Source organism: Cellulomonas sp. Root485 (assembly GCF_001426705.1).
In the GTDB taxonomy this organism is placed as follows: domain Bacteria; phylum Actinomycetota; class Actinomycetes; order Actinomycetales; family Cellulomonadaceae; genus Cellulomonas.
The window spans coordinates 1,478,817-1,592,226 of the sequence record NZ_LMFC01000001.1 but is presented as its reverse complement, the minus strand read 5'-3'; the positions used below and the strand labels follow the sequence as shown (position 1 = coordinate 1,592,226).

The window sequence follows — 113,410 nt, the reverse complement described above, 5'->3', positions numbered from 1 at the left end:
GCCGGGGCAGGGACCCCGGGACGACCGTGGAGGAGAAGCTGAGCCCCATCGCCGTCTGCGGGTCGTTCGGCACGGCCGCGGGCAGCGTCTCGGGCCGGGCGGGGTCCGGCGCGTCGGGGTGCCGGGAGAGCGGCAGGCCGGCGCGCGGCGCGGACAGGCTCCACCCGTCCCAGGAGACGAGTGCTTCGTGGACGTAGAGCTCACCGTTCGGGTCCGCGGCCTGGCCCGGCGGCGTCAGCCGCTCAGCGAGGCTGACCTGCACCTGCCCTTCGCCCGACAGGGGAGCAATCCCGGCGGCGTACCGCTGGGCGGTGGCGATGAGGACGCGCTCGTGCAACGAGCGCCAGACCCCGGTGAGGTCGTCGCGCACGTCCAACCGGTAGCCCCGGACCAGGTCCTCCGCGAACAGCCTGGTCGGGCCGCCCACGATGGCGCTGTTGACCGTGCCGCTGCGGCTGAACTCCGCCTGCAGCGCGTCGGCCCGGCCGGTCTGCACCAGAGAGAGGCCCGCCGTGCGCAGGGTGGCGAGGCCGGCGTCGTCGGGCTGGTTCAGGGCGGCACCTCCGGCCGCGGGCGGGGGGGTGGTGGCCGTCGTGGCGGTGGCGATGGTCTTGAGGGCGCCGCCGTCGATGTCCACCTGGTTGACGACGAAGCTCGCCGCCGACAGCGGCACCAGGCCCTCCGGGACGGTCGCGTCCGGGGTCTGTCGTGCGGCGACGAACCGGCCGGCGACGGTGCTGTAGGCGGTGTGATGGGCGACGCTCTCGCGGACCACCGCGTCGGCGGGCACGGTGAACACCGGGTTTGCCGTCACGAACCCCGTCGGGGCGGGCAGTGCGTCGGCCTGGACCGCGAGGTCCACGACGAGCCCGAGGCGACGCAGCAGGTCGGGGTAGTCCCCGAGGCTGCCGACCATCTGGTGGAAGTCGACCGCGGCCCGGTAGTGCTCCCCGTCGGCGGGCATCTCCCGCGGCTCCTCCTCGGGCGACGAGTGGAACAACGCGGCTCGCTCGACCTCGAATGCGAAGTCCGGCGGCAACGGGTGGATCGTGGGGCCCCCGCGGGCGCCGGTCGCCTTGCGCGCCGCGGACTCATCGCGGGCGGCCGACAGCAGGCGATCGGCAGTGCCCGAGACGCCGAGCCGGCGTTCCAGCTCGCCGTAGTGGGTCTGGCCGGGCTGGATCACCTCGGACAGGAGCTCGTCCAGACCCCGCACCCGGGGATCGACGTCGCGTCGGGATCGCAGCGACGGCAGCGCGTCGGGCGACAAGGCGGCAGCCTGGGCGTAGAGGTGCTTGAGCTGGGCATGCACCTTCATCACGTCGAACGTCACCATCGGCCGGTCTGCCAGGTCGGGGAACTCCCACGGGTTCACGGGGGTCTCGGGCGGGAACAGAGCCACCCACAGGTCCGAGTCCGGCGCCGGGCTGACGACCTCGGCGGACAGGGCGGCGGCGCCGGCGTCGACGGTCCAGGTCGCGGCCGCCACGGTGCCGGGCCAGTCGAGCAGGTCGGGGTAGACCGCCAAGGTGATGCCCTCGTCGGTGCGCAACCGCGGGGACATCACGACCGTGACTTTGAGCCGCCCGTCGGCGAGGAGGCCGCCGGGGACGGCGACCCACTGCAGCTTCTGCTCGGTCGTCACGCCGCCGCCTCCTGCGCGTAGGCCAGGCAGTACGTCTGCCAGTCGTCGGCCGAGAGGACCTGCTCGAGGGTCGGGTCACCGGCCGGTCCGGCGAACCGCTTCTCGACCGACAGCTTCACGCTGGCGCTGAAGCACAGCACCTTGACCGAGACGGTGAGGCTGGCCTGGCCCCAGATCTCGTTGCGGCCGTCACCCTTGCCGCGGTAGGTGAAGGCCAGGTAGAACTCCAGCGAGACGCTGATCAGGCCCAGGACCGACAGGTAGCCGCCGCACCGGAAGTAGCCGGTGAGCTCGGTGCCCTTGCTGGTGGACATCTTGAAGTAGACGCCGGCCATGACGTACACGCCGCCGCTGGCCACCCCCAGGTTGAGCGAGATGTTGCCGCCGAACTCGATGCTGGCCTCGATCTCCTCGACCCCGGCGGCGCTGACGCCGAGGGCGAAGAACCCACCGCCACCGAACAGGGTCACCGTCACCAGGAACGGGTGCTCGCGTGAGGACAGGGCGAACCGCAGCCCGGCGGGCTTGCCGACGAACGGCAGCGAGAGTGCCGCCGACAAGGAGAGGTTCTGCAGCGAGAAGACGCCGACGCCGACGGTGGGGATCCCCAGGCTGAACCCGGCCTGGATCCCTTCGGGCGTCACCGCGATCGCCGGCGGGTCGCTGAACCCGTCGGCCGGGAGCAGCCGCCGGATCGTGTCGACGAAGGCCAGTGCGCCGACGAACTCCAGCTCGACACCCTCGGCGGTCACATCCGGCTTGCGGCCGGGCAGCGAGACGAACTTCATCGTGCCCATCGACACCCGGACGACACCGGCGAGCGTCAGGGAGAAGCCGCGCAGCTCACCGGCGATGGTCGTCTCGGGGGAGGACCCGTCCAGCCGGGTCACCGTGCGGACGTCGAGCAGGAACTGCGCGCTGCCCAGCGCGAAGACCGGCTTGACCGGTGGTGTCGCCAGCAACGCGGGCTTCCAGACGAGCCGGGTGACATTGGCGATGGGCACCCCGCCGGGGCCGGGGACCGGACGGGTGCGGATCACCGGGGTGCGGATGAGGGCCGTCGGGTCGGCCAGGGCGGCGTCCAGGTCCGCGTCCGAACCGTCGGCCGGCCCGCCTGGGACCGGCGGCGGCATGGGCGCGAGCAGGTCGGACAGGTCGACCGTGCCGAACAGCTTCATGCCCGCCAGCAGCGATTTCAGCGTCGCAGCGTCGACACCCCCGGCCATCTTGCTCGGCATCGCGCCCTGGGTCGCCGACAGCGCGTCGAGCTTCACCGCCGGGGAGGCGACCCCGCCACCGCTCGCGGCGCCGACGCCGAACCCCACCTCGGGGTAGGTCGCGAACAGGCTGGCCGGGTTCGCCGCCGGGTCGAACCCGTGGTCCAGGTAGGTGGTCGACAGCCTGACCTCCACGGCCCGGGGCGTCCCGGTGAGCTGCTCGACCGACTGGAGGCGGACACCGGCGGTGAGCGCCTGCGGGAGCCACCCCGGGAGGTAGTCGCGCGGCAACCCGGACCTGCCCGTGATCTTGACCAGGTCGAAGGTGAGGTACTCGGTGGGGGCTGTCGTGGCGTCCGGCTTCGCCGGGAGCGCTTCGGTCAGGGCGAGCCTCTGCGCGCCGGCCGCGGCCGTGCGCCTGGTCGCCGATGCCCCGTTGAACGTGGTGATGACGCCGTCGGTGTTGCCGACGTACGAGTACGGGATGAACAGCATCGGCTTGCGCAGGCTGACCCGGCGGCCCTCGCCGTCGATGCTGTCGAAGTCGAACGGGACCAGCTGGCCGGAAGCCCTGACCCAGATCGGGTTGCTGACGGCGCGGTCGATCGCCTCCTGGGTGACCTCCGCCGTGAACGAGATCGGCAGGTCGATCTTGGGCGTCTCGAGCGTGCGCAGCTCGATCGTGCGGAGCGGCATCTCCCGGCGGCCCTTGGGGTAGCCGGCTGCCAGCAGGCGGTAGTCCAGGACCGGCTGGGTGACGATGATGCGGAAGTACTGCCGCAGGACGGTCCGGGTCCCGAACACCGCGACCGGGGGTGGACCGGGCTCGGGGTCCAGCGACACGGGCTCGAACTTGCGCTCGGTGATCTTGACGATCGAGGCACGGTGCCCGGTGTCGAGGAAGCCGCGCCTGACGACCTTGACGTACTGGTCCCGACCGAGGCCCGTGATGTGCTCGTAGGCCTGCACGCTGGGGACGTCGACGCCCAGGCGAACCAGGTCGGCGGGCTGCTGGTCGTCGCCCGGGAAGTCGAACTTGCCCAGCACGTGGTGGTGCGCGCCGAGGGCGGTCAGCAGGACGTGCCGGGCGGTGAGCGTGGCGGGGGGCGGGACGATCGCCCGGCCCCACGGGCTGAGCCGTCGGGTCCACAGCAGCCAGAGGATGCGGGGGATCCCGAGGTCGGCCGCGGACTTGACCGCGTTGCCGAAGTCGCCGGTCAGCATGACCAGCTCTGTGATGTCGTCTTGGTTGAGCGAGGTGACGAACGGGTTCGTCTCGCGGCGGGAGATGGCGCGCACGGAGAGCGGATCGGTGCCGACCAGCCGGGTGTGCCACAGCTCGGTGACGCCGTCGGCCGTGTGCGGGTCGGAGCGATGCTGCCAGCCGTGCTCGCCGACCGGCGACACGATCAGGCGGTACGCCAGCTCGAGAGCGGTGACGTCAGGGGCCGGTTCGGCGGGGCGAACCCCGCCCGTGGTGGTGGGGGTGCCGGGTGGGAGCGCATTCGGCGCGAGCGCTGGGCGCAGCGCGGCCCAGTCCAGCAGGCCGGCGACGGTGAACGGGACCCCCGGCCCGTCCTCCGGCACGTCGAACGCCAGCCGGCTCGGCGCCGCCGCCGCGGATCGCACGGGAAGCGGTTCGACGGGAGAGTTCCTGGTCTCGTCCTCCAGGAACGCCGCCTCGGCGATGTGCTGCGGCGGGAGCCTGAAGACCACCCGGCCGGGTGCCGCCCGATCGACCACATGCAGCGCGCCGTCGTCTCCGACCGCGAGGTTGGTCAACGTGATGTCCAGGACGAGGAGGTCCTCAGGTCGGATCACGCGCACGTCTACAGGTTCGCCAGCCACCACGCCTCCTGCGTTGGACGGTGTGCTTCGACTTGCCCTGCTCCGGCGGACGCTAGACCCGGCGCTCGTCCGCGGTCAACGCGTCTCGACCGCATGAGCCGCACCGCCCCGACCACGTACCGAGCGCGTCACTGACGCGGCGCGGTCGCGAGGTGGATCACGTCATCAACACCGGCACGATCCCGTACATCCTCTCCGTGCCGTTCTCGCACGTGCCTCCGGGCGAGCCCGCGAGAACCGACCAACCAGACCCTGGCGTCTGACGCCGGCGGCGGCTCGGATGCGAGATCCGAGCCGCCGCCTGTGTTGCTCAGGAAGGGCGAGCTGACTAGCAGAACGTCTTGGCGGTGGCGTTCTTCATGCTGCCGCCACCGACGGCCTGGACGAGCTCACCGACGTTGGTGAACCCGGCCACGCCCCCGGCGTTGACGGTCTTGTGCACCTGGCCGAAGCAGGCGGCGTCGGCGGGCGCGGCGGAGGCGCTGGCTGCCGAGCCGAGCAGGGCGAGAGCGGCGATGGTCCCCACGGCAAGAATGCGCTTCATCGGACATCCCTTCTGTTGGTGGGTGGTTGACCACCCGTGCCCAGGTCTTCGGCGTGGGGGAGGCGTTCGGATGCAGACCGCTTCGGAATCAGCTCACGGTGCCGGAAGGACGTGGAGCACGCTGGTCGTGTCGTAGTCGAGCGCGACGATCTCGGTGGTGCCGTCGCTGCCGAGGTCGCCGACGACCACCCCGCGCGTTCCGTACGAGTAGGTGAAGGGGTCGGTCGTGAGGTCCTGCCAGGCGGCGGGCAGGCCGGCGGTGGTGATGGCTGCCTGCGGGCGTCCGCCGTAGCCCTCCACCTTGACCAGGTCGGCGTCGCCGTCGGAGTCGAGGTCGCCGAGCTCGACGTAGGTGCTGTAGCCGTACTCCAGCGGCGGTTGCGTGACCGAACCGTCGGCGCCGGAGAACAGCTGCGTGACGTCTCCGGAGACGAGCACGTCACTCCGGCCGTCGCCGTCGACGTCGGCCACCGCGAGGTCGCTCCCGCCGCTCGTGGGCCGCGTCCACGCCACGGTGAACGTCCCCGTCGCCGTCTGGCGGTAGGCGGTCAGGACGCCGTCTCGCAGCTCGACCAGGTCGGCGAGCGCGTTGCCGTCGAGGTCGGCCACGGCGACGGTGCCGCCGAACCGCCCGCCGAGCAGGGTCCGGGCCTTGCCGAACGTGCCCCGGCCGGTGCCGGGCAGGAGTGCCTGGCCGTCGATGGTGGACACGAGCAGGTCGGCCACGTTGTCACCCGTGAGGTCCGCGATGCTCACCGCGCCGGCGGACGCCAGACCCTTGAGCTTGGTGGGGGTCCGCGGGCCGGACGCCGAGCCGGTGAGGACGACGACGTCGCCCGCCGCGACGACGACATCGGCGCAGCCGTCGCCGGTGAGGTCGCCCACGGCGACGTCGGTCGGGCTGGACGTCGTGGTGACGTTCACGCCGAGGACGTCACCGAGCGACCCGTCGGCACGGGTGGGTTGCGTGCTGACGCGGGTGGTGCGGCCGGTGGAACCGTCTCCGGTGGTCACGTCGGCCACCGTCACCAGGTCGGCCCGGAGGTCGCACGTCACGTCGCCGATCGCCGCGTCGATGACCGATGCCGTCGTCAGGGTCTCCACGCGGTAGTCGGGCGCCGGGTCGGACACGTAGAGCGTGCCGGCCGACTCGGAGGGAAGGTAGCCGTCGTCGCCGAGGTAGCGCACGGTGAAGTCGTGTGCCCCCGGCGCCAGCTGGACGTCGAACCGGGCGCGGCTGAGCGTGGGGTCGATGCTCTGCGTACCGACGTCCTGCCCGTCGAGGACGAGCTGCACGTCGCCCAGCGGCTGGCCGCCTCCCGACGAGTACCCCGGGTAGACGCCGAACTCGAGCGTCTGGGCGCCGGAGTCGAGGACGGACACCTTCCCGTCGTACGCGACCTGCGACTCCCAGCGCGATGGGGTCGACACCGCGACCTCGCCGTAGCCGAGCGACTCGACGCCGTCGCGCACCGCGCGGACGCGGAAGACGTACGACGAGTCGGCGACGGTGGCGACCAACGCGCCGCGATCGTCGGTGCTGAGGACCTGCGACGGCTGCTCGGCGCCGCCGTCGACCAGCTCGCTGACCAGGACCGTGGTGCCCTCCGGGAGAAAGCCCCAGGTGAGGCGCACCTGGTTGGGCTGCACGACCTCGGCGGTCACCGCGCTCGGGACGGCCGGTGGCATGACGACCGACACGAGCGGGCTGAGCTCGGAGGCGCTCCTGCGGGTGATGGCCCGGACGCCGAAGTAGAGCGTCTCCGTCGGGAGGACCGAGCTGGCTCCCTCGTTGGTCCACGCGGTCGACGTCGTCGTCGCGATGACGTCGAGGTAGGCCGGGTCGTTCCCCCAGTAGACGTCGTACCGGACCGCGTCCTTGACGGGGGCCCAGGACAACCGGACGGTGCCGCTGCTGGTGGCGACGACCGAGAGCCCGGTCGGCGCGGGAACGGTCGGTGCGGCGGAGGCGGGGGCCGGGAACAGCCCGACGCCGAGCAGCAGGCAGAGCAGGACGAGGACGGCACGGCGCATGAGGATTCCTTGTTCTCCGGCGACCGGCCCCTGCTTGGCGCGATTGCAGGATCGTGCCACGAGCCCCGCCACGACGCGACCGTGGCGAGGATCCGCAGGAGCTGCCGTCCGCGGACGGCTGCACCGGCGCGGCCCCGCCACTACAGTCGCGAGAATGGGCGATGCGGGCCTCATGGTCGACGGCTACCGGATCGAACCGCTCAGCGCGCAGACCTGGGACGCGTTCGCGGATCTGGCGGAGCGGCACAACGGTGTCTGGGGCGGGTGCTGGTGCACCTACTTCCACCTCTACCCCGACCCCGTCGACGAGCGCCGGGAGATCGGCAACCGCGAGTTCAAGCGGCAGCGCGTGCTGGCCGGCCGCGCCCACGCGGCGCTCGTGCTCGACGGCGACGACGCGGTCGCGTGGGCGGAGTTCGGGCCGGTCGACGAGCTGCCGAACATCCACCACCGCAAGGAGTGGGAGAGCGGGGTCGTGCGCAGGCCGGACTTCCGGATCACCTGCCTGTTCGTGGACCGTCGTTACCGCCGCAAGGGGATGGCGTCGGTCGCTGTCCGCGGCGCGCTCGCGCTGATCGCCGACGCGGGTGGTGGCCTGGTCGAGTCGTACCCGCACGACCTGCCGCCCGGCAAGAAGACCTCTGCGTCGTTCCTGTACAACGCGACGCGGACCATGTACGAGCAGCTCGGGTTCGCGTACCAGCGGCCCAAGGGCCAGGGCAACTGCGTGATGACCACCGAGGTGCCCGCCCGGCACCCGTAGCGGGCCGACCCGGGAGGTGTCGCGGCCCCTCCAGGGAGGGGCCGCGACAGGTGTCAGATCGTGACGATGTCGATCTGCGCGAACTCCTCGTCGCCGATGACGGACCGGATCCAGTCCTGCGCCGCCTGGGTGTCGACGCGGTAGCCGAAGTCGGTACCGCGGCAGTACGAGTTCAGACCGAAGGACGTCACGGCCACGATGGTGTTCGACGTGTAGCCGCCGTAGAACACCGGGCCGCCGGAGTCACCGGAGCACGTGCCGCCCTTCCCCTTGCCGTTGCCGGTGGTCTGGATGTTGAACCCGCCGGTGTTGTTGCTGGTCAGGTTGGTCAGGCGAGCGGACGCCATCAGCCGCTCCCGGAAGGACTCGACCCCGACCGGGCTGCTGTAGGACAGGCCGTACCCGCTCGCCGTGAAGGTCACGTTCTTGGTGCCTTGCGCCGTCGCAAGGCTGTCGAGGGAACCGACCGCGGCCAGCGAGCCGTACTCGTCCAGCGTGATCGGCTGGTCGAGGATCACGATCCCGATGTCCTTGGTGTCGGGGAACCCCGCGAAGTCGTCGAAGCCCCAGTTGTAGGTCTCGTCGGACGTCGCGCACACGACGCCGAGGGTGTCGCCGGCGCAGAACTCGGGGTAGCCGGTGATGGGGTCGAGCTCGGTCTCCGGGTCGTAGTTCACGCCGGCGTCCTGCTGGAAGTACACGACCGCGGTCGCGACGTCCTCGGTGCAGTGGCCGGCGGTGAGGAACACGGTCGGGGTGAGCAGCGAGCCGGAGCACCGGCCGGCGAACTCACCCTGGGCGTCGAAGGTGGTGAGCAGGCCGACGTACGGGTGCTCGAAGTCCTTGACGTAGTTGCCTGTGATCGCGGCGGCGGGTGACGCCGAGGCGATGAGCAGGCCGAGCAGCGCGGTGAGCGCCAGGAGGGTCTTGCGCACAATGCCTCCCTGAGGAACGAGACGGCCAGGCTGACCGTCTCAGCGCAGGCTAAGACCGGATGACGACCCGGGCATCCCGGACATACCGCGCCAGGGCCGAGCCGGGTGCAGTGAGCGTGACCAGCGACGAGCGCCGGTCGTGCGGGTGCGCGGTGCGCACGACGAGCCCGTCGCTCTCGAGCCGGTCGACGAGCTTGCTCGCCGCGCCGACGGTGATCCCGAGCTCGGTGCGCAGCTCCTGCACCCGGGCGGCCCCGCGTGCCGTCGCACGACGCGCAGCCAGTCAGCATCACAGGGTGAAGCTGAACCGCGCGGCGATCCCGCACCAGTACTGGTACGGCGTGAGGTCGCTGAGCTGGTTCGACGCCAAGGCGGCGGCGAGAGCGGCATGGAGGTTGGTCCAGGTGGCCAGGTCGTCGCGGGCAACGACGTCCGAGTTTCCGTCGGTACCTCCCACCAGGTCGCTCGGCACCAGCGTGCCCTGGTTCGCGGGATCGAGCTGGCGCACGAAGTCGGGCCACGTGGTGATCTTGCGGCTGTCGGCGTCCAGCTGCAGGGCGACGATGATCCGGTCAGCCATCGTCGGGTAGCCGGCGGCGATGGCGAGGAGGGTCAGAACTGCTTGGTACTCGCCGGGCTGGCCGCTGGGGGAGTGGCCGGGACCCCTCTCGAGACCTCCGCCGAGGAAGCGCGAGTGCGAGCCGACGTGTCGCGTCGCGCGGATGAGCCGGTAGGTGTTCATGAGGCGCTTCGCCGCCCGTGGGCTGGCTACCAGCGGGCCGAGGGTCTGGGCGAACTGGATCTCGGCCGGGGTCAGGTCGATCCGGGGACCGGCGACGGCACCGGACGCCGACGAGCCCGCCTGGACATCGAGCCCGCCGCGGACCGGTGACCGGTCGCCGCCGGGGGACTCGCTGGTGCTTGCGCGGTGCGTCACGGCGGGGACGTTCGACGGCGTTGCCGGGGCCGCCGGCGTCTCGGTCGGGGGTGCCGGGATGTCGGGTGTCCGGGGGGACGTCGGGGCGATGCTCGCGATGAGCTGCGCGAACGCGGTCGGCTCCATGGCCGGCAGGGTGAGCGGGATCTGGAAGATCTTCTCCAGGTACTCGATGGGCATGACCCGCAGGTAGGCGTCCGTCGTCGGGTCCCCGCTCGTCACCAGGTCGCGGTACTGGTGGCGCAGGCTGCGCTGGAGCCAGCGCGGGTCCACACCGACGACGACGACGAAGAGCTCGAGCGCGAGCAGGAGGTGCACGGCCTCGAGCACCTCGAGGACCTTCGCCGGCGGACATCTGTCGAGGTCGTCGATGTAGAGGATCACGCGGTCGATGCGCGTCATCGCGTTGCCGCTCACCGGCTCCGCCGCTGCCTGGAGCGCCCGGAACTGCGCATCGAGGAACCGGAAGTCTCGGTGGAGCATGCCGACGACCCCTTGGTGCTTCTGGTAGCCGGCGGCACGGTCGGCCAGGAAGTCGTACAGCTGGCGGCCCACCGCGAGCGCTTCCGCCTCCGTCGTCGCGGTGGCGATCTTCTCGTCGAGCTCAGCGATCAGGCGGGTCGCGCCGGTGATCTCGTCGTCCAGCTCGGCCAGCCGGACCTCGAGCATCAGCTCGTCCTTGCTGCGCTGCGACCTCAGCTCCGCCGCGCGCCCCGCGATGACCGCGCGTGCCGACTGGAGGTCGGCGATCGTCCGGTTGAGCGTCTGAGCGGCGGGTCGAGCGACCTTGACCGCCGCCAGGAGGGCCGCGGACACCGAGCCGATCCCGGTGATCACCGAAGCGATCCAGGCGCTGCCGCCCTGCACGACGAGGGTCAGGGTGGCCAGGACCAGGACGACGAAGACAGCCGCCAGCGTGACCGCCCAGACCTTGTGGTGTGCCACGCGCCAGAGCCCGTGCAGGTATCCCGCCGTCGTCCGCAGCTCGGCGGCCAGGGCGCCGACCTCGTCGGCGGCAGGTGCGAAGCCGAGCTCGTCAGCGACCGGACGCAGGGCCGCCTGCACCGCGGCGTCCTTCGCCAGCTCACCGGCGACGTCGGTGACCGGCATCGACTCCACAGCCTGTCTCCGCTGTCGTGCTGCCTCGGCACGCCTCTGCTCGACCGCGACGCGCCTGACCTTCAGAGCGCCCTGCTCGCTCTCGAGTGCGGCTTTGGCGTCGCGGAAGGTCTGCAGCTGGGTCAGGATCGCCTGGCGCTTCGACCGCCCGCTGTCGCCGTGGTCCCGCAACCAGGTCGCGCGGTCGCTCTCGTCGACCGGCTCGGGGTCGGCCAGCCGCTCGAAGATCTCCACGGCCAGGCTCGCCCACAGGCTCGTGTCCGCGTAGTGCCACGCATTGAACCGGATCTGCACCACCTGCAGCTGATCCGCGGGACTCGCGCCGGCGCGCGGCTGCGCGGTCAAGGCGGCAACGCGCTCGCGCATCCTGTCCATGAAGAAGCTCTTGCCGGTACCCCACTCGCCGAACAGGCCGATCGCGAGGGGCGGCTGCACGTGGGGATCGGTGATGACCTCGCAGACGGCGTTGACCTCGCCCTGGACACCGAGCTGGTCCACGCCGCCCGCGCGGTCGCTGCTGTAGCCGTAGCTGAACTGGACACCCTCGAGGTAGGGGCGCAGCAACGAGCCCGCGGGTGCGACGGCGTCGTCCACCTCGACCAGGAGCGGCGCCCAGACGCCCGACGCGTCCAGAGCGGCCCGCAGCTCCGGATCCAGCACCCCCAGCCCGGTGAGGAACAACCGGCCGTCCAGACGCGTGTGCCGGGAAGCCTTCAGCGTCGCGCGGTCGTAGACGCCGCCCACCGCGTCCAGCCACTCGGCCCAGCTCCGCCGTGGCGTCTTCGCCGGAGCAGCAAGCGTGGCGCCGCCGAGGTGGTCGCCGGCGTACTCGGGATGGCGGCGAGCGATGGCGGCCGCGATGTCGAAGGCCGTGACCTTGCCGCGGCTGGACGACGTGAGCTCGGCGGCGACACCGCGCATCGTCTCCGACAGCGGGGGCGGCGGCGTCGACGAGCGCGTTGGCGCCGGCGTCTTCGCCGTCCGCGGGTCGCCGGGCGACGGGATCGTCGAGCGGGGTGCCACCTCAGGCGACATCAGCGTCCTCAGCCCCGAGAGCGCGCTGTCGTAGTCCATCCCGAGCTGGGTCAGACGCCGCGGCAGGAGTCCGCGCGAGTCGTTGCGCCCGGACTGCACGATCGCCGTCGCGAGGTCGGGGAGCCCGATCGCCCGTGGACCCTTCGGAAGTGCCTCCAGGTAGAGCCGGAGCGCGTCGGCGAAGTCGGGATGGAGGCCACCGAGGGGGTCGTGGGCCTCCGCGAGCATCCCGGCGAACGAACGGGAGATCGACAGCTCGGCCCCCAGCCCTTCGGCGTCCAGGCCGGCCGACTGCAGCACCGCGCCGACCTGCGGATCCAGCTGCGTCAGCACCCAGACCGCGGTGGAGCGCGTGACGAGATCGGAGTCGCTGACCTTCGTCGCGTAGCGGTGGCGCTGGACGGCCGTGGCCGCCCGCGCGAAGTCGGTCACCAGGGCGTCGGCCGATCGGCCCGCCTCCGCGATGACGGACTGAACGCTCGGTGCCCCCTCGGCGGCTGAGCCGGCCATGATCGATGGTCCCGCGACCCGGGCGCGAGGTCCACCGCCCGGCCTCGACGACTGATGCCTCCGGGCAGGGCCGGTAGGCGACCCTGCCCGGAGGCGGTTCTGGGGTTAGCCGGGCGGGGGCTCGACGCGGTCGACGCCGGCCCGTCCGACGGTGGTTGCTGCTCTCGACGAGGTGGCCACTCAGCGACGCATGTCCATGACGACGCGCCCGTCGATCTCGCCTCGGAGCATCTCGGCGAAGATCGCGTTGATGTCGTCGAGCGGACGCACGCTGTAGGTCGGGTTGACCAGGCCACGGGCGTAGAAGTCGAGTGCCTCGGACATGTCCTTGCGCGTGCCCACGATCGACCCGCGCACGGTCAGCCCGAACAGCACCGTGGTGAAGATGTCGAGCGGGAACTGCTCGGGCGGCAGGCCGACCAGCGACACCGTGCCTCCGCGGCGGAGCGCACCGACGGCCTGCGGGAACGCGTGGGCGTTGACCGCGGTCACGAGGGCACCGTGCACGCCGCCGGTGAGCTCCTGCAACCGCGCTACCGGGTCTGCGTCGGTCGCGGCGTTGACCGTGATCTCCGCGCCGTGCTTCCGGGCGAGCGCCAGCTTGGTCTCGTCGACGTCGACGGCGGCGACGCGGCGGCCCATGGCCACCGCGTACTGCACGGCCAGGTGGCCGAGACCTCCGATGCCCGAGACCAGGACCCACTCGCCGGGCTTCGTGTCGGTCATCTTCAGGCCCTTGTAGACCGTCACCCCGGCGCAGAGCACAGGAGCGGCTCCTGCTGGGTCGACGCCCGCGGGGATGATCGGGCAGTAGCGCGAGTCCACGACCATGAACTGCCCGAACGACCCGTCGACCGCGTACCCGCCGTTGCGCTGGTTCGGGCAGAGGGTCTCCCACCCCGTCTGGCAGTACTCGCACTCGCCGCAGGCCGACCAGAGCCAGGCGTTGCCGACGAGGTCGCCGACGGCCACACGGGTCACGTCGGAACCCACGAGGACGACGTGCCCGACGCCTTCGTGACCCGGGATGAACGGTGGCGTGGGCTTGACGGGCCAGTCTCCGCGCGCGGCGTGCAGGTCCGTGTGACACACCCCCGACCAGTCGACCCGGACGAGCGCCTCGTGCGGCCCGACTGCCGGGATCGGCACCTCCGCGACGTCGAGATCCGTGGTGAACGACCGGACCACGCCGGCCCTCATGGTGTCCATGTGACTCTCCTCGAACTGACCTCTCAGGATTCCTCCGTGACGATGCGGAGAATTTCAGCGTCGTCCTGTGCCTAGGCGGGTCACCAGGGCCAAGGGTCCCGCCGACGGCCACGAGGGCGGCCTAGATGAAGAGCAGCTGGGCTCCGTCGGTCTTCTCGATGAAGTCGCTGGCGCTGATGATGCCCTCGACGTCGTCGTCCAGGTCGGCGAGGCCCAGGTGGTTCATGTCGGCGGACAGCCGGCACGCCCACAGGTGGCCGCCGGACGCCACGATCTGCTCCAGGAACTCGGGGACGTCCGGGACGTCCAGGTCGGCGATGGCCTTCTTCAGCTTCGACGTGGCGAGGGCGGTCATGCCGGGCAGTCCGCCGAGGCCCTGGGGCATGTGCGTCGCGGTGTTGCCGAGCATCGTGAACTTCAGGTCGTCCATCGTCGCCTTGGTGATCATGTCGAGGCCCCAGAAGGTGAAGAACAGGTGCGTCTCGACGCCTTCCCCGAGAGCCGCGTTGGCGAGGATGAGGCCGGGGTAGGCCATGTCGAGGTTGCCCTTGGAGCAGATGATCGCGAGCTTGCGGCCCGATGCGGCATCGGGGCCGAGCTGGGGCACGACGGCCGGGGAGGTGTCGGTGGTGGTCATGACAATGCCTTTCGTCGTCGTGCCGGGTCAGACGCAGCCGACGGGCTTGGGGAGGCCGGCGACGTAGGCCATCTTCTTCGCGGGCTTCTGCGGGAAGAGGCGGAACAGGTCCTTGACGGAGACTCCGCTACCTGCCGACGCCCGTCGCAGCGTCGCTGTCTCGCCGCGCTGGGCGAAGTCGTCGCGCAGGAACGTGAGCACCGCCCGGTGCTCGTCCGTGAGCGTGAGGCCGATCTGCGCAGCCAGGACGGTGGCGAGCTCGTCGTCCCACTCCGACAGATCGGTGAGGAATCCTTCGGCGTCGACGTGGACCTCGTGGCCCTCGAGCGTGGTGACGGGCATGGCGACCTCTTCCTAGGACGTGCTGACAGGGTTCTGCTTGCCGACCATCGACATCGCCGGCGCGAGCGGGATCGGGCGGCCCGGGAGGAGGACGTTCCAGTACACCCACTGGAACGCGAGCTTCCCGAGGTGGTTCGCGCGGCTCTCCTTGAGCAGGCTCATCGGCCCGACGTACGGCACCGGGAACGTGCCCGGCAGCGGCTCCGTCTCGTAGTTGAAGTCCAGGAGGAGGGCCTTGCGGTCGCCCGACTCGACGAAGCAGTTGGCGTGGCCGTCGAACGAGTGGGTCATCGGCCGCCCCGCGGCGAGCTCCACGAGGTTGTCGACCAGGACGTCCACCGAGAAGTGCGCGACGGAACCCGCCTTGGAGGTCGGGATGTCCGAGGCGTCACCGACGGCGAAGATCCGCGGGTCGGCCGTGGACTGCAGCGTGTGCTTGTCCACCGGGACGAAGCCGAGCTCGTCGCCGAGCCCGGACCGAGTGACGAACTCCGCTCCCATGTGCAGCGGCACCGTGACGAGCAGGTCGAACGGGACCTCCCGGCCGTCGTAGGACACCAGCGACCGACCCTCGATGCGCTCGACCAGGAAGTCCGCCTCCACGACGACGTCGCGGTCGGAGAGCATCGAGCCGAGCCGCTCGGAGGCGACCGGCTTGGTGAACGCGCCGTCCATCGGGGTGACGAACACGAGCTCGGTGTGCGACCGCAGGCCGCGCCGGCGGAGCCAGTCGTCGGCGAGGAACGTGAACTCGAGCGGCGCGACGGGACACTTGATCGGCACGTCCGTCACGTGGACCACCAGGCGCCCTCGCCGGAAGCCGCGCAGAGCGGTGGCCAGGGCCTTCGCGCCGTCGAGCGTGTAGAAGTCGAAGATGCTCCGGCGCCACTCCGGGCCGAGCATCCCCGGCGTCTGGTCCGGCCGCAGCGTGACACCGGACGCGATCACGAGGTAGTCGTACGGCAGCAGGCGACCGTCCAGGAGAAGGACCTCCTGCGCTGCCACGTCCACCCGGTCGACTGCTTCCAGGACCAGCTCGACACCGTCGTGCACGAAGGCGTGCCGGGACCGCACGAGGTCGTCCGTGGGCCCGCCGAACGGGACGAACAGGAATCCCGGCTGGTAGGGGTGGGCGTCGTCGCGGTCGACGACGGTGATCTTCCAGGTGTCGTCGAGCCGGCGCCGGAGCTTGTTGACCAGCATCGTGCCTGCGGTGCCGGCCCCGAGCACCACCACGTGCCTGGTCATGACCGGAGGTGGACGAGCTGCACGTCGTCGTGCTCGATCGCCTCGATGTCGTCGGACGTCGCCGACAGCAGGCGGTCCGCCAGGTTGCGCAGCGCCCGAGCCGCGGCGAGCTCCTCGCCGATCTCCGGGACGTCGACGTCCCGGGGTGCGCGGCGTGCCCTCCCGTAGCCGTCGAGCGTGGTGCCGGCCGAGGTGCTGAGCACCGCGTGTGCCTTCGTCACGCCGGTGTCGTGCCTCGCGTCGTCCGCGTCGAACAGGTAGATCGTGACCTTCCAGGTGCTGGCCATGGCACTCTCTCCCTTCCGCTCGGGGCGTCACGTCCGCCTCTGTGACGGAGGGCTCCCCACTCCTCACAGTTCGCCCGTGCAGGGAGCGGCGATAGAGCAGAAGGTCCCCCTGGAGGCGACGGGGAGTCCGCGGTCCTCGCGGTCGACGAGTCGTCTACGCGCCGGCGCATCGTGGCTGGGCCGGGGCGGGGAGGGCTGGGCCGTGGACAAACGCCAGCTGCTCGACGAGCGGGTCGAAGCTGCCGGCGAGGAACCCCTGCACTCCCGCGAGGGCCGAGCACGAGGGCCCATCGGCGCGCCGGCGTCCCGTCGGGACGGGTGAGCTGCCGCTCGGTCGTCTCACGAGCGTCTCGGGCAGTGCGAGCAGGACGTCCCGCAGGCACCGGCGGGGGCTGCTAGAGACCCTGGCCCTTCAGGTTGCCGGCCGTGTTGACGATGGTCGTGTTGACGATCTGGCGGAGCGCACCCATGCCGGTGTCGTCGAGCTCGATCGGGGCACCCCAGAGGGTCGTCGCGACGATCTTCTCGTTCTGGTCGGTGATCTCCTGGATGCACGTGGCGGTGACCGCGAAGAGGTGGCCCCTGTTCTTGACCGTCCTCATGTCTTCCTCCTCGGTGACGATCTGCTCGATGGTGACGGTGGTGATGCTGCTGTTGCTGCGGAGCGACGCTGCCAGGGCGGCGATCTGGTCCTGCGTGACGCCACGGGCGACCGCGACGTGCATGGGGTCGCGCTTGCCGACGGCGAAGTCCATGCCCCACTCCAGGAGGCCTCCGAACTGCGCCAGCAGGGTGCGGACGGCGTCGACCTGGGCGGGCGTGAAACCGGAGCGCCACCCGTTCGGGTGGACCGCCTCGTTCTTGTGGCGACCGCCGTTCACGTCCCACGCGGTGCCGCTGACGTGGTTGCTGTTCTTGATCGAGCCCGCGATCGAGTCGTTGAACGTCGACGTCCGGAAGCCGTTCACCTCGGTGATCGGTTCGACGCGCTCGTGGAAGAGGTCCAGGAACGCCTTCGCGACGATCGCGACGTCGCCCTCGCGGACCTCCGCACCGTTGAGGTCTCCGCCACAGCGGATACGGACCACCCGCGGGTCCTTCGGCCAGCCGTTCTCGGTGGTGCCCGCCATGATCCCCTCCGGCAATGTCGCCTTTGCATCGAATCGTCCACCTTCGACCGGTGTGTTGGGTAGCGATTCTGAACAGAAGGGGATATAGGCGACCGCGCTGATACGCCGCGCGTGCGATCCGTGCGGTCAGGAAGCGGTGCAGCTCGTGCCACGCGTCCGGCTGACTGCTCCGCACGCTGAAGGGCCCGGCCCCTCGGGGAGCCGGGTCCTCCAGCGCCTGCGAACTCCGACCCTGCCGATCGCTCCAGGTCGTCGATCGCGGCGCGGGCCGGGTGGGTTCACCTGCATCGCACCGGTGCCCACCTGCCCCGAGCCGTGGGTCACCCGTTGTCGTGCACGACGATCACCGGGACCGTCGCCTCACGCAGGACGGCGTGGCTGACCGAGCCGAGCAGCATGCCGCGGAAGCTGCCGAGACCCCGCGAGCCCACCACGAGCAGCGCGGCACCGGCACCCAGCCCGACGAGGGCGTCGGCGGGGTCGTCGTCGACGAGCGCGAGCTCGACCGTGAGGCCCTCGTTCTCCGTGCGGAGCCTCTCGGCCACCGTGTGCGCTGCCCGGTGCGTCGGGTCGTCCTCGTCGGCGGTCTCCAGCGGGGGGACGCTGCCGCGCCCGAAGGGGTCGGGGATGGCCGGTCGGGCGTGCACGACACGCAGGGGGCGGCCACGCATCCATGCCTCCCGGGCCGCCACGTTGGCCGCCCACAGCGACGCGGACGAGCCGTCGACGCCGACCACGACGGCGGCGTCGGTCGCCGCGGGGTGGTCGGGATCCGACCGGACCACCGCCACGGGGCAGCGAGCGTGCGCCGCGACGTGCACGCCGGTCGAGCCCGTGCGCGCGCGCCCTGTGCGAGCGTGCGCACCGAGGACGAGGAGCTGGGCGGTGATGCTCAGCTCGCGCAGGCACGGCACCACCTGACCGTGCAGCACACGGGTCTCGACGCGCAGCCCCGGGTGATGCTCCTCGAGGAGGCTCGCCTGGTCCGCCAGGTACTCCTTCGCCTCCGTGTCGAGGTCGTTGCCGCCGACGATCGGGTACCAGCTCCACGCCGTGACCTGCCAGGAGTCGTCGATCGCGCGGACGAGCAGGAGCGGGGCCTGCCGCCGGACGGCCTCGTCGACGCCCCATCGGAGCGTCAGTGCACTGTGCGGTGTGCCGTCGAGGGCGACGACCACCGGACCGTCGACGCGCATGAGCTGCCTCCCGTGTCCGCGTCGGACGACACCGGCAGTCTGCCGGCCACACCGCCGCGCTCCCTCCAGCCTCCGCCCCGGGGACGGGCGGCGTCCCGGGACCTGAGTCCCTGATGTGGGCGGGGGACCTTCGACCCTGGGGCGCCACCGCGACGCGGAGAAGCGTGAAGCCGTCGGACGTGGGGGTGCACGACGGTGGAGGTGGGTGCGGTGCGAGCGCTGCTGGTGTACGAGTCGTCGTTCGGGAACACGGCACGCGTCGCCGGCGCGGTCTGGGAGGGCATGTTCAGCGAGGTCCAGGACGTGTCGTTGCTCGAGGTCGGTGCGGCGCCGACGCGGCTGCCGGACGAGGTCGAGCTGCTGGTCGTCGGGGCCCCGACGCAGGCGTTCGGGATGAGTCGGCCGGTCACCCGGGCGGACGCGCAGGTGCAGGCCGGGACGGCGGATCGCGGACCGACGATCGGTGTGCGGGAGTGGCTCGCGACCCTCGAGAGGCCCGGACGGCCCGTGCGCGCGGCGACGTTCGACACGCGCGTCCGCACCCCGCACCTGCCCGGTTCTGCTGCGGCCGGGGCGTCCCGCGTGCTGCGGCGCACCGGTTTCGACATCCCCACCGACCCCGAGACCTTCTGGGTCCTGGGCGTCAAGGGTCCGTTGCGCGACGGTGAGCTGGAGCGCGCGCGCTCGTGGGGTGTGTCCCTCATGAGCCTGGTGCCGGGCGGTCGCCCGCCCGGTTCGTAGTCGATCCGTACGGTGTCAGCGTCCGAGCGCGGTGAGGGGGCCCGTCACGCACACGTCGACGGGAAGGCCCTCCACCTCCCGGGGGACGGCGACACCCGTGTCGGCGACGTTCACGCGCAGGACGTAGTCGTCGCCCTGGCGCGCGAGCCCCGTACCGCAGATGCCGGGCCGACCCTCGAGCTGCGCGCGGAGTCCGCTCAGCGCGCGGCGGACGGTCTCCAGGCTGGGGGCGGCGGTCCGGGAGCGGCGTGGTGCGGGCGGTTCGACCGCTCTGTGTGCGACGGGCAGCCCGCCCGCGTCCAGGACCGTCGAACGGAGGTCGACGTCCACGAGCACCGTCTCGCCCGCCCGGCGCACCTGGAGCGTGCCGATCCCGTCGCCGGCGAGGTTCCGCAGCTCGGCGAGGACGGCTCCGCAGGCGGGTGACGCGACGTCCAGCGTCATCCTGACGGTCTGCAGGCCTCGCCTGACGGCATGCACGACCGCCTGGCGCACCAGGTGTGCGGCGCACAGGGCGGCCGCGGTCCCGTCGTCGGTGCGCACCTCGACGCGCCCGAGGGAGTCGTCGTCGCACCGCGTCTCCACCGTGGCGTCCCCCTCGCGCAGCACCGACGTGGCGCGCGGCGTGTCGAACACGACGCCGATCACGGGTGGACGACCGCGACGGGGCAGGTCGCATGGTGCAGGACGGCCTGGCTCACCGATCCGAGCAGGAGCCCACGGAAGCCCCCCAGGCCCCGCGACCCGACCACCAGGAGCTCGGCGTCCTCGGCTGCGGCCAGGATGACGTGGGCGGGTCCGCCGCGGTGGACCACGGAGGTCACGGACACGTCGGGATACCGCTCCATGTGTCCCGCGAGGCTCTCGGACAGCACGACCTTCTCCGCCATCCGGATCTCCTCGACCTCGTCCGGCAGCCATGGCGGCACGGTCCCGAACAGGGAGGGGAGCTCCCAGGCGTGCACCGCGACGAGCGGGAGACCCCACCGAGACGCCTGGTCGAAGGCGTAGTCGACGGCGCTGAGGCTGGTGGGGGAGCCGTCGACGCCCACCACGACCGGTCGGACGGTCGGGTCGCCCGCAGCAGGCGGCGTCCGGACCACGACGACCGGGCAGTGTGCGTGCGCGGCGACGGTGACGCTGACCGATCCGAGGAGCAGACCCGCGAAGCCTCCGCGCCCGCGCGACCCCAGGACCAGCAGGCGTGCGTCCCTGGATGCCTCGGTGAGGGCGGCCGCGACGCTGTCGTGGGGCTCGAGCTGCGTCGTCACCTCGAGGTCGGGGTGGATGGCTCGCAGGCGTCCCACACAGTCCGCGAGCACCTGGTTGCCCACCTGGGTGGTCAGGTCGGACGGCCGGTCAGCAACCACGTAGCCGTCGAGGAACGTGCGGGCGACGTGCACGATCCGCAGAGGAGCGTGCTGTCGTCGGGCTGCACTGGCGGCCCACGCCAGCGCCTCGTCCGCATGGGTGGAGCCGTCGTAGCCCACCATGATCTGTCGGTTCATCTCGCACCTCCGACGAGCTCCTCGTTGAACCCGTGCCATCAGATACGTCGATGGTGCGTGCCGGGGGGCGCGCTTCGTAGAGTCCGAAGTCCCGAACCGTGGGGTGTGTACGGGTACGTCACCCGTTGCGGACCGGGTGGTCGGCGAGTCAACTGAGGAGGTGAGCCGAGCCGACGAGGTGGAACATGCAGCGGGATTCGACTCCGAGCTGCGTCGGCTCGACGTGGTGTTCCAGGGGGCCTGTGACGTCCAGGCACGCGACCGGGTCCTCGACGTCGGCTGCGGTGCTGGTCAGACGACCCGCGCCGCGGCACGCGCCGCCCACGAGGGCCGTGCGCTGGGCGTGGACGTGTCCGCACCGGCGATCGAGCAGGCCCGTGGGCTCGCCGCGGCGGAGGGTCTGAGCAACGTCGCGTTCGAGCGTGGTGACGCGCAGGTCCACCCCTTTCCCCACGGGAGCGTCGATCTCGTCATCAGCCGGTTCGGGACGATGTTCTTCCACGACGCCGGCGCAGCCTTCGCCAACCTCGCCTGGGCGCTGCGCCCGGCCGGGCGGCTCGTGATGATGGTCTGGCAGGCCGGTGACCGCAACGAGTGGGACGTCGCCATCCACCGCGCTCTGGCAGGGTCGGACCGGCCGATCGCCGCAGCGCCGGCGTTCTCGCTCGCGGACCCGTCGCGGACCACCGAGATCCTGGCGGCCGCAGGATTCGTCGAGATCGCCTTCACCGACGTCGAGGAGCCCGTCTGCTACGGACCGGACGTGGTGGCTGCCGAGGCCTGGGTGCGCAGCTTCACCTGCACCCGCGCGCTCGTGGAACGTCTCGATCCCGACAGCGCAGAGCGAGGGCTGGCCCGACTTCGGGAGACGTTGTCCGAGCACCAGCGCGACGACGGCGTGTGGTTCGGTGCTCGGTCGTGGATCGTCACCGCGCTCCGTGGGTGACGACGATCACCCCTGCCGCCGGACCATCTCTCTGATCCAGATCGGCGCGAACGGGGACGTGCAGCCGGGCGGGGTCGGGTAGTCCTTGAGCACCTCGAGCCGCTCGCCGATGTCGAGCGCGCGCGCCCGGTGCTCGGGGTGGTGGATGCCGATGGTGGCGAGGCACTCGTTCATGGCCCACTGCAGGCGGTCGGGCGCGTCCGTCATCTGCGCCTCGACGAGGTCCAGCAGCGCGTCGAGGTCGATGCCCTCGGGGGTCTTCGCGACCCGGTCGCTCGTCAGTGCCCAGCCGGCGCTGGCGACGACCGGGTCGGGGTCGGCGAACCACGCGACGCGCAGCTCCTCGACGTGCGGGTTCTTCTTCACGACGTAGCCGACCAGCCAGTCGTGCACCTTGGGGACGCGGGCGTCGCGCAGCATGGCGTCCAGCTCGTTCGCCGAGTACTCCTTCGGGCGGCTGATGAGGATCGCGACGAGCCGGGCTGCGGTGTCGCCGGTCTCCCAGAGCCGGCCGGCGAGCGCGTGGTCGGTCCTGAGGGTCTTGGCGACCGCCCGGAGCTTGGTGAGGTTGACGCCGTGGTCGTCGCCGTGGCGTTCGTTGACCGCCCGGATCTTCGGGTCCTCCAGCGCCGCCAGCTGCGCCAGCACGTCCTCGACCGTCGCCTGCGGGAGCACACCGGTGGCCACAGGACCTCCTCCGCGTCGTCGTCGTTCCTCGTCCTGGATCGTACGTCGGCACCGGCCCTCGACGGGCGGACGGAGTAGGGACCAAAGGCCCGTCCGACGAGCCACCTCGCGCCCCTAACGTCTACATCTAGTCCCTCAGGGCCTGATCGACCACAGCATGTTGTGGTCGGCGCCTGGGGGTCATGGAGCAGAAGCCCGGGGTGGGACATGTCGGACAACGTTGTCGTGGAGGTCGGTTCGTCGATCGACGAGTACCTGGAGCGCACGGACTGGCGGGTGAACGCCAACGCGAACCAGGGGTACTCACTGGGCGGCCTGATCCTGCAGACGGCAGGCAAGGTCGTCGCCAACTACTGGCTCAGCCACGTCTACCCGGCGGACGTGGGGGAGGCGCATCGCGAGGGTGACCTCCACATCCACGACCTCGACATGCTGTCGGGGTACTGCGCGGGCTGGTCGTTGCGGTCGTTCCTGGCGGAGGGCCTCAACGGGGTCCCGGGCAAGGTGGACGCCCGCCCGCCGCGACACTTCGGCTCCGCCGTGGGCCAGATCGTCAACTTCCTCGGGACGATGCAGAACGAGTGGGCGGGCGCGCAGGCGTTCAGCTCGTTCGACACGTACATGGCGCCGTTCGTGCGTCGCGACGGACTCTCCTACGAGGAGGTCCGGCAGGGGATCCAGGAGCTCGTCTACAACCTCAACGTGCCGTCCCGGTGGGGCACGCAGACGCCGTTCACCAACCTCACGTTCGACTGGACCTGCCCGGACGACCTGCGCGACGAGGTGCCGTTCGTCGCGGGGGAGCCCTGCGACTTCACCTACGGCGACCTGCAGGCCGAGATGGACCTGATCAACCGCGCCTACATCGAGGTCATGACGGACGGCGACGCGTCCGGTCGTGTCTTCACGTTCCCGATCCCGACGTACAACATCACGCACGACTTCGACTGGCACAGCGAGAACGCCGACCGCCTCTTCGCGATGACGGCGAGGTACGGCCTGCCGTACTTCCAGAACTTCCTCAACTCCGAGATGAACCCCGGCGACGTGCGCTCCATGTGCTGCCGCCTGCAGCTGGACCTGCGCGAGCTGCTCAAGCGTGGCAACGGCCTGTTCGGGTCGGCGGAGCAGACCGGGTCGCTCGGCGTGGTCACGGTCAACTGCGGCCGGCTCGGGTTCCTGCACGCCGGGGACGAGACCGGGTTGATCCTCGCGCTCGACCGGCTGCTGGACCTGGCGCGGACGTCGCTCGAGCTCAAGCGGACCGTCATCCAGCGGTACCTGGACGAGGGCCTCTTCCCGTACACCCGGCGCTACCTGGGCACGCTCGACAACCACTTCTCGACGATCGGCGTCAACGGCCTGAACGAGATGGTGCGCAACTTCACGGGCGACCGCCAGGACCTGACCGACCCGGAGGGCCACGCCCTGGTCCTGCGTCTGCTGGACCACGTGCGCGCACGGATGGTGGAGTTCCAGGAGGAGACCGGGCACCTCTACAACCTCGAGGCCACGCCCGCGGAGGGCACGACGTACCGGTTCGCGAAGGAGGACAGGCGCCGGTTCCCGGGGATCCTGCAGGCGGGGACCGACGACAACCCGTACTACACCAACTCCTCGCAGCTGCCGGTGGGCTTCACCGACGACCCCTTCGAGGCCCTCGAGCGCCAGGACGAGCTGCAGACCAAGTACACGGGCGGCACGGTCCTGCACCTGTACATGGCCGAGCGGCTGTCGACGCCCGACGCGGCGCGCGAGCTGGTCCGTCGCGCGTTGTCGACGTTCCGGCTGCCCTACCTGACCGTCACGCCGACGTTCTCCATCTGCACGCGGCACGGGTACCTGGCGGGGGAGCACCCCACCTGCCCGCAGTGCCACGAGGTCTGCGAGGTGTGGACGCGGGTGATGGGGTACCACCGGCCGGTCAGCTCGTTCAACATCGGCAAGAAGGGCGAGCACCTGGAGCGCACCCCGTTCCGTGAGGCGGCGGCGGCGCTCGCGTGACGACCGAGCTCGCCATAGCGGGGCTGACGCCGCTGTCGTCGTGCGACTGGCCCGGCCGGCTCGTCGCGACGGCGTTCCTCCAGGGCTGCCCGTGGCGGTGCACGTACTGCCACAACGCCGCGATCCTCGACCCGCGTGCGCCGGGCCGGGTGCCGTGGCGCGACGTGCTGGCCCTGCTCGCGCGCCGGCACGGGCTGCTGGACGGGCTCGTGTTCTCGGGCGGTGAGCCCACCCGGCAGCGGGCGCTCGTCGCGGCGGCGGCGGAGGTGCGCGCGGCCGGGTTCGGGGTCGGTCTGCACACGTCGGGCGCGTACCCGAACCGGCTGTCGGCGTTGCTGCCGCTGGTCGACTGGGTGGGGTTCGACGTGAAGGCACCGGTGCGGCTCTACCGTGCGATCACCCGCGTGGGTGGGCCGACGACGAGCGCCGAGGCGACGTTCGCCTCGCTGCGGCTGGTGCTCGACTCCGGCGTCGACGTCGAGGTGCGGACCACCGTGGACCCGACGGTCATGGGTCCGGACGACGTCGCAGAGCTGACCGACGTGCTCGCCGGGCTCGGGGTCCGGCGGCACGTGCTGCAGCAGGCTCGGCCGGACGGGACGACCGACGAGTACCGGTCGGCCCTCGCCGCCTGCTGACGAGGCCGCATCCGGGCGCCCCCGCGCCCGGATGCGGCCGAGGTCCACCGGCGAGATCATGTCCGGCGGACGGCGACGACGACGCGGACTGCGAGGTGCTGGCGGATGACGACGTACCCCACGATCGTCCAGGTGGTGCTCGACGCGACGGACGTCCGGGCGCTGGCGGAGTTCTACCGCGAGCTGTTCGGTCTTCAGTACCGGCCCGGTGACGAGCCGGGGAACGGCGAGCCGGACTGGCTGGTGCTGCGCTCGCCCGGTGGCATCCCGCTGGCGTTCCAGCAGGTCGATGCGCTGCCGGCGGCGACGTGGCCCGAGGGGCCCGTCCCGCAGCAGCTGCACCTGGACACGACGGTGCCGGACGTCGCGGCGCTCGATGTCCAGCACGAGCGGGCGCTCGCGCTGGGGGCTCGGCTGCTCCACGACCGCTCCGACGACCCCGAGGAGCCGCTGCGGGTCTACGCCGACCCTGCGGGGCACCCGTTCTGCATCTTCGTCGGCTGACGCTAGACGCGTGCGTCCGCCACGGCCCGGGGCGCCTCGACCGGGACCACGGTCGGGCCGGCGGTCCCCCGCCGCACGAGTGCGATGCCGGCGACCACGAGGACCATCCCGACCGCCTGGACGGGTAGCGGTGCCTCACCGACGAGCGCCCACGCGAGCAGGACGGCGACGAGCACCTCGGACAGGGCGAGGAACGACGCGAGCCGTTCGCCGAGCAGCCGCACGGACAGGGCGCTGACGCCGTACGCGAAGGCGGTCGGCACGGTTGCGACGACGAGCAGCGGCACGATCCAGTGCACCTGCGTCCCGAGCAGGTCGACGCGCACGTCCGGCGCCGCCAGCGGCAGCACCCCGACGGCGGCCACGACGGCGACCGTGAGCGCGCCGACCGCCATCCCGGCACCCGCCAGGCTGATCGGGGGGAGCGCCGACGGGCGGCCGGTGAAGGCGAAGTAGCCGGCGTTCCCGACGGCGGAGACGAGCGCGAACACGAGACCGACGGGGTCGAGCTCCAGCGAGCCGGTGAGGTCGAGGACGAAGACGAGCCCACCCGTCGCGAGCGCGGCACCGACGAGGGTGGCGCGGGTCGGTGCCTGCCGGTCACGGGCCCATCGCCAGGCGACGAGCAGGAGCGGCCCGGTGTACTCGATGAGCAGGGCCACGGCCACGGGGAGCCGGTCGACCGCCAGGTAGTACATGGTCGACGCGGTGGCGACGCCCAGGACGCCGAAGCCGAGGATGGTCCGCCACTCGTCGCGCACCACGTGCCAGCGTCCGCGCACCGCCCACGCGGCCGGTCCGGCGAGCAGCAGGGCCGCGACGGAGAGGCGCACGAGGATCGCCGACCCGGGGGACCATCCCGCGGCGAGGAGCGGCTTGACCACCGGGCCGCTGGTGGCGAAGGCTACGGCGGCGACGAGACCTGCGACGATGCCGACAGACCGGTTCGACGCGACGGTCTGGGACATCGCCGTGCTCCCGTCAGAAGGATGTAATGAGTGAAGTCTCGTTACGCTCATGACGCTACCGAGGATGCCGACAGGAGTCAAAGTGGTTTTCGCACCTGACACGGAGATGAGCATCGCTGCGGCCGTCGAGATGGTGAACACCGCCCGCCGGCGCGACGGCCACGACGCCATGGCGACGGTCGACGACGTCACCGAGTTCTACACACGCTGGGGGTACACGGCTCGGCACGACGGCGACGAGGCCGAGCTGGCCGCCGTGCGTGACGCTCGCGAGCAGATCGCGGTGCTGTGGGACGTGGACCGCGACACGGCCGCCGGCGTGCTCAACGAGATGCTGGCGCGCGGGGGAGCGGTGCCCTACCTGACCCGGCACGACGACCTGGACTGGCACCTGCACGGCACCGCACCGGATGCCCCGCTGGCGACGGTCCTGCTCGTCGAGACGGCGATGGCCATGTCCGACGTCGTACGCAGCGCGGAGTACGACCGGCTCCAGCGCTGCGAGGCCGACGACTGCGACGCGGTCCTCGTCGACCTGTCCCGGAACCGGTCGCGCCGGTTCTGCGACGTCAACGGCTGCGCCAACCGCGCGCACGTCGCCGCCTACCGGGCCCGCCAGGCGGGCGAGCGGACGCTCCGGCACGGCGACGTCGTCTCGTGACGAGCATCGAGCTCCTCGCTCTGAGCGACGTCGACCTGGACGCGGGGCTGTTCCGCAGGGCGCAGGACCGGGTTCGCGAGACGCTGCTCGGCCTCTCCGTCGACCGGTTGCTGGCGCCGTTCCTCCGCGAGGCCGGCCTGCCGCGTGCGGCGGAACCCTACGGCGGGTGGGAGTCGACGGGGCTGGACGGCCACACGGCCGGGCACGTCCTCTCGGCACTGTCCACGTTGACGGAGTCGACCGGTGACGAGCAGGTGCGGGCGCGGGCCGAGCAGCTCGTCGCGGGCCTGCGCGAGTGCCAGGTGGCGGGTGGGACCGGGTACGTCGGCGGGATCCCGGACGGACGTCGCCTGTGGGACGAGCTGCGCAGCGGTGACATCCGGGAGGCGACGTTCCACCTCAACGACCGCTGGGTCCCGCTCTACAACCTCCACAAGACGTTCGCCGGGCTCGTCGACGCGTCGCACGCGCGGGTCGCCGGTGCTCGGGACGTGCTCGACGACCTCGTCCGGTGGTGGGACGCGGTGCTCGCCGACCTCGACGACGAGGACGTCGCGCGCATCCTCGTGACCGAGCCGGGCGGTCTCTGTGAGACGTTCGCGCAGGTCGCGGCGCTGACGGGCGACCCGCGTCATCTGCTCACGGCGCGGCGGCTCCTGCCCCGGGACCTCGTCGAGCCGCTGGCCGACGGCCGGGACGTCCTCGACGGCCTGCACGCCAACACACAGGCGCCCGTCGCCGTGGGACTCGCGGCCATCGACCGCGTGGAGCGTGAGCTGGCCGCCGGACCGGGCGACGACCGCTTGCGCACCGCCGCGCAGACGTTCTGGACGTCGGTCGCGCGACGCCGCTCCGTCGCGATCGGCGCCGCCAGCGTGCGCGAGAACTTCCACCGCGCCGACGACTTCGAGACCATGTTCACCAGCCGGGAGGGCCCAGAGAGCTGCCTGACCTACAACATGGTCAAGCTCTCCGCCGAGCTGTTCCGCACCACCGGCGACGACGCCTACCTCGCCTACGCCGAGCGCGCGCTGGCCAACCACCTGCTCTCGACACAGCACCCGGAGTACGGCGGGTTCGTCTACTTCTCCTCGATGCGCCCCGCCCACTACCGGACCTACTCGGCCCGGGAGGAGGGCTTCTGGTGCTGCGTCGGCACCGGGCTCGAGACGCACACCCGGCACGGAGCGCTGGCGTTCTCGACGGCGGGCGATGAGCTCGGCGTCAACCTGCTCCTCGACGCCACGGCGCGGTGGCGCGACCGCGGCGTCACCGTCCGTGTCCGCTCCGGCTACCCCCTGAGCGAGCGCGCCACGATCGAGGTCGAGACGACCGCACCCGTCCGGTTCACCGTCGCCGTGCGCGTCCCGACGTGGGTGGACGGTGCGGCATCCGCGACGGTGGACGGCGAGCTGCAGGCACCCGTGCCGGCCGGGGGGCGGCTCCGCGTCGACCGCGAGTGGGCGGGGGTCACGACGGTCCACCTGGACCTGCCGGCGCGTGCGTGGCTCGAGCCGAGTCCCGACGGTGGTCCGTGGGCGCAGGTCCTGTGGGGTCCGCTCGTCCTCGCGCACCGCGTGCCGGACGACACGCTGGACTACGTCGCGGCGCCGACGCGCATGGGCCACATCGCCGCCGGCCCGCTGCGCCCGCTCCTCGACGCTCCCGTCCTCGGCCCGCAGAGCGCGGCGACGATCACCCGGACCGGCACCACCTTCGCCGTCAGGGACGTCGAGGGCAGCCCGCTCACTCTCGAACCGTTCGCCACGCTCCACGACACGCGCTACGTCGCCGCGTGGCCGTTCGCGCGAGACGGGGACGTCGCCGCGCGCCGCACCGCGCTGGCCGCCGTCGACCGCGCGTCGCTCGGCCTCGCGGCGCGCACCCTGGACGAGGTCGCGTTCGGCGAGCAGCAGCCCGAGGTCGACCACGGCGTGGTCGGGGCACGCTCGACGACGGGGCACACGGGCGACCTGCGGTGGAGGTCGACCACACGGGACCTCCGCCTGACGTTGTTCGACTGGCGCAGCACAGCCTCGTCGATCCAGCTCGAGTGGCTCGGGGACCCGGGCACGACGTCGCTCCGGGTGTGGGTCGCGGGTCAGGTCGTGCTCGACGACGTGCTCCCGCCCGGGGAGGCCACGCGGAGGACCGTCCGCGAGATCGACCTTCCGCCAGCGGTGCGCGAGGTCGAGATCCCGGTCGAGGTCCACGCCACGGGCGACCTGTCCACACCGCGTCTCCTGGGGATCCGACTGCTGGCCGCCGCCGGGGACTGACCACGCTCGTGCGTGTGTCACCGGTCCGGTCTAGCCTGTCGCGTGCCCGACCGGAGGGAGACCGACGTGGTGCTCATCGGCGCCCATGTGCGTGGCGACGACCCGGTGGCGACCGCCGCCGAGGTCGACGCAGGCTGTGTCCAGCTGTTCCTGGCCGACCCGCAGGGCTGGAAGAAGCCGGTTCCCCGTGAGGACTCGGACGCACTGGTGGCCTCGGGGCTCGGCATCTACGCGCACGCGCCGTACCTGGTCAACGTCGCGTCGACCAACAACCGCATCCGGATCCCGAGCCGGAACATGATCGCGCAGCACGCGGCGGCTGCGGCGGGTCTGGGCGCGCGGGCGCTCATCGTGCACGGTGGCCACGTCGGCGACGGTGACGACCTCGCCGTCGGCATCGAGAACTGGCGCAAGACCTTCGAGCGCGCGACGTTCCCGGTGAAGATCCTGGTCGAGAACACGGCCGGCGGTGAGAACGCGTGCGCGCGGACCCTCGACGGTCTGGCCATGCTCTGGGACGCGATCGGCGGGTACGACGTCGGGCTGTGCCTCGACACGTGCCACGCGTGGGCGGCCGGCGAGGACCTGGAGACCGTCGTCGAGCGCGTGCGCAGCATCACGGGGAAGGTCGACCTGGTGCACGCCAACAGCTCGCGTGACCCGCACGGCTCCGCGCGCGACCGGCACGCGGGCTTCGCGTCGGGCACCATCCCGCCCGAGCTGATCGCGCACGTGGTCCGGGAGGCCGGCTCCGACGCCGTCGTCGAGACGCCCGCGGAGAGCCAGGCGCAGGACATCGCGTTCCTGCGGGCTGCCCTCGCCGGCTGATCGCGGAGGCCGTGTCGCGACCGATTCGGGCAGATTTGCGTGCCGTTGTGGTTAGCCTCGGATGACGAGCCCCCCAGCAGAGGCGGGGTCAGCACCAAGGACGGTTCCATGAACACTCTCGGCCAGTGGATCTGGATGTTGGTCTGGTTCTTCCTGTTCTTCGTCTACCTCGTCATCCTGTTCCAGATCATCGGTGACCTGTTCCGGGACCACGCCCTGAGCGGCTGGTGGAAGGCGGTCTGGGTCATCGGGCTCGTCTTCATGCCGTACCTCGTCGCCCTGATCTACCTCATCGCGCGGGGCAAGGGCATGGCCGAGCGGCAGCGGGGTGCGTTCGTGGAGGCCAAGACGGCTCAGGACCAGTACATCCGGTCGGTCGCGGCGGGCAAGTCGCCGGCGGACCAGATCACCGACGCGAAGGCCCTCCTCGACTCCGGGGCCATCGACGCGAACGAGTTCGCCACGCTCAAGGCGAAGGCGCTCGCCTGACGTAGCAACGACGACCCCGGTCCGGCGCGAGTCTCGTGCCGGACCGGGGTCGTCGTGTGCGTGGGGCTGCGTCAGCTGGTGAGGATGCGGTTCTTCTGCACCTCGAACTCGATGTCGCTGAGCACGCCGGCGTCCCGCAGGGCGCCGAGCTGGGCGAGCTGGGCGAGCTTGGCGTCCATGTCCGGCGCGGCAGCCGCGGGCGGCGGCGGCGCGTAGGCCGGCTCCGGGGCCGCGTACTGCGGGGGCGGCGGCGGTGCGGCCGCGGCCTGCTGCTGCTGGTCCTGAGAGGCCCAGCGTCCTGCCTGTCGCCGGGAGACCCGGTTCGAGACGCTCGTGGCGGTTCCGGCGATGACGGCGGTCCTGGCGACCCCGCGGATCAGTCCTGGCATCGGTAGCTCCTCCTCAGGGGTTTCAGGCGACGGGTTCGATGGCATCCAGCGCAGCGATGACCGCCTGCACCGGGATGCGTCCGCTGGCGACGAGCTGGCCACCGGCGCGCCGCAGCGCGACGGCGAACGGGGCAGCCCACACGTTCTCGTACACGAACACCCCGGCCGCGTCCCCCGGGGCCAGCGCGTTCGCGGCCTCCGAGATGTCGTCGTCGCCCAGCAGGCCGGACGAGGCGCCCTCGAAGATCGTGAGGTCGACGCCGCCGTCGGCCAGCTCGCTCAGCTCGAGCCCGGAGACGCTACCGTCCTGCGCCTTCTGGATGAAGGTCAGGTCGAGGATGCGGATGATGCCGCGCTCCACCAGGTCGACCAGGAGAGGGAATGCCTCACCGGTGAAATGCGCGTTCGGGAAGGCGACCACGATGTAGTCGATGGGGCCTGTCTCCTCGAGCCCTTCCAGGTCCTGCGTCATTCGGGCCGTCCTCTCGCTGTTGCCGGTCGAGATCGCTACGACATCACCGGACGAGGGGACCGAAGGCTCCCCGTCGTCCAGGCGCCGGCCCCGTCGCCGTCGCCTTTCGTACCCTTCGTCTGGAACGTACCACCCAGGTCAGGCGTGTCCAGGGGGATCGCGGGACGTGGTCTCAGCCGCGCAGTGCGGCCAGCATCGCGCCGACGGTCGCGGCCGCGCCGGCTATCCACAGGAGCGTGGGCAGGCGCTCTCGGAACGACCTCATGCGCGCAGCACCTCGCCCTGGTCGGTGATCTCGATGTCCTCCGGCTCCAACGGCTCGGTAGCCGGTCCGGCCACCACGGCGCCCGTCGCCGCGTCGAACGCGCTGCCGTGGCAGGGGCAGCGGATCTCTCCGTCCTGCACGCCCGCGACCAGGCACCCCTGGTGGGTGCACACCGCCGTGAAGCACCGGACGTCGTCGCCGTCGCGCGTGAGGACCAGCTTGTCGTCGGTCAGCACGATCCCGCCGCCGTCCGGGATGTCGTCCACCGCGGCGAGCAGGTGCGAGTCCTGGCCGTCGCCGCCGGAACCCTTCCCCGAGGAGTCGTCGTCCCCGTCGTCGTCGGTCTCGGGCGCCGGGCCGAGCGCCACGAAGCCGACGTACCCCAGCGTCCCTGCCGCGAGCGCGACGCCCGCACCCTCGAGCACCGCGCGCCGGTCGACGTCCGACATGCCCATGTCAGTAGCTCACCGACCCGGACTGGCCGAAGAACCACAGCGCGGAGCTGAACCAGAGGACCACGACGACTCCGGCGAGCAGGCCGCCCAGCACGGGGACCGTCGCGGACGGGAGGCCCCGCAGGCGCAGGGCCAGCATCTTCGCGGCGAACACGCCGTAGAGCACGCAGCCGGCGACGGAGTGCACGAGCACCCGCGTGGACGAGTCCTCGAAGCCGAGCGACCAGACGCAGTGGAAGGCGACCGGGAGCGTCAGCAGGAACGCGAGCGTCCCGGACCAGCGGTGCAGGCCGGACGCCCAGGTGGGCGCGCCCGTCACCCCGGGGAGCCGTCCCCACATCGCGAGGGCCGACAGCACCTGGACGACCACGAGGGCGGCGGCCGCGGTGGTCAGCCACGCCTTCATCTGGAGCAGGCTGCTGAACCCGAGCGTGGTGAGCGCGGCGCCGTCGCCGGGGTGGACCTCCGCGTACGCCGCGAGCGCGGCCGCGACGGCCAGGGCGACCGCACCGAGCACGGCCAGCCCCCACTGCGACGGCCTGTCGACGGCCTGCGCGTCGGTGCTCACAGGTCGATCGTGGCGTGACGGGTGGCCGGCGCGGAAGCCTGCGGGTGAGGTACTGCACACATGTGCAGCAACCCTGGACGGGTGTCCGCCACGGTTCTAGCGTCGGGGATGCCGGCCCGCCGACGGACGGCTGGCCCGCACCGGGAGGCACCATGCTCGCCGACCACGCCGCCATCCCCGTCCTCGCCGTCACCGACCTGGACCGGGCGCGGGAGTTCTACGAGGGGACGCTGGGGTTCACCAGCGGCCCCGAGGTCCCCGACGGCGTCATCTACCGAACGTCCAACGGCGGCTTCCTGGTGTACCCGTCCGCCTACGCCGGCACGAACAAGGCGACCGGGATCTCCTTCCAGCTGTCCGCCGACGCGTTCGATACCGAGGTCGCCGCGCTGCGAGCCGCCGGGATCGAGTTCCAGACGTTCGACCTGCCGGGCGACGCGACCTGGAAAGAAGGCGTCCTGACCGACGGCACGATGAGCGCAGCCTGGTTCGCCGACCCGGACGGGAACGTCCTCAACGTGGAGACGGACCCGCGCAACGGCCTCGGCTGACGGACCGCACGACGACCCGGACGACGGCCGACCCGACCGCCGTCCGGGTCGGCGTGTCAGTCGTCGTCGATCTCGGAGCCGTCCGGCGCGATGACGTACCAGACGTCGTTGACGCCCTGGCCGTTGACGTCTCCGGGCGCGGTGTCCTGGGCGAACGTGTAGATCGGCCGCCCGTCGATGGTGATCTGCGTCGAGCCGTCGGTGCCGGTGATGGTGCCGACCTCGCCGGTCACGCCCTCGACCGTCGGGGTGTCGGACTCCGCGGTGATGGGCGGCCAGGCCGTCAGGCAGTCGCCCGAGCACGCACTGGTGCCGGAGTCCTTGACGTCCTTGAGGAAGTAGTAGGCGGTCATGCCGTTGCCGTCGACGACGATCGTGCCCAGCGTGGTCTCGGCCGTCGCGAGGTCGGTGGACATCTCCTCCGCCGGAGACTCCGCGGGGGACTCCTCGGCGCTGGTCGCGTCGCCCGCGGCTTCGGGGGTCTCCTCGTCGGAGCCGCCTCCGCAGGCTGTCAGGGTGGCCGCAGCCACGAGTGCGGTGATCGAGTACAGGATGGTCCGTCGCACGATGATCTCCTCTGCTGGATGCCGGTTCCGCCCCCGGGACCTGCTACGTGGGACTACGAGGCCGCCGACCGCGGGGTTCACCGCGAGATGAACCTGAGGCCGGGGTGCATCGTTGACCAGGTAGGACTGACCGACGACGGGCGAGGAGGCGGCGTGGCCCAGGAACCCGACGCGCTCCTGCGCGCTCTCCACCAGGCCTACGCCCGTCCCCTGCAGAGCTACGTCGTACGCCTCACGGGCGACCACGCGCTCGCCGAGGACGTCGTGCAGGAGGCGATGGTGCGGGCGTGGAAGCACCCCGAGGTGCTGGCCCGCGAGGAGGGCGCGACGCGGGCGTGGTTGTACACGGTGGTCCGCAACCTCGTGATCGACGACCGCCGTAGCGCCCGCCACGCGCGGGAACGGACCACGGACGCGGCTCCCGACACGCCGCAGCCCGACGCGACGCAGGCCGTGCTCGACAGCTGGCTGGTGGCGGACGCGCTGGAGGAGCTCACCCCGGAGCACCGGGCGGTGGTGGTGGGCGCCTACTACGGCGGACGGTCGGTCGCGGAGCTCGCCCGCGAGCACCAGATCCCGGAAGGGACTGTGAAGTCCCGGATGCACTACGCACTGCGCGCGCTGCGGCTCGCGCTCCAGGAGAGGGGAGTCTCGGCATGACCGGCCGCGACACGGACGACCAGCGGGCGGCGGGCGTGGACCCGTTCCGCGAGTGGGACGCGGCCTACGTCCTCGGGTCGCTGGACCCCGCCGAACGCCGCGCGTTCGAGGACCACCTGCGGACGTGCGCCGCGTGCCGTGCAGCCGTCGCCGAGCTCGCGGGGATGCCCGGGCTGCTGCGGATGGTTCCGGCGGACGAAGCCATCGCCCTCGGAGGGGCGCCGGACGCCGAGGTCGTCGAGCTGGCGTCCGTGGCGCGCGCCGTCCAGCGGGACCGGCGGCGCAGGACCGCCCTCCTGGCGAGTGCCGCAGCCGCGCTGCTGGTGCTCGGCGGGGTCGCCGGCGTGCTGCTCGGCCGTCCGACCGGGACCCCGGTGGCGGCGCCGTCGTCGACCTCCCAGGTCACGCAGCTGCAGCTGGAGCCGGTCGGCGCCGCCGCGGTCAGCGCGGACCTCACCCTGCAGGAGAAGCGCTGGGGCACCCGGATCGACTGGGAGTGCAGCTACCCCTCCGACGAGGGGCCCTACGCCACCGCCCCGACCTACGAGCTGGTCCTCGTCGACGACGACGGCACCAGCACCGTCGTCGCGACCTGGACAGGGGGAAGCACGGGCGCGCGCGGGCTCGGGGCGTCGTCGAGCATCGTCACGGACACGATCCGGCGCGTGGAGATCCGGGTCGAGGGTGCGGACTCGGTCCTGGCGGCCGCGCAGACCTGACGGACGCGCCTCAGGCCGGGAGGTGGGCCGACACGGCGACGGTGATCGCCGCGGACGACCCGAGCAGCTCGCGCGCGGCGACCGGGAGCTGGATCTTCGCGAGCCAGCTCCCCGTGGCCGTGTCGACATCCTTGAGCTGTTCGTCGGACGCCGTGTCCGGGACCCAGTCGCGGATGGCAGTCCCCAGCGCCGAGCTCCACACCGCCCACGACCGCGGCGGCGTGCCGTCCTGGGGGAACTCGATGTCGACCACGAGCACGTCCGACCAGTCCGCGGTCTGCTCGAGGTGGTCCAGGAACGAGAGCAGGCCGCCCTGCTTGCGCAGCGAGAGCAGGCGCAGCTGGAGGACGTGCCGCATCGTGGCGACCTTGCGCTCGTTGCCGTCCACCGTCGGCCGCGTCGCGCGGGTGGACAGGAACGTGCGCACCAACGGGATCGGGGTGGCTGGAGCGTCTGCCGTCCTGGGTCGCTCGATCTGGATCGGGCACAGGTGTGCGGTGCTCTGCTCGTGCAGCACCACCGGCAGCCCGCGGATGGAGAGCGCGGCCTCCAGCTGCCAGACGGTGTCGTCGTGCTCGGTGCCCGGTAGGTGGACGTCCGTCAGCTGCGCCCGGACCTCGACGTCGCCGAAGAGGAACCGCTGCAGGTTCTGGTACCCCTCCTCGGAGTTCACGATGCCGAACCGCCCTGAGTGGCTGCGGTGCACGAGCGCGCGGGGGGCGCCCTGCACGTACGCGTTCTCCAGCTGCACGAGCCCGTCGCTGCGGGCTCCGACGGCGCGGCTCGACAGGCCGAGGGCGGCGGCGTAGTCGGAGGAGTTGGTCCCGACCAGGCAGAAGATGCGGTCCGGCGGGAAGCCGTCGTCGGGCATCACCGTCGCGTCCCAGCCCGTCGGCACCTTCGCCTGCCGCGCTGCCTCCGGCGTCAGGTACTGGTACATGCGCGCCGGGCCGAACATGTCCGCCCCGACGACACCGGTCAGGTCGCGCAGCTTCTCGAGCGCACCGAAGCCCATCGAGAACTCGATCCCACCGTGCGGGGTGGCATAGGTGAAGACCCGGTCCACGAAGTCCGTCGCGGCGTCCGGGGCGCCACCCGACGCGTCGGGGATGGTCTTCTGGATCATGGCGCGCACCACGAGCCCACCCATCGAGTGGGCGACCAGGAACACGCGGGGCGCTCCGGTCTTGCGGCGGACGAGCCGGACCAGGTCGAACAGGCTCTGCGCGGCGCGCTCGATGCTGAACGGGTTCGGGTCCGTGGTGAGGTTCGGGGCGAACTCGTCGTAGAAGCGGTGCACCCAGATCGTCGCCGGGTCGATCGTGCCGTCGTCACGCTGGTCCAGGTACCCACGCTGGTTGCCCTGCACCAGGAGCTGGTACCCGTGATCGATCATCAGGCGCAGCAGCGGGCTCTCGAACTGGTGGAACGTGGGGCGGTCCGTGTCGTCCACCCGCACCTGGACCGACCCCTCGTTGAACCCGTAGAACGGGTCGTCGACCGCGGTGGCGATACCCGACGGTCCTCCGGCGAAGCCGCGCACGTAGATCACCGGCAGCCTGGCGCCGGTCTGGTCACCCATGACATCTCCTCGGTCCGTGCGAGGGCCTCAGCCTCGCGACGCCTGGAAGGAGCCGGCGGGACGACTCCCGATACGTGCGCCGGATCAGACGTCCGACGAGACGAACGGCGTGCCCGCCACCTCGAGGGTCTGCGCGGCAGGTGTGCCGGCGGGTGCGATGACCTGGAGGCGGTCGATCGTCAGCAGGAGCGACTCGAGGACCCGCACCCCGGCGCTGCCGAGGTGCACGACGTCGCGCAGGTCGATCGTGACGGGCACCAGCCCGTTCCGGGACAGCCGGAGGATCTCGGCCTGCACCTGGGTCGCCGCGGCACGGTGGTCGACGGCCCCACCGACCCGGACGACGCGCGCCCCGGCCTGGTCCGTGGTGACGGCGAGCGGTGCCTTCTCACGTGCCCCGATGCCGACGACGACGTCGGCCTGGTCGACGGGCGCCGGTCGGCGGGCGGGGCACTCGAGGGTGACGGTGGTGCCGCCGGCCGTCGTCTCCACACCGACCTGCAGTCCCGCGGACGCCATCATGCTGAACCCCCGTCCTCGTTCGCCGGGGTCCACGTCGGGTTCGCGCCAGCGCCCGTGGTCACGGACCACGACCTCGATCATGGCGTCGTCGCGGATGGTGGCATCGACCTCGACCGAGCCGACGTCGCCGTCCCGGTACGCGTGCTCGACGGCGTTGGCCATGACCTCGCTGACGCCGAGGACGAGCGCGGACCGGTCGCGCGTGCCCAGACCGACCCCGCGACCCCAGGCATCGACCTCGCCGCGCACCTCGGCCAGGCGTCCCGGTTCGGCGGGCACCGACAGGTGCAGCGGCTCCGGGGCCGTCCGGCGGTGCGCCGCGAGGACGGTCACGTCATCCGTGAAACCGCCGTCGGTGAGCACCGCGGGGACGTGCCGGCAGATCCGGCTGGCGACCGACGGGGTGGTACGGAACTCGCCGGACGTCCCCCGGTAGGCGTCCATGGCGGTCTTCTCGAGCACCGTCATGCCGTCGCGCAAGGGGCGGTGCAGGTTCTCCACCAGACCGTCGGTGTACAGCACGATCGCGCCGCCGTCCTGCAGCCGGCTCGTCGCGACGCGGCCCTCGGTCCGCGACCCGAGCGGTCCGTCGCCGGTGGTCGGCAGGATCCGCGCGCCGTCCGTCCCGATGACGAGCGGCGCCGGGTGGCCGCGGGTGGCGTACTCCAGGTCTCCGGTGTGCGGGTCGAGGAGCGCCACGCAGACCGTGGCCGCGAACGCACCGGAGACGCGTCCCGCGAAGGCCTCCACCGCGTCGAGCGCGTCGAGGATCCCCGCACCCTCGAGGAGTCGAGCTGCCAGCACCGCGCGCAGCTGGCTCATGATCGCGGACGCCTCGACGCCGTGCCCGACCACGTCGCCGACTGTCAGCGAGACGCGCCCGTCGGGGAGGGTCGCGGAGTCGAACCAGTCCCCGCCCGCCGCCTGCTCGAGCCCCGCGACGAGGTAGGACGCCGCGACGTCGACGCGGGGGAGCAGCGGGACGGTCGAGGGGAGCAGCGCCCCCTGGAGACGCAGCACGACCTCGCGGGCACGGGCCAGGCGCTCGTCCGCCGTGGCCGCCCCCGCTCGCTCGAGACTCGCGGCACGCACGCGCGCGGTGACGTCGGTACCGGCGGCGATCGCACCCACGACCGCGCCGGACTCGTCGAGCCACGGCGTGACCTCCAGGTCGACCCACAGGCCCGACGCCGGGTCCGACCAGTCGGCGAGCACGGGGATCGTGTCCTCGTGGAACCGCACGCCGGTCCGGACGACCTCCGTCAGGGCGGTCACGATCGTCTGGATCCCGGGGTCGCGCAGGTCCTGGAGCCGGACGTCGACCAGGTGCTCGCGCTGGAGGACGTCCCTGGCACCGCGGTTGGCCGCGACGATGCGCAGGTCGGAGGCGCGCACGACGATCTGGATCCCCGGAGAGCGATCGAACGCCTGCAGGACGGCGGACTCGTCGACGATGCCGTCGCTCGCCATCCCGGGCGCCTCCTCAGCTGGTCGGGGAGACCTGGTCCGCGGTCGCGCTGACCACGTCCAGGCCGTGTGCTCCCGCCAGCCCGAGGCTGGCGCCGGGGGAGAGCACGATACGCATCTTCACACCTGCAGCCGCGCTCCGCCGGTGGGCGGCACTCAGAGCCGACACACCGACCGACCCCAGGTGCGTGACCTGGCGCAGGTCGACGACCATGGCACCCACCTCGCGGGCCTTGATCATGAGCTGGGTGACCGCCGCGGTGAGCTCGTGCGCCGTCGCGAGGTCCACCGGTCCCTCGACGCGGACCGCGGGGACGTCCCCGGTCGTGTCGAACGTCGTGTCGAGGCCCGGGGTCGTGCGCGCGACGGGCGGCTCGGGCACACCGTCGGTCAGGCTCGCGAAGTAGAAGTCGTCGAGCCTCTGCCGCGTGTCCGACCCGAGCCCGCCGCCCGACTCGACGGCCGCGACGAGCCGTTCCGCGAGCGTCAGGAGCCGGACGTTGCGCTGCTGCGACCCCCACCGGAGCAGCTCGAACGCCGCGTCGCCGTCGATCCCGTAGCCGAGCATGAAGGCGCCCTTGGCCTGGTCGATGACTGCGTGCGACCGCAGTGCCTGGGTGAGCTCCTCGTTGACCTGGTGCGCGACGGCGTCCCGCTGGGCGGCGGTGGTGTCGACGAGGAAGCCGGTCACGGTGCGCAGGGTGTCACCGTCCGCGACACCGGCCCCCGTGAGCGTCACGAACCGCTCCGTACCGGTCAGGTCGAGCAGCCGGTACTGACAGCCGAACGGCTCGCCGTCGACGCCGCACTGTCCGAGGACGTCCAGGACGCGGCCGCGGTCCTCGGGGTGGATGTGCCGCGACACGATCGCGAGCGTCGGGACCACGTCCCCCGGGGACATCCCGTGGATCTGGAACATGCCGTCGGACCACCACCAGCGTCCGGTGGACGCCGTGTACTGGAAGCGACCGACCTGAGCGGGCCTGGGATGGGGGGTGGGCACGACGTCCTCCGCGACGCCCCCACGGGCGGGGGGCGGGAGCTCTCCGTGGGCTCGTTGCTGAACCCGTTGTGGTCGGGCAGATGCCCGCGATGGTGCGTCCCGAAGCGTATGTCAGGATCTGGCGGGAGGCCCGTCGAGCACGTCAGTGCAGGCGCCGGCGCCAGTCGTCGGGGACTCGCTCCGCAGGGCCTGGCACACTCTGCTCGAGTGGCCGGTGCTCGGGGTCCGCGAGCGCCGGCCCCTGCGTGTAGTCGTCGGCCGCGTAGTCCCAGAACCAGTCCTCGCCGGGCTCGAACGTGCGCATCACGGGGTGCCCGGACTCCCGGAAGTGCGCCGTCGCGTGCTGCGACGGAGAGGTGTCGCAGCAGCCCACGTGACCGCAGGTGGCGCAGCGGCGCAGGTGGAACCACCAGCCGTCGGTGGCGTCGCACTCGAGACACCCGGTCCCGCTCGGCGGCACGGTCGGGTCGATGGTGGACTGGGTCATGGGGTGGGTCCTTCCGTCGGGGAGTAGGGCAGCCGGACGAGGAAGCGGGTGTCGCCCGGCACGGAGGTGACGGTCAGGTCGCCGTGGTGCTTGCCGACGACGATCCGCCACGAGATGTCCAGCCCGAGGCCCGTGCCGGAGCCGACGGGCTTGGTGGTGAAGAACGGCTCGAAGATCCTGTCGACGACGCCGTCCGGGATGCCGGGGCCGGTGTCGGCGACCTCGACCTCGAGCCAGTCGTCGACGCGGCGGGTGGTGAGGGTGAGGATGCCCTGACCGTCCATCGCCTGTGCGGCGTTGTCGATCAGGTTGGTCCACACCTGGTTGAGCTCGGCGCCGAACACGTGGATGGGCGGCAGGGTGCGGTCGTAGTCCTTGACCACGGTGATCCCGTCGCCCAGCTGCCGCTCGAGCATCGTGACCGTGCTGTCCAGGAGCTCGTGGATGTCGACGGTCTGGTCCGGGGCGCGGCCGATCTGCGAGTACTGCTTGGCGGCGCCGACGAGCGCGGAGATCCGTCCGGTCGCGTCCTCGACCTCGTTCATGAGGGACTCGGTCTCGAGCGTGTACGAGAGCCACCGCACGGCACCTTCGAGCACCTCCGGTCCCACGCACGACGCGACCATGTCGAGCCAGTCCGTGCCGAGCCCCGCGGCGACGAAGCTGGGTGCGAGCTCCCAGCCGCCGGCGATGTCGTGGTCGTCCATCCACTCGCCGAGGGAGTCCTCCAGGTCCGAGACCTCCAGCGCCGTGGGGACGACGTCGGACGCGCGCGTGCGGGCCAGGGCCGCGACGGCCTTCTCCTGCAGGTGGATGATCTGCGCGAGCTGCTCGCGGTCGTACGGGCCCGACGCGATGAGCGCGAGCTTGTGCCGCATCCCCGCGACGCGTTCGCGCAGGGTCGCCGTCGCGCGGGTCGCTGCCGCCGCCGGGTTGTTGAGCTCGTGCGTCAGGCCGGCCGACAGCGAACCCAGCGCCAGCAGCCGCTCGCGCTGGCCGGTCGCCGCCTGTGAGCTCTGCTGGCCGAAGAACAACCCTTCGAGCAGGTGCACGGCCATCGGGAACCAGTCGGTCATGAACGACGCGAAGTCGGCCGCGGCGAGCACGTAGTACCGGGACGGCTCCAGGACACGCAGCGTCTGCGCGTACGTCTGCGGCACCCGGTCGCCCAGGTAGGCACCCCACGCGCCGGCGTACACGCCGACCTGGCCGGTGCGGGCGATCTCCACGTCGTCGGCGCCGACGCGGCGGTACATGGCCAACGAGCCCGAGAGCATCACGTAGAAGTCCGTCGCCGGGTCGCCCTCGCGGTACAGGACGCCGGGCTCGACGTGCTCGACGTGCCCGTGCGAGCACAGCCAGAGGAGCTGCTCGTCGCTCAGGTGCTCGAACAGGAAGAGGCTCCGCAGCTCGTCGATGTCGCACGCAAGGTGCCGACGGCTGGTGGTCGCCAGAGGTTCGGTGGTGGTCACAGCTGCTCCAGGTACCGGTGGACGAGCATCACGGCCATGGCGCCCTCGCCCACGGCGGACGCCACACGTTTGGCGGACTCGGCGCGCACGTCGCCGGCCGCGAACACCCCGGGGACGCTCGTCTCCAGGTGGTACGGAGGTCGGTCGAGCGGCCACGAGTCGGGCACCTTGCCCTCGACCAGGAGGTCGTGGCCGGCGCACACGAACCCGTGGTCGTCGCGGGTCACGGTGCCGTCCAGCCACGTGGTCAGGGGTGCGGCCCCGATGAACACGAACAACCAGCCGGTGTCCACAGATTCCTGCTCACCCGTGACGGTGTCGCGCAGCACGATCCGTTCGAGGTGGTCGTCGCCGACGGCCTCGACCACCTCGCTGTGCGTGCGGACGTGGATGCGGTCGTTCTCCTCGACCTGCGCGACGAGGTACCGCGACATCGACTGGTCGAGGGACGCCGCGCGCACGACGAGGGTCACGCTCTTCGCGTGCCGGGACAGGTACATCGCGGCCTGCCCGGCGGAGTTGGCGCCCCCCACGACGTAGATGTCCTGGTCCTCGCACGCGCTCGCCTCGGTGAGCGCGGAGCCGTAATAGACCCCGCGGCCGGTCAGCGCGCCGATCCCCGGACCGGAGAGCTCTCGGTAGGCGACGCCGCTGGCCACGATCACGGTGTGCGCGTCGACCGTGCTGCCGTCGTCGAACCGCACCGACCGCGCCGCGCCGCGCACCTCGAGCGCCACGGCGTCGCGGGTCATCACGATCTCCGCCCCGAACTTCAGGGCCTGCCGACGTGCCCGCTCGGTCAGCTGGGCGCCGGAGACCCCGTCGGGGAAGCCCAGGTAGTTCTCGATCCGCGAGCTCTGCCCGGCCTGCCCGCCCGTGGCGGTCCGCTCGACCAGCGCGGTGCGCAGGCCCTCGGACGCGCCGTACAGCGCAGCGCTGAGCCCTGCCGGCCCGCCGCCGATCACGACCAGGTCGTAGAAGCGTTCCGACGGGCTCACGGACAGGCCGACCTGCTCCGCCAGCTCGCCGTCGCTGGGCGCGACGAGCACCTCGCCCTGCGTGGTGACCACGACGGGCAGGGTGGTGTCGCCGGCGCCGGCGGCGTCGAGCAGCACGCGGCCCTCCGGGCTGTCGCTGGCGTACCAGCGGTACGGCACCTGGTTGCGCGCCAGGAACTCGCGCACCTCCGACGACCGGGCGGACCACCGGTGCCCGACCACCTTCGTCTCGTGGACCGCCTTCGGCGGGTGCGCGGTCCACGCCTCGAGCTGCGCGTCGAGGACCGGGTAGAACTTCTCCTCCGGCGGGTCCCACGGCTTGAGCAGGTAGTGGTCGAGGTCGACCACGTTCACCGCGTCGATCGCGACGTCGGTGTCGGCGTACGCGGTGAGCAGGATGCGACGCGCCTGCGGGTAGATGTCCATCGCCTGCTCGAGGAACTCGATGCCGGTCATCGCGGGCATCCGGTGGTCGGCGAGCAGCACGGCGACCTGGTCGCCGCGCAGCCGCAGCTCGCGCAGCGCGTCGAGGGCGAGCGGACCCGAGTCGGCGCGGACCACGCGGTACGCGTCGCCGTAGCGTCGTCGCAGGTCCCGGGCCACCGACCGGGACACCGCCGGGTCGTCGTCGACCGTGAGCAGCACGGGCTTGCGGGTGGAAGCGTCCTCCACGTGGTCCCCTCTCGTCGGGCTCAGTGTGCGTCGCGACGCGCTCAGTCGCCCACCACGAGGGCGGAGCCGCCCGTGATCCGGACCAGCTCGTCGAACGTCGTCGGGAAGATCGTGTGCGGCGTCCCGCCCGCTGCCCAGACCTGCGGGTAGTCGGCGAGCGCCACGTCGACCACGGTCTCGACCCGCTCGGGGTGCCCGAGGGGCGCCACACCGCCGATCGCCTGGCCCGTGGCGGCTCTGACCTGCTCGGGCGTCGCGCGTCCGACGTGCGTCCGGCCCAGCTGCCGTGCCAGTGCCACGGTGTCCACGCGGTGCCGCCCGCTGGTCAGCACGAGGAGAGGGCGGTCGTCGGCCCAGAAGATCAGGCTGTTCGCGATCGCTCCGACCTCGGTGCCCAGCGCAGCGGCGGCCTGCGCCGCCGTCCGCGCGGAGTCGGGCAGCTCGACCACCTCGCCGAGCACCCCGGCGTCGGTGAGCGCGGCGGCGACGACCTGCGAGCGGGCCGGCAGGTGGGAGAGGTCGGTCACGAGGGCTCCTTCGGGGTGCGGGGCAGGCGGCGGCGGGGCTGGAGGCGGATGTTGGGCAGGTCGGGTGCGGGGATGCGAGCTCCGTCATGGCCGGCGACGACCCCGAAGCGGTCCGCGCGGGCCTCGGACTCCCAGTCGGCGCGTGCCTGAGCGATGTCGGCGTGCGTGCGGCCGACGAAGTTCCACCACATGACGAGGTCGTGCGCGAACGGTGCACCGCCGAGCAGCAGGAGCCGAGCACCGTCTGTCGACCGGACCCGTACGTGGTCGCGTCCGTCGCCGAGGTAGAGCAGGCCGCTGGTGGTGTGCGGCGTCCCGGCGACCTCCGCGGTCCCGCCGAGCAGCAGCACGGCGTGCTCGAAGCCCCGGACCAGCGGGATCTCGATGTCCGCGTGCGCGTCCAGCACGACCTCCGCGCCCAGCAGAGGCGTGTGCACGTGCGCCGGTGACCAGGTCCCGTCGAGGTCGCCGATGAACACCGTGGCCCGAGCCCGGGGTGCCTCCCACACGGGCAGGTTGCTCACCTGCTCGAACCCGGCGGCGCCCTCGGCCACCCCGTCGGGCAGCGCGACCCAGAGCTGGACCGCGTGCAGCAGGGGCTGCGTCCCCAGCGAGAACTCCGAGTGGGACACCCCGTGCCCGGCGGTCATGAGGTTGAGCTGCCCGGGCCGGACGACCGCCTCGGACCCGACGCTGTCCCGGTGCAGGATCTCGCCGGCGACCGGCCAGGTCACCGTCTGCAGACCGGTGTGCGGGTGGGGGAGCACCCGCATGTCCACGTGCTGCGGTCCGAACTCGTCGAGGAAGCACCACGCGCCGACCAGCGGCAGGGCTCTCTGGGGGAGCGTCCGGCGCACGCGCATCGCCCGCACACCGCCCAGGGGCACGTCCCGGGCCTCGTGCAGCTCGACCACGGGCCCGAGGGACGGGACGAGGTCGCACAGCTCCGGCACCGGCCGCACCTCGAGGTTCGTCATCGGGCCACTGTAGGAGCCGGACCTCACACCTGGGAGGGCTGGTGCGTCTGCACACTGTGACGGTGAAGCAACCCTTCGAGCGTGTGGTCGTCGAGCACGGCGCCACCGTCCTGCGCGTGTGCCGCGCGGTGGTCGGACCGGTCGACGCCGACGACGCCTGGTCGGAGACGTTCCTCGCGGCCCTGCGCGCCTATCCGGACCTGCCGGCCGACGCGAACGTCGAGGCGTGGCTCGTGACGATCGCGCACCGCAAGGCGGTCGACGTGGTGCGCCGTGCCGCCCGGCACGCCGTGCCCGTCGCCGTCGTCCCCGACCGGGTCCTGCCGCCGCAGGGCCGCGACCTCGACCTGTGGGCGGCGATCGCTGCTCTGCCCACCAAGCAGCGGCACGTCGTCGCCTACCACCACCTCGGCGGGCTGCCCTACGACGACGTCGCGGCGATCGTCGGGGGCACCGCCGCCGCTGCCCGGCGCGCCGGGTCGGACGGCGTCGCAACCCTGCGGCGCACCTATCCCACGATCGACCAGGAGGAGTCATGACGTTCGCACCGGACATCGCCGAGGACGACCTGGCGCGCCTGCACCGGCTCCTCGTGGTGCGCGCTGCCGGCGACGACCTGCTCGACGTCGCCTACCGGACGGTGGACAGCCCCGTCGGCCCCCTGCTGCTGGCACGCACGCCTGCCGGTCTGGTGCGGGTGGCGTTCGGCGTCCAGGACCACGACGCCGTGCTCAGCGCGCTCGCCCAGCAGATCAGCCCGCGGGTGCTGGAGGCGCCCGGGCAGCTCGATGACGTCGCCCGTGAGCTCGACGAGTACTTCACCGGCCGGCGGACCACCTTCGACCTGCCGCTGGACCTGCAGCTGCTGCGCGGCTTCCGCCGTGACGTCGTCCTGCACCTGCCCGACATCGCGTACGGGCACACCGCCAGCTACGCGCAGATGGCGGACCTCGCGGGCAGCCCGCGCGCGGTCCGGGCGGTCGGGACCGCGTGCGCGCTGAACCCGTTGCCCGTCGTCCTGCCGTGCCACCGCGTGGTGCGCTCGGACGGCACACCCGGGCAGTACGCGGGCGGTGCGACGGCCAAGCTGACGCTCCTGGAGCTCGAGACGCGTGTCGGGGTGGCGGCGTAACGTCGGGGGGCATGTGCCGGAACATCACCACGCTCCGAGGGCTCGAGCCGCCCGCCACCTCGGAGGAGATCGAGGCCGCCGCGCGGCAGTACGTCCGCAAGGTCACGGGCGTCCAGTCCCTCAGCGACGCGACGCGCGAGCCGTTCGAGGACGCCGTGCGGCAGATCGCGGAGATCACCGCGCGTCTGCTGGACGACCTGCCCGCCCGCCGGCAGCCGCCGACGACCGTCCCGCCGCTGCGTCGCGCGGACGTGCAGGCCCGGATCGCGGCGCGGGAGGCGCACGAGCGGGCGCACGAGCTCGGTCTGCCCCACGAGCACGACGACGAGGACGCGTTCGAGCGCGCCCCGGTCTAGAGCGGCCAGGCCACCAGACGCGGGATGCCCTCGGGTGCGACCGCGGCGAGCGCGAGGAAGCGAGCCTCCGCCCGGTGCAGCCGGATGTGCTCGTCCAGGGACCACGTCGGCCCGTTGGTCAGGTCCATGCCGCACGCGCACGCGATGCTGACGCGTCCGTCGTCGGTCGTCGTGACCTGACCGACCGTCGTGTGCTCGGTGGCCGCGCGGACCTTGGCGTGGCGCATCTCCGCGCTGACGGCTTCGACGGGGTCGCTCATGCCCCCATCGTGCCGCACGGTGTGAGCAGAGCTCAGCGCTCGGACCCGACCTGCTCGTCGTCCACCAGCTGCTCGAGCTCGAACGACTCGTCCCATGCGCCGCCGCCGAGGCTCGGCATCATCGCGCGCAGGCGCGGCTGCCAGCCGTCGATGCGCTCGGGGAAGCAGCGCTCCAGCAGGTCGAGCATCGTGGCGACGGCCGTCGACGCACCCGGTGAGGCGCCCAGCAGACCGGCGATGGAGCCGTCCGCAGCGGTGACCAGCTCGGTGCCGAACTCCAGCACCCCGCCCTGGGCCTTGTCCTTCTTGATCACCTGGACGCGTTGTCCCGCGGTGACGAGCTCCCAGTCGCGCGGGTGCGCGGTCGGCATGAACGCTCGCAGCGTGCGCAGGCGGTCGGTGTCCGTCGCGGTGACCTCACCGACGAGGTACTTGACCAGGTCCAGGTTCCGCACGCCGACGGCGAGCATCGGGATCAGGTTGCCGGGCCGGATCGACCGGATCAGGTCGGTCCACGAGCCGTGCTTGAGGAACTTCATGCTCCAGCCCGCGTACGGGCCGAACAGCAGCGCCGTCCCGCCGTCGACGACGCGGGTGTCGAGGTGCGGCACGGACATCGGGGGAGCGCCGATGTCGGCCTTCCCGTAGACCTTCGCCTGGTGCTGGGCGACGATCTGCGGGTTCGTCGTCTTGAGGAACTGCCCGCTGATCGGGAACCCGCCGAAGCCCTTGGCCTCGGGGATGCCGGAGCTCTGCAGCAGCGGGAGGGCGCCACCGCCGGCGCCGACGAACACGAACCGCGCGCGGACCTGACGGCTGCGCACGTGCCCGTTCCAGCGCCGGTCGGCGACTCGCAGCGACCAGGTGCCGTCCCTCTTCTGGCGGAGCTTCGTGATCTCGCTCTCGAGGTGCAGCCGCGCGCCGCGGTCGACGGCGTCGCCGATCATCGCGCGCGTCAGCCGGCCGAAGTCGACGTCCGTGCCTGCGGCGGCGCGCGTCGCCGCGACCACCTCGTCCGGGTCACGGTCGTCGACGAGCAGGGGAGCCCACTGCGCGATCTGCTGCGGGTCGGTGCTGAACTCCAGGTCGGAGAAGAGGGGGTGCTTGCGCAGCGTCTCGAAGCGACGGCGCAGGTAGTCGGCGTTGTCGGCGCCGCGCACGAAGGTCATGTGGGGGGTGGTCGACAGGAACCCGTCGCCACCCGGGAGGCGGTCGTGCGTGGCCAGGTGGTGCCAGAGCTCGCGCGACAGCTCGAACTGCTCGTTGATCGTCACGGCCTTGGCGATGTCGATCGAGCCGTCGGGCCGCTCGGGCGTGTAGTTGAGCTCGCACAGGGCCGCGTGACCGGTGCCGGCGTTGTTCCAGGCGTTCGAGCTCTCCTGCGCCAGCTCGGCGCGGCGCTCGTGGATCTCGACGGTCCACGTGGGCTCGAGAGTGGTGATCAGCGCGGCGAGGGTCGCGCTCATGATCCCGCCCCCGACGAGGACGACGTCGACAGTCTCTTCGCGTTCTGGCACGAGATCGATCGTATGTTGACGTCGAGATACCTCCAGTCCTGGGACGTGTGACGTTGCGCACGCTCACCGGGTTCGCACCAGGGCAGAAAGGCCCGACCTGCCGCGGGGTCGGTGCGGCAGGTCGGGCCCGAGCGGGGAGGGCGGCGGGTCCGTGTCACACGCCGCCCGCCCCGCAGCTCATCCGGTGGTGCAGGTGGTGCCGTTCAGCGTGAACGCCGTCGGCTTGGTGTTGGTCCCGGTGTGAGACCCGTTGAACCCGAGCTCCACGCTGCCGCCGGCTTGGATCGACCCGTTCCACGGCGCGTTCGTCACGGTGACCGCCGCACCTGACTGCGTGAACGCACCCGACCACAGGTTGGTGATCGTCTGGCCGGCGGGGAAGGCGAACTTCAGCGACCAGCCGTTGATCGTCGACGCGCTCCCGTTGGTGATCTTCACCGACGCGGTGAAGCCCGTGTTCCAGTCGGACGTCGTGTACTTCACCGTGCACACGCCCGGCTGGACCGTGGGTGTCGGCGTCAGGGTGGGTGTCGGCGTCGTGGTGACCGTGGGCGTGGGCGTCGCCGTGGTGGTCGGTGTCGGCGACGTCGTGGGGTCGGTGCCCGTGAGGTTGCCGACGACCACGCCGCGCCCGTTGGTGCCGACGTAGACCCGTCCGTAGACGTCGGGGTCGCCGATCACGACCGAGCCGGTCCAGCCCCACTGGTGCTTGTCGTCGTTGAGCCGGACCCAGCTGGCCCCGGCGTCGACCGAGCGGAAGATCCCGCGGACCCCGTTGATCTTCGACGACGTGTAGATGGCGGGGTAGGACGCGCCCGGTGCCGCCTTGCCGAAGCCGATCGCGTCACCCTCGTTCACCGCGGCGATCTTGGTGAACGTGGCGCCGGAGTTGGTCGAGTGCCACATCCCGTAGGTCGAGCCCGTCGTCCCGCCGGTGAGCCAGATGTCGCCCTCGCGGCCGGGCACCGCGGCGAACCGCACGTTCCCGGTGGCGGGCAGCCCGGTGGCCGACGACGCGGTGAACGAGGCGCCGCCGTCGGTCGAGGTGGAGAAGGTGCCTCCGGAGAACGCGTAGAACTTCAGCGGGTTGACCCGGTCGGCCTCGACGCGGGCGCCGATGGCCGCTCCGGTGGAGGCCGTCCAGCTCGAGCCGAGCGTCGACGACGTGTGCACGCCGGCCCCGTCCGCGCTCCACACGATCCGGCTGCCGTCGGCGCTCATCGCCACGGTGCCGCCGCCCGTCACGCCGGACGGCTCCTGACCGGCCCACCAGGAGGTGCCGCTCGAGGTGGAGACGCTGATGTGCGAGCTGCCGGCGTCGCCCGAGCCGACGCGGACCATGGTGGCCGGGGTCTTCTCGGCGAAGTCGGTGCCGTTGACCGAGCCCAGGAACGGGGCGGTCGCCGAGTACGCCGACGGCGCCTTGGTGATGTCGGAGTGCACGAAGCCGCCGATGTCTCCGAGGCCGGAGACGAGCTGGACGGATCCCGGGGGAGCGGCCAGGTCGAGGACCGCGGTCTCCTCCAGACCCTGCGCCTTGACGCCGATGGCCACCTTGCCGCCGGTGTCCCAGGCGGTGAGGTTGGAGCCGCCGTAGATCGTGGCGCCGGTGCCGTACAGGAAGGAGTTGGAGTCGAACGGGTCGATCTCGAAGGACTCCGTCATCCAGCCGAGCTTGGGGCTGGGCTCCGGCGGGGCGGGCTGCTTGCCGAACGTCAGCCAGCCGGAGCCGGAGATGTCGAGGGTGTACCGCAGCGTGCGGTCCGGGTAGCCGTTCCAGTCCCAGATCCGGGACCAGGTGGCACCGCGGTCGGTGGACCGGAAGACCTGGATGTCCGGCCACCAGGAGATCTGGGTGACCGCCATGATCGTGTCGGGGTCCGAGCGGTCGATCGTCAGGCCGCTGTAGCCGAAGTAGTTGTCGGTGCTGGACGACGGGACGGGGCTGATCTGCGTCCAGGTGCCCGTCGCCGCGTCGAGCCGCCACAGGTCGCCGTGACCGCCGTCGTAGGGGCCGCCGGTGTCGCTCGTCGAGATGTAGAGCTGCTTGCCGACGGAGTCGAACACGCCCTTGTGGGCGATGTACCCGGTGGGCTGACCGGCGACCCGCGACCACGTGACACCCGCGTCGGTCGACCGGTAGACGGTGTTCTCCTTGTCGGCCACGCCGACGTAGATCGTCCTGGTCGGCGAGCCCTTGGTGCCGCTGGCCGGGTCGAACGTGACCCACACGACGCCCTGGTTGGAGGTGAGGTACCCGTTCGGGTCGCTGGGGTCCTGGACGTAGTTACCCACGTTGGTGAAGCTCGACACCTTGCCCCAGGTCACGCCCGAGTCGGTGCTCCGCCACAGGCCGTTGCCGCCCTCGGTGCCGAAGTACAGGACGCGGTTGTCGTTGGGGTCGATCTGCAGGCGCTCACCCATGCCGCGGCCCGGCATGTTGCCGCCGACCTTGAACGGCAGGTTCGTCCTCGACCAGGTGGCACCGCGGTCAGAGGACCGCAGGATCGCGCCGTTGTTCGGGTCCCAGCTGTTCGTGTACATGCCGACGGCGGCATAGACCTTGTCCGGGTTGACGGGGTCGGTGGCCAGCGACAGGACGCCGTTGTGGCCCCAGTCGTCCCAGCCGACGTGGTCGAGCAGGGGGATCCAGCGCTTGGTCGTCCTGTCCAGCCGGTACGCGCCACCGATGTCGGTGCGGGCGTAGACGAGGCCCTTCTCGGACTGGTTGTAGATGATGCCGGGGACGAAGCCGCCGCCGACGATCTCGACGTTCCCCCACGAGTAGGAGGAGTCGGCGGCGTGGGCGGGCGCCTGGCCGGCGATGGCGACGAGTGCGCCGGCGACCAGCGCTCCGGCGGCGGCGAGTGCCGCGAGCCGGGCTGGTGCGCGGGGAACGAGCGAGGGGGCGGACATCCGCAGCACTCCTTCGTGATGGCGGTGAGGGCTCCCGGCGGCGATGCCGGGTTTCCCGGGGGATCGACGCTGAGCGACGACCGCCGCGACCGTATCGAAGCGCTTCGAACGAGCAGGAGGGCGCTAATCGTTTAGCCCACCGAGCGACGCCGCGACGGCCCACGACGGGACACCATCGACCAGGGGGTGGTCTGCGCGTGCACCGGGACACCGCGAGCGGTAGAACCGGACCATGAGCCGCGACCGCGACCTGACGTCCGACCCGTCCGCCGAGCACCTCGCCGACCCCGAGCGTGCCCAGGCGGAGCTCGACGCCGCCGACGCGCGGTCCGGGGGCAACCCCGACCACGCCCCGCGCTCGCTGCACGCCGTCGAGCTCGAGGCCGACGACGAGGCCATCGCCAGCAGCGACGACTGGGACGACCCCGAGCGCCTCTAGGAGAGGTCGACCCCCTCCGCGCGGACGTCGCGCAGCAGCTCGGTGCCGTCGGCTCCCTGCAGGACGGGGATGCCGTCCGGCCGCCGGGCGGCCTGCTGCTCGGCGCGCACCGAGTCGACCGTCGGCACGGGCACGCCGTGCGCGAGCACGTGCTCCCCGAAGGTCAGCTGCCGGATGAGGATCGCGCGGACGTGGTCCCCGAACCGCTGCGCGGCGCCAGCGTAGATCTGCGGGTCGCGCTGTCCGTCGTCGCCGACGAGGATCCACTGGACGTCCGGCAGCTCGGTGAAGAGCCGGCGCAGCTGCGTCACCTTGTGGGTGGGACCGCTGCGGAACCAGCCGCTGTTGGTCGGGCCCCAGTCCGTGAGCAGGAGCGGCCCTGCCGGGTAACGGTGCCGGCGCAGGAACCGCGCGATCGTCGGCGCGGCGTTCCATGCTCCCGTCGACAGGTAGACCACCGGGACGTCCCGGTCGCCCGTGCGCAGCTCCGCGTACAGCCGCGCCATCCCGGGAACGGCCTCGCGTGCGTTCTCGTGCCGCATGAACACGTTCCACGCGGCGACGAAGGGCCGGGGCAGGCGCGTCACCATCACGGTGTCGTCGATGTCGCTGACGATCCCGTACCGCACGTCCGGCCCGATCACGTGCACCGGGGCGGTCGCTGTGGAGCCGTCGCTCGTCGTGAGCCGCACGTCGTGCCACCCGGATGCCAGGTCGGACTCGAGGATCGCGTCGACGTACCCGCCACGATCGGTGACGACCGTGTGCGTCCGGCCGCCGACCTGGACCTCCAGCTCCGCACCCGACACCTGGGCCGTCGCGAAGCTGCGCCAGCCGCGTACCGCACTGGCCGATCGCTCACCCGCCTGGGCGCTGCTGCCCGCGCCGGGCAGCTCGTCGTCGCGGACCTGGGGCGCGGCCAGCAGCGTCCGGGCGAGCACCCGGACCCACCCCGTCGCGCCGTACCCGGCGTACGGCTCGATGCGCACGGTCCAGCCGCGGCGGCGCAGCTGATGAGCCACTGCACGGTCGAACCCGTTCTCGAGGCGTGCCGCGAGGTGCGTGCGGGGGACGGACGAGGCGGGGTTCGCGGACGCCGCGGACGGACCGCCCGGGCGGGCGGTTCGAAGCACCGGCCCGCCGCCGGACGAGCCGACGACGGGCCGGGCGCTGGGGGATGCGGTCACGCGTTGTCCTTGGCCGACGCCTTCCGCGCGGCGGTCTTCTCGGTCTGCGCGTTGCCGGTCGTGAGCACACCGCCGGCCGACTCCAGGTGCGCGCGGACGAACCAGTGGAACAGCTCGAGCTCGTGCAGGTGGCCGACCAGCAGGTCGTTGGTGACGTCGTCGATCTCCTCGACGTCCTTGGCGGCCTTGCGGTGGTCCTCGATGACGCCGATGTAGACGACGTCGAGAGCGCCGAGATGGGCGATCGCGCTGTCGCGGCCGATGGAGTAGTCCTCCCAGGTGCGGTTCTGCACCAGCGCGCCGGGTGTGCCGACCGGGGCGACCCCGAGGGTGGCGATGCGCTCGGCGATCGCGTCGACCATCAGCCGCACCGCGTCGACCTGCGGGTCGAGCATCTCGTGCACGGCGATGAAGTGCGGTCCGACGACGTTCCAGTGGATGTGCTTGAGCGTCAGTGCCAGGTCGTTCAGCGCATCCAGCCGCTGCTGCAGGACGGCGGCGACGTCGGCACCCTGCTGGAGGGTGAGGGACGGGACGGTGTACTTCGGCAGCACCATCGAGGGCTCCTTCTCGTGTTCGTGCGGGGTCGATCCCGGCTGACACCCACGCTGCCCCACCTGCGACGGTGTCGCCATCCGAACGGGTCAGGCGAACGGGTCCCCCCGGTCGGCGAGCCGCGCAGCCACCTCGTCGGGGGTCAGCTGCTGCAGCCCCGGCCCGACCTCGTCCCACCACCGGGGCGCGGCGACGTGCGCGACGTCCCGACCGCGCAGCGAGTACGGCGTGATGGTGGTCTTCGCGGGGTGGTTCTGCGACCAGTCGATGAGCACCTTGCCGCCGCGCAGGTCCTTCTTCATGATCGCGACCACCTGTCCGGGGTGCGCCGCGGCGATCTCGTACGCCACGTCGCGGGCGTACTGCCGGATCTCCATGACCGTCTGGTTCCCGGGGAGCGGCGCGTAGAGCTGCATGCCCTTGCTGCCGGAGGTGACGGGCACGGTCGTGTCGAGCCCGTCCTCGCGCAGGCGGTCCGCGACGAGGTGCGCGACGGCCGCGCACTCCGTCAGCCCGGCCGGTGCGCCCGGGTCCAGGTCGACCACCAGCCGGTCGGGCGTGTGGATCTTGCCGCGCGGCCCGACGCGCCACTGCGGTGTGTGCAGCTCGAGCGCCCCCTGGTTCGCGGCCCACACGAGCCCGGCGAGGTCGTCGAGGAAGGGCAGCTCCAGCTCGGCGCCCTCGTCCTCCGCGCCCGGCGCCGCCCGCAGCTTCTGCCGACGGACCCACTCCGGGGCGCCGCGCGGCGTGTTCTTCTCGAAGAACTTCTCGCCCGCCACGCCGTCGGGCCACCGGATCCGGGTCACGGGCCGGTCGCGCAGCTGGGGGAGCAGCGCCGGGGCCACCTGCACGAGGTAGTTCATGACCTCGGCCTTGGTCATCCCGGTCGACGGGTACATGACCTTCTCCAGGTGGCTGACCCGGACCTGACGACCCTCGACGTCGACCATCTGGCGTTCTGGCGTCACGGCTGCTCCCACGGGTCGGCGTCGGTGTCGGTGCGGACGGCCCGCACCACCGGCTGGCGCAGCCGACCGGTCGGGTTGCGAGCGAGGTACAGCGTGTCGACGACGACTGTCGGCTCGCACCAGCGGGTGCCGCGCGCGTCGACGGCCGGGACCTCGTCGTCGAAGGGGGAGTCGCTGCGCGGCACCAGCAGCTTGAGCAGGTCGGTGGCACGTCGCCCGGTCAGCCCGCTGCCGGCCCGGCCGAGGTAGCGCAGCGCTCCGTCGGCGTCGCGCGCACCGAACAGGACCGCCCCCATCCGGCCCGAGCCGTTGGTCTCCTCGCGCCAGCCGCCGACGAGAGCCGCGCGGGTGCGGCGGTGCGGGGCCTTGACCCAGTCGGGTGAACGTCGGCCGAGCACGTACGGCGAGGACCGGCGCTTGGCGACGACGCCCTCCAGCCCGAACTGCTTGGTGACCTCCCACAGCTCCTGCCCGTCGGGGTACACCGGGGAGAGCTCGACCCGGTCGGGGAGCTCGAGGCGGGACAGCGTGTCTCGGCGCTCGTCGTAGGTGCTGCGCGTGAGGTCGACGCCGTACAACCGGAGCACGTCGAACACGAGGAACGTCACCGGGCGCTGGGCTGCGAGGGCCTCGGCGCGGCGCGGATCACGCACGTGCATGCGCTCCGCGAGCGCGGTGAACGACGGGATCCCGTCGGCCATCAGGACGATCTCCCCGTCGAGCACCGCGCCCTGGATCCCCTCCAGCCCGCGCAGCTCGGGGTACGCCGCGGTGATCTCACGCTCGTTGCGGCTCCAGAGGCGAAGCCGGCCCGACGTGGTGTCCGCGAGCGCCCGCACACCGTCCCACTTGACCTCGTACGCCCACTCCGGCCCGCGCGGAAGCTCCGCCGGACCGGTCGCAGGGGTGGCGAGCATGGGCTCCACGGGTCCATCCTGCCCATAGGAGGCCGCGCCGGCGCGGCTTGGTACCAACACGCCCAGCAGCCATCACTGGAGGACACGGCCATGCGAGCGATCTGGAAGGGCGCGGTCGCCTTCGGGCTGGTCAACGTCCCGGTGCGGTTGTACTCGGCGACGGGGGAGCACGAGGTCACCCTGCACCAGGTGCACAAGGAGGACGGCGGGCGCATCCGGTACCGCAAGTTCTGCAGCATCGACGGCGAGCCTGTCGAGATGTCGGACATCGCCAAGGGCTACGAGACCGACGACGGCGAGCTCGTCGTGCTCACCGACGAGGACTTCCGCTCGCTGCCGCTGTCCACCGAGCGCGAGATCGAGGTGCTGGAGTTCGTCCCGGTCGACCAGGTGGACCCGATCCTGCTCCAGAAGACGTACTACCTGGAGCCGGAGAAGACGGCCGCCAAGCCGTACGCGCTGCTGCGCGGTGCGCTCGAGCAGGCCGACCGTGTCGCCGTGGTGAAGGTGGCGCTGCGTCAGCGCGAGTCGATGGCGATCCTGCGCGTCCGCGACAACGTCATCGTCATGCAGACGCTCCTGTGGCCCGACGAGGTCCGCGCCGCCGACTTCCCGGTGCTCGACGAGGACGTCTCGGTCCGTCCGCAGGAGCTCGCCATGGCGGCGTCGCTGGTGGACTCGCTCGCGGCCGACTTCGACCCGTCGCAGTACGAGGACCGCTACGCGGGCGCCCTGGAGCAGCTCATCGAGGCCAAGGTGTCGTCGGGCAGCACCCGTGCGGTCCCGGTGCCGGTCGGCGAGGAGGGTGCGGGCGACGGCGGGGGAGACGTGGTCGACCTCCTGGCGGCCCTGCAGCGCAGCGTCGAGAAGGCGCGCGGAGCACGCGGTGAGGCACCTGAGCCCGAGGCGGAGGAGAAGCCGAAGGCCAAGGCGAAGCCGAAGAAGAAGGCCGACGAGGACGAGCCGACCCCGCGCAAGACGCGTCGTAAGGCGTCGTGAGCGGCTCGTCCGCCGACCGGCAGGCCGAGGCTGTCGCGGCCCTGCGCCGCATCGCCTTCCTGCTGGAGCGCGCCCAGGCGAGCCCGTACCGCAGCGAGGCGTTCCGTGGGGCCGCCCGCAGTATCGAACGGCAGGCGCCCGACCGTCTGGCCGCGCTGGCCGCCTCGGGGTCGCTGGCCGACCTTCCGGCGGTCGGGGCGCGTACCGCGGATGTGGTCGCCCACGTGCTGCGGGGCAAGCCGGTGGAGTACCTGGACGAGCTCGAGGCCGAGCACGGGACCACGCTGGACCCCCGCGCCGCCGAGCTGCGGGAGCGGCTCCGCGGCGACCTGCACTCGCACACCGAGGCGTCGGACGGGAAGACACCGATCCAGGAGATGGTCCTGGCCGCCCTCGAGCTGGGGCACGAGTACCTCGCCATCACCGACCACTCGCCCCGGCTGACCGTGGCCAACGGGCTGTCCGCCGCGCGGCTGCGTGCCCAGCTGGACCAGGTCAGGGCGCTGAACGGCGCCGTCGGTCCGTTCCGGGTGCTCACCGGGATCGAGGTCGACATCCTCGACGACGGCGGGCTCGACCAGGACCCGGACCTGCTGGACCAGCTCGACGTCGTGGTCGCGTCGGTCCACTCGAAGCTCCGCATGGAGTCGGGTCCGATGACCCGACGGATGATCGCCGCGGTGAGCAACCCGCGCACCGACGTCCTCGGGCACTGCACCGGCCGGCAGATCAAGGGCAAGAGCCGGCCGCAGAGCGAGTTCGACGCGCGTGCGGTGTTCGACGCCTGCGCGGAGCACGGTGTCGCCGTGGAGATCAACTGCCGCCCCGACCGCCTGGACCCGCCGCACGAGCTGCTCGCCGTCGCGATCGAGGCCGGCTGCGACTTCTCCATCGACACGGACGCCCACGCACCGGGTCAGCTGGACTGGCTCGGCGCCGGCTGCGAACGCGCCGCGCAGCACGACCTGGACCCCGCGCGGGTGATCACGACGTGGCCGGTGGAGGACCTCCTGGCGCGAACGCACAGGTGACGCGACACGCCCGATGCACGGATTCCTGCGGTTGTCGGGTTAGTGTCAGCCGATCGTCCCCGTTGCTCGCGGCACTGCTGCGCGCCCCGGGGAACGGCCCGGTAGTGGGCCTGCATGTCCGAGTGAACACAGAGGAGCACATCCAGTGAGCGTGAACCGCACCGAGCTCGTCCAGGCCGTCGCGGCCAAGACCGGCCTCACCAACACCGACGCGGACAAGGCCCTCAAGGCCTTCCAGGAGGTCCTCGTCGAGAACCTCGCCGCCGGCGAGGCTGTCACGATCCCCGGTTTCCTGGCCGTGGCCCGCGCCGAGCGTGGTGCTCGCACCGGCATCAACCCCCAGACGGGCGAGAAGCTGGAGATCCCCGCGGGCTACCGCGTGAAGCTCACCGCCGGCAGCGCCCTCAAGCGCGCCGTCCAGGGCTGACCTCAGCACCCTCGACCGGGCCCTCGATCCTCCGGGATCGGGGGCCCGGTCGCGTTATAGTGGGAACCAGTCTCAGGAAGGAAGGTCGGCGCGATGGTCGTGGTCCCCCGTCAGACGCGGCAACGCGCCGAGATCCTCGACCTGCTCGAGGACGTCGACGAGTTCCGCAGCGCCCAGCAGCTCCACGAGATGCTCCGGGCCCGTGGGTCCAGCGTCGGCCTGGCCACCGTGTACCGGGCCGTGCAGAGCCTGTCCGAGCACGGTGACGTCGACGTCCTGCGCACCGAGGACGGCGAGTCGGTCTACCGCCGCTGTGAGCAGCGCAGCCACCACCACCACCTCGTCTGCCGGTCGTGCGGCCGCACGGTCGAGATCGAGGCCGGTCAGGCCGAGGCGTGGGCCGCACAGGTCGGCGCCGCGCACGGTTTCGACGACGTCGACCACACGATCGAGCTCGTCGGCACCTGCGCATCGTGCCGGGCGGCTGCCGCTTCCTGAGAGCGGTTCACCCCGGGGCGAGCGTCGTCCGGAGGCGGTGGAGCGACCGGAGGATGTCCTCGCGATTCTTGGCGAGCTTCATCCACGTCGGTAGGACGGTCGACAGTCCCACAGACTCCCGAAGCGTGGCGCCGACATAGCTCTCGATGTAGCCCAGGTGCTCCTCGTTGTTGGCCCACAGCAGGTGACCGCCGCAGCACTCGGTGCGCAGCCAGAGCGGCAGGCCGAAGACGGGCTCCTCACCCTCCCTGGCGCGAAAGACGGACACGTACCGGTCCACGGCAGGGTCGTGCCACGCGCCGTGCTTCCACTGCAGGACGACCAGGCGTCCGTCGACGAGGACGTGCCTCTCGCTGCCCCCGTCGACGGCCAGCGGACAGCGGGTGCACGTAAGCCGGTAGCCGACATCGTTCTCTCGGACGGTCGCGCGACTTCCGCACCGCGGGCAGACGACCTCCACGGGGGACTGCCAGGCGAGCGCCGCAGGTTCTCGGAAGCGCATCGGCGAGTCCTCGGTCACCCGGCGACCGTATCGCTCGACCTGGCGGTGGTCCGGCCTCGTGCGTAGGTCAGTCCCGGGCGCGGCTGGCGATGACCCGGGGGACCACCCACCACGACGCGAACAGCAGCACCAGCGACGCGATCCCCACGGCACGTCCAGCGTCGCGTGACAGGACGACGTCGAAGATGAGCATCGCGCTGCCGGCCATGACGAGGGCGAGCACCAGGAGACCCGCGCGGGCGAACCGGCCCCCGGCGGTGACCAGCTCGGGCTTGAGCCGCCGGCCGAAGAGGATGCGGTGCAGGCTCACGGGCGCGACGAACAGAGCCGTCGCCAGCACCGCGAGGACCACGAGCACCAGGTAGAGGTCCGTCTGGAACGCGTCGAGGTCCGCGAACCGCTGCTGGAACGGGATGGTCAGCAGGAAGCCGGTGAGGATCTGCGTCCCGGTCTGCGTGACCCGGAGCTCCTGCAGCAGCTCGTTCCAGTTCCGGTCGGCCCGCTCGTTGTGGGTCTCGTCCCTGCCGTCGTCCGCGTCAGCATCCTGCTGGTGCACCACCGTCGTCCTCCTCTGATCTGGTCGGATCATGCCGCACCCGCTCGGCGTGCGCCTGTGGACGGCACTCGTCGGGGAGACTGTCCCGGTGACCCGACTGCACGATGCCGACCGCCGCGACTTCGCCTCCGACAACTACGCGGGGGTGCACCCCGAGGTGCTCGCCGCGATCGCCGAGGCCAACGGTGGCCACCAGACCGCCTACGGCGAGGACGTCTACACCTCCCGGCTCCACGAGGTGGTGGTGCAGCACTTCGGCGAGGCGGCCACGGTGTTCCCGGTGTTCAACGGCACCGGCGCCAACGTGCTGTCGCTGCAGTCCGTGCTGCCGCGGTGGGGTGCGGTCGTCTGTGCGGAGACCGCGCACATCCACACCGACGAGAACGGTGCCCCGGAGCGGATGGGTGGCATCAAGCTGCTGACCGTGCCGACGCCCGACGGCAAGCTCACCCCTGAGCTCGTCGCGACGCAGGCGTGGGGGTTCGGCGACGAGCACCGTGCCCAGCCGGGCGTCGTGTCGATCACCCAGTCGACCGAGCTGGGCACGCTGTACACGCCCGACGAGGTGCGCGCGCTGGCCGACCAGGCCCACGAGCACGGGATGCGGTTGCACCTCGACGGAGCCCGGATCTCGAATGCGGCCGCGAGCCTCGGCGTGCCCCTGCGTGCGTTCACCACCGATGCCGGCGTCGACCTCCTGTCGCTCGGCGGCACGAAGAACGGCCTGCTCTACGGTGAGGCGGTCGTCGTGCTCGACCCCGCGGCCGACGGCGGTCTGACCTACCTGCGCAAGATGGACATGCAGCTCGCCTCGAAGATGCGCTTCGTGTCCGCGCAGCTCGTTGCCCTGTACGAGGGGGACCTCTGGCTGCGGTCCGCCCAGCACGCCAACGCGATGGCGGCGCGGCTGCGTGCCGGCATCGAGGACCTGCCCGGCGTCCAGGTGACCCGACCGACGCAGGCCAACGGCATCTTCGTGATCTTCCCGCCCGGCGTCGCGGACATCCTGCGGCGACGGTGGCGGTTCTACGACTGGATCGTCGAGACCGGCGAGGTCCGGCTCATGTGCTCGTTCGACACCACGGACGCCGACATCGACGAGCTCGTCGCCGCGGTGACGGACGCCGTGAGCTGACGCGCGGGGGCCCGCAGCCGGACCCCCGCGCGCCGCGCCGTCACTTCACCGTGCAGGCCGCCCCGTTCACCGTGAACGCGGTCGGTGCCGTGTTGGTGCCGGTGTGCGTGCCGTTGAACCCGATCTCGGTGCTGGCACCGGGCGCCAGCGTCGAGTTCCACGCCACACCGGTCGCGGTGACGGTGGCACCCGTCTGCGACCAGGTGGCGCTCCAGCCCTGCGTCACCTTCTGACCGTTCGCGTACGTGAAGGCCAGCGTCCATCCCGCGAGCGGGCTGGTTCCCGTGTTGGTGATCTTCACGGCGCCCGTGAAGCCGGTGCTCCAGCTGTTCGCGGTGTAGGTCACCGCGCACGAGCCGGTGGCCACGTCAGGAGCCGTGTACGCGGTCAGGGCCGTGGACGCGGCCGATCGGTTGCCGGCGACGTCCTTGGCCACGACCGTGAACACGTACGAGGTCCCGGCCGCCAGACCCGTGGCCGTGAAGCTCGGCGTCGTGCTGCTGCCGACCAGCGTGCCCGCGCGGTACACGTCGTACCCGGCGACACCCGAACCACCGGAGTTGTCGGTCGACGCGGTCCACCGCAGCGGGATGGACGTCGTCGTCCCCGTACCGGCCTCGAGCCCGGTCGGGACGCTCGGTGCGACGGTGTCGCCACCGGTGACGACGGCCGTGCGCGCGGTGACGGCCGTGGAGGCCGCCGACACGTTGCCGGCCACGTCCTTGGCCCGCACCGAGAACGAGTACGCGGTGTCCGGGGACAGACCGCTCACGGTCAGGCTCGTCGACGTCGTGCTCCCGACGAGCGTCGTGCCCCGGTACACCTGGTAGCCGGCCACACCGGAACCGCTGTCGGTCGACGCCGACCAGGTGAGCGGGATGCTCGTGGTCGACGGCGTTCCCGCAGCGAGGTTGGCCGGGATGGTCGGGGCGGTGGTGTCGCCGGTCTGTCCACCCACGTCCGACACGGACTTGCCCGTGGTGCTGCCGACGCCACCCAGCGGCACAGCGTGGTCGAGGCCGACGAACTTGCCGCCGTCCTGCCACAGCGACGGCTTGAGCAGGGCGTACTTGGGCTCGTCCCAGGTGGTCCAGTCGTAGTTGAGCAGGCCGCCGGTGTCCCCGGAGTTCGGGTTGAGCACCCAGAAGGTGTGGCTCAGCCGGCGGTCGACGATGAGGTCGCGGATGGCGACCATCCACTTCTCGTTGCGGCCGCCGTCCATGAAGCCGCCCCACTCGCCGATGAGCAGCGGTGCGATGTTCTCCTTGTGCAGGTACAGCCAGTTCGGGTCCCAGACGTCACGCTCGAGCGTCGACCGGTCCCACGTGCCCTGGAACCACTTCTGCTCGAACACGAGCGGTCCGTAGTCGTGGGGGGAGTAGACGAGCTGGTCCTGGTTGGCTCCGAGGTCGATCGGGAAGTCGCGGACACCGCGCAGGTTCCCGCCCCACCAGGTGCCGTAGTAGTCCGTCAGACCGGTCGAGGTCCAGGACACCCCCTCCTTCGGGTAGACCTCGATGCCCTCGACGAAGATCAGCCAGTTCGGGTTGATGGCCAGGATCTTGCGCCCCGCCGTCTGAGCGAAGTGCTTGAAGTTGTCCTTGTCCGTCGAGCCGTCCCACTTGGCGCGCTCGGTGGAACCCTGCGTCCCGTGCGGCTCGTTCTTGACGTCCGCGCCGACGATCGTGTCGTTGTTCTTGTACCGAGCGGCCACCCACTCCCAGCCGGCGTAGACGTCCTCGGTGGTGATCGACCCCTTCCACCAGACGGGGTAGACGTGGCCGGAGTTGTCGGCCTCCGCGCTGTGCACGTCGAGGAAGACCTTGATGCCGTACTTCTCGCAGAGCGTCAGCCAGTAGTCGAAGATCTGGAGGCTGTTCTTTCCCTCGAGCTCGGGGTTGGCGTACGTGTTGACGTTCGGCTTCAGGAACGTCCCCGCCTTCCACTCCAGCAGCAGCTGCGTGGAGATCGGCACCCGGACGGTGTTGATGCCGCGGTCGGCCATGCTCTTGGTGATCGTCGTGATGTTGGCGGACCAGAGGCCGTGGAAGACGCGTTCGCTCGCGTTGAACCCGAACCAGTTGGCGCCCGTCAGCAGCACCTCCTTGCCGGACTCGTCGACGATCTTGTTGCCCGACACGTGCAGCCAGTCGTCACCGGTCGCGGCGCTGGCGGGCACCGCTCCGATCACGAGAGGCGCGGCCAGGGCGGCGGTCGCGGCGACGCTCGTCGCGAGTATGCGTAGGCGATGGGTGGGGGACACGGTTCTCCTCGGTGCTGAAGGGTTTCAGTACGACCCGGCATGCAGAGCGGGGGCCCTCCGCTGGAGGACCCCCGCTCGTCATGCCGCTAGATCACGCGGTGGTGCAGGCAGCACCGTTGAGGGTGAATGCCGTGGGCGCGTTGTTGGTGCCCGAGTGCGACCCGTTGAACCCGATGTCGACGCTCTGACCGGCACCGAGGGTGCCGTTCCATGCGGCGTTCTTCGCCGTGACGGCCGTGCCGGACTGCGACCAGTCGGCGCTCCAGCCCTGGGTGACCTTCTGGCCGTTGGCGAACGAGAAGCCGAGCGACCAGCTGGACAGGGCGGAGGTCCCCGTGTTGGTGACCTTCACCGACGCCGTGAAGCCGGTGTTCCAGCTGCTCGCCGTGTACTTGACCGAGCACGCACCCGTGGAGGTACCGGTCTGCGTGGTGGCCGAGACGGCACTGGAGGCGGAGGACACGTTGCCGGCGGCGTCCTTGGCCTTGACCGTGAACGAGTACGCGGTCGCGGCCGACAGGCCGGTCACGGTGTAGCTCGTCGAGGTCGTGGTCCCCACCAGGGTGGTGCCGCGGTAGACGTCGTAGCCGGTGACGGCCACGTTGTCGGTGGACGCGGTCCAGGACAGCGGGACCGACGTCGTGGTGGTGGTACCGGCGGTCAGACCCGTCGGAGCCGAGGGCGCCGTCGTGTCCGTGACCGTGCCGGTCTGGGTGGTGGCCGAGACCGACGAGGACGCGGCGGAGACGTTGCCCGCCAGGTCCTTGGCCTTGACCGAGAACGAGTACGCGGTCGCGGCCGACAGGCCGGTCACGGTGTAGCTCGTGGAGGTCGTCGTGCCCACCAGGGTGGAGCCGCGGTAGACCTCGTAGCCGGCCAGGCCGGAGCCACCGGAGTTGTCCGTCGACGCGGTCCAGGACAGCGGGACGGACGTCTGGGTGGTGGTGCCCGCCGTCAGACCCGTCGGCACCGAGGGCGCCGTCGTGTCCGTGACCGTGCCGGTCTGCGTGGTGGCCGAGACGGCGCTGGACGCGGACGACACGTTGCCGGCGGCGTCCTTGGCGCGGACCGTGAACGAGTACGCGGTCGCGGCCGACAGGCCGGTCACGGTGTAGCTCGTCGTGGTGGAGGTACCCACCAGGGTGGTGCCGCGGTAGACGTCGTAGCCGGTGACGGCCACGTTGTCGGTGGACGCGGTCCAGGACAGCGGGACCGACGTCGTCGTGGTGGTGCCCGCCGTGAGGCCCGTCGGAGCCGACGGCGCCGTCGTGTCGGTCGGCGGGGTGCCACCGGGGATGGCCGGGTAGGCGTTGGCGACGAGGGTCTTGAACTGCGCCTCGAACCACTGGCCGGCCAGCGGTGCACCGGGCGTGGCGCCGGTGAGCTGGTTGCTCAGCTTCGGCGACACGAAGGTCGGGTCGCACATGCGGTCGAACCGCTTGCCCTGGTCGTTCTCGATCTCGGTGGACGCACCGTCGGACTCACCCGGGGGCTTGATCCAGACGAACGCGTCGAGGTGGGAGCTGGCGTAGCCCGAGGGCGTTGCCTGCGGGAGCTCGCCGATGCCCGCGCCGAGCGGGTTGCACCACGCGCCGCGGTGGACACGCTTGTCCACCTTCGACTCGTTGACGTAGGTGTTGTGGTTGGTGCTGGTCGACACGGCGGTCGGACGAGCGGAGCCGCCCCAGCCGTTGCGCGACGTGTCGACGAGCATGCCGATCGACGACGGGAACCCGGCCGCGGTGAGCAGCTTGTACATGTGGGCCGTGTAGTCGACCTCGTCGAAGTCGAAGTTCCACTCGTAGAACGAGCTCGACCGGATCGGCGTGCCACCGACGGAGATCGTGGAGTCCGGGAGGTACGGCTCGACCAGCGGCGTCGTGTTGGCGACGTCGCTCACGAAGCCGTCGATCGACGCGAAGCCCGCGGTCGTGGACTTGGCCACGTCGGCGAACAGCGTGGCGGAGGGACCGGCGTTGCTGTCCCAGCCGAGCCAGCCCGAGTGGCCGATGTCGATGTAGTTGTAGACGTTCGGGATGGCGTGCAGCTTGTCGAGCGCGTACTTCACGCCGGCCTTGTAGTACGGCGCTGCCTGCGCGCAGGCAGCCTCCGAGAGGTTCGTCGTGAGGTTCGGCAGCGAGTCGGGCTCGATCGTCGCGACGATCCGGATGTCCTGGTACTTCGGGTCGGCCAGGAGCGCCGCGATGGCGTCGATGTACTCGGTCTTGTACCGAGCCAGGCCGGCGTCGCTGGCGGGGAGCTCCCCGTTCGACGCGAGGGCGAAGCAGTCGCGGCCGGGCAGGTCGTAGATGACCAGGTTGAACACGATCGGGCCGGAGCCCTTCTGGGCAACGGCGTTGTCCAGGTGGAACTTCAGGCCGTTGCCGTCGGCGTTGCCCGTGATCGCACTGATCCGGTCCATCCAGACGGCGGTCGGCTGCTTGGCCACCGTCCGCATCTTCGCGGCGAGGGTGGCGTCGCCGGCACGTGTGGCAGCGCTCTCAACCGCTGCCGCGTACGTGGGGTTGACGTACTGCGTCGCGCCCGCGAACGGGTTGTCGACGTGCGACTCGGCCGCGCTCGCGCTCGTCGTGATGCACAGGGGGGCTGCGAGCAGCGCCATCGCTGCTGCTGCGGTGGTGGCCGCGCGCAAGCGCTGCCTCACCGCTCTCTTGCCGTGTGTGGACACGTAGTCCTCCGGGTGTCGTTCGGCGTGCCCGGTCGGCCGTCCCGTCCGGGCGCATGTCGGCCGGGAAAGTCCACGGCGACTGGACGTAGATCACCATGCGGACTTTCCGGGCGGCACGGGGCGAATCGTTTAGGTTCCCGTCGTTACCAAACTGAAACACGCATGAGAGCGTTCTCATCTTGATCGTGGACCCGTGCTCCCGCGCACCGCGAGGCCGCCGATCTGGAGATCCCGACGTGCTCGGAGGTCGCCGTCGAGCACCGCGAGCACCGCCTCGCCGGTCGCGGTCCCGAGCTCGCGCTGGGCCGAGGGGAGTGTCGTGATCGACGGTGTCGCGAGCCGGCAGAGGGCCGAGTCCGAGCCCGCGATCACCGACAGGTCCCACGGCACCGCGAGGCCCGTCCGGCGTGCGACGTCGAGTGCAGCGACCGCCATCTGGTCCGAGTCGTACACGATCGCGGTCGGCGCACGGCCACCGGTCAGCAACCGTCTGGTCGCCACCGCGGCCTCCTCGGCGGTCCCCCCGGTGGCCTCGTGGACGAGCACACCGCTGGCCGCGTCGAGCACCCCCGTGAGCGCGGCGAAGCGCTCCCTGGTCCGCACGAGCTCCTTGGGTCCACTCACCAGGGCCACGTGCCGGTGCCCCAGCTCGAGCAGGTAACGGCCCACACGGACGAACGCCTCGGCGTCGTCGAGCGTCACCGCGGCGAGGTCCGCATCGCTCTGACCTGCACTGACGATCACCGCGGGAGCGCGCAGACGGCGGAGCGCGTCGATCCGCGGGTCCTCCGCGAGCACGTCCGTGACGACCATGACGTCGAACCGACGCTCGGCCCACCACTCCCCGTACAGGGCGACGGCGGCCTCCGGGCCGTCGACGAGCTGGAGCACGAGCGCCAGGTTGCGGGTCGCCAGCACCTCCTGCAGCGAGATGACGAACTCGAGCACCCCGGTGGCCTGGGCCACCGGTCCGGCGGCGCCGCGGTCGAACACGAGACCGATCGCTCGCGGTCCCGTGCGCATCGACCGCGCGGCCGCGCTGGGCCGCCAGCCGAACTCGTCCGCGACCCGCAGGACGCGTTCACGGGTTGCTGCGGAGACGCCCGGTCGACCGTTGAGCGCGTACGACACGACGGCGATCGAGACACCCGCGGCACGGGCCACGTCGGTGATCGTCGGACGGCGCGCCGGCGCCTGGGTCGGGGCATGGGAAGGGGCGGGGGAGGACGGCCCGGACGACGGCGTCGAAGGCGACGCGGAAGAGCCGGGTACTCCGGAGTCATATGCAGGTGTGACCACGATCACCTAGTGTGTCGCCCGATGCGGGTGAAATGCATCATCTCGGCTCCGACGACGTGGGCGAGGGATGTGGGGTCATGGGAACAGTGCGGCGCGGACCGGTCTCACCGACGGCGAGACGGACCATCGGTGTGCTCTCGCCGGTGGTCGGCGGGTTCTACTTCGGAGCCCTGATCGCGGGGGTGGCACGAGCAGCACGGGCGGCCGGACATCGCGTGGTCGCGGTGCAGACGTACCCGGCGGGGCTCGACAGGGAGAGGTACCCGGACGAGTCGATCCTCGACGCGCCCGTGGCCCTCGGTGCCGTCGACGGCCTCGTCGTGGTCGGCAAGGCGCTGCGCAGCGACCGGCTGGCGTCGGTGCAGCAGTGGGGGCTGCCTCTCGTGCTCGTGAGCGAGGAGCCGCAGTCCGGCGACGACGCGGTCGTCCTGCCCGACAACCTCGGCGGGGTGCGCGCAGCCGTCGAGCACCTCCTCGGGCACGGTCACACGGCGATCGGCTTCGTCGGCTGCCTGACGCAGCGCGACATGCGTGAGCGGTTCGCCGCCTACCGCGCGACGCTCGCCGACCACGGCATCGAGCCTCCGGACGGCTGGATCTACGAGTCCTCGGACAACCACGAGCAGGGGGGCGCGGACGCCGCTGCCCGCATGCTCGCTGCCGGGTCCCCGACGACCGCGGTGATCGCGGCGACGGACCGGAACGCGATCGGCTTCCAGCGCGCGCTGCGGGCCGCCGGCCTCGTGCTCCCGCGGGACCAGGCCGTGATCGGGTTCGACCACGCCGACTCCGGGGCTCGGGTGACGCCCCGGCTGTCGACGGTCGACGCGCACTACGACCGTGTCGGCGAGACGGCGGTGTCCCTGCTGCTGTCCCGGATGCGCGGTGAGGACGTCCCCGGCGGCGAGTACCGCGCCCCGTCCACGCTCGTCCTGCGCGAGTCGTGCGGCTGCACCGAGTCCGCCCGGTCGGCACCAGCGGCAGGGTCCGGCGCGGGCAGCCGGAGCGGCTACCAGGTGCTGCGCGCCCTCGCGGGCACCGCGTTCGTCGGTCCCACCGGCGTGGGCGGCGCGCGACGGACCGGTGTGGCGCCGCGCGAGACGTGGTGGCACGCCGTCGTGGAGCCCATCGAGACGGCGGCGGAGCGCGGGTCGGTCCCCGGCACCGCCACTCTCGCCCGGCTCGCCGACGTCACGTCCGCGATGCAACCGCACCCCGAGGCGCTCGAACAGCTGGTTCTCTGCCTGCGTGGGGTGGAGGCTGACGTGGTGGAAGCGCTCTCGCGTCCGGAGCACGAGACTGCCGTCCGTCGCGCCGTCACCGAGGTGCTCCTCGCCCTGACCAAGGGCTGCACCCGCGCCATGCTGGCGCGCAGCGGCCAGCTCGAGCGCACGATCGTGGACCAGTACGAGGTCGACATGGACCTCCTGCGCGGCGACGGGGCCAGCCCTCGCGCGCTGGGCTGGCTCCCGCGCGGTGTCCGCGGCCACGCCTGTCTCGGGCTGTGGCTCGGGGCGGACCGAGGGCCGGGGGACCGCGAGATGGAGATCGTCGGTGTGCACGACACCTCCGGCACCCTCTCGCGCCTGGTCGGCGTGCGGACGACCGCCAGCCAGTTCCCGCCGGCTGCTCTCACGCGTGCGGGCACGGTCGGGTCCAACGAGCTGACGTTCGTTGTCCCGGTGACCTTCGGTGGCAGCGACTGGGGTCTGCTCGCCATCGACGGCACCGTGGAGACACGGGCCACCAGCGCGCGGGACCGGTTCAACCACTGGGCCGCGCTGCTGGCGGTCGCCCTCGACCAGGAGCGGCTGCTGGCCAACCTGCGCGAGCAGCGCCGCGCGCTGGAGCAGGCAGCTGCCCGGGAACGGTCTCTGGCCGACACGGTGCGGGCGAGCGAGGAGCGGTACGCGCTGGCGTCCATGGCCGCGCACGACGGGACGTGGGACTGGGACGTCTCGGCCGGCACGGTGTACTACTCGCCACGCTGGAAGCAGACGCTGGGCTACGACGACGACGTCATCGGCGACTCGCCGGGGGAGTGGCTCGAACGCGTGCACCCCGCCGACCGCGATGAGCTGTCGGCGTCGATCGCCTCGCAGCTGGCCGGCGCCGGCTCGCCGCTCGAGCTCGAGCACCGCGTCCGGACGTCGTCCGGCGACTACCGGTGGATGCTGTGTCGCGCGGTCACCGTGCTGGACGACGCCGGCTGCCCGGCGCGCCTCGTCGGTGCGCTGGTGGACGTGACGGAGCGCAAGGAGCAGGAGATCGCCCTGCAGCGTGACGCTCTGCGCGATCCGGAGACGGGCCTGGTGAACCGGCTGCTGTTCCTCGACCGGCTCGGGGCCGCCGTGCTGCGGACCCGACGTTCCCCCGGCTACGACTGCGCGCTCGCCCTCGTCCGGGTGGTCGACGGCCCGTCGATCCCGACGCAGGGACGGCTCGAGTCGGACAGCGACGCACGCCTCGACCTGCACCGTGAGCTGGTCCGGCGCCTGCGTCGGCCGCTGCGCGAGGGAGACACCCCCGCACGCATCGCGGAGGACGACTTCGTGGTGCTGCTGGACGACGTCGGCCCCGGCGGGGTGCCCGCTCGGCTCTCGCTCCTGCTCGACCAGCTGCGGCAGGAGCTCGGCTCCCGGCTCGCCATCGGCGTCCTCGGCAGCATCCGCGGGTTCCGGGACGTGGGCGAGGTGCTCCGTGAGGCGGACATCACCCTGCTGCGCGGCGCCTCCCGGCAAGGCCGGTCCGGGTCCGTCCTGCGATAGGGACAGCACGACGCCCCTGCCTCCCGGTTGCCGGGAGACAGGGGCGTGGTCGTGCTCGTCAGCTGCGGCCGCGAGCCGGGCCGTGCGTCGGGCGCGAGGCGCCGTGACCCGGGCGGGGTCCCTGGTCGAGACGGATGCGCAGCGGACGGCCGGCGACCCGCGTGCGGGCGAGGCGGTCGATCACGTCGGCGGAGAGCCCGGCCGGGATGTCGACGAGCGCGAAGCTGCCGAAGATGTCGATCTTGCCGACGTCCTTGCCGGTCAGGCCACCCTCGCCCGTGAGCGCGCCGACGAGGGCACCCGGCTGGAGGCCGTCACGGTGCCCGACGGCGACGCGCCACCGCGGCGCGCCACCGGCGACGTGCGTGTCGGAGCGACGACGCTCGCCGCGCTCGGGCCGGTCGTTGCCGCGGTCGCTGCCACCGGTCAGGTGGGCGCGCGAGAGGGCGTCGTCGAGGTCGTCGCCGTGCTGGACGGCCACGGGGCCCTCGTCGCCCACGGCCAGGGCGGTCACCACGGCGAGCAGCTCGAACGGGTCGACGTCCGGGTTCTGGGCGAGGTGCACCGCGATGGCCTCGCGGTACAGGTCCAGGCGGTCCAGCTCGGCTCGCGCACCTGTGCGGGCGAGCAGGGTCTGCACCCGGTGGGCGGAGACCTCGGCCGGCGAGGGGATCTCGACCTGCAGCAGCGACTGCCGCGTCGTGCGCTCGATCTGGCGCAGGCGGGACTGCTCGGACGGCGTGACGAACGACAGGGCCTCGCCCTCGCGCCCGGCGCGGCCGGTGCGCCCGATGCGGTGCACGTACGTCTCCGGCTCGCGCGGCACGTCGAAGTTGACGACGAGACCGATGCGGTCGACGTCGAGACCGCGCGCCGCGACGTCGGTGGCGACGAGGACGTCGAGCGCCCCCGTGCGTAGGCGGTCGACGATCTTCTCGCGCTCGGTCTGGGCCACGTCACCGGAGATGTACGCAGCAGAGATGCCGCGCTCGATCAGCGCGCTGCCGACCTCCTCGGCCGCACCGCGGGTGCGGACGAACACGATCGCCGCGTCGGCCGGGGACACGGCGAGGACGCGGGCGAGCGCGCCGGTCTTGTGCCGGTGCGGCACGACGGCGTAGGTCTGCCGGACGCTGGTCACGGTGGACGCCTGACGCGAGACCGTGATCTCGACCGGGCGGTTCAGGTGCTGCTCGGCGACGCGGCGGATCTGCGGCGGCATCGTGGCGGAGAACAGGGCGACCTGACGCTCGCGGGGAGCGGCCGAGAGCACCTTGTCGACGTCCTCGGCGAAGCCCATGCGCAGCATCTCGTCGGCCTCGTCCAGCACGAGGAAGCGGACGTTGTCCATCTTCAGCGTGCGGCGGTCGAGGTGGTCGAGGACACGGCCGGGCGTCCCGACGACGACCTGTGCACCGCGGGACAGCGCGCGCTGCTGCGGGAGGAACGGCGACCCGCCGTACACGGCGAGCACGTTCAGGCCCGGCAGGTGCGTCGCGAACGACTGGATGGCGTCGGCCACCTGCATCGCGAGCTCGCGCGTCGGGGTCAGCACGACGGCCTGGACGGCCGGCAGGTCGTAGTCGATGGCGGCCAGGAGCGGCAGGCCGAACGCGGCGGTCTTGCCGGTGCCGGTCTGGGCGACGCCGACGATGTCACGGCCGCTCAGCAGCGCGGGGACTGCCTGGGACTGGATGGCGGACGGGACGGTGAAGCCGAGGTCGGAGATCGCGGCCTCGAGGGCCGGCGGCAGACCGAGGTCGGCGAAGGTGGCGTCAGCGGGGATCTGAGGAGCGTCAGAGGGCACAGCGGGCACAGAGGACAGGGCAGAGCTCATGAATTGAGGAACCGATCATCGCGGGGCGGAGCCCTGAACCGTGCACCGGGTCGGCGAACAGCGGGTCGCAGCCCCGGACCACCCAGCGGCAACCGCTCACGCGATGCCTAGACCACACGACGCGAGGCGGGCCCCGACCGGCTCAGCGGTGGTGGCGACGCCTCGAAGGGGGACGCGACGAACTCCAGATTCGTGGAGGAGTCTACCGGTCGCACGTCCATGTCGGCAGAGAGGTGCCAGGTGACGTCGCGCACAACGTCACAGGCCGCGGCGCGGACCCTCGATCGCCGGGCACGCGTCCATCACGACGTCCAGCCCGGCGGCACGCGCACGCTCCGCCGCGGCCTCGTCCACGACCCCGAGCTGCAGCCACACGGCCCTTGCGCCGATCGCGACGGCCTGGTCGACCACGTCGCCGGCCAGCGAGCTGTTCACGAACACGTCCACCACGTCCACCGGACCGTCGACGTCGGCGAGCGAGCGCACGCCCGCCGCCCCGTGCACGGTCGGTGCCTGCGGGTGGACGGGCACGATCTCGTGCCCGATGGACTGGAGGTACTTGGCGACGCCGTACGCCGCGCGCGAGGTGTTGGTCGACAGACCGACGACCGCCCACCGTCCCGAGGACGTCAGCACACGGGTGATGACGTCGGGATCGTTGCGGTGCACCATCCCAGAACTGTCGCACCACCGTCCCGGCGCCGCAGCCGAGGGCGCGCCGACGACAGAGCGGAGTCTGCGGCCGCATAGGATCGACGCCGCCAGGACGAGAGACGGTGACGGGGGAGGCAGTGGCGAGCAACGACGTCGTCTCCACACGTGTGCTGACCGTCCCCAACGTCATCAGCCTCGTGCGGCTCCTTCTGGTCCCCGTGTTCGCGCTGCTGATCGTGCGTGGCCACGACGGCTGGGCGGTCGCGGTGCTCGCGGTCTCCGGCGCCAGCGACTGGCTCGACGGCGTGCTCGCGCGTCGGCTCGGCCAGGTCTCCCGGCTCGGTCAGCTCCTGGACCCCGCCGCGGACCGCCTCTTCATCATCGTGACGCTCGTCGCCCTCGCCTGGAGCGGCGTCGTGCCGTGGTGGCTCCTCGGGGTCCTGGTCCTGCGCGACGTGGTGCTCGCCGTGATGCTCGTCGTGCTGGCCAAGGCGGGCTACGCCCCTCTCCAGGTGCACCTCGCGGGCAAGGCCGGCACGTTCGCGCTCCTCTACGCCTTCCCGCTGCTCCTGCTCGCGCAGTGGGACTCGTGGGTCGGCACGGTCGCCGGCGTCGTGGGGTGGGCCTGCGCGCTGTGGGGCGTCGCGCTGTACTGGTTCTCCGCCGCCGTCTACCTCACCCAGGCGCGCCACCTCCTGCGCACGCAGGCGGACGCCGCATGAGCCGGCACGGGTCCGGCGAGCCACCGCGCAGCCCGGACGCGTCGATGACGCTCCTCACCGAGGTCTACCGGCGTCCCCTCGACCCCGGCTACGCCGAGGCGGCGGCCCGTCGCGCCGCAGGCTCGGAGCCGCGGCGCTCGCGCCGGTCGACCGCCGGCCTCGTGGTGCTCGCGATCGGTCTGGGTCTCGGCGCGACGGCGGCCACGGTCGCGCTGCGCCAGCCCGCCACCTCCGTCGTGGAGGCGCGAGAGCTGCTGGAGTCGCAGATCGAGCAGCGCAGCGCGGAGGCGGAGGCGCTCCAGGACGACATCACCACGATGACGAACGAGATCGCGACCCTGCAGGAGGACCTCCTGGGCGACGTGGGCCAGCCTGTGCGGGACCAGATCGAGGCTGATGCGGTCGCGGCCGGGGTCATGCCCGTCACCGGCAGCGGGCTGCGTCTCGTCCTGACCGACGCCCCCTCCGACGACCCGGACGACGTGGACCCGTCGCTGCGGGTGCAGGACGTCGACCTGCAGGTCGTCGTGAACGGGCTGTGGGCCGCCGGTGCCGAGGCCATCGCCGTGAACGGACAGCGCCTCACCGCGATGACCGCGATCCGGAGCGCGGGGGACGCTGTGCTGGTCGACCTGGTCGCCCTCAGCAGCCCGTACACCGTGGAGGCCATCGGTGACCCCGTCGGCATGCAGACGGAGCTGGCCCGCGCCAGCGCCGGACAGCACCTGGCGACGCTGCGCACGACCTGGGGCATCGGCGTCCAGCTGACGTCGCAGAGCAAGCTCGAGCTGCCCGGGACGGGTCTCGTCACGATGTACTCCGCGACGGTGCCCACGGCGCCCGTCACCCCTGTGCCGGAGCCCGAGGCAGTCGAGGGTGCGCCGGACGAGGCCGGTGTGGCAGGGTCTGCTGGTCCGACAGGGAGGGACGACACGTGATCGCAGTCATCGGCCTGGTCATCGGGGTCGTCGGAGGTCTGCTCCTGCAGCCCACCGTGCCCCTGGAGCTCCAGCCGTACCTCCCGATCGCGGTCGTGGCGGCCCTCGACGCCCTCTTCGGCGGGCTGCGCGCCATGCTCGACGGGATCTTCGACGACCGGGTGTTCCTCATCTCCTTCATGTCCAACGTCGTCGTCGCCGCGCTGATCGTGTTCCTCGGCGACCAGCTCGGTGTCGGCACGCAGCTGTCGACCGCCGTGGTGGTCGTGCTCGGCATCCGGATCTTCTCCAACGCCGCGTCGATCCGTCGTCACCTGTTCAAGGCATGACCGTGCAGCCGCAGGAGGGTCGCGACGCGCAGGACTCCCGGCCGCCCGCCGACGAGCCCAACTCACTGCCCCCGGTGGTCTCGGACGAGCCCAACTCGTTGCCGCCGGTCGTACCGGACGAGCCCAACTCCCTGCCTCCAGTCGTGTCGGACGAGCCCAACTCGCTGCCCCCGGTGGTCTCGGACGAGCCGAACTGGTTGCCGCCGGTCGTACCGGACGAGCCCAACTCCCTGCCTCCAGTCGTGTCGGACGAGCCCAACTCGCTGCCTCCCGTCGTGTCGGACGAGCCGAACTCGTTGCCGCCGGTCGTACCGGACGAGCCCAACTCGCTGCCCCCGGTGGTGTCGGACGAGCCCAACTCGCTGCCTCTCGTCGTGTCGGACGAGCCGGAGCCCGCTGAGGGGAGCGGTCCGCCGGAGGTGGCACTCGACGAGCCGGACGTGACTCCCCGGGACGTCAGGGTGTTCGTCCCCACAGATCCCCGCGACCCGGCTGACCAGGACGTCACGGAGCTCGCACCGCCGGTCGACGAGGTTCCCGCCGAGCCGCCGAGCGGGTGGGCGGTCCTGGGCCGGGCTCTCAAGCCGCGGGCGACCCGGGCGCAGATCGTGGCCGGCGTGCTCTGCGCGGTACTGGGCTATGCCCTGGTCGCGCAGGTACGGCAGTCCGGAGAGACGGACCTCGCCGGCATGCGGCAGGGAGATCTCGTCCGCATCCTCGACGAGACCACCAACCGTGGGGATGCGCTCCAGCGTGAGGCGGCCGACCTCACGCGCGAGCGTGACGACCTGCTCTCAGGCTCGGACCGCCGGCAGGCCGCGCTCGACGCGCTGCGGCGCAGTGCCGAGACGCAGGGGATCCTCGCGGGCCGCTTGCCGGCCGAGGGGCCGGGGGTGATCGTCACCCTCACCGAGACCGACCGGTTCATCAAGCCGATCACGATGCTCAACATGCTCGAGGAGATGCGCAACGCCGGGGCGGAGGCGATCCAGCTCAACGACCAGCGCATTACGGCGAGCAGCGCGTTCACCGGCACGGGCGGCGCGGTGGTGCTCGACGGCGTCGAGCTGACCGCGCCGTACCGATGGATCGCGATCGGCGACCCGGACATCATCGCGCCGGCGCTGCAGATCCCCGGCGGTGCGATGGCGCAGGTGCGCAACAACGGCGGCAAGGGGTCGGTGGACCGGTACGACCTGGTCGCGGTCGACGCGGTGCGCGCGGTGCCGGACCCGGTCTACGCGACCCCGGTCCCTCCGCAGACCGATTAGTCCGATCTGGGCCGCCACCGGGCACGATCGTGCCGGGTGCGAGCGCGGGACGTGCTGCGCCGACCCGCTCGGTCCGCATAGGGTGTGCCTGACCCCGAGGAACACCGGTGGTCGACGTGAAGAACGGGCCCGGGAGGTGGCATGAGCGGCGAGGACCCGCAGGTCGGGCGTTCCGCCTACGGACCCGACACGACGATGAGCTTCGGAGCGATCGAGCCGGTCGAGATCGAGGCGTCGGCGCCTGTCGGACTGACGCCCGACGAGGTGGCCGCGGTGCACGCGCTCCCGCCGACGTCGGCCCTTCTGGTCATGCAGCGTGGCCCGAGCGCCGGAGCGCGGTTCCTGCTCGATGCTGAGCGGACCGTCGCGGGCCGCTCCACGGGAGCGGACATCTTCCTCGACGACGTCACGGTGTCACGCAAGCACGCGGAGTTCGTCCGTGAGGGGACGACGTTCGTGGTGCGGGACATCGGGTCGCTGAACGGGACCTACGTGAACCGGTCGCGCATCGACCAGTCCGTGCTGCGGTCGGGCGACGAGGTGCAGATCGGGAAGTACCGCATGACGTTCCACCCCAGCCCGCACCGCGACGCGGCCGGCGCGTGACCGGCCGGTCCCTGACGTTCGGCCCGAGGGGAGCTGCCTCGTGACGAGCGCACGTGCGCAGCGCGTCCAGGCCCCGGCGCAGCAGGTCGTCACGCCCGACGGCGAGCACGAGCCGTGGCCCCGGGGGATCTCCCGCCGCGCATCGATGCGGATCTCCGACGTGCTGGCGTCCCTGCAGATCGAGTTCCCGGCCGTCACCACGTCCAAGCTCCGCTTCCTCGAGGAGCAGGGGCTCGTCGAGCCGGTGCGCACCGCAGCGGGCTACCGGCAGTACTCGCCGGCCGACATCGAGCGTCTGCGGTTCGTGCTGCGCCAGCAGCGGGACCGGTACATGCCGTTGAAGGTCATCGGCGACCGCCTGGCCGCTCTCGACGCCGGTGAGGAGGACGAGCCGGCTCCGCGGGCGCGCCTCGCGACGCGTGACGGGGTCCGGGAGGTCCCCGGGACGCGCTGGACGATCGACGTGCTCGCGCGCGAGTCCGGGGTGGAGGTGGGCTTCGTCGACGAGCTCGTCACCGCGGGCGTGCTGCGCGTGGACCGCTCCGGCTCGTTCGACCTGTGGGCCCGGGAGATCGTGGTCGCGGCCGCCGCCCTGGCCGAGCACGGCATCGACGCGCGTCACCTGCGGCAGTTCCGCACGTCCGCGGACCGGCAGGCGGACCTGGTCGAGCAGGTCGTCACGCCGTGGCGCGGTCAGCGCAGCGCGTCGTCACGGGCGCGCGCGAGCACGTTGGCCGCCGAGGTGGGCGAGCTGTGCACGCAGATGCACACGGCGCTCGTACGCGCGGCCGTCGCCGACCTGACCCCGTAACGGGACCGGCCAAGTTCGCGGGCCCGCGGGGGGAGCCGGATCGGCGTCCGCGTCGTAGCGTGGGCTGCATGGGAGAGGACGCCGAGCTGGTTCCGGTCGAGATCGTCGGCGTGCGCCAGCATCTCGCCGACGAGGAGATCGTCGTGCTGCTGCTCGACCCGGACTCCGAGCTCCTCGTCCCGATCCTCATCGGGCCCGCCGAGGCGAGCGCCATCGCGTCCGCGCAGGCGGGGATCGTGCCCCCGCGGCCCATGACGCACGACCTCCTGCGTGACGTGCTCATCGCGACGGGATCCGGGCTGAGCAGGGTGGAGATCACCCGGCTCGAGGACGGGGTGTTCCACGCCGAGCTGGTGCTGCGCACCGGGCCCCGCGTGGACTCGCGGGCCTCGGACGCCATCGCGATGGCGCTGCGCTTCGGATGTCCGGTGCTGTGCTCCGCCGAGGTCGTCGCGGTCGCGGGCGTGGAGGTGCGGACCACGACGTCGGAGCAGGATCTCGAGCGGTTCCGACGGTTCCTGGACGTCGTCACACCGGAGGACTTCACGACGGGGGTGGAGCCCGACGACCAGGGCGGCGCCGAGGGTCGCTGAGGCGTGGGCCACGGTTGCTCGTGGGTACTGGGGGGTGAACCTTCGTGTTCAGGTCGAAGGTGAGACTCGCCCGTCGCGACACGCCCATGGGCGTCATGGCGTCTGCACCCCCACGGGCCTAGTCTGACAAGCAGCCGGGGGAGATGTCCGCCGACCGGCGTGCGACGAGTGGAGGATTCGTGACCAGCAACGAGAGCGCCGAGAGCGTCAGCGGGGCAGTGCCGCAGCGCGCTCAGGGCATGCTGTTCGACGACGACCTCCCCGACCTCGACACCGCCACGGGCTACCGCGGACCCACCGCGTGCCGGGCCGCCGGGATCACGTACCGCCAGCTCGACTACTGGGCTCGTACGGGTCTGGTCGAGCCGTCGATCCGCCCGGCAACCGGCTCGGGCACGCAGCGGCTGTACAGCTTCCGGGACATCCTCGTCCTCAAGGTGGTCAAGCGTCTGCTCGACACCGGTGTCTCGCTGCAGCAGATCCGCACCGCGGTGAGCCACCTGCGCGAGCGCGGGGTCGACGACCTGGCGCAGATCACCTTGATGTCCGACGGTGCGAGCGTCTACGAGTGCACGTCCGCCGACGAGGTCATCGACCTCGTCCAGGGCGGACAGGGAGTCTTCGGCATCGCGGTCGGCCGGGTCTGGCGAGAGGTCGAGGGAACGCTGGCCGCTCTGCCGACCGAGCGTGCGGACGAGGAGGACGAGCTCGTCATCCAGCCGTCGGCGCACGACGAGCTCGCTCTGCGTCGTCAGGCGCGGACCGCCGGCTGACCCCACGGACCCTGGAGCGGCCGCCCGTCCGGGTGGCCGCTCTTTCGTGCGTCAGTGCCGAGGCGCCCGCAGGGCGCGGTCCAGCAGCGCGTCGAACGTGCGCGCCAGCTCAGCGGCCGCGGCGCCGGGCCACGCGTGCACGGGCTGAGCAGCGCCTTGCGCCTGCTGGAGTGCTGCGCGTTCCGGTACCGGGGGAGTGAGGACGAGCGGCCCGTAGAGGGACTGCAGCTCCTCGAGCCGGAACGCCTGCTCGATCGAGCGGGAGCGGACCCGGTTGACGACGATGCCGAGCGGCTGGAGCGCGGGCGCGGGACCGCGTCGCAGCTCGTCGATGGTGCGCATCGCGCGGCCGACGGCCATGACGGCGAACAGCCCCGGCTCCGTGACCACGAGGGCTCGGTCGCAGGCCGCCAGACCCGTGCGGGTCAGCCCGCCGAGCGACGGCGGGCAGTCGACGATGACGAGGTCGTACCCGTGCACCCACGACAACGCGAAGCGCAGGCGGTCCACGTCGGTGCCGTCCATCCGGTCGTGCACGGCCGACCGCTCCGAGCCGGCGAGCACGTCGAGCCCGTCGTCGGCCCACGAGGACAGGACCGTCGCCGCCGCCATGGTCGACTCACCCGGCTCGTCGAGGACCGAGGCGACGTCGCCGCCCTGCGGCCGGGCACCGAGCGCCATGGTGCTGTCGCCCTGCGGGTCCATGTCGATGACCAGCGTGCGCAGCCCGCGCTCGAGGGCCGCCGACGCCAGACCGAGGGTGATCGACGTCTTGCCCACGCCACCCTTGAGACTGCACACCCCGAGCACCAGCACGTGCGCCACCGTATCCGGGCGACGCGTCGGGAGCGAAACGCCGCGCGCGTTCGCGCTGGTCAGGACAGACTGATCGGATGAGCATCCGTCTGACGCGCTGGGGACACGCCTGCATCCGACTCGACCGGGGCGACGATCGCCTGGTCATCGACCCAGGGGTGTTCTCCGACCTCCCGGCCGCGCTGGACGGCGTGGCGGCGGTCCTCGTCACGCACGAGCACCCCGACCACGTCGCGACGGAGCCACTCGCGGAGGCTGTGCAGGGCGGCGGGGTGCAGGTTTGGGCACCTCAATCCGTCGTCGACGCGCTCGTCGAGGCCGGCGCGCCCGCCGATCGCGTGCACCCGGTCAGCGCGGGCGACACGTTCTCCGCCGGCGGGTTCGACGTGGCGGCCCTGGGGGAGTGGCACGCCCTGGTCCACCAGGACGTGCCGCGCATCCACAACGTGGGCTACCTGACGCAGGGTGTGCTCCACCCCGGTGACGCCTACGTCGACCCCGCGGGTGCCCAGGTCGACGTCCTGTGCACGCCCCTCGGAGCTCCGTGGCTGAAGCTGGGCGAGGTCGTCGACTACGTGCGCAGCGTGGGACCGCGCCGGATCGTCGTCGTCCACGACGCCCTGCTCAGTGCTATCGGCCAGGGGATGGCGATCGGGCTGCTCGGCCGGCTGGGAGGCGCGGGGGAGCCCGTCTCGCTCGACCCCGGCGAGGGTATCGACCTCTGAGGCAGCTGGGCTGTCGCACCACTCGCACCGCCCGTAGGTTGGTGGGCGTCGGAAGGAGACCGCTGTGACGGAGTCCGTGGGGCACGAGGTGCCTGAGCTCGAGTACGACGAGACCGTGCCGCCCCGACCGGAGGAGGAGATCGCCGACGCCGCACGCGCTGTCCCCGATCCCGCTGGTCACGGTGGTGCAACCGCAGGTGAGCCGACGGCGCGCGAGGAGCCCTGAGCGCCCATCCGGCCGAGGTGAGGCATCCTGTGACTGTGCTTGTCCAACAGGTGGTGGAGAACGACTGGAGACTTGTCCAGGATGTCCGGCTGCGCGCTCTGCGGGAGGACCCGAACGTCTACGGGGCGTCGCTGAGCCGGGAGGAACGGTTCGCCGAGTCGCACTGGCGGATGCGCATCCGGACCACCACGACGTGGGTCGCGGTCGACGACGACGGCGTCGGACGCGGGATCGTCACGATGATGCAGGAGCCCGGCTCACCGGTGGACGACCGGCACATCGTGGCCCTGTGGGTGGCACCCGAGTCACGACGTCACGGCGTCGGCTGGTCGCTGATCGACGCCGTGCGGCAGGCGGCAGTCGCGCAGGACGCCCGGACCGTGTCGTTGTGGCTCCTGGACGGCAACCACGCCGCGGGCGACCTGTTCGTGCGCGCCGGCTTCACACGTACCGGTGAACGGCAGGTGGTCCCGCGCGACCAGTCGCAGACCGAGGAACGGTACGTGCTGACCCTGCGCAACGCTGCGACCGCCTGAGCGCATGCCGCGATGGTCCGCCGGAACTGGCAGGCCTACGCGGAGCGTCGTACCGCCGGGCAGGAGATCGGCGTGATCATCGGAGCTGATCCGGAGATGCCGGCGCCGAGCGCCTGACAGTGGTGCGCAGTGTTATGTCATTCCCAGCGTCGGAGGACGCCTGCACGGGTGCTCGAGGTCCAGCCGGCCTTGGAGCACCTGTGCGCCCGGCGACTTCGGCGGGCCGTCGTACGGGACATCAGGAACGCGAGACTGCGGGTGTGGTGCGGAGGCGGTTCGTCGGGGCCGGACGTGAGCAGTTCGCCGGGAACGGTGCAGGCCAGTTCCTCGAATGGCCCCTCTTGAGCGGGCTAACGATGGCTTTGCGCACATAGGCGGCACTATGCGAGAAACATCTGAACCCCTATGCCGACGCCCTTGCGGCGCTCTTCGCTCCTGTGGACCGTCTCTTCGTCGCTGACCGCGCGTCGACGACCAGACGAACGGCCGCCGACGACTCGTCGGTGAAGCCGTCGTCACATCCCAGCGAGCGCCCGACCCTGCCGACGGCAGTCCTCCGCTGACGATCCCGGCGACGCAGCCGGGCGCGACACTATGCGCGCAACTACGGCGCGGCGCCGCCGGTCCGGCACGGAGCCGACCTACCGTGCGCAGCATGGGTGTGCCGCTGAGCGAGGTCGTCGACCAGTTCCTCATCGACCGTGCGACACTCACGCGTCGCGGTCTGACTGACAGCTCACGGGAGAACTACCGTCGCGACATCGTCGTGTGGGCCACCGTCATCGCCCGGCAGACCGGACGCCTCGGAGACAAGCCCACCGCGGACGACCCCGACCCGCTGACCGTCGTGCTGGTCGACGACCTGACGGAGACGCAGATCAAGAACGCGTACCGCGTCATCCGCATGCAGGAGGCCGTGAGCACCACGCAACGGCGGGTGGGCACGCTGCGCCTGCTGTGCCACTGGCTCCAGCTCGAAGGTCACCTCGGCGTCGACCCGACGCTGCGCATCGAGGCGCCCGAGCGGCCGGTGCGGCTGCCCGCCGGCTGGAACGACGACGAGCTCGAGCGGCTCGCCGAAGCGGTCTGGGAGGAGCGCAAGGCTCATGCCCGCCGCTGGCCCGCCCTGGAGCACGCGACGTTCGCCCTCCTGTCCACCACCGGCGTCCGTGCCGCCGAGCTGTGCGCCGTCACCGAGCAGTCCCTGCGACGCGACTCCGGCGGCGAGGTCGTCATGTCCGTCATCGGCAAGGGCAACCGACAGCGCATCGTCCCGGTGCCACCAGAGGCGATCACGTTCGTCGAGGCGTACCTCCAGGAGCGCACGGCACGGTTCGGCACGCTCCCCGCCGCCTCTCCCCTCCTGCGTCGGGCCGACGGGGTCCCGCTGACGCGCGGCGCCCTGCGACACCTCGTCGACGGGTGGATCGCACGCTCCGGGGTCCCGAAGCAGGAGGGCGAGTCGGCGCACGGGTTCCGGCACACCTATGCGAAGGGCCTCATCCGCTCCGGTGTACCGGCGCCCGCCGTCCAGGCGCTCCTCGGCCACGAGGACCTCAAGACCACGGGCATCTATGTGAAGGCCACGGCCGCGGACGTCCGCGACGCGGCCCTCCTCTCCCCCGCCCGGCAGGTGCTGCGCGCACGCACCGCGTAGCCGGCGATCAGCCGACGGCCTTCTTCACCAGCTCCGCGATGCGCTTCTCGTCGGCGGCGGTCAGGGAGGCGAGCGCGAACGACGTCGGCCACATCGACCCGTCGTCGAGGTTCGCGTCCTCGCTGAAGCCGAGCGTCGCGTAGCGGGTCTTGAACTTCGAGGCGGCCTGGAAGAAGACGACGACCTTTCCGGCCTTGGCCCACGCTGGCTGCCCGTACCACGTCTTCGGGGCCAGCTCGGGAGCCGTCTCTGTGACGATCGCGTGGACCCGCTCAGCCATCGCGCGGTCGGCGTCACCCATCTCGGCGATCTTGGCGAGCAGGTCGCTCTCGCCGTCGGCCGCCTTGGACCCCCGGCGGGTCTCCTTGGCGCGCTCCTTCATCGCGTCGCGCTCTTCCTCGGTGAATGCTCCGGCCTTCTTGCTCTCTGCCATGGTCAGATCCCTTCTCGTGGTCAGTTCGGTCAGGCGCTGACGTAGGCGGCCAGGTGCTCGCCTGTCAGGGTCGGTCGGGTGGCAACCAGGTCGGCGGGTGTCCCCTCGAACACCACGAGGCCGCCGTCGTGGCCGGCGCCGGGACCGAGGTCGATGATCCAGTCGGCGTGCGCCATGACCGCCTGGTGGTGCTCGATCACGATGACCGACTTCCCGGAGTCGACGAGCCGGTCGAGCAGGCCCAGCAGGTTCTCGACGTCGGCGAGGTGCAGGCCGGTCGTGGGTTCGTCGAGCACGTAGACCGTGCCCTTCTCCCCCATGTGGGTCGCCAGCTTGAGCCGCTGCCGCTCTCCCCCGGACAGCGTCGGGAGCGGCTGGCCGAGACTGATGTAGCCGAGCCCCACGTCGGCGAGCCGCGCGAGGACCGCGTGGGCGGCAGGCGTGCGGGCCTCCCCCGCGCCGAAGAACTCCTCGGCCTCGGTCACGGACATCGCGAGCACCTCGCTGATGTCGCGACCGCCCAGGTGGTAGTCCAGGACGGACGCTTGGAAGCGCTTTCCCTCGCACACCTCGCACACGGTGGCGACGCCGCTCATCATCGCCAGGTCGGTATAGATGACGCCCGCGCCGTTGCACGCCGGGCACGCGCCCTCGGAGTTGGCGCTGAACAGGGCCGGCTTGACGCCGTTCGCCTTCGCGAACGCCTTGCGGATCGGCTCGAGCAGGCCCGTGTAGGTGGCCGGGTTGCTCCTGCGCGAGCCACGGATCGCGCCCTGGTCGATGGACACCACGCCGTCACCGGCGGGGATCGAGCCGTGCACCAGGGAGCTCTTGCCGGATCCCGCGACGCCGGTGATGACGACCAGGACGCCCAGAGGGATGTCGACGTCGACGTCGCGCAGGTTGTTCTCGGTCGCTCCGCGGATCTCGAGGGCCCCGGTCGGTGCGCGGACCTCGTCCTTCACCGTGGCGCGGTCGTCGAGGTGCTTGCCGGTCAGGGTCCCGCTGGTACGCAGGTCCTCGACCGTGCCCTCGAAGCAGACCGTGCCGCCCGCCGCCCCGGCACCGGGGCCGAGGTCGACCACACGGTCCGCGATGGTGATCATCTCCGGCTTGTGCTCCACGACGAGCACCGTGTTGCCCTTGTCCCGTAGCTGCAGCAGCAGCTGGTTCATCCGTTGGATGTCGTGCGGGTGCAGGCCGATCGACGGCTCGTCGAAGACGTAGGTGACGTCGGTCAGCGACGACCCGAGGTGGCGGATCATCTTGGTGCGCTGCGCCTCTCCCCCGGACAACGTCCCCGACGACCGGTCGAGGGACAGGTACCCCAGCCCGATGTCGGTGAAGGAGTCCAGCAGGAGCTGCAGCCCGGTGAGCAGCGGGGCGACCGACGGCTCGTCCAGCTCGCGGACCCAGTCGGCGACGTCGCTGATCTGCATCGCGCAGACGTCGGCGATGCTCTTGCCCCGGATGGTCGAGGAGCGGGCCTCCGTGCTCAGCCGGGTGCCGTCGCAGTCGGGGCAGGTCGAGAAGGTCACGGCCCGCTCGACGAACGCGCGGATGTGCGGCTGGAGCGCCTCGACGTCCTTGGCCAGATAGGACTTCTGCAGCCGCGGGATCAGACCTTCGTAGGTCAGGTTGATGCCCTCGATCTGGATCTTGGTGGGCTCCTTGTAGAGCAGCGCGTCGAGCTCCCGCTTGGTGTACCTCGCGATCGGCTTGTCGGGGTCGAAGAAGCCGCACCCTCGGAAGATCCGGCCGTACCAGCCGTCCATGCTGTAGCCCGGGATCGTCAGAGCGCCCTGGTTGAGGGACAGGCTCGCGTCGTAGAGCTGGGTGAGGTCGATGTCGTTGACCGAGCCGCGACCCTCGCACCGCGGGCACATCCCGCCGAGGATGCTGAAGCTGCGACGCTCCTTGGTCTCGCGACCGCCGCGCTCGATGGTCACCGCGCCCGCGCCGCTGATCGAGGCGACGTTGAACGAGTACGCCTGGGGCGGGCCGATGTGCGGGCTCCCGAGCCGGCTGAACAGGATGCGCAGCATCGCGTTGGCATCCGTGGCGGTGCCGACCGTGGAGCGCGGGTTGGCACCCATCCGCTCCTGGTCGACGATGATCGCGGTGGTCAGACCGTCGAGGACGTCCACGTCCGGCCGCGCGAGCGTCGGCATGAAGCCCTGGACGAAGGCGCTGTACGTCTCGTTGATCATCCGCTGCGAGTCGGCGGCGATCGTGTCGAACACCAGCGAGCTCTTGCCCGAGCCCGAGACGCCGGTGAACACGGTCAGCCGCCGCTTCGGGATCTCGACGCTGATGTCCTTGAGGTTGTTCTCCCTCGCGCCGTGCACGCGGATCAGGTCGTGGCTGTCGGCGGGGTGCGTGTCCGTGCTCATCAGGGCTCCATCTGTGGGGCGGAGGCGGTCGCGGCCCTCGTCAGCAGCAACTCTGTCGGTCTCAGCAGCGTCGCGTGATCTCTCAGGTGAGCTGGTTGATGCGCAGCAGGTTGCCCGCGGGATCCCGGAACGCGCAGTCGCGGACCCCGTACGGCTGGTCGGTCGGCTCCTGGACGACCTCGGCGCCACTGGCCTCGAGACGCGCGAACACACCGTCGAGGTCGTGGGTGGCCAGGGTGATGGCGGCGTAGCTGCCCTTGGCCATCATCTCGACGATCGTGCGGCGCTCGTCGTCGGTGAGGCCGGGCTCCGCTGCGGGCGGGTGCAGGACGATCGCGGGCGCCGACGGGTCCGCGGGGCCGACCGTGATCCAGCGCAGGCCGTTGTAGCCGACGTCGTTGCGGACCTCGAAGCCGAGGGCGTCGCGGTAGAACGCGAGTGCGGCGTCCGCGTCGTCGTGCGGGAGGAAGGCGTAGTGCAGGGCGATGTCCATGACCGTCACGCTAGGTGCGGCTCGGGGGTCCGCGCTTCTCGATTCCTGACCGGTCGGGTGACCTGCTTCGCGACGCACGACGGCATCCCCTCCGTCACGCCGGCGTGCTCTCGGCGATACACGCTGGGGGGCACCCCCACGAGCTCGGTGAAGCGGGTGCTGAACGTGCCGAGCGACGAGCAGCCGACCGCGAAGCAGACCTCGGTCACGCTCAGGTCCCCGCGACGCAGCAGCGACATCGCGCGCTCGATGCGTCGGGTCATCAGGTAGGCGTACGGCGACTCGCCGTAGGCGCGACGGAACTCCCGGCTGAGGTGGCCGGCGGACATGTGGGCGCCCCGCGCGAGCGCCTCGACGTCCAGGGGCTGGGCGTACTCGCGGTCGATCCGGTCCCGCACCCGTCGCAGGCGCGCGAGGTCGCTCAGGTGCTGGGCCGAGGCGGGCGTGCTGGTCACCCTCCGATCGTGCCACGACGCACCGACGGGGCACGCGCTCGCCGCTAAGAGGCCTCCACGACCGGGACGTCCGTGAGGCGGAACGCGGCGCCGCCGACGCTGACCCCACCGAACGCCGAGATCTCCCGTGACGCCACCTCCACCGCGACCGTGTCGGTGCCCGGGTCCGGCCACACGACCGTGACGACGCGGCTGGTGCCGGGATCGACCGCTATCGAGCGGTCGGTGAGCGGCTCGCGGACGTCCTGCTCCCCGGAGCGCCGGTAGTCGAGCGGGTACAGGCGGCTGTGGCCGACGAGAAGAGTCAGGTTCGTCGCGGCGGACTGCAGGCTCGGGTCGAAGTCGCCGCGCGTGTCCCAGGCCCCCGCAGCGAGCACGCCGTCGCTCAGCTCGGCCGCCCCCCGGTTCGTCAGCTCGAGCTCGCCGACGACGTAGGAGCCGACACGGCGCACCTCCGCGAGCCGTACCGAGTAGTTGTCGTCGCCGTCCTGGACGTCGACTCCCTCGGGCCCCGGCCCGCTCGGGGCCGTCGTCGCAGGCAGCTCTCCGTCGTCGGCGGGAGCCACCGGGGCGACCTCGACGTCCGTCGCGGGCACCAGGGTGATCTCGACGCGGCGGTTCTGCGCGCGAGCCTCGACCGAGGTCCCGGTGGCTGCCGGCACGCTCTCGCCGCGTCCCTCGACGGCCACGTCGAACGCCGACAGGTCGACGAGGCTGCTGAGCCGCTGCTCGACGCTGGCGGCCCGGCGCTCGGACAGGTCGAGGTTGTAGGCCTCGTCGGCGACGTCGTCGGTGTGGCCGACGATCGTGAGTCGACCACCGTCGTAGGCGGTGATCTGCGCGCCCGCGGCGGCGAGGGCCGCCTCCGCGTCCGGGCCGAGGTCGGCGGAATCGACTGCGAACAGGACGTCGGAGGCGACGGCGACGGTGACCTCGCTCGGGGTGACGCGCGCCCGGACCTGACCGTCGACCTGCTCGGTGTACTGCTCGAGGTCGAGGACGGGCAGCTCCGCGACGTCGCTCTCCGTCAGCTCCGACGGCGGGACGGTCGACGTCCCGGCGTCCTCGGCGTCCACGACCGGGACGTCGTCGAACCACCCGGCCTGCGGCAGCAGGACGTCGACGGCGTCACCATCCGGGACGGCGAACGCGGCGTAGATGACCTCGGTCGACTCCCCCGCAGCGTCCTGCGCGGCGTCGGTCGCGGCTCCTTCCGGGCTGCCGTTCCTGCTCATCACGGCCCGGCCGTCGGCGTCGCGCGCCGGCGGCAGGACGGTGCCCGCGTCGACGTCGACGAGGCGGACGCCGCTGGGCCCCGGGGTGCCGATACTCTCGAACACCTCCCAGAACGCCATCCGGAGCGCCGGCGGGTCCGTCGGTGCCGCCAGGCGCAGCACCGCGACGTCGTCGTGCACCGCGAGCGGACCCACCTCGAGCACGACCTGTGCGCCGTCGATCGTGACCGTGCGCGTCACCGGCTCGACGGACCGTGCTGTCGCTGTGGTCGTGACGGTCGGCGTGGGCTCGTCGGCACCCGACGTGCAGGCCGCGCAGGCCACGGCGACGACGAGTGCCGCGACGGCGGGTCGGACGAGGCTGTGCATGACTTCTTCTCCAGGCGGGATCCGACGAGGTCAGGGCAGTGTGCCAGCGTGAGCAGACGAGGGTCGGTCGGTCCCACGGTACGAGCGGAGCCCGCGTATAGTTGAAGGCTCAACCATAAGGAGCTCTCCCGATGCCTGACTACGGCCACGACCTCGTGCTCGGCACGTTCCTGACGCCGTCCGCGAAGAACCCGCACCAGGTCGTCGCCCTGGCGCAGGTCACCGAGCAGGCCGGGCTGGACCTCGTGACCTTCCAGGACCACCCGTACCAGCCGGCGTTCCTCGACACGTGGACCCTGCTCTCCTGGGTCGCCGCGTCGACGGACCGCGTCCAGGTGGCCGGCAACGTCCTCAACCTGCCCCTGCGTCCGCCCGCGGTCCTCGCACGTGCGGCCGCCAGCCTCGACCTGCTCTCAGGCGGCCGGTTCGCGCTGGGCCTCGGCTCCGGCGCGTTCTGGGACGCCATCGTCGCCATGGGCTCCCCCCGCCTCACGCCGGGCCAGGGTGTGGACGCGCTGGACGAGGCCCTCGACATCATCCGCGGCATCTGGGACACGAACGAGCGCGTCCCGCTCCGGGTCCACGGGACCCACCACCGGGTCGACGGCGCCAAGCGGGGCCCGTCGCCCGCCCACGACATCCCGATCTGGCTCGGCGCGTACAAGCCGCGGATGCTCGGCCTCGTGGGGCGCAAGGCCGACGGCTGGCTGCCGAGCCTCGGCTACCTGAAGGACGGCGACCTGGCCGCAGGGAACGCCCGGATCGACGAGTCGGCGCAGACGGCCGGCCGCGACCCGCGGGAGATCCGTCGCCTGCTGAACCTCGGCGGCGGGTCGTTCTCGGGCGCGGGCTTCCTCCAGGGGCCGCCCGAGCAGTGGGTCGACGACCTGCTCCCGCTCGTCCTCGAGGACGGCATCTCCACGTTCATCCTCGGCAGCGACGACGCCGGGACGATCGCGCGGTTCGGCGAGGAGGTGGCGCCCGCCCTGCGCGACGCCGTCGCAGCCGCGCGAGCCTCGGTCGGCACGGTGACCGGCACGGTACGGCCCGTGGCGTCCCTGGCCAAGCGACGGGACGGCATCGACTACGACGGTCTGCCCACGTCGCTCGCCGCGGCCGCCGTGGAGCCTGGTGACCGCGAGTACGGCCACGTCCGGTCCTCCTACGTCTACGCGGGCTCCCCCGGGCTGGTCCTGCGTCCCCGGGACGCCGAGGCGGTCAGCGAGGCCCTGACCTTCGCGAGGGCACAGGACGTGCCGTTCGCGGTGCGCAGCGGTGGTCACGGGATCAGCGGCCGGTCGACGAACGACGGCGGCATCGTCATCGACGTCGGAGCGCTCGACACCGTCGAGGTGCTCGACCGCGCGCGGCGGCTCGTCCGACTCGGTGCGGGTGCCCGCTGGGGCGACGTGGCCGCCGCACTGTCCCCCCACGGGCTGGCGATCAGCTCCGGCGACTACGGGGACGTCGGCGTCGGTGGGCTGGTGACCGCAGGCGGGCAGGGCTTCCTCGGGCGGTCGTACGGGCTCACGCTCGACCACGTGGTCGCCGCCGAGCTGGTCCTCGCCGACGGCCGCCTCGTGCGGACCGACGCGGAGCACGAACCCGATCTGCTCTGGGCCGTGCGCGGCGCGGGCGCGAACTTCGGCATCCTGACCGCCGTCGAGATCGAGGCCGCCGAGGTCGGCAACGTCGTGCACGCGACGATCCTCTTCGACGTGACCGACACCGCACCGTTCGTGCAGGCCTGGGCGGAGCTCGTGGAGTCCTCACCGCGCCAGCTGACGAGCTTCCTCACCCTGGTGCCGGCACGCGGCCAGGATCCCGCCATCGGGTACACGATCGTCGTCTGGGCGGACGACGACACCGAGGCGGCCGTCGTCGCGCTGGAGCGGTTCCTCGAGCTGGCGCCCGTGCTCCAGCAGCAGGCCCAGCTGGTGCCGTACGCCGCGACGGTGGCGGCCCGGCACGGCGAGCACACGGGTGGCTCGGCGCCCGCCAGCCGCGGCGGGCTCGTCGAGCACGTGACGCCGGAGCTCGCCGCGCTGCTCGCCGGTCTCCTGGCCACCCGGGACGCCGACATGCTGCAGCTCCGCGCGGTCGGGGGCGCCGTGAACGACGTCGACCCGGCGGCGACCGCCTACGCCCACCGGACGCAGAACTTCTCGTTGCTGGCGTCCGCCCGAGGCAGCCGCCGCGCGCAGATCGATGCGTGGTGGGAGCGGCTCGCGCCGCATCTGCACGGCGTCTACCTCAGCTTCGAGACGGACCAGTCCCCCGCGCGCGTCGCCGAGGCCTTCCCGCCGGACACGCTCGCCCGCATCGGCCGGCTCAAGGCCCTCTACGACCCCGACCACGTGTTCGACGGCAACTTCGGGGTCGCGCCGACGCCCGCCGGTGAGCCGCGTGCCACGATGGCCACATGAGCACCGACGACATCGACGGCGTCATCGCCCAGGTCGAGCAGCAGGAGCACGACCTCGTCTTCGCGACGTTCACCAACGACGACGCCTGGCGCCTGGGGTGCCTGCTTGTCGAGCTGGCCCAGGAGCGAGACCTGCCTGTCACGGTCGACATCCGCCGCGGCACGCAGCAGCTCTTCCACGCGGCCCGACCGGGGACCGTGCCCGACAACGACAGCTGGGTCGAGCGCAAGGTCCGGGTGGTCGAGAGGTTCGGGGCGTCGTCGTTCCTCGTCGGCCTGCGCGCGACCGCGAAGGGCACCACCTTCTCGGCGCAGCACGACCTGCCGCTGCAGCAGTTCGCAGCGCACGGCGGAGCCTTCCCCGTACGGGTCCGCGACGTGGGCATCGTGGGCGTGGTGACGGTGTCCGGCCTCCCCCAGGCCGACGACCACGCGCTCGTCGTCGAGGCGCTCACCGCCCACCTCGCCTGAGCCGCCCACAGGCACGTCGGGCGCGGTGATCGCGCACAGGTTGTCGAGGTCCGACGCCACGGCCCGCGTGCTCCCCCGAGCCTGTGGGCATGACGGAGCACGGGTGGTTCGACGAGGACTGGGACGACAGCGACGAGGACGACCTGTGGGACGTCCTCCCGGGCACGATCGGGATGGACGGGCCGGACCACGACCTGCCAGACCCGCCTGGCGCCGCGCTGCGGTCCGGCACCGACGCCCTGGCCGTCCTGCTCGACCTCGTCGGACCCGAGCGCGCCGGGTCACCGGCCCTCTGGTTCGTCCTGCTCGACGCTCAGGACCGGACCATCCCGCTCGTGCTGCCGATCGTGGACGTGCCGATGCGCGCCGACCGCGCAGTCGCCCGCCGGCTCGTCGCCGTCCTCGACTCGGTCCTGCGCTCGGACGCGCCCGGCGGGTCGGTGGTCGTCGGGCTCGTCCGTGCGGCAGGTGGCGACCTCGGCGGGTACGAGGCCCAGTGGGTCCCCGCGCTGCGCGACGCCGCGGAAGGCGCGGGCGTGCGGCTCTGGGCGGTCGTCGCGATCGGTGCGAGCAGGGCACGCGTGCTCGAGTGGTGACGTGTGGGGCCGGACGGCGTCAGGCCGACGGACCGGGCGCCGCCTCGTCGATGGCAGCGAGCTGCTCGAGGGTGGGTTCCCAGGCGATCGACGCGACGTTCGCGCGCAGCTGCTCGGGCGTGCGCGCACCGGCGATGACGGTCGCGACCGCCGGCTGCGCTGCGAGCCCGCCGAGCGCGAGGGTCGGCAGGTCGATGCCCCAGGAGCCCGCCAGCGACTCCAGCGCCTCGATCCGGTCGAAGTCGGCCCGTGCGAGCCGCTCGGGCATGCGCGTGAGCCGGGTGCCGTCGGGTGCGGCCTGGCCACGGCGGTACTTGCCGGTCAGCAGACCCGATGCGAGCGGCACGAAGGGGATGAGCCCCACACCCACCTGCTCGGCCGCCGGGACCAGCTCGGCCTCGGCACTGCGGTCCAGCAGGTTGTACCGGTTCTGCGCGGACACGAACGGCGTCGCGCCGGCCGTGCGCGCGCTCCAGTCCGCGTCCACCACCTGCCATGCCGCGAAGTTCGACGAGCCGATGTACCGGACCTTGCCCTCGACCACGAGCTCGTGCAACGCGGCGAGCGTCTCCTCGATCGGCGTCACGGGGTCGGGAGCGTGCATCTGGAGCAGGTCGACGTGATCGGTGCGCAGCCGGCGCAGGGAGCTCTCGACGGCCCGTCGCACGTAGCGGCGAGACCCTCGCACACCCCAGTCGGGACCGTTCAGCCCGCCCGTGTCGAGGCCGAACTTCGTCGCGATCACCACGTCGTCGCGGTGGGCCTCCAGCGCCGCGCCCAGCAGCTCCTCGCTCTGGCCGGGGACGCCGCCGTACACGTCGGCGGTGTCGAAGAACGTGATGCCCGCATCGAGCGCCGCCGTGACCAGCGCCGGGACGTCCTGCGGCGGGAGCGTGGCACCGAACGTGTTGCACCCGAGCCCTGCCACGGAGACGACGAGACCGCTGTCGCCGAGCTGTCGAAAAGACATCTCGGCGCTGGTGCGAGAGGCTGGTGGGACGGGAGGGGTCGAATTGCTCACCCGGGCAACCCTAAGCCTCTCCCCCGCACACCAGGTGCATTCACGAGACCTTCACGTCCTCCTGGAACACTGGAGGGGCGACCGCCGTTGACATCGGTGGAAGTTCTCACTCTCGACGGCCGTACAACGGCACGGAGGTTCCCCAGATGGCAAACCGGTCCCTGCGCGGCATGCGCATCGGGTCCCACAGCATGGAGACGGAAGACGGCGTTGAGTTCGCCCCCCGCCTCCAGGCTCACTACGACTGTCCCAACGGGCACACCATCATCCTGCCGTTCTCGGTCGAGGCCGACGTTCCGGTCGTGTGGGAGTGCCGTTGCGGCGAGGAGGCGCTGCTCCGCGACGCGTCCAAGCCCGAGGTGAAGGCCGGCAAGCCGCCGCGCACCCACTGGGACATGCTGCTCGAGCGCCGCACCGTCGGTGAGCTCCAGGAGCTGCTCGACGAGCGCCTGGACCTGCTCCGGTCGGGCAAGCTGCGCCGCAGCGCCTGAGCCCGCACAGCAGCGCCTGACGGCGCTCAGCCTCCAGATCGACGGAACGCTCCCGCCACACGGCGGGAGCGTTCTGCTATCCCCCACCGGGTCACGCTGAACAGCGCCTCGGCGACGATGGCGCGGCTCATCTTGCTCTGGCCCAGCTCCCGCTCGACGAACGTGATCGGGACCTCGACCACCCGCGCGCCCGTGCGGACCGCGCGCCAGGCCATGTCCACCTGGAAGCAGTAGCCCTGCGACGCGACGTCGTCCAGGCCCAGCTGCCCGAGGAGCTCCGACCGGTAGGCGCGGAAGCCGCCGGTCGCGTCGCGCAACGGGATGCCGAGGATGATCCGGGTGTACGTGTTCGCGCCGCGGGAGAGCGCGTGGCGGCTCATCGGCCAGTTGAGCACGCTCCCACCCGGCACCCACCGCGAGCCCAGCACGAGGTCGGCGTCGGCCAGCGCGGCCAGCAGTCGCGGAAGGTCCTCCGCACGGTGCGACCCGTCGGCGTCCATCTCGACGACCACCTCGTACCCGCGCTCCAGCGCCCAGCCGAACCCCGCGACGTATGCGGTGCCCAGCCCGAGCTTGCCCGCACGGTGCAGCACGTGGACCCGCTGCCGCCCCTCGGCCGCCTCCGCCTCCGAGATCTTCTCGGCGAGCTCGCCGGTGCCGTCCGGTGAGCCGTCGTCGACGACGAGCACGTCGGCGTGCGGGACGTAGGTGCGCAGGCGGTCCAGTGCGCCGGGCAGGTTCTCGCGCTCGTCGTACGTCGGGACGACGACGAGCACCCGCGACAGGGCGTCGGTCATACGGCTGTCTCGATCCGGTCGGCGCGGCGCACCCGGTGCGCCCCGGCTGCACCGGCGAGCACCACGCACACCGCGAGGGCGTCGATGATCCATGCGGGCCACGAGCCCAGCCTCGTTGCGGGCGTCAGCGTGTCGCGCAGGGGAAGGGTAGCCACCATCTGCTCTGCGGTGAAGAGCCCTGTCTGCTGGGTGACCACCCCGTTGGGCTCGATCACCGCACTCACGCCGACCGTCGAGATCTGGACCGTCGCCCGTCCGTGCTCGATCGCGCGGATGCGGGACATCGCCAGCTGCTGCGTGGACTCGTCGGAGACGCCGAAGGAGGCGTTGTTCGTCTGGACCACGAGGACCTCGCCCCCGGCGCGGACCGCCTCCCGCACGATGCCGTCGTAGGCGACCTCGAAGCAGATGACGTCGCCGATGCCGACGGTCCGTCCGAGCCGCTCGGACTCGAGCGGGATGTAGCCGGGCTCGGTGCCGGGGAGCATGTCCCGCGTCACCAGGTCCACCGCCGAGGAGAACTGCCGGACGAACGAGCGGATGGGGATGTACTCCGCGAACGGCGCCGGGTGCTGCTTGGTGTAGGTCGCGGTGACGCCTACGCCGGGTTCCCACAGGACGGCGGTGTTGTAGCGCCCGCCGCTCGGCGGGTACTCGACCGTCCCGACGAGCATCGGCGCGTCGACGGCCTGAGCGGCCCCGTCGATGAGTTCCGCCGCCGTCTGGTCGACCTGAGGGTCGATGTCGGTCCCGTTCTCCGGCCACAGGACGATGTCGAGCTCGCCGGGCTCCACCTGGTCGAGCAGCGCGAGGGTGCCGGTGACGTGGTTGTTCAGGACGGCCTGGCGCTGACCGAAGGCGTCGAGACCCGTGCCGGGCACGTTGCCCTGCACGGCGCCCACTCGCAGGCTCCCGGTCTGTGCCTGGGTGTCGAGCGGGATCAGCAGGCTCACCACGAGCACGCCCCCGACGACGGCGGTCGCGATGACCAGACGACCGATCTCCAGCCGGCGGGCGGCCAGCATGATCCGGGCGAGCAGCACCCCGACGGCCACCACGGCTCCGGTGAGCAGCGGCGTCCCGCCGAGGGAGGCGAGCGCGGCGAGGGGCGAGTCGGCCTGGGAGAACGCCAGCCGACCCCACGGAAAGCCTCCGAAGGGCCAGGCCGCGGCGAGCTCCTCGGTCGCGACGAACAGGACCGTGAAGACGACCACCTGCAGGCCGACGCTGCGCCAGACCGCGTGCCCGCGCCGCGCCCAGCTCCAGGCGGCGCCGAGGAGCGCGAAGTACGCCGCCTCGAGCGTGCTGAGCGCGATCCACGGCACCAGCCCGACGGCCTCGTCGGCCCAGGTGATCAGCAGCAGGAAGAACGTGAGGCCCCACACCAGCCCGACCAGCGCATTCCAGCGGGCGCTGTCACGACGCAGGGCCAGGTACAGCAGGGCGACGCCTAAGAAGGCCGTCCCCCACCAGCCGGGCTCCGGGAACGCGAGCCGGGTGAGCAGGCCACCCGTGACGGCGAGGACCAGAGTCCACCAGCGGGCGGGTTCACGGGCGGGCACCCCTGGAGGGTACGTCAGCGGGCTGAGGCGAACGCTCTGCGCTGCCGTGGATGGCCCGTGACGGGTCCGACCGACCGGCCCGCGTGTCCTTCGTACCGGTCGGCGTGCAGGCGCACGGACCGTTGTCTACTGAACACGCGGGCCCGGTCGGAGCCCTCCCCCAACCCTTGCCCTCACAGGCCACGCGACGACGTCGTCGTAGGCATGTCGGCAACGGTGGATCTCCTGAGGAACCTACCGAGATCCGCAGGAGTGTCAAGGTCGCGTCGGTGCAGGTGGAAGCCGTACTCGCAGGTCATCCGCGCACCATCGATCCCCTCTGACCGGTTCGGCTCGGCGTGTCGCCGCGCGTGTCGTGGGATCCGGTCGAAGCGGGCGGATCCGGTCGGCGGCGAGCGGCCGAGATTTCACCCGTTCTGCGCGTCGGGCTCCTCAGAGGGTGTCGTGCAGGACCACGCCGCCGCGGACCGTCCGCAGGCAGACCGGCTCGGGTGCGTCGGGTGCGAGGTCGGGCAGCAACGGGATGCCCGCTCGTGCGTCGGTGCTCCAGGACGAGAACTGCCCCTCGGCGGCCTGCACGGTGAGGTTGTCCGCCCGCCACACGGCGAAGTGGGCCGGCGCCCCGACGCGAAGCTCGCCGGCGCCCGTGTGGTCGAGGCCCGCGACCCGCCAGCCGCCCCGGGTCGACGCGCGGAACGCAGCCCGCGCGGAGATCCGCTGGTCGACGGCGCGGTGCCGGACGGCTGCGCGGACGCCCGCCCAGGGGTCCACAGGCGTCACCGGCGAGTCGGACCCGAACGCGAGGGGCACCCCGGCCGCGGCGAGGTCCGCGAGGGGGTTGAGCGCGGCTGCGCGGCCCGCGCCGAGCCGGGTCGCGTACATGCCGTCGGGACCGCCCCACGCGGCGTCGAACGCCGGCTGCATGCTGAGCCGCACGCCCAGCAGGACGAGCGCGGCGAGCGTCGGCGCGTCGACCATCTCGGCGTGCTCCAGGCGGTGCCCCATCCGGGCGATGGCGTCGGGCCCCTCGACGTCCACGGCGGCCCGCAGGCCGAGCAGGAGCTCGTCCATCGCCCGGTCGCCGATGACGTGGAACCCGCCCTGCACCCCGGCGCGCGTCACCGCGGTGAGGTGGTTGCAGATCTGCTCGGCGGTCAGGTAGAGGACACCCGAGCTCTCCGGGGCGTCGGTGTAGGGCGAGCGGACGGCGGCAGTGTGCGAGCCCAGCGAGCCGTCGATGTTCAGGTCGCCACCGATGCCCGTCAGGCCCGGGATCGCGGCGAGGATCTCGCGCGCGTCGTCGACCGTGACGCACTGCTCGCCGCGGTACGCCACGAGGTGCGGGAGCCCGCTGGTGGCGTCCGCGGTCAGCTCCAGGAGCTCGACGAGCCCGGCCCGGGTGTCGATGGACGGCGCGGAGTGCTCGTGCACCGACACGACACCGCGCGCGGCCGCGTGCTCGAGGGCGCGCCGGTACAGGGCGGTCCGACGCTCAGGGCTCACCTCGCGCGCGGCGTCGCGGGCGGCGTGGTGGGCGTCCCGCTCGACGCGGCCGTCGAAGCTCCAGCCCGGCAGCCGGTCGAGGCCGGCGGCGTCGGACAGGGCGCTCGACACGACCGCCGAGTGCACGTCGACGCGCGCGAGGTAGACCGGTGCACCACCGGCCGCGGCATCGAGCTCCTCGCGGGTGGGCGGCCTGCCCTCGGGCCAACGCAGCTCGTCCCAGCCGAAGCCGAGCACCGGGGCGTCGGTCGTCCGCTCGCGAGCGGCCCGGTGCACCGCGTCGAGGGCCTCCGCGAGCGAGTGGACGCCGCCTTCCGGCGACAGGTCGATCGACTCGAGGGCGAGGCCGGTCTCCAGGACGTGGACGTGCGCGTCGACGAAGCCGGGGGCGACCAGCGCCCCGTCGAGGTCGATCACCTCGTCGGCACGCGACACCAGGCCGTCGGCGGTGTCGTCCGCGCCGAGCCAGACGACCGTGCCGTCATCCACCAGCAGCGCTTCGGCAAAGGGGTCGGCGGCGGAGTGCACCACGCCGTGCCGGTACAGGGTCGAGCTCACAGGGGCACACGATAGGGCAGGGCAGCCCGACAAAGCGTGCCGAACCGGACGGGCGCCCGGGTGAAGGGCGTCACGTCAGACAGAGGAGTACGCGACGACCCCGTGCCGCAGTGCGTCGACCGCCTGCCGGGCGGTCTCCCGCAGCCGCTGGTGCGGTGCCGCCTGGGACACCTGGTCGAGCACGTCGATGACCTGCTTGCACCACCGGACGAAGTCACCTGCCGAGAGCTCGCTGCCCTTGAGCACGGCGTCGAGGCTGCGTCCGGCGGCCCACCGGTGCACCGCCTCCACCAGGCCGGCGTCGAGCGGCTGGATGGTCTCGACCTTGTGCGCGGTCTCGAGGTCGTCCAGCTCCGACCAGGCGCGGACGCAGGCGTCGAGCGCGACGCCGAGCCGGCTGTTCGGGCCGCCGGGGATGCGGGGCTCGCCCTGGTCGTCGCGGCGCGACCGGTACACCAGCGTCGAGACGGCTGCGGCGAGGCCCGGGGCGTCGAGCTCGTCGAAGACGCCGCGGCGCAGGCACTCCGCGAGGAGCAGGTCGTTCTCCGCGTAGAGCCGGCGCAGCCACCGTCCGTCGTCGGTGACCTGCAGCGCGGCGCGGCCGGCGTCGTCGGTCGTCGTGGTCAGGTAGCCGAGCCGCAGCAGGATGTCGCAGATGCGGTCGAAGACCGCCGCGATCGATCCCGTGCGTCCCGCGATGCGCGCGACGAGGGCGTCGTGCTCACCGGCCAGCCTCGCCCAGCGCTCCGCCCAGCGTGCGTGCTCCTCGCGGTCCGGGCAGCTGTGGCACGGGTGCGCGCGCAGCTGCCGACGCAGCGCGGCGATCTCGGCGTCGTCCTGCGCCGCGCGCCGGCCACCCTTCGGCCGGTCCTTGCGGGTGGGTCCGCCGCTGGTGCCGACCGAGGACCGCAGGGCGGCCGCGAGGTCGCGACGCGCAGCGGGCACTCGCGCGCTGAACCCCTTGGGCACGCGCAGGAACCCCACGGTGCTGACGCCGGTCCCGACGTCCGCGACGGTGAGCTTGCGCACCTGGCGGTCGACCGTGAGCACGGTCGGCTTCGGCCCGTCGAACCCGGCGTCGCCGCCCGGGTCGATGACGACCGCGTGACCGGACCGCCTCCCGACCGGGATCTCCACCACGTCACCGACGCGCAGACCCTCGAGCGTGCGCGCGACCTCGGCCCGGCGGGCGGACGCCTCCGCCCGGGTGAGGTCCTTCTCTCGCGCGGTGATCTGCCGCCGCAGCTCCGCGTACTCGGCGAAGTCGCCCTGGTGGCACACCATCGCGCGGGCGTACCCCTCTAGGGCCTCTGCGTGGCCCTGTGCCTGCCGCGCGAGGCCGACCACGCCTCGGTCTGCCTGGAACTGCGCGAAGGACGTCTCCAGCACTTCTCGCGCCCGGTCCCGGCCCACCTGGGCGACGAGGTTGACGGCCATGTTGTAGGTCGGTCGGAAGCTCGAGCGCAGCGGGTACAGCCGCTTGGACGCGAGCCCAGCCAGCTGCACCGGGTCCAGGCCCGGATGCGCGACGACGACCGCGTGGCCCTCGGTGTCGATCCCCCGCCGGCCCGCCCGCCCGGTCAGCTGGGTGTACTCCCCCGGCGTGACGTCGACGTGGTTCGAACCGTCCCACTTGACCAGCTTCTCCATGACCACGGACCGCGCAGGCATGTTGATGCCGAGCGCGAGCGTCTCGGTGGCGAACACGACCTTGACCAGCCCGCGGGAGAAGAGGTCCTCGACGGTCTCCTTGAACAGCGGGAGCATGCCGGCGTGGTGCGCGGCGACCCCGCGCTGCAGCGCGTCGCTGAACTCCCAGTAGCCGAGCACGTCGAGGTCCTCGGGCGGCACGGCCGCGCAGCGCTCCTCCACGATCCGACGGATCTCGGAGACCTCGGCGGGGGTGGTCAGGCGGACGCCGGCTGCCAGGCACTGCTGCACGGCGCCCTGGCACCCGGCCCGGGAGAAGATGAAGACGATCGCGGGGAGCAGCCCGTCGCGGTCGAGGGCGTCGACCACCGCGAACCGGGGCGTCGGACGACCTCCCCCGGGACGCCCGCCGCCGGGACGCGGTCGCCCGCCGCGGTCCCGCGGTCCACGGCGTGGCTGGCCCACCTCCTCACGGTTGCTGCGTCGCAGCAGGTGCGTCAGGTCCGGGTTGATCGGCGGGTCGACCCCCGGCGCGGTCGGGTCCACATGGCCTGCGTACAGGTCCAGCAGGTCTCCGCGTACCAGGACGTGCTGGCCGAGCGGGACCGGTCGGTGCTCGCTGACCACCACGGTCGTGTCGCCGCGCACGGTGGCCAGCCAGTCGCCGAACTCCTCGGCGTTGGACACGGTGGCGGACAGGGAGACCAGCTGCACGTCGTCGGTGAGGTGGATGATCACCTCCTCCCAGACCGGCCCGCGGAACCGGTCGGCGAGGTAGTGCACCTCGTCCATGACCACGTACCCGAGGCCCTGCAGGGTCGTCGATCCCGCGTAGAGCATGTTGCGCAGGACCTCGGTGGTCATCACGACCACGGGTGCGTCGCCGTTGATCGTGGTGTCGCCCGTGAGCAGACCGACCTGGTCGGCGCCGTAGCGGCGGACCAGGTCCGAGTACTTCTGGTTGGACAGCGCCTTGATCGGCGTCGTGTAGAAAGCCTTGCGGCCCGACGCCAGCGCGAGGTGGACCGCGAACTCCCCGACGACGGTCTTGCCCGCGCCGGTCGGAGCGGCGACCAGCACGCCGCTCCCCCGCTCGAGCGCCTGGCAGGCGTCCACCTGGAAGTCGTCCAGCGGGAAGCCCAGCAGCTCGCGGAACTGGCCGAGCTCGCTGCGGTCGACCTCGGCCCGACGCCGTGCCGCGGCGTAGCGCTCGGCGGGTGAGGGTTCAGCGGGCGGCGTGCTCACGCTCGGTGACGAGGACGGCGGGACGGATCTCCGGGAGCGGGATACCACCTGCACACCCTAGGCACACCGCACGGGCCCGCATCACGCGGCGCGCGCTCAGCAGAGGACGGACAGCGCTCCGGGGTCCACCGTGACGCGCAGCGGCAGCGGGCCGATGCGCTCGCCGTCCGCGAACGCCACGGGCGGGACGGGCCCGAGGTCGGGCAGCGGCTCGATGAGCACCGACCGGCTGCGGACGATGTCGACCGCGGGATGGCCGACGTGCTTGCCCTGGTAGATGCCCGGGAAGATCTTCACGACCCCCGGCTTGGTGAACGGCCCGGCGACGACGACGTCGAGCAGCCCGTCGTCGATCACGGCGTCGGGTGCGATCTTCAGCCCGCCGCCGATCCACGGGATGTTGGCCACGGCGACGAGCGTCCCGGCGGACTCCCACACCGAGTCGTCGAGGGTCACCCGGTAGCCGTAGGGCCGGAACCGGCCGAGCTCGGCGGCCAGCGCCCGCACGTACCGGCCGGACCCCTTCGGCCACGTCATCTCGTTCGCACGCGCGTTGATCGCAGCGTCGAAACCGCAGGACAGCACCCCGAGGTACCACTCGTGCGCCGCGTGCACCGGCGACCCGACGCGGACGGCGTCGACGCGGCGCGGTCCGTCCAGCAGCCCGTGCTCCACCGCCGCGACCGATGCCTCCGCGTCACCACGAGGGAGTCCCAGCGTGCGTGCGATGTCGTTGCCCGTCCCGGCCGCCACGATGCCGAGCGGCAGGCCCGTGCCTGCGACGACGTTGACGCCGAGGTGCACCATCCCGTCGCCGCCGACCACGACCAGCGCATCCAGTCCCTGCACCGCCGCCGCACGGGCCTGGTCGGTCGCCTGCGCGAGCGTGGAGGCCGAGAGGTCCTCGACCTTGTGCCCGCGGGCCCGGAGCAGCTCGTGCACCTGGCGGCCGGCCTGCGTGCCGCGTCCCCTGCCCGCGGTCGGGTTGATGACCAGCCCGACGTGGATCACGCGGGGCCCGCCGCGGCGTCGGGCTCGTCGGCCATCGTGCCGTCCAGCCGCGGCAGTCCGGCGGCCACCCGCTTGCGATCGACCCGGCGATCGTGCACGACGCAGACGCCGAGGGCCAGGAAGTACAGCGCGCTCATCGGGATGGCCACCGCGAGCATGGTGATGGCGTCGGGTGTGGGGGTGACCACGGCGGCGAACACGAAGGACAGCAGCACCGCCCAGCGCCAGCCCTTGCGCCACGTGGCGGCGGTGCCGATCCCGGCGAAGTTGAGCGCGACCATGATGATCGGCAGCAGGAACGCGATCCCGAAGGCCAGCATGATCCGCATGACGAAGCCGAGGTACGTCTGCGCGTCGATGATGTTGGTCGCACCCGTCGGTGTGAACTCGGTGAGCAGCCGGACCGCGTTGGGCAGCACCCACCACGCCATGAACGCCCCGGCGAGGAACAGGGGGACGGCGACGGCGACGAAGCCGATCGCGTAGCCGCGCTCCTTGCGGGTGAGCCCTGGCGTCACGAACGCCCAGAACTGGTAGAGCCACCAGGGGCTGGACAAGATGATGCCGAGGAAGAACGAGACCTTGACCTGCATGTCGAACGACGTGGCGATGCCCGCGAAGTTCAGCGTGATGAGGTCGTCACGCTCGGCAGCGACGAGCTCGATCGGCCGCTGCAGCGCGGTGAAAACCGGGTCGTAGAGGAACCAGCCGATGACCGCGCCCACCACGACGCCGATCGCGGCGAGGAAGACGCGTCGGCGGAGCTCGACCAGATGAGCGCGCAGCGGCATCCGGCCGCCGGGCTCATCCCCGCGGCGAGCATTCACGTGCGGGTCAGACCTTCGGCGGGGCGTTGCCCTCGGACGGCGCCTCGACGGGCCGGACCGGGGTCACGTACTGGGGCTCGACCACGGGCGGGACGACGGGGGGTGCGCCGACGGGCGTCACGCCGGAGGGTGCCTGGGGCAGGGTGGCCGGCGGAGCCGCCGGGGGCGGTGGCTCGTCGTCGTCACGCAGGTCCTTGACCTCGTTCTTGAAGATCTTCATCGACTGGCCGACGCTCTTGGCCAGGTCGGGAAGGCGCTTGGCGCCGAACAGCAGGACGACCACGAGCACCACGATGAGCACGTGCCAGGCGCTGATGTTTCGCAACACGTCAGGTCCTCCGTCGGAATCTCGATGACCGGGTGATAGTACCCGCGTCACCTGGGGATGGAGTGCAGACGGCTACCGCCAGTAGGCCTGCCAGCGTAGGCGCGTGGCCACGTGCCGCTGCTCGCGCTCGGCCCGCCGCCCGGCCGCCGCCTCACGCAGCGCGTCGAGCCGGGCACGCAGCGCGGCACGGTCGGCGAACAGCGTGGGACCGGTCTCCCGCCGGTCGGCGGCCGCCTGCAGCTCGTCCACCCGTTCGGCCAGCTGCGCCGTGACGTCGGCCGCCCGGGAGAGCTCGCGACCGAGCGCGACGGCGGACCGCCACAGGCTGCGACCGAGCAGGAACGCCCCACCGAGCGTCGCGAGGACCAGGACCGTCCAGACCGAGAACCAGAGCACCGTCAGATCATCTCCCCGTACGCACGCAGCGCGGCACGAGCGGCCGCGGCGACCTCCCTGGCGATGCGGGCCGGCCGGATCTCGATCACGTCGTCGGCCACCTGCAGCACCAGGTGGCGCAGCCAGGCGTGCTGGACCACGCGCACGTCCACCTCGAACGACCCGTCGTCGAGGTTGCGCACGGCGTCCACGGGAGTGGTCTCCGCGACCCACCGCGCGCGGCTGGACAGGTGCAGCGTGACGAGCTCGCCCTCCTCGCCCGGCGAGAACACCTCGGCGCCCGCCCGGACCTCGTGGTCCTCCGCGTCGGCGTCCAGCACCTCGGCGGACAGCACCCGGTCGACCCGGAAGAGTCGCTCACCGTCCACGAGCAGGCACCAGGCGAGCAGGTACGAGCGCTCGTCGTCGGTGACGAGCCGGACGGGGTCGACGTCCCGCTCCGTGGTCACGTCGGACGCGTTGACGTACCGCAGGTGCAGCCGGCGCCCGTGCCGCAGCGCCGTCGCGACCGCCGCCGCGACGTCCGGGGCGGCATCGACCGACAGCTGCACGTCCACCGCGGCGGCGGCGTCACCCGTCGCGGCCGTCAGCTTGGCCAGCGCGGAGCGCAGCACCGCCGCGCGCTCGGGGTCCATCGCGTCGCCGAGCGCTGCCTCGACGGCCCGCAGAGCGGCGACCAGCGCGACCGCCTCGCGTGCACCGAGGCGCAGCGGCCGGGTCATCCCGCGTGACTCCGTGAGCCGGACGACGCCCTGCTCGTAGGAGGCGGCGTCGAAGTCGATGAGGTCGTGCGGGTAGTAGCCCGGCGTGCCGGTGACCCACAGGGTGTCGATGTCGTCCATGACCTGACGGGTGCTGACGCCGAACTGCTCGGCGATCGCCTCCACCGGGACGCCCTCGTGCCGGTCCAGGTAGGTGATCATCCCGAGCATCCGCAGGAGCCGGTCGCTCGCCCGCTCAGCCATCGGAGCCCACCCCCTGGTCGAGGGTCGCGGCCGTGCGCAGCAGGTGCAGGACCGACTGGCGCAGGCCTGGCGGGGCGAGCACGACGACGGCGTCGCCGTACCCGACCAGCTCCTCGGCGAGCTCCCACTCGGCGCGGAAGGGTACGTGCACCAGGTCGCGCTGGGCCAGCAGGGGGTCGGCCGACCGGTCCGGCTCGCCCGGAGGGGCCGGCACGGCACGTGCGCGGGGCGCGCTCGCCCGCTCCGGCAGGATCGCGAGGGTCGCGACGCGCTCCGGCCCGCTCGCCCAGGTCTGCAGCGCCTCTGCGAGCTCGTCGGCGGAGGGGGCGGTGAAGGAGCCCGGCTCGCCGACGGTCCGGACCGTGCCCTCCATCCGGCTCAGGCGGAACGACCGGCTCGCACCACGGTCCCGGTCGCGGCCCACCAGCACCCAGCCGCCGCGGCGCGCGAGCAGCTTCCACGGCTCGACGGTGCGCTCGCGGACCTCGCCGGTCGTGGCTGCGCGGTACGTGAACCGGACGGCCTGTCGTGCCTGCACGGCGTCGACCAGCGGCCCGAACGCGCCGCCGCCGGCGCGCACGCGGGGCGCGAGCCCGGCGACGAGGTCGGTCGACTCCGGCGCGTCACCGACGGCCCGCAGCTTGGTCAGCGCCCGGGTGGTGTCGGCGCGGACGGCCTGGTCCTGCCACACCTGGGCGGCCATGGCGAGCACCCCCAGCTCACCGGCCGTCAGGTCGAGCGGCGGGAGCGCGTACGCGTCCAGGTCCACCCGGTAGCCGATGTCGTCACCGTGCCCGGCGTCCGTCACCGTGAGGATCGGGATGCCCAGGTCACGCAACGTGTCCTTGTCGCGCTCGAACATCCGCTCGAAGGCATCGTCGGACGGGGCTTCCTGGTACCCGGCGACGCTGGTGCGCACCTGCTCCTTCGTCATCCGCCCGGCAGTGTTGACCAGGGCGATGACGAGGTTGAGCAGGCGCTCGGCGGGGGGGATCGCAGCGGCCATCGAGGACCACCGTAGTGGCCGGTAGCGTGAGCGCGTGATCACGTGGCGTGCGGGTGTCGTGGTGTCGCTCGGGGCCACGTGGCCCGGCGCCGCCGAGGTGACGGTCGAGCTGGAGGCCCCCGTCGGCACCGCGACGGCCGGTGACACGGTCCGCGCGCTGGCGTTCCCGGCCCTCGTCGGCAGCCCGGAGATCGGCGACCGGGTGCTGCTCAACGTCTCCGCGCTGGCCCGCGGTCTCGGCACCGGCGGCTACGCGCTCGTGATCGCCCTCCCGGACCGCACTCCCCCCGACCCGCCTGCCGGGCCGGGCCACCTGGTCAAGGCGCGCTACACGCCCCTGCAGGCCATGGTCCTCGGTGTGGACGACCAGGAGTCGCCGCACCACGAGCTGCTCCGGGACGCCGAGGACCTCGACGGTCTGCCGGTCGTCGTCGCGGACCTGCACTCGGCGCTGCCGGCGATCGTCGCGGGCGCGCGGTTCGCCGCCGACCGTGCGGGCCGGCCCATGCCGCGCGTCGCGTACGTGATGACGGACGGCGGCGCCCTGCCCGCGTGGTTCTCGCGCACGGTCGCCGGGCTGCGCTCCGCCGGCTGGATCGAGGCGTGCGTCACCACCGGCCAGTCGTTCGGCGGTGACCTGGAGGCAGTGACCGTGCACACGGGGCTGCTCGCGGCCCGGCACGTCGTCGGTGCCGACCTCGTGGTGGTCGCGCAGGGCCCCGGCAACCTCGGCACGGGCACCCGCTGGGGCTTCTCGGGCGTCGCGGCCGGCGAGGCCGTGAACGCCGTCGGCACGCTCGGCGGCCGGCCCGTCGCGTCGCTGCGAGTCTCGGGGGCGGACCTGCGCGAACGCCACCTCGGCGTCTCGCACCACTCCCTGACGGCCTACGGACGGGTCGCGCTGGCGCCCGCCGACGTCGTCGTCCCGCTGCTCGACGGCGAGCTCGGCGCCCGCGTCCGCGATCAGGCAGCCGTGCTCGGCGAGCGTCACCGGCTCGTCGAGGTTCCGGCAGGGCCGGACCTCCGCAGTGCGCTCACCGGTTCGCCCGTCCGGCTGTCCACGATGGGTCGCGGCCTCGACCAGGACCCCGAGGCGTTCCTCGCCGCCGCGGCGGCCGGGGTGCACGCGGCCGAGCTGTAGGGCTCAGTCGTCCCGGGTCGTGGTCGTGTGCATCGCGACCAGCGTCGCCAGGCGACGGGCCTCGGCGTCGGCGTAGGCGCCGTCTGCCCGCTGGATCCCCATGACGGCGAGCGTGTCGCCGTCGGACAGGTCGAGCTGGACCCACGGCCGACCCGACCCGAACCGCACCGAGACGACCTCGGCCCACTCGAGCCGCCGGGTGAACACCAGGTTCCGGACGGTGAGCCCGTCGTCGTCTGCCCTCGCCGCGACCGTGGCCTGCCGCCACAGGAACCAGACGATGAGCCCTCCGACCAGCACGAAGCCGAGGCGGTCCCCGGTCGTGAGGACCGACATGGCGAGGATGATCGCAGCCGTCGACCCCACGACGAGGACCGCGAGGGCAAGGGTGACCACCCGGGCGAAGCGCGGGCGGAACGGCGCCGTGAGCTCGTCCACGGCGGGACCGCCTAGAGCCGGCACGCGTGGATCGACGTCACGAGGATCGCGCGCGCACCGATGTCGTACAGGGAGTCCATGACCCGGTTGGTCTGATCGCGCCGGACCATCGCCCGCACCGCCGCCCAGTCGCGGTTGTGCAGCGGCGAGACGGTCGGCGACTCCAGGCCGGGGGTGATCGCAACGGCTGCGTCGACCAGCCCGAGCGGCACGTCGTAGTCCATCAGCACGTACTCGCGCGCGGTCAGCACGCCCTGGATGCGACGCGTGAGCACGTCGAGACCCGCCGGCTCGGCACCGTCGGCCCGCCGGACGAGCACCGCCTCGGACCGCAGGATGGGGTCGGCGAAGATCTCCAGCCCGGCCGCGCGCAGCGTGGTGCCGGTCTCGACGACGTCGGCGATCACGTCGGCGACGCCGAGCTTGATGGCGGACTCGACGGCGCCGTCCAGACGCACGACCCCCGCCGGCTCGATGCCGAGCGAGCGCAGGTAGGAGCGGACGAGCACGGGGTACGACGTGGCGACGCGACGGTCGCCGACCTGCTTGACGTCGGTCCACTCCCCCGCGGTCCCGGCGAACCGGAAGGTCGAGCGTGCGAATCCCAGGGGCAGGTGCTCGACTGCGGCGGACTCCGAGTCGAGCATCAGGTCGCGGCCGGTGATCCCGACGTCGACGGTCCCCGCCCCGACGTACACCGCGATGTCGCGCGGGCGCAGGAAGAAGAACTCGACGTCGTTGTCCGGGTCGGGCAGGACGAGCTCGCGGGAGTCGCGACGCTGCCGGTACCCGGCCTCCTTGAGCATCTCGACGGCGGGCTCCGACAGGGAGCCCTTGTTCGGGACGGCGATCCTCAGCACGGTCGTTCTCCTCAGAGGTGGGTGTAGACGTCGGCGAGCGTCAGCCCGCGCGCGATCATCAACACCTGCAGGTGGTAGAGGAGCTGCGAGATCTCCTCGGCCGTCCGCTCGTCCGACTCGTGCTCGGCGGCCATCCAGACCTCGGCGGCCTCCTCGACGACCTTCTTGCCGATGCCGTGCACGCCGCTGTCCAGCTCCGCGACGGTGCCGGAACCCGCCGGGCGGGTCACGGCCTTCTCCGAGAGCTCGGCGAACAGGGTGTCGAAGGTTTTCACGCGGAGACTCTAGACGGAGCCGGGCGGAGCGCGCGCAGGGCAACCACGGTCGCGACGGCCGCCTCGGCGGCCTCGGTCCCCTTGTCCTCGTGCGACCCCTCGAGGCCGGCACGGTCGAGCGCCTGCTCCTCGTTGTCGCAGGTGAGCACGCCGAACCCGACGGGCACACCGGTGCGGACGCCCACGTCCGTGAGCCCCAGGGTGGCCCCCTGGCACACGAAGTCGAAGTGGGGGGTGCCGCCGCGGATCACGACGCCGAGCGCCACGACCGCGTCGGCACCGTTCTCGGCCGCGACCTGCGCAGCGACCGGCAGCTCGAACGTGCCGGGGACGCGGACGACCGTGACGTCGTCGACGTGTGCCGCGGCCAGCGCGCGCAGCGCCCCGGCGAGCAGGCCGTCCATGACGACGGTGTGCCAGCTCGCGGCGATGACGACGACCTTCAGGCCCGTCCCGTCGACGGTCAGGGTGGGTGCTCCAGCACCGCTCATGCCAGGTCCTCCAGGTTCTCGAACGCGTGGTCGTCGTGGTCCGCGCCGGGCGTCGCCGGCGTGGCGTGCACGGGCGAGACCGGGATGGGCTCGCGCTCCGTGCCGGGCGGCAGGTGGAGCAGGTGCCCCATCGAGGTCGCCTTGGTGCGCAGGTACGCCTCGTTCTGCGGCGTGCGGCCCACCTCGAGGCTGCGGATCTCCGCGACCTCGACGCCGTGGGCGCGCAGGCCCGCCACCTTCGCCGGGTTGTTGGTCAGCAGGCTCACGCGCCGCACCCCGAGGTCGGTGAGGATGGCCGCGGCCGCGCCGTACTCGCGCCGGTCCGCGGGCCAGCCCAGGTCGAGGTTGGCCTCGACCGTGTCCCGGCCCTGGTCCTGCAGCGCGTACGCCGCCACCTTGGCCAGCAGGCCGATGCCGCGTCCCTCGTGCCCGCGCAGGTAGACGACGGCTCCGCCCTGCTCTGCGGCGAGCTTCAGAGCCGCGTCGAGCTGCGGGCCGCAGTCGCAGCGTGCCGAGCCGAACGCGTCCCCCGTGAGGCACTCGGAGTGCACGCGCACGACGGGCTGCTCGGCGAGACCCGCGGTCGGCACGAGCGCGACGTGCTCCGCGCCCGTGCGCAGGTCGCGGTACCCGTGGATGCGGAAGTCGCCGTGCTTGGTGGGCAGGTACGCCGTGTGCGTCGCGTGCACCCGCTCCTTCGGCGGCGCCGCGACTGCCACCTCGGCCGTCACGTCGTCACCGTGCTGGGTCCGCCACGCGACGATGTCCTCGATGGTCAGCAGGACCAGGCCCTCGGCCTCCGCCAGCGCCGACGCCACGTCGAGCCGGGTCATGGAACCGTCGTCGTTCACCAGCTCGGCGATGGCGCCGACCGGTTCGAGCCCGGCGAGCCGGCACAGGTCGACGGCGGCCTCGGTGTGACCCGCGCGGTGCAGGACGCCGCCGGGGACGGCCCGCAGCGGCAGGACGTGTCCGGGCCGGATGAGGTCCTCGCGGCCCGACGCCGGGTCCGCGAGCACCCGGAGCGTGCGCGCACGGTCCGACGCCGAGATCCCCGTCGTGACGCCCGTCGCGGCGTCGACCGTCACGGTGTACGCGGTGCGCCGGGGGTCCTGGCTGTGCGGCACCATCAGCGGCAGGTCGAGCGCGTCGGCCCGCGAGGCAGGCATCGGGGCGCACAGGTAGCCCGACGAGTGCCGGATGGTCCAGGCGATCCACTCGGGCGTCGCCGACTGCGCGGCGAGGATGACGTCGGCCTCGTTCTCGCGGTCGGGCGAGTCCGCGACGAGCACCGGGCGCCCGGCTCGGAGCGCCTCCAGGGCGTCCTCCACGGTGCCGAGGCGCACGCCGGTCGGGGCCGTCATCGCAGCACCCCTGCCGTCGAGAGCAGCCGCTCGGTGTACTTGGCCAGCACGTCGACCTCCAGGTTGACCCGGGCTCCGGGTGCGAGCGTGCCGAGGGTGGTCGCCTCGAGCGTGGTGGGGATCAGGGAGACACCGAAGGACTCGTCGGTGACGTGGGTGACCGTGAGCGAGATGCCGGAGACCGCGATGGACCCCTTCTCGGCCACGTACCGCGCCAGCTCCGGGGCGAGCCCGATCTCGACGTCGTCCCAGCGCGGGCCGGGTGACCGGCTCAGGATCGTGCCGACCCCGTCGACGTGGCCCTGGACGACGTGCCCGCCGTACCGGCCTCCCACGGGCAGCGCACGCTCGAGGTTGACCGGGCTGGACACCCCCACGTCCTCCAGCGCGCTGCGCCGCAGCGTCTCCGGCATGACGTCCGCGAAGAACGTGCCGTCGCCGGGGAGCTCCGTCACCGTCAGACAGACCCCGGAGACACTGATCGAGTCGCCCAGGTGGGCGTCGGAGACGACGAGCGGTCCGCGGACCCGCAGGCGCGCGTCCATGCCCTCCCCTCGGTGCTCGATCGCCTCGACGGTGCCGATCTCCTCGACGATTCCGGTGAACATCAGTGCTCCTCCGTGGTGCGGTGCAGTTCGAGCTGCGGGTCGACGGTCGCGACGACCAGGACGTCGGGACCGAGCGGGATGACGGATCGGGTGGTGAGGCGGACGGCGTCGCCGATGGTGGTGACGCCCAGGTCCGCCATGGCGGGACGGCCGGAGCCGAGCAGGACGGGCGCGACGTACGCGTGCACCTCGTCGACCAGCCCGGCGGAGAGGAACGCAGCAGCGAGCGTCGGGCCGCCCTCCACGAGCACGTGGCGAACCTCACGCTCGGCGAGCTGGGACAGCACCTGCGCTGGGTCGTGCGTCCGCACGTGGACCAGCTCGCCGCCGGGACCGCGCAGGCGAGCGTCCGGCGGGAGGTCGCGGTGGCCCACCACGACGCGCAGCGGCTGCTGCCCGTGCAGCTCCCCCGCCGCGTTGCGTGCGGTGAGGGACGGGTCGTCCACGAGTGCGGTGCCGGTGCCCACCACGATGGCGTCGACCTCGGCCCGCAGGTCGTGCGCGTGGTGCCGCGACACCTCCGAGGTGATCCAGCGGCTCGAACCGTCCGCTGCCGCGATCCGGCCGTCCAGCGAGGTGGCGATCTTGAGCGTGACGAACGGGCGCCCGCGCTCGACCGACGGCAGCCAGGCGCCGAGCAGCGCCCGCCCCTCGTCGGCCAGCAGGCCGGTCTCCACGTCGACCCCGGCTGCGCGCAGCCGTTCCGCACCGCCGGCGGCGACGGGGTTCGGGTCCGCGACCGACACGACCACGCGACCGACGCCCGCCGCGAGGAGGGCCTCCGAGCAGGGACCCGTGCGGCCGGTGTGGTTGCACGGTTCGAGGGTGACGACGGCGGTGGCGCCGCGCGTCGAGGCGTCGCGGTCCGCGGCATCGGTCAGCGCGGCGACCTCGGCGTGAGGAGTCCCGGCGCCGCGGTGCCAGCCCTCACCGAGGACCTCGCCGTCCGGGCCGAGCAGCACGCAGCCGACGCGGGGGTTGGGGCCGTTCGCGGGACCGCGCCGGGCGATCTCCAGGGCGCGCCGCATCGCCTCGAGCTCCGAGGGTGCGCGCACGACGGTCCCGCTGCTGGTCATGCTCACCTCCGGACGCGCGGGGCTCCGGGGTGAGGGCGGCAGGAAGGGTCCCGCAGCCACGGCGCGAGAGCGCCGCCACGTGATCCTCCCATCCGGACTTTCACCGTCGGTCCTGGAGTTCCACCAGGTCAACCGCCCGATCCTTGCGGACCGTGCGGGTCGCGGACTGTCACCGCCGGCTCGGAATTACACCGACCCCGGAGCACGTGTATGTGTTCGTACTGCGCCAACGATCATGCCACACCGGGCATTCCCGTCCGTCAGGCGTTCGCGTCCGCCAGCTCCCGCAGCGCGACGATCTCGGCGCCGACGTCCGACGCCCCGTACACCGCCGACCCGGCGACGAAGACGTTCGCACCTGCCTGGGCGATCCGCCCGATCGTGTCCCGGGCGACCCCGCCGTCCACCTGGATCCACGTGCTGCCGCCGGACGCGTCGAGCGCGGCGCGTGCCCGCCGGATCTTCGGCAGCATGCCCTCGATGAACGACTGGCCGCCGAACCCGGGCTCGACCGTCATCACCAGGATCATGTCGAACTCCGGCAGCAGGTCCAGGAGCGGCTCGACCGGCGAGGCCGGACGCAGGGCGATCCCCGCGCGGACGCCGCGCGACCGCAGCTCCCGCGCCAGCCGGACGGGTGCCTGGGTGGCCTCCGCGTGGAACGTCACCGAGGCCGCACCCAGCGCCGCGTACTCGGGGGCCCAGCGGTCGGCGTCCTCGATCATCAGGTGCACGTCCAGCGGGACGGGCGACACCTCCGCGATGCGCTTCACCACCGGCAGGCCGAGGGTCAGGTTGGGCACGAAGTGGTTGTCCATGACGTCCACGTGCACGAAGTCGGCCGCGGCGATCGCCTGGAGGTCACGCTCGAGGTTGGCGAAGTCGGCGGACAGGATGCTCGGGTTGATCAGCGCAGGCACCTGGCCAGCCTAAGGGGGTCAGCTGGTGCGGCGGAGCAGCGTGAGGTGCATCGCGTCCGTACCGTGCACGTGCGGCCACAGCTGCACGTCGGTCCGGGTGTCGTCGAGGTCCACGTGACCACCGGGGGCGATGCCGCGAACCACCGCCGGGGTGTCCAGCGGTTCGACGTCGACACCGAGCCGGCGCGCGGCACGCACGGCGTCCTTGACGACCAGCTGCGTCTCGACCAGGTGCGGCGAGCAGGTCACGTACGCCACGACGCCACCCGGGCGGACGGCCTGCAGAGCAGAGACCAGCAGGTCGCGCTGCAGCGCGCTCAGGCTCGCGAGGTCGGCCGGCGTGCGGCGCCAGCGTGCCTCGGGACGTCGGCGCAGCGCACCCAGCCCGGTGCAGGGCGCGTCGACCATCACGCGGTCGTACGCACCCGGTTCGTCGGTGCCGAACGTCCGGCCGTCCCCCGTCCGGACGTCCTCGACAGCATCGGCCGGCACCGCGCGCAGCGCCTGCTCGACGAGCCGCGTCCGGTGCGGCTGCACCTCGTTGGCCACGATCCGGGCACCGCGCTCCCCCGCGACGGCGGCCAGGAGCGCTGCCTTGCCTCCGGGGCCCGCGCACAGGTCGAGCCACCGGTCGTCCGGACCGTCGAGGGGTGCCTGCGTGAGGGCGAGCGTGACGAGCTGGCTGCCCTCGTCCTGCACCCCTGCACGACCGTCGCGCACGCTGGGCAGGGCTGCCGGGTCGCCGCCGGACAGGATGACCGCCGTCGGCGCCAGGGCACCGACCGTCCCGACGTCGTCACCCGCGTCCGCCACGACCTCGTCGGTCTCGGCCAGGCCCGGACGCGCGACGATCGTCACGCGGGGGGCGGCGTTGTCGGCCGCGAGGAGAGCAGCGATCTCGTCGGCGGACCGCCCGTTGCCGACGAGCGCCTCGCGCAGCGCACGCACGACCCACAGCGGATGGCTCTCGACGACCGCCAGCGCAGCCAGCTCGTCGTCGCCGGCGGCCGCACGGATGGTGTGCTCCCACTCCTGCGGCGAGGACCGCCCGACCGTCCGCAGCACGGCGTTGACGAACTGCGACGGGCCGGTGCCCAGCTGCTCGCGTGCGAGCCCGACCGTCTCGGACACCGCCGCGTGCGCAGGTACGCGCATACCGAGCAGCTGGTGGACACCCAGCCGCAGGACGTCGAGCGCGGGAGCGTCGATGCTGCTGACCTCGCGGCTCGCCGCCTGGGCGATGATCGCGTCGTACCGGCCGCGCAGCCGGAGCGTGCCGTACGCGAGCTCGGTGGCGAACGCCGCGTCCCGTCCGGTGATGCGGCGCTCGCGCAGCAGCGGCGGGAGCACGAGGTTCGCGTATGCGTCGGACCCGTCGACCGAGCGCAGGACGTCGTAGGCGGCGGTCCGCGCCGGGTCGCTCCCCCGTCGACGCTGTGACGGAGCGGCCGCGGACCGTTGGGTCCTGCCCTGCGACCGCGCGGCCCCCCGCTGGCGGCCGCTCGGGTCGCGACGGTCGTCGGCCGGGCTCATGCGGCACCTCCGAGCACCGTGTCGGAGGCGAGGCGAGCGCCCCGCGCCCAGTCCGCGGCGGCCATCGCCCGCTTGCCCTGCGGGGTCACCTCGGTCAGCCGCACGGCGTGCCCGCCGGTCCCGACGAGCACCTCCTTCTTGCCGGCCAGCACCTGCCCCGGTGCCAGGTCGGTGACGTCGGCGACGGGAACGACGGGCGCGAGGCCGAGCCGGGTGCCGTCCGGCAGCGTCGTCCAGGCCCCCGGCGCGGGGGTGCACCCGCGGACCAGCCGGTCGACGGCGTGCGCCGGGTGCGACCAGCGCACCCGCGCGTCCTCGACCTCGA

Annotated in this window: 112 protein-coding genes and 1 riboswitch (2 of these 113 only partly in view); of the genes, 40 read left to right on the top strand and 72 right to left on the bottom strand. The window is 72.2% G+C overall.

Annotated elements, in window-relative coordinates; translation table 11 throughout:
* The 4 genes from ASD16_RS07270 to ASD16_RS07255 form a co-directional block, all read right to left on the bottom strand.
* On the bottom strand, window positions 1-1,645 hold the 5' portion of the coding sequence (locus ASD16_RS07270; RefSeq protein ID WP_055914760.1) for a hypothetical protein. It extends 2,324 nt beyond the left edge of the window; the window shows 1,645 of its 3,969 coding nt (coding positions 1-1,645); its start codon is at window positions 1,643-1,645; the stop codon falls past the left edge of the window.
* Window positions 1,642-4,683, bottom strand: a complete 3,042-nt coding sequence (locus tag ASD16_RS07265) for a hypothetical protein (RefSeq protein WP_157453814.1) — start codon at window positions 4,681-4,683, stop codon at window positions 1,642-1,644. The genes ASD16_RS07270 and ASD16_RS07265 overlap by 4 nt, the downstream gene beginning before the upstream one ends.
* Before the next feature lie 355 nt (window positions 4,684-5,038).
* Window positions 5,039-5,254, bottom strand: a complete 216-nt coding sequence (locus tag ASD16_RS07260; RefSeq protein WP_157453813.1) for a hypothetical protein — start codon at window positions 5,252-5,254, stop codon at window positions 5,039-5,041.
* A gap of 93 nt (window positions 5,255-5,347) precedes the next feature.
* Complete coding sequence (locus tag ASD16_RS07255; RefSeq protein WP_055914752.1) at window positions 5,348-7,288, bottom strand: FG-GAP-like repeat-containing protein; 1,941 nt, start codon at window positions 7,286-7,288, stop codon at window positions 5,348-5,350.
* 154 nt (window positions 7,289-7,442) lie between these two features.
* Between ASD16_RS07255 and ASD16_RS07250 the strand changes: the two genes are divergently transcribed.
* Window positions 7,443-8,051, top strand: coding sequence for a GNAT family N-acetyltransferase (locus tag ASD16_RS07250; RefSeq protein ID WP_055914749.1), 609 nt, complete (start codon window positions 7,443-7,445; stop codon window positions 8,049-8,051).
* Between the two features lie 53 nt (window positions 8,052-8,104).
* On the opposite strand, the gene ASD16_RS07245 is transcribed toward ASD16_RS07250, so the two are convergent.
* From ASD16_RS07245 to ASD16_RS07200, 10 genes are all read right to left on the bottom strand, one after another.
* Window positions 8,105-8,986: a trypsin-like serine protease gene (locus ASD16_RS07245; RefSeq protein WP_055914746.1), complete on the bottom strand. Its 882-nt coding sequence runs from the start codon at window positions 8,984-8,986 to the stop codon at window positions 8,105-8,107.
* A gap of 49 nt (window positions 8,987-9,035) precedes the next feature.
* The gene (locus ASD16_RS07240; protein ID WP_082570633.1) at window positions 9,036-9,269 is read right to left on the bottom strand and encodes a MarR family winged helix-turn-helix transcriptional regulator; all 234 of its coding nucleotides are present in this window, start codon (window positions 9,267-9,269) and stop codon (window positions 9,036-9,038) included.
* 6 nt (window positions 9,270-9,275) lie between these two features.
* Window positions 9,276-12,587 carry a P-loop NTPase fold protein gene (locus ASD16_RS07235; protein ID WP_055914740.1) on the bottom strand — a complete coding sequence of 1,104 codons (3,312 nt, stop codon included), beginning with the start codon at window positions 12,585-12,587 and terminating at the stop codon, window positions 9,276-9,278.
* A gap of 180 nt (window positions 12,588-12,767) precedes the next feature.
* On the bottom strand, window positions 12,768-13,787 hold the full coding sequence (adhP, locus tag ASD16_RS07230; protein WP_200942907.1) for an alcohol dehydrogenase AdhP: 1,020 nt from the start codon (window positions 13,785-13,787) through the stop codon (window positions 12,768-12,770).
* A gap of 130 nt (window positions 13,788-13,917) precedes the next feature.
* Entirely contained in the window at window positions 13,918-14,433 is a 516-nt protein-coding gene (locus tag ASD16_RS07225) for a DsrE/DsrF/DrsH-like family protein (protein WP_055914735.1), read from the bottom strand.
* Between the two features lie 27 nt (window positions 14,434-14,460).
* Complete coding sequence (locus tag ASD16_RS07220; protein ID WP_055914732.1) at window positions 14,461-14,775, bottom strand: TusE/DsrC/DsvC family sulfur relay protein; 315 nt, start codon at window positions 14,773-14,775, stop codon at window positions 14,461-14,463.
* 12 nt (window positions 14,776-14,787) lie between these two features.
* Complete coding sequence (locus tag ASD16_RS07215) at window positions 14,788-16,023, bottom strand: NAD(P)/FAD-dependent oxidoreductase (RefSeq protein ID WP_055914730.1); 1,236 nt, start codon at window positions 16,021-16,023, stop codon at window positions 14,788-14,790.
* Window positions 16,020-16,310 (bottom strand): dsRBD fold-containing protein, encoded by a 291-nt coding sequence (locus ASD16_RS07210; RefSeq protein ID WP_055914727.1) that lies wholly within the window; start codon window positions 16,308-16,310, stop codon window positions 16,020-16,022. The genes ASD16_RS07215 and ASD16_RS07210 overlap by 4 nt, the downstream gene beginning before the upstream one ends.
* Before the next feature lie 395 nt (window positions 16,311-16,705).
* A complete protein-coding gene (locus ASD16_RS07205) occupies window positions 16,706-17,440 on the bottom strand; it encodes a D-Ala-D-Ala carboxypeptidase family metallohydrolase (protein WP_055914724.1) in 735 nt (244 codons plus the stop codon).
* A 320-nt stretch (window positions 17,441-17,760) separates the two neighbouring features.
* Window positions 17,761-18,636 carry a universal stress protein gene (locus ASD16_RS07200; protein WP_055914722.1) on the bottom strand — a complete coding sequence of 292 codons (876 nt, stop codon included), beginning with the start codon at window positions 18,634-18,636 and terminating at the stop codon, window positions 17,761-17,763.
* Between the two features lie 210 nt (window positions 18,637-18,846).
* Here ASD16_RS07200 and ASD16_RS07195 point away from each other — a divergent pair, with 210 nt between their 5' ends.
* Entirely contained in the window at window positions 18,847-19,377 is a 531-nt protein-coding gene (locus tag ASD16_RS07195) for a hypothetical protein (RefSeq protein ID WP_055915855.1), read from the top strand.
* Between the two features lie 15 nt (window positions 19,378-19,392).
* On the opposite strand, the gene ASD16_RS07190 is transcribed toward ASD16_RS07195, so the two are convergent.
* Together ASD16_RS07190 and ASD16_RS07185 are read right to left on the bottom strand one after the other, a co-directional pair.
* Complete coding sequence (locus ASD16_RS07190; RefSeq protein ID WP_055914719.1) at window positions 19,393-20,025, bottom strand: hypothetical protein; 633 nt, start codon at window positions 20,023-20,025, stop codon at window positions 19,393-19,395.
* Window positions 20,022-20,885 (bottom strand): universal stress protein, encoded by an 864-nt coding sequence (locus tag ASD16_RS07185; protein ID WP_055914716.1) that lies wholly within the window; start codon window positions 20,883-20,885, stop codon window positions 20,022-20,024. The genes ASD16_RS07190 and ASD16_RS07185 overlap by 4 nt, the downstream gene beginning before the upstream one ends.
* Window positions 20,886-21,045: 160 nt before the next feature.
* On the opposite strand from ASD16_RS07185, the gene ASD16_RS07180 reads away from it, so the two are divergent.
* A complete protein-coding gene (locus ASD16_RS07180) occupies window positions 21,046-21,831 on the top strand; it encodes a class I SAM-dependent methyltransferase (protein ID WP_200942875.1) in 786 nt (261 codons plus the stop codon).
* A 6-nt stretch (window positions 21,832-21,837) separates the two neighbouring features.
* Here the strand turns inward: ASD16_RS07180 and ASD16_RS07175 are convergent, their stop codons facing one another.
* The gene (locus ASD16_RS07175) at window positions 21,838-22,518 is read right to left on the bottom strand and encodes a DNA alkylation repair protein (protein WP_055914713.1); all 681 of its coding nucleotides are present in this window, start codon (window positions 22,516-22,518) and stop codon (window positions 21,838-21,840) included.
* 207 nt (window positions 22,519-22,725) lie between these two features.
* Between ASD16_RS07175 and ASD16_RS07170 the strand changes: the two genes are divergently transcribed.
* From ASD16_RS07170 to ASD16_RS07160, 3 genes are all read left to right on the top strand, one after another.
* Complete coding sequence (locus tag ASD16_RS07170; RefSeq protein WP_055914710.1) at window positions 22,726-24,522, top strand: ribonucleoside triphosphate reductase; 1,797 nt, start codon at window positions 22,726-22,728, stop codon at window positions 24,520-24,522.
* On the top strand, window positions 24,519-25,160 hold the full coding sequence (locus ASD16_RS07165) for an anaerobic ribonucleoside-triphosphate reductase activating protein (protein WP_055914707.1): 642 nt from the start codon (window positions 24,519-24,521) through the stop codon (window positions 25,158-25,160). Before ASD16_RS07170 ends, ASD16_RS07165 begins: the two co-directional genes overlap by 4 nt.
* A gap of 105 nt (window positions 25,161-25,265) precedes the next feature.
* Complete coding sequence (locus ASD16_RS07160) at window positions 25,266-25,664, top strand: VOC family protein (protein WP_055914698.1); 399 nt, start codon at window positions 25,266-25,268, stop codon at window positions 25,662-25,664.
* Window positions 25,665-25,666: 2 nt separating this feature from the next.
* On the opposite strand, the gene ASD16_RS07155 is transcribed toward ASD16_RS07160, so the two are convergent.
* On the bottom strand, window positions 25,667-26,632 hold the full coding sequence (locus tag ASD16_RS07155) for a DMT family transporter (protein ID WP_055914695.1): 966 nt from the start codon (window positions 26,630-26,632) through the stop codon (window positions 25,667-25,669).
* A gap of 82 nt (window positions 26,633-26,714) precedes the next feature.
* Between ASD16_RS07155 and ASD16_RS07150 the strand changes: the two genes are divergently transcribed.
* From ASD16_RS07150 to ASD16_RS07135, 4 genes are all read left to right on the top strand, one after another.
* The gene (locus tag ASD16_RS07150; protein WP_055914693.1) at window positions 26,715-27,293 is read left to right on the top strand and encodes a CGNR zinc finger domain-containing protein; all 579 of its coding nucleotides are present in this window, start codon (window positions 26,715-26,717) and stop codon (window positions 27,291-27,293) included.
* Entirely contained in the window at window positions 27,290-29,572 is a 2,283-nt protein-coding gene (locus ASD16_RS07145) for a beta-L-arabinofuranosidase domain-containing protein (RefSeq protein ID WP_055914690.1), read from the top strand. Before ASD16_RS07150 ends, ASD16_RS07145 begins: the two co-directional genes overlap by 4 nt.
* Window positions 29,573-29,638: 66 nt before the next feature.
* Entirely contained in the window at window positions 29,639-30,400 is a 762-nt protein-coding gene (locus ASD16_RS07140; protein WP_200942906.1) for a deoxyribonuclease IV, read from the top strand.
* A 108-nt stretch (window positions 30,401-30,508) separates the two neighbouring features.
* Window positions 30,509-30,889, top strand: a complete 381-nt coding sequence (locus tag ASD16_RS07135) for an SHOCT domain-containing protein (RefSeq protein WP_055914687.1) — start codon at window positions 30,509-30,511, stop codon at window positions 30,887-30,889.
* A gap of 71 nt (window positions 30,890-30,960) precedes the next feature.
* Here the strand turns inward: ASD16_RS07135 and ASD16_RS07130 are convergent, their stop codons facing one another.
* The 4 genes from ASD16_RS07130 to ASD16_RS07115 form a co-directional block, all read right to left on the bottom strand.
* Window positions 30,961-31,278 carry an SHOCT domain-containing protein gene (locus ASD16_RS07130; RefSeq protein WP_055914685.1) on the bottom strand — a complete coding sequence of 106 codons (318 nt, stop codon included), beginning with the start codon at window positions 31,276-31,278 and terminating at the stop codon, window positions 30,961-30,963.
* Between the two features lie 22 nt (window positions 31,279-31,300).
* Complete coding sequence (locus ASD16_RS07125; protein WP_055914682.1) at window positions 31,301-31,750, bottom strand: DUF6325 family protein; 450 nt, start codon at window positions 31,748-31,750, stop codon at window positions 31,301-31,303.
* Window positions 31,751-32,011: 261 nt separating this feature from the next.
* The gene (locus ASD16_RS07120) at window positions 32,012-32,464 is read right to left on the bottom strand and encodes a Rieske (2Fe-2S) protein (protein ID WP_200942874.1); all 453 of its coding nucleotides are present in this window, start codon (window positions 32,462-32,464) and stop codon (window positions 32,012-32,014) included.
* Window positions 32,465-32,471: 7 nt separating this feature from the next.
* On the bottom strand, window positions 32,472-33,038 hold the full coding sequence (locus ASD16_RS07115) for a DUF6529 family protein (RefSeq protein WP_055914677.1): 567 nt from the start codon (window positions 33,036-33,038) through the stop codon (window positions 32,472-32,474).
* A gap of 152 nt (window positions 33,039-33,190) precedes the next feature.
* On the opposite strand from ASD16_RS07115, the gene ASD16_RS07110 reads away from it, so the two are divergent.
* A complete protein-coding gene (locus ASD16_RS07110) occupies window positions 33,191-33,589 on the top strand; it encodes a VOC family protein (RefSeq protein WP_055914674.1) in 399 nt (132 codons plus the stop codon).
* A 56-nt stretch (window positions 33,590-33,645) separates the two neighbouring features.
* On the opposite strand, the gene ASD16_RS07105 is transcribed toward ASD16_RS07110, so the two are convergent.
* A complete protein-coding gene (locus ASD16_RS07105; RefSeq protein ID WP_055914671.1) occupies window positions 33,646-34,155 on the bottom strand; it encodes a hypothetical protein in 510 nt (169 codons plus the stop codon).
* 153 nt (window positions 34,156-34,308) lie between these two features.
* On the opposite strand from ASD16_RS07105, the gene ASD16_RS07100 reads away from it, so the two are divergent.
* Both ASD16_RS07100 and ASD16_RS07095 read left to right on the top strand, forming a co-directional pair.
* Window positions 34,309-34,815: a sigma-70 family RNA polymerase sigma factor gene (locus ASD16_RS07100; RefSeq protein WP_235523145.1), complete on the top strand. Its 507-nt coding sequence runs from the start codon at window positions 34,309-34,311 to the stop codon at window positions 34,813-34,815.
* On the top strand, window positions 34,812-35,534 hold the full coding sequence (locus ASD16_RS07095) for an anti-sigma factor (protein ID WP_055914670.1): 723 nt from the start codon (window positions 34,812-34,814) through the stop codon (window positions 35,532-35,534). Before ASD16_RS07100 ends, ASD16_RS07095 begins: the two co-directional genes overlap by 4 nt.
* A 10-nt stretch (window positions 35,535-35,544) precedes the next feature.
* Here ASD16_RS07095 and ASD16_RS07090 read toward each other — a convergent pair whose 3' ends face one another.
* The 8 genes from ASD16_RS07090 to ASD16_RS07055 form a co-directional block, all read right to left on the bottom strand.
* Window positions 35,545-37,116: a triacylglycerol lipase gene (locus tag ASD16_RS07090; protein WP_055914667.1), complete on the bottom strand. Its 1,572-nt coding sequence runs from the start codon at window positions 37,114-37,116 to the stop codon at window positions 35,545-35,547.
* An 84-nt stretch (window positions 37,117-37,200) separates the two neighbouring features.
* Window positions 37,201-39,108 (bottom strand): SpoIIE family protein phosphatase, encoded by a 1,908-nt coding sequence (locus ASD16_RS07085; RefSeq protein ID WP_055914664.1) that lies wholly within the window; start codon window positions 39,106-39,108, stop codon window positions 37,201-37,203.
* 13 nt (window positions 39,109-39,121) lie between these two features.
* Entirely contained in the window at window positions 39,122-40,108 is a 987-nt protein-coding gene (locus tag ASD16_RS07080; protein ID WP_055914661.1) for an ANTAR domain-containing protein, read from the bottom strand.
* A 142-nt stretch (window positions 40,109-40,250) separates the two neighbouring features.
* Window positions 40,251-40,595, bottom strand: a complete 345-nt coding sequence (locus ASD16_RS07075) for a UBP-type zinc finger domain-containing protein (protein ID WP_055914659.1) — start codon at window positions 40,593-40,595, stop codon at window positions 40,251-40,253.
* On the bottom strand, window positions 40,592-42,067 hold the full coding sequence (locus ASD16_RS07070) for an ATP-binding protein (RefSeq protein WP_055914656.1): 1,476 nt from the start codon (window positions 42,065-42,067) through the stop codon (window positions 40,592-40,594). Before ASD16_RS07070 ends, ASD16_RS07075 begins: the two co-directional genes overlap by 4 nt.
* Window positions 42,064-43,737: an FAD-dependent oxidoreductase gene (locus ASD16_RS07065; protein ID WP_055914653.1), complete on the bottom strand. Its 1,674-nt coding sequence runs from the start codon at window positions 43,735-43,737 to the stop codon at window positions 42,064-42,066. The genes ASD16_RS07070 and ASD16_RS07065 overlap by 4 nt, the downstream gene beginning before the upstream one ends.
* A 41-nt stretch (window positions 43,738-43,778) precedes the next feature.
* Window positions 43,779-44,264, bottom strand: a complete 486-nt coding sequence (locus tag ASD16_RS07060; RefSeq protein ID WP_055914650.1) for a YbaK/EbsC family protein — start codon at window positions 44,262-44,264, stop codon at window positions 43,779-43,781.
* On the bottom strand, window positions 44,261-45,241 hold the full coding sequence (locus ASD16_RS07055; RefSeq protein ID WP_055914648.1) for a pirin family protein: 981 nt from the start codon (window positions 45,239-45,241) through the stop codon (window positions 44,261-44,263). The genes ASD16_RS07060 and ASD16_RS07055 overlap by 4 nt, the downstream gene beginning before the upstream one ends.
* 62 nt (window positions 45,242-45,303) lie before the next feature.
* On the opposite strand from ASD16_RS07055, the gene ASD16_RS07050 reads away from it, so the two are divergent.
* From ASD16_RS07050 to ASD16_RS07040, 3 genes are read left to right on the top strand one after another with little or no spacing between them, the layout of a single operon-like run.
* Window positions 45,304-45,780 (top strand): RNA polymerase sigma factor, encoded by a 477-nt coding sequence (locus ASD16_RS07050; RefSeq protein ID WP_200942873.1) that lies wholly within the window; start codon window positions 45,304-45,306, stop codon window positions 45,778-45,780.
* Complete coding sequence (locus tag ASD16_RS07045) at window positions 45,777-46,373, top strand: methylated-DNA--[protein]-cysteine S-methyltransferase (RefSeq protein ID WP_055914641.1); 597 nt, start codon at window positions 45,777-45,779, stop codon at window positions 46,371-46,373. Before ASD16_RS07050 ends, ASD16_RS07045 begins: the two co-directional genes overlap by 4 nt.
* 11 nt (window positions 46,374-46,384) lie before the next feature.
* A complete protein-coding gene (locus ASD16_RS07040; RefSeq protein ID WP_055914638.1) occupies window positions 46,385-46,729 on the top strand; it encodes a DUF2277 domain-containing protein in 345 nt (114 codons plus the stop codon).
* Here the strand turns inward: ASD16_RS07040 and ASD16_RS07035 are convergent.
* From ASD16_RS07035 to ASD16_RS07025, 3 genes are all read right to left on the bottom strand, one after another.
* Window positions 46,726-46,989, bottom strand: coding sequence for a hypothetical protein (locus ASD16_RS07035; RefSeq protein ID WP_055914635.1), 264 nt, complete (start codon window positions 46,987-46,989; stop codon window positions 46,726-46,728). The genes ASD16_RS07040 and ASD16_RS07035 overlap by 4 nt on opposite strands.
* Window positions 46,990-47,021: 32 nt before the next feature.
* Window positions 47,022-48,506 carry a malate dehydrogenase (quinone) gene (gene mqo / locus ASD16_RS07030; RefSeq protein WP_200942871.1) on the bottom strand — a complete coding sequence of 495 codons (1,485 nt, stop codon included), beginning with the start codon at window positions 48,504-48,506 and terminating at the stop codon, window positions 47,022-47,024.
* A 177-nt stretch (window positions 48,507-48,683) separates the two neighbouring features.
* Window positions 48,684-51,422, bottom strand: a complete 2,739-nt coding sequence (locus tag ASD16_RS07025; RefSeq protein WP_055914629.1) for a cellulose-binding domain-containing protein — start codon at window positions 51,420-51,422, stop codon at window positions 48,684-48,686.
* Window positions 51,423-51,654: 232 nt separating this feature from the next.
* Between ASD16_RS07025 and ASD16_RS07020 the strand changes: the two genes are divergently transcribed.
* Window positions 51,655-51,861, top strand: a complete 207-nt coding sequence (locus ASD16_RS07020; RefSeq protein WP_055914627.1) for a hypothetical protein — start codon at window positions 51,655-51,657, stop codon at window positions 51,859-51,861.
* Here the strand turns inward: ASD16_RS07020 and ASD16_RS07015 are convergent.
* From ASD16_RS07015 to ASD16_RS07000, 4 genes are all read right to left on the bottom strand, one after another.
* On the bottom strand, window positions 51,858-53,048 hold the full coding sequence (locus ASD16_RS07015; RefSeq protein WP_082570630.1) for an App1 family protein: 1,191 nt from the start codon (window positions 53,046-53,048) through the stop codon (window positions 51,858-51,860). The genes ASD16_RS07020 and ASD16_RS07015 overlap by 4 nt on opposite strands.
* Window positions 53,045-53,605 carry a Dps family protein gene (locus ASD16_RS07010; protein WP_055914624.1) on the bottom strand — a complete coding sequence of 187 codons (561 nt, stop codon included), beginning with the start codon at window positions 53,603-53,605 and terminating at the stop codon, window positions 53,045-53,047. The genes ASD16_RS07015 and ASD16_RS07010 overlap by 4 nt, the downstream gene beginning before the upstream one ends.
* Window positions 53,606-53,692: 87 nt before the next feature.
* A complete protein-coding gene (gene ligD / locus ASD16_RS07005; protein ID WP_082570629.1) occupies window positions 53,693-54,571 on the bottom strand; it encodes a non-homologous end-joining DNA ligase in 879 nt (292 codons plus the stop codon).
* On the bottom strand, window positions 54,568-55,488 hold the full coding sequence (locus ASD16_RS07000; RefSeq protein ID WP_369817945.1) for a DNA ligase: 921 nt from the start codon (window positions 55,486-55,488) through the stop codon (window positions 54,568-54,570). The genes ligD and ASD16_RS07000 overlap by 4 nt, the downstream gene beginning before the upstream one ends.
* 90 nt (window positions 55,489-55,578) lie before the next feature.
* Between ASD16_RS07000 and ASD16_RS06995 the strand changes: the two genes are divergently transcribed.
* The 4 genes from ASD16_RS06995 to ASD16_RS06980 all read left to right on the top strand — a co-directional run bounded on the left by ASD16_RS06995 (window position 55,579) and on the right by ASD16_RS06980 (window position 58,443).
* On the top strand, window positions 55,579-56,487 hold the full coding sequence (locus ASD16_RS06995; protein WP_055914615.1) for a Ku protein: 909 nt from the start codon (window positions 55,579-55,581) through the stop codon (window positions 56,485-56,487).
* Complete coding sequence (locus ASD16_RS06990) at window positions 56,484-57,518, top strand: PHP domain-containing protein (protein ID WP_055914611.1); 1,035 nt, start codon at window positions 56,484-56,486, stop codon at window positions 57,516-57,518. The genes ASD16_RS06995 and ASD16_RS06990 overlap by 4 nt, the downstream gene beginning before the upstream one ends.
* Before the next feature lie 145 nt (window positions 57,519-57,663).
* Window positions 57,664-57,945, top strand: coding sequence for an HU family DNA-binding protein (locus ASD16_RS06985; protein WP_055914607.1), 282 nt, complete (start codon window positions 57,664-57,666; stop codon window positions 57,943-57,945).
* Window positions 57,946-58,038: 93 nt separating this feature from the next.
* Window positions 58,039-58,443: a Fur family transcriptional regulator gene (locus tag ASD16_RS06980; protein WP_055914604.1), complete on the top strand. Its 405-nt coding sequence runs from the start codon at window positions 58,039-58,041 to the stop codon at window positions 58,441-58,443.
* A gap of 7 nt (window positions 58,444-58,450) precedes the next feature.
* Here ASD16_RS06980 and ASD16_RS06975 read toward each other — a convergent pair whose 3' ends face one another.
* Together ASD16_RS06975 and ASD16_RS06970 are read right to left on the bottom strand one after the other, a co-directional pair.
* Entirely contained in the window at window positions 58,451-58,963 is a 513-nt protein-coding gene (locus ASD16_RS06975) for a hypothetical protein (RefSeq protein ID WP_055914601.1), read from the bottom strand.
* A gap of 49 nt (window positions 58,964-59,012) precedes the next feature.
* Window positions 59,013-59,504 (bottom strand): DUF6328 family protein, encoded by a 492-nt coding sequence (locus ASD16_RS06970; protein WP_235523143.1) that lies wholly within the window; start codon window positions 59,502-59,504, stop codon window positions 59,013-59,015.
* Window positions 59,505-59,589: 85 nt separating this feature from the next.
* Between ASD16_RS06970 and ASD16_RS06965 the strand changes: the two genes are divergently transcribed.
* Window positions 59,590-60,636 carry a low specificity L-threonine aldolase gene (locus ASD16_RS06965; protein WP_055915846.1) on the top strand — a complete coding sequence of 349 codons (1,047 nt, stop codon included), beginning with the start codon at window positions 59,590-59,592 and terminating at the stop codon, window positions 60,634-60,636.
* 40 nt (window positions 60,637-60,676) lie between these two features.
* Here the strand turns inward: ASD16_RS06965 and ASD16_RS06960 are convergent, their stop codons facing one another.
* The 3 genes from ASD16_RS06960 to ASD16_RS06950 all read right to left on the bottom strand — a co-directional run bounded on the left by ASD16_RS06960 (window position 60,677) and on the right by ASD16_RS06950 (window position 66,752).
* A complete protein-coding gene (locus ASD16_RS06960) occupies window positions 60,677-62,899 on the bottom strand; it encodes a cellulase family glycosylhydrolase (RefSeq protein WP_055914596.1) in 2,223 nt (740 codons plus the stop codon).
* A 91-nt stretch (window positions 62,900-62,990) separates the two neighbouring features.
* On the bottom strand, window positions 62,991-65,588 hold the full coding sequence (locus tag ASD16_RS06955; protein WP_055914593.1) for a glycoside hydrolase family 6 protein: 2,598 nt from the start codon (window positions 65,586-65,588) through the stop codon (window positions 62,991-62,993).
* 174 nt (window positions 65,589-65,762) lie between these two features.
* Entirely contained in the window at window positions 65,763-66,752 is a 990-nt protein-coding gene (locus ASD16_RS06950; RefSeq protein ID WP_235523142.1) for a LacI family DNA-binding transcriptional regulator, read from the bottom strand.
* 266 nt (window positions 66,753-67,018) lie between these two features.
* On the opposite strand from ASD16_RS06950, the gene ASD16_RS06945 reads away from it, so the two are divergent.
* The gene (locus ASD16_RS06945; protein ID WP_235523140.1) at window positions 67,019-69,655 is read left to right on the top strand and encodes a substrate-binding domain-containing protein; all 2,637 of its coding nucleotides are present in this window, start codon (window positions 67,019-67,021) and stop codon (window positions 69,653-69,655) included.
* 58 nt (window positions 69,656-69,713) lie between these two features.
* Here ASD16_RS06945 and ASD16_RS06940 read toward each other — a convergent pair whose 3' ends face one another.
* Entirely contained in the window at window positions 69,714-71,492 is a 1,779-nt protein-coding gene (locus tag ASD16_RS06940) for a DEAD/DEAH box helicase (protein ID WP_055914587.1), read from the bottom strand.
* A gap of 258 nt (window positions 71,493-71,750) precedes the next feature.
* Window positions 71,751-72,164: a CoA-binding protein gene (locus ASD16_RS06935; protein WP_055914584.1), complete on the bottom strand. Its 414-nt coding sequence runs from the start codon at window positions 72,162-72,164 to the stop codon at window positions 71,751-71,753.
* Between the two features lie 104 nt (window positions 72,165-72,268).
* Between ASD16_RS06935 and ASD16_RS06930 the strand changes: the two genes are divergently transcribed.
* The 8 genes from ASD16_RS06930 to ASD16_RS06895 all read left to right on the top strand — a co-directional run bounded on the left by ASD16_RS06930 (window position 72,269) and on the right by ASD16_RS06895 (window position 78,189).
* On the top strand, window positions 72,269-72,868 hold the full coding sequence (locus ASD16_RS06930) for a CDP-alcohol phosphatidyltransferase family protein (RefSeq protein WP_235523138.1): 600 nt from the start codon (window positions 72,269-72,271) through the stop codon (window positions 72,866-72,868).
* The gene (locus ASD16_RS06925) at window positions 72,865-73,806 is read left to right on the top strand and encodes a DUF881 domain-containing protein (RefSeq protein ID WP_055914578.1); all 942 of its coding nucleotides are present in this window, start codon (window positions 72,865-72,867) and stop codon (window positions 73,804-73,806) included. Before ASD16_RS06930 ends, ASD16_RS06925 begins: the two co-directional genes overlap by 4 nt.
* Window positions 73,803-74,135, top strand: a complete 333-nt coding sequence (locus ASD16_RS06920) for a small basic family protein (protein WP_055914577.1) — start codon at window positions 73,803-73,805, stop codon at window positions 74,133-74,135. Before ASD16_RS06925 ends, ASD16_RS06920 begins: the two co-directional genes overlap by 4 nt.
* The gene (locus tag ASD16_RS06915) at window positions 74,132-75,406 is read left to right on the top strand and encodes a DUF881 domain-containing protein (RefSeq protein WP_055914574.1); all 1,275 of its coding nucleotides are present in this window, start codon (window positions 74,132-74,134) and stop codon (window positions 75,404-75,406) included. Before ASD16_RS06920 ends, ASD16_RS06915 begins: the two co-directional genes overlap by 4 nt.
* A gap of 141 nt (window positions 75,407-75,547) precedes the next feature.
* Window positions 75,548-76,012, top strand: a complete 465-nt coding sequence (locus ASD16_RS06910) for an FHA domain-containing protein (protein ID WP_055914571.1) — start codon at window positions 75,548-75,550, stop codon at window positions 76,010-76,012.
* A 40-nt stretch (window positions 76,013-76,052) separates the two neighbouring features.
* Window positions 76,053-76,823 (top strand): MerR family transcriptional regulator, encoded by a 771-nt coding sequence (locus tag ASD16_RS06905; RefSeq protein ID WP_055914568.1) that lies wholly within the window; start codon window positions 76,053-76,055, stop codon window positions 76,821-76,823.
* Between the two features lie 68 nt (window positions 76,824-76,891).
* Window positions 76,892-77,416, top strand: a complete 525-nt coding sequence (locus ASD16_RS06900; protein WP_055914565.1) for a bifunctional nuclease family protein — start codon at window positions 76,892-76,894, stop codon at window positions 77,414-77,416.
* A 179-nt stretch (window positions 77,417-77,595) separates the two neighbouring features.
* Window positions 77,596-78,189 carry a MerR family transcriptional regulator gene (locus ASD16_RS06895; RefSeq protein ID WP_055914562.1) on the top strand — a complete coding sequence of 198 codons (594 nt, stop codon included), beginning with the start codon at window positions 77,596-77,598 and terminating at the stop codon, window positions 78,187-78,189.
* Between the two features lie 51 nt (window positions 78,190-78,240).
* Here the strand turns inward: ASD16_RS06895 and ASD16_RS06890 are convergent, their stop codons facing one another.
* On the bottom strand, window positions 78,241-79,005 hold the full coding sequence (locus tag ASD16_RS06890; protein ID WP_055915842.1) for a ParA family protein: 765 nt from the start codon (window positions 79,003-79,005) through the stop codon (window positions 78,241-78,243).
* Between the two features lie 77 nt (window positions 79,006-79,082).
* Between ASD16_RS06890 and ASD16_RS06885 the strand changes: the two genes are divergently transcribed.
* The 4 genes from ASD16_RS06885 to ASD16_RS06875 all read left to right on the top strand — a co-directional run bounded on the left by ASD16_RS06885 (window position 79,083) and on the right by ASD16_RS06875 (window position 82,149).
* On the top strand, window positions 79,083-79,730 hold the full coding sequence (locus ASD16_RS06885; protein WP_200942868.1) for an MBL fold metallo-hydrolase: 648 nt from the start codon (window positions 79,083-79,085) through the stop codon (window positions 79,728-79,730).
* Window positions 79,731-79,794: 64 nt separating this feature from the next.
* Window positions 79,795-79,956 carry a hypothetical protein gene (locus ASD16_RS21690; RefSeq protein WP_200942865.1) on the top strand — a complete coding sequence of 54 codons (162 nt, stop codon included), beginning with the start codon at window positions 79,795-79,797 and terminating at the stop codon, window positions 79,954-79,956.
* 35 nt (window positions 79,957-79,991) lie between these two features.
* On the top strand, window positions 79,992-80,492 hold the full coding sequence (locus ASD16_RS06880; RefSeq protein WP_055914559.1) for a GNAT family N-acetyltransferase: 501 nt from the start codon (window positions 79,992-79,994) through the stop codon (window positions 80,490-80,492).
* 655 nt (window positions 80,493-81,147) lie between these two features.
* Window positions 81,148-82,149: a tyrosine-type recombinase/integrase gene (locus ASD16_RS06875; RefSeq protein ID WP_055914556.1), complete on the top strand. Its 1,002-nt coding sequence runs from the start codon at window positions 81,148-81,150 to the stop codon at window positions 82,147-82,149.
* 7 nt (window positions 82,150-82,156) lie between these two features.
* Here the strand turns inward: ASD16_RS06875 and ASD16_RS06870 are convergent, their stop codons facing one another.
* The 5 genes from ASD16_RS06870 to ASD16_RS06850 form a co-directional block, all read right to left on the bottom strand.
* On the bottom strand, window positions 82,157-82,582 hold the full coding sequence (locus ASD16_RS06870; protein WP_055914553.1) for an iron chaperone: 426 nt from the start codon (window positions 82,580-82,582) through the stop codon (window positions 82,157-82,159).
* A 29-nt stretch (window positions 82,583-82,611) separates the two neighbouring features.
* Entirely contained in the window at window positions 82,612-84,975 is a 2,364-nt protein-coding gene (locus ASD16_RS06865) for an excinuclease ABC subunit UvrA (RefSeq protein ID WP_055914550.1), read from the bottom strand.
* 82 nt (window positions 84,976-85,057) lie between these two features.
* Window positions 85,058-85,468 (bottom strand): VOC family protein, encoded by a 411-nt coding sequence (locus ASD16_RS06860; RefSeq protein WP_055915838.1) that lies wholly within the window; start codon window positions 85,466-85,468, stop codon window positions 85,058-85,060.
* 5 nt (window positions 85,469-85,473) lie between these two features.
* A complete protein-coding gene (locus ASD16_RS06855) occupies window positions 85,474-85,923 on the bottom strand; it encodes a helix-turn-helix transcriptional regulator (protein ID WP_055914547.1) in 450 nt (149 codons plus the stop codon).
* A 44-nt stretch (window positions 85,924-85,967) separates the two neighbouring features.
* Entirely contained in the window at window positions 85,968-87,527 is a 1,560-nt protein-coding gene (locus tag ASD16_RS06850) for an OmpA family protein (RefSeq protein ID WP_055914543.1), read from the bottom strand.
* A 131-nt stretch (window positions 87,528-87,658) separates the two neighbouring features.
* Between ASD16_RS06850 and ASD16_RS06845 the strand changes: the two genes are divergently transcribed.
* The 3 genes from ASD16_RS06845 (at window position 87,659) to ASD16_RS06835 (ending at window position 91,019) form a co-directional block, all read left to right on the top strand.
* Entirely contained in the window at window positions 87,659-89,953 is a 2,295-nt protein-coding gene (locus tag ASD16_RS06845) for an LLM class flavin-dependent oxidoreductase (protein WP_055914540.1), read from the top strand.
* Window positions 89,950-90,423 carry a heme-degrading domain-containing protein gene (locus ASD16_RS06840; protein ID WP_055914537.1) on the top strand — a complete coding sequence of 158 codons (474 nt, stop codon included), beginning with the start codon at window positions 89,950-89,952 and terminating at the stop codon, window positions 90,421-90,423. The genes ASD16_RS06845 and ASD16_RS06840 overlap by 4 nt, the downstream gene beginning before the upstream one ends.
* An 89-nt stretch (window positions 90,424-90,512) precedes the next feature.
* Complete coding sequence (locus ASD16_RS06835) at window positions 90,513-91,019, top strand: hypothetical protein (RefSeq protein WP_157453812.1); 507 nt, start codon at window positions 90,513-90,515, stop codon at window positions 91,017-91,019.
* 19 nt (window positions 91,020-91,038) lie between these two features.
* Here ASD16_RS06835 and ASD16_RS06830 read toward each other — a convergent pair whose 3' ends face one another.
* Complete coding sequence (locus ASD16_RS06830; RefSeq protein ID WP_055914533.1) at window positions 91,039-91,989, bottom strand: aldo/keto reductase; 951 nt, start codon at window positions 91,987-91,989, stop codon at window positions 91,039-91,041.
* 197 nt (window positions 91,990-92,186) lie between these two features.
* Here ASD16_RS06830 and ASD16_RS06825 point away from each other — a divergent pair, with 197 nt between their 5' ends.
* Entirely contained in the window at window positions 92,187-92,531 is a 345-nt protein-coding gene (locus tag ASD16_RS06825) for an RNA polymerase-binding protein RbpA (RefSeq protein WP_055914529.1), read from the top strand.
* A gap of 26 nt (window positions 92,532-92,557) precedes the next feature.
* On the opposite strand, the gene ASD16_RS06820 is transcribed toward ASD16_RS06825, so the two are convergent.
* The 10 genes from ASD16_RS06820 to ASD16_RS06775 all read right to left on the bottom strand — a co-directional run bounded on the left by ASD16_RS06820 (window position 92,558) and on the right by ASD16_RS06775 (window position 104,379).
* On the bottom strand, window positions 92,558-93,328 hold the full coding sequence (locus ASD16_RS06820) for a polyprenol monophosphomannose synthase (RefSeq protein ID WP_055914525.1): 771 nt from the start codon (window positions 93,326-93,328) through the stop codon (window positions 92,558-92,560).
* A complete protein-coding gene (gene lnt, locus ASD16_RS06815) occupies window positions 93,325-94,890 on the bottom strand; it encodes an apolipoprotein N-acyltransferase (protein ID WP_055914521.1) in 1,566 nt (521 codons plus the stop codon). The genes ASD16_RS06820 and lnt overlap by 4 nt, the downstream gene beginning before the upstream one ends.
* 432 nt (window positions 94,891-95,322) lie before the next feature.
* Window positions 95,323-96,951 carry an amidohydrolase gene (locus tag ASD16_RS06810; protein ID WP_055914519.1) on the bottom strand — a complete coding sequence of 543 codons (1,629 nt, stop codon included), beginning with the start codon at window positions 96,949-96,951 and terminating at the stop codon, window positions 95,323-95,325.
* A gap of 75 nt (window positions 96,952-97,026) precedes the next feature.
* Window positions 97,027-99,846 (bottom strand): RNA helicase, encoded by a 2,820-nt coding sequence (locus tag ASD16_RS06805; RefSeq protein ID WP_235523136.1) that lies wholly within the window; start codon window positions 99,844-99,846, stop codon window positions 97,027-97,029.
* A gap of 96 nt (window positions 99,847-99,942) precedes the next feature.
* Window positions 99,943-100,857 (bottom strand): diacylglycerol kinase family protein, encoded by a 915-nt coding sequence (locus tag ASD16_RS06800; RefSeq protein ID WP_055914517.1) that lies wholly within the window; start codon window positions 100,855-100,857, stop codon window positions 99,943-99,945.
* Entirely contained in the window at window positions 100,854-101,648 is a 795-nt protein-coding gene (gene tatC / locus ASD16_RS06795) for a twin-arginine translocase subunit TatC (protein ID WP_055914515.1), read from the bottom strand. The genes ASD16_RS06800 and tatC overlap by 4 nt, the downstream gene beginning before the upstream one ends.
* 43 nt (window positions 101,649-101,691) lie before the next feature.
* Entirely contained in the window at window positions 101,692-102,012 is a 321-nt protein-coding gene (tatA, locus tag ASD16_RS06790) for a Sec-independent protein translocase subunit TatA (protein ID WP_082570626.1), read from the bottom strand.
* Window positions 102,013-102,084: 72 nt separating this feature from the next.
* Window positions 102,085-102,408 carry a hypothetical protein gene (locus ASD16_RS06785; protein ID WP_055914513.1) on the bottom strand — a complete coding sequence of 108 codons (324 nt, stop codon included), beginning with the start codon at window positions 102,406-102,408 and terminating at the stop codon, window positions 102,085-102,087.
* Between the two features lie 2 nt (window positions 102,409-102,410).
* A complete protein-coding gene (locus ASD16_RS06780; RefSeq protein ID WP_055914511.1) occupies window positions 102,411-103,373 on the bottom strand; it encodes a YafY family protein in 963 nt (320 codons plus the stop codon).
* Window positions 103,366-104,379 carry a YafY family protein gene (locus tag ASD16_RS06775; protein WP_055914508.1) on the bottom strand — a complete coding sequence of 338 codons (1,014 nt, stop codon included), beginning with the start codon at window positions 104,377-104,379 and terminating at the stop codon, window positions 103,366-103,368. The genes ASD16_RS06780 and ASD16_RS06775 overlap by 8 nt, the downstream gene beginning before the upstream one ends.
* Window positions 104,380-104,413: 34 nt before the next feature.
* Here ASD16_RS06775 and ASD16_RS06770 point away from each other — a divergent pair, with 34 nt between their 5' ends.
* A complete protein-coding gene (locus ASD16_RS06770) occupies window positions 104,414-105,520 on the top strand; it encodes a DUF3866 family protein (RefSeq protein ID WP_055914505.1) in 1,107 nt (368 codons plus the stop codon).
* Between the two features lie 3 nt (window positions 105,521-105,523).
* Here ASD16_RS06770 and ASD16_RS06765 read toward each other — a convergent pair whose 3' ends face one another.
* From ASD16_RS06765 to fmt, 10 genes are all read right to left on the bottom strand, one after another.
* Window positions 105,524-105,958: a PH domain-containing protein gene (locus tag ASD16_RS06765; protein WP_055914502.1), complete on the bottom strand. Its 435-nt coding sequence runs from the start codon at window positions 105,956-105,958 to the stop codon at window positions 105,524-105,526.
* A gap of 11 nt (window positions 105,959-105,969) precedes the next feature.
* Window positions 105,970-106,818 (bottom strand): ATP phosphoribosyltransferase, encoded by an 849-nt coding sequence (gene hisG / locus ASD16_RS06760; RefSeq protein ID WP_055914499.1) that lies wholly within the window; start codon window positions 106,816-106,818, stop codon window positions 105,970-105,972.
* 11 nt (window positions 106,819-106,829) lie between these two features.
* On the bottom strand, window positions 106,830-107,093 hold the full coding sequence (locus ASD16_RS06755) for a phosphoribosyl-ATP diphosphatase (protein WP_055914496.1): 264 nt from the start codon (window positions 107,091-107,093) through the stop codon (window positions 106,830-106,832).
* Window positions 107,090-107,584: a 6,7-dimethyl-8-ribityllumazine synthase gene (gene ribH / locus ASD16_RS06750; RefSeq protein ID WP_055914492.1), complete on the bottom strand. Its 495-nt coding sequence runs from the start codon at window positions 107,582-107,584 to the stop codon at window positions 107,090-107,092. Before ribH ends, ASD16_RS06755 begins: the two co-directional genes overlap by 4 nt.
* Window positions 107,581-108,948 (bottom strand): bifunctional 3,4-dihydroxy-2-butanone-4-phosphate synthase/GTP cyclohydrolase II, encoded by a 1,368-nt coding sequence (locus ASD16_RS06745; RefSeq protein WP_055914489.1) that lies wholly within the window; start codon window positions 108,946-108,948, stop codon window positions 107,581-107,583. Before ASD16_RS06745 ends, ribH begins: the two co-directional genes overlap by 4 nt.
* Window positions 108,945-109,556 (bottom strand): riboflavin synthase, encoded by a 612-nt coding sequence (locus tag ASD16_RS06740; protein ID WP_055914486.1) that lies wholly within the window; start codon window positions 109,554-109,556, stop codon window positions 108,945-108,947. Before ASD16_RS06740 ends, ASD16_RS06745 begins: the two co-directional genes overlap by 4 nt.
* A complete protein-coding gene (ribD, locus tag ASD16_RS06735; protein ID WP_055914482.1) occupies window positions 109,556-110,632 on the bottom strand; it encodes a bifunctional diaminohydroxyphosphoribosylaminopyrimidine deaminase/5-amino-6-(5-phosphoribosylamino)uracil reductase RibD in 1,077 nt (358 codons plus the stop codon). The genes ASD16_RS06740 and ribD overlap by 1 nt, the downstream gene beginning before the upstream one ends.
* A gap of 76 nt (window positions 110,633-110,708) precedes the next feature.
* A riboswitch (FMN riboswitch) is annotated at window positions 110,709-110,841 on the bottom strand.
* Window positions 110,842-110,892: 51 nt separating this feature from the next.
* The gene (gene rpe, locus ASD16_RS06730; RefSeq protein WP_055914478.1) at window positions 110,893-111,552 is read right to left on the bottom strand and encodes a ribulose-phosphate 3-epimerase; all 660 of its coding nucleotides are present in this window, start codon (window positions 111,550-111,552) and stop codon (window positions 110,893-110,895) included.
* Window positions 111,553-111,570: 18 nt separating this feature from the next.
* On the bottom strand, window positions 111,571-113,085 hold the full coding sequence (locus ASD16_RS06725; RefSeq protein ID WP_055914475.1) for an RsmB/NOP family class I SAM-dependent RNA methyltransferase: 1,515 nt from the start codon (window positions 113,083-113,085) through the stop codon (window positions 111,571-111,573).
* Window positions 113,082-113,410, bottom strand: partial view of a methionyl-tRNA formyltransferase gene (fmt, locus tag ASD16_RS06720; protein WP_055914472.1) — the final stretch only. Its footprint extends 610 nt past the window's final position; 329 of the gene's 939 nt are visible here — the last part of the coding sequence; its start codon lies off the right edge, out of view — the gene reads right to left on this strand; the stop codon is at window positions 113,082-113,084. The genes ASD16_RS06725 and fmt overlap by 4 nt, the downstream gene beginning before the upstream one ends.

Coding starts and splice junctions, on each gene's coding strand:
- ASD16_RS07260 (WP_157453813.1), bottom strand. CDS start 5,254: ATGAAGCGCATTCTTGCCGTGGGGACCATCGCCGCTCTCGCCCTGCTC.
- ASD16_RS07255 (WP_055914752.1), bottom strand. CDS start 7,288: ATGCGCCGTGCCGTCCTCGTCCTGCTCTGCCTGCTGCTCGGCGTCGGG.
- ASD16_RS07250 (WP_055914749.1), top strand. CDS start 7,443: ATGGGCGATGCGGGCCTCATGGTCGACGGCTACCGGATCGAACCGCTC.
- ASD16_RS07235 (WP_055914740.1), bottom strand. CDS start 12,587: ATGGCCGGCTCAGCCGCCGAGGGGGCACCGAGCGTTCAGTCCGTCATC.
- adhP (WP_200942907.1), bottom strand. CDS start 13,787: ATGAGGGCCGGCGTGGTCCGGTCGTTCACCACGGATCTCGACGTCGCG.
- ASD16_RS07225 (WP_055914735.1), bottom strand. CDS start 14,433: ATGACCACCACCGACACCTCCCCGGCCGTCGTGCCCCAGCTCGGCCCC.
- ASD16_RS07220 (WP_055914732.1), bottom strand. CDS start 14,775: ATGCCCGTCACCACGCTCGAGGGCCACGAGGTCCACGTCGACGCCGAA.
- ASD16_RS07215 (WP_055914730.1), bottom strand. CDS start 16,023: ATGACCAGGCACGTGGTGGTGCTCGGGGCCGGCACCGCAGGCACGATG.
- ASD16_RS07210 (WP_055914727.1), bottom strand. CDS start 16,310: ATGGCCAGCACCTGGAAGGTCACGATCTACCTGTTCGACGCGGACGAC.
- ASD16_RS07205 (WP_055914724.1), bottom strand. CDS start 17,440: ATGGCGGGCACCACCGAGAACGGCTGGCCGAAGGACCCGCGGGTGGTC.
- ASD16_RS07200 (WP_055914722.1), bottom strand. CDS start 18,636: ATGCGCGTCGACGGTCCGGTGGTCGTCGCCCTCGACGGCACACCGCAC.
- ASD16_RS07185 (WP_055914716.1), bottom strand. CDS start 20,885: ATGAACCGACAGATCATGGTGGGCTACGACGGCTCCACCCATGCGGAC.
- ASD16_RS07170 (WP_055914710.1), top strand. CDS start 22,726: ATGTCGGACAACGTTGTCGTGGAGGTCGGTTCGTCGATCGACGAGTAC.
- ASD16_RS07160 (WP_055914698.1), top strand. CDS start 25,266: ATGACGACGTACCCCACGATCGTCCAGGTGGTGCTCGACGCGACGGAC.
- ASD16_RS07155 (WP_055914695.1), bottom strand. CDS start 26,632: ATGTCCCAGACCGTCGCGTCGAACCGGTCTGTCGGCATCGTCGCAGGT.
- ASD16_RS07135 (WP_055914687.1), top strand. CDS start 30,509: ATGAACACTCTCGGCCAGTGGATCTGGATGTTGGTCTGGTTCTTCCTG.
- ASD16_RS07130 (WP_055914685.1), bottom strand. CDS start 31,278: ATGCCAGGACTGATCCGCGGGGTCGCCAGGACCGCCGTCATCGCCGGA.
- ASD16_RS07125 (WP_055914682.1), bottom strand. CDS start 31,750: ATGACGCAGGACCTGGAAGGGCTCGAGGAGACAGGCCCCATCGACTAC.
- ASD16_RS07120 (WP_200942874.1), bottom strand. CDS start 32,464: ATGTCGGACGTCGACCGGCGCGCGGTGCTCGAGGGTGCGGGCGTCGCG.
- ASD16_RS07110 (WP_055914674.1), top strand. CDS start 33,191: ATGCTCGCCGACCACGCCGCCATCCCCGTCCTCGCCGTCACCGACCTG.
- ASD16_RS07095 (WP_055914670.1), top strand. CDS start 34,812: ATGACCGGCCGCGACACGGACGACCAGCGGGCGGCGGGCGTGGACCCG.
- ASD16_RS07090 (WP_055914667.1), bottom strand. CDS start 37,116: ATGGGTGACCAGACCGGCGCCAGGCTGCCGGTGATCTACGTGCGCGGC.
- ASD16_RS07085 (WP_055914664.1), bottom strand. CDS start 39,108: ATGGCGAGCGACGGCATCGTCGACGAGTCCGCCGTCCTGCAGGCGTTC.
- ASD16_RS07075 (WP_055914659.1), bottom strand. CDS start 40,595: ATGACCCAGTCCACCATCGACCCGACCGTGCCGCCGAGCGGGACCGGG.
- ASD16_RS07055 (WP_055914648.1), bottom strand. CDS start 45,241: ATGACGAACCTCGAGGTGCGGCCGGTGCCGGAGCTGTGCGACCTCGTC.
- ASD16_RS07045 (WP_055914641.1), top strand. CDS start 45,777: ATGACGTTCGCACCGGACATCGCCGAGGACGACCTGGCGCGCCTGCAC.
- ASD16_RS07040 (WP_055914638.1), top strand. CDS start 46,385: ATGTGCCGGAACATCACCACGCTCCGAGGGCTCGAGCCGCCCGCCACC.
- ASD16_RS07035 (WP_055914635.1), bottom strand. CDS start 46,989: ATGAGCGACCCCGTCGAAGCCGTCAGCGCGGAGATGCGCCACGCCAAG.
- ASD16_RS07025 (WP_055914629.1), bottom strand. CDS start 51,422: ATGTCCGCCCCCTCGCTCGTTCCCCGCGCACCAGCCCGGCTCGCGGCA.
- ASD16_RS07020 (WP_055914627.1), top strand. CDS start 51,655: ATGAGCCGCGACCGCGACCTGACGTCCGACCCGTCCGCCGAGCACCTC.
- ASD16_RS07010 (WP_055914624.1), bottom strand. CDS start 53,605: ATGGTGCTGCCGAAGTACACCGTCCCGTCCCTCACCCTCCAGCAGGGT.
- ASD16_RS07000 (WP_369817945.1), bottom strand. CDS start 55,488: ATGCTCGCCACCCCTGCGACCGGTCCGGCGGAGCTTCCGCGCGGGCCG.
- ASD16_RS06995 (WP_055914615.1), top strand. CDS start 55,579: ATGCGAGCGATCTGGAAGGGCGCGGTCGCCTTCGGGCTGGTCAACGTC.
- ASD16_RS06980 (WP_055914604.1), top strand. CDS start 58,039: ATGGTCGTGGTCCCCCGTCAGACGCGGCAACGCGCCGAGATCCTCGAC.
- ASD16_RS06940 (WP_055914587.1), bottom strand. CDS start 71,492: ATGAGCTCTGCCCTGTCCTCTGTGCCCGCTGTGCCCTCTGACGCTCCT.
- ASD16_RS06935 (WP_055914584.1), bottom strand. CDS start 72,164: ATGGTGCACCGCAACGATCCCGACGTCATCACCCGTGTGCTGACGTCC.
- ASD16_RS06925 (WP_055914578.1), top strand. CDS start 72,865: ATGAGCCGGCACGGGTCCGGCGAGCCACCGCGCAGCCCGGACGCGTCG.
- ASD16_RS06915 (WP_055914574.1), top strand. CDS start 74,132: ATGACCGTGCAGCCGCAGGAGGGTCGCGACGCGCAGGACTCCCGGCCG.
- ASD16_RS06910 (WP_055914571.1), top strand. CDS start 75,548: ATGAGCGGCGAGGACCCGCAGGTCGGGCGTTCCGCCTACGGACCCGAC.
- ASD16_RS06900 (WP_055914565.1), top strand. CDS start 76,892: ATGGGAGAGGACGCCGAGCTGGTTCCGGTCGAGATCGTCGGCGTGCGC.
- ASD16_RS06885 (WP_200942868.1), top strand. CDS start 79,083: ATGAGCATCCGTCTGACGCGCTGGGGACACGCCTGCATCCGACTCGAC.
- ASD16_RS06875 (WP_055914556.1), top strand. CDS start 81,148: ATGGGTGTGCCGCTGAGCGAGGTCGTCGACCAGTTCCTCATCGACCGT.
- ASD16_RS06870 (WP_055914553.1), bottom strand. CDS start 82,582: ATGGCAGAGAGCAAGAAGGCCGGAGCATTCACCGAGGAAGAGCGCGAC.
- ASD16_RS06865 (WP_055914550.1), bottom strand. CDS start 84,975: ATGAGCACGGACACGCACCCCGCCGACAGCCACGACCTGATCCGCGTG.
- ASD16_RS06860 (WP_055915838.1), bottom strand. CDS start 85,468: ATGGACATCGCCCTGCACTACGCCTTCCTCCCGCACGACGACGCGGAC.
- ASD16_RS06850 (WP_055914543.1), bottom strand. CDS start 87,527: ATGCACAGCCTCGTCCGACCCGCCGTCGCGGCACTCGTCGTCGCCGTG.
- ASD16_RS06845 (WP_055914540.1), top strand. CDS start 87,659: ATGCCTGACTACGGCCACGACCTCGTGCTCGGCACGTTCCTGACGCCG.
- ASD16_RS06840 (WP_055914537.1), top strand. CDS start 89,950: ATGAGCACCGACGACATCGACGGCGTCATCGCCCAGGTCGAGCAGCAG.
- ASD16_RS06835 (WP_157453812.1), top strand. CDS start 90,513: ATGACGGAGCACGGGTGGTTCGACGAGGACTGGGACGACAGCGACGAG.
- ASD16_RS06830 (WP_055914533.1), bottom strand. CDS start 91,989: ATGTCTTTTCGACAGCTCGGCGACAGCGGTCTCGTCGTCTCCGTGGCA.
- ASD16_RS06825 (WP_055914529.1), top strand. CDS start 92,187: ATGGCAAACCGGTCCCTGCGCGGCATGCGCATCGGGTCCCACAGCATG.
- ASD16_RS06820 (WP_055914525.1), bottom strand. CDS start 93,328: ATGACCGACGCCCTGTCGCGGGTGCTCGTCGTCGTCCCGACGTACGAC.
- tatC (WP_055914515.1), bottom strand. CDS start 101,648: ATGCCGCTGCGCGCTCATCTGGTCGAGCTCCGCCGACGCGTCTTCCTC.
- ASD16_RS06780 (WP_055914511.1), bottom strand. CDS start 103,373: ATGGCTGAGCGGGCGAGCGACCGGCTCCTGCGGATGCTCGGGATGATC.
- ASD16_RS06775 (WP_055914508.1), bottom strand. CDS start 104,379: ATGGCCGCTGCGATCCCCCCCGCCGAGCGCCTGCTCAACCTCGTCATC.
- ribH (WP_055914492.1), bottom strand. CDS start 107,584: ATGAGCGGTGCTGGAGCACCCACCCTGACCGTCGACGGGACGGGCCTG.
- ASD16_RS06745 (WP_055914489.1), bottom strand. CDS start 108,948: ATGACGGCCCCGACCGGCGTGCGCCTCGGCACCGTGGAGGACGCCCTG.
- ASD16_RS06740 (WP_055914486.1), bottom strand. CDS start 109,556: ATGTTCACCGGAATCGTCGAGGAGATCGGCACCGTCGAGGCGATCGAG.
- ribD (WP_055914482.1), bottom strand. CDS start 110,632: ATGACCAGCAGCGGGACCGTCGTGCGCGCACCCTCGGAGCTCGAGGCG.
- ASD16_RS06725 (WP_055914475.1), bottom strand. CDS start 113,085: ATGAGCCCGGCCGACGACCGTCGCGACCCGAGCGGCCGCCAGCGGGGG.